General features: G+C 71.5%; 98 protein-coding genes (1 of these 98 running past the window's edge). 52 read left to right on the top strand and 46 right to left on the bottom strand.

Translation table 11 applies throughout. The annotated features are described in order from the left end of the window. Positions 1-1,290, top strand: partial view of an amino acid permease gene (locus AB0I82_RS31435; RefSeq protein WP_363260829.1) — the 3' portion only. It extends 150 nt beyond the left edge of the window; only the last 1,290 of its 1,440 coding nucleotides appear in the window; its start codon lies beyond the left edge, outside the window; its stop codon occupies positions 1,288-1,290. A gap of 129 nt (positions 1,291-1,419) precedes the next feature. Here the strand turns inward: AB0I82_RS31435 and AB0I82_RS31430 are convergent, their stop codons facing one another. After that, positions 1,420-1,845: an ATP-binding protein gene (locus AB0I82_RS31430; protein WP_363260828.1), complete on the bottom strand. Its 426-nt coding sequence runs from the start codon at positions 1,843-1,845 to the stop codon at positions 1,420-1,422. A 254-nt stretch (positions 1,846-2,099) separates the two neighbouring features. On the opposite strand from AB0I82_RS31430, the gene AB0I82_RS31425 reads away from it, so the two are divergent. After that, the gene (locus AB0I82_RS31425; protein ID WP_363260827.1) at positions 2,100-2,927 is read left to right on the top strand and encodes an enoyl-CoA hydratase family protein; all 828 of its coding nucleotides are present in this window, start codon (positions 2,100-2,102) and stop codon (positions 2,925-2,927) included. Next, complete coding sequence (locus AB0I82_RS31420) at positions 2,924-5,236, top strand: bifunctional salicylyl-CoA 5-hydroxylase/oxidoreductase (protein WP_363260826.1); 2,313 nt, start codon at positions 2,924-2,926, stop codon at positions 5,234-5,236. Before AB0I82_RS31425 ends, AB0I82_RS31420 begins: the two co-directional genes overlap by 4 nt. A 64-nt stretch (positions 5,237-5,300) precedes the next feature. Here AB0I82_RS31420 and AB0I82_RS31415 read toward each other — a convergent pair whose 3' ends face one another. Continuing rightward, positions 5,301-6,284 (bottom strand): ScbA/BarX family gamma-butyrolactone biosynthesis protein, encoded by a 984-nt coding sequence (locus AB0I82_RS31415; RefSeq protein WP_363260825.1) that lies wholly within the window; start codon positions 6,282-6,284, stop codon positions 5,301-5,303. Between the two features lie 243 nt (positions 6,285-6,527). After that, a complete protein-coding gene (locus AB0I82_RS31410) occupies positions 6,528-7,124 on the bottom strand; it encodes a ScbR family autoregulator-binding transcription factor (protein WP_363260824.1) in 597 nt (198 codons plus the stop codon). Positions 7,125-7,394: 270 nt separating this feature from the next. On the opposite strand from AB0I82_RS31410, the gene AB0I82_RS31405 reads away from it, so the two are divergent. Then, the gene (locus AB0I82_RS31405) at positions 7,395-8,414 is read left to right on the top strand and encodes an NADP-dependent oxidoreductase (protein WP_363260823.1); all 1,020 of its coding nucleotides are present in this window, start codon (positions 7,395-7,397) and stop codon (positions 8,412-8,414) included. Positions 8,415-8,573: 159 nt separating this feature from the next. Here AB0I82_RS31405 and AB0I82_RS31400 read toward each other — a convergent pair whose 3' ends face one another. Continuing rightward, positions 8,574-9,293 carry a TetR family transcriptional regulator gene (locus tag AB0I82_RS31400; protein WP_363260822.1) on the bottom strand — a complete coding sequence of 240 codons (720 nt, stop codon included), beginning with the start codon at positions 9,291-9,293 and terminating at the stop codon, positions 8,574-8,576. 503 nt (positions 9,294-9,796) lie between these two features. Between AB0I82_RS31400 and AB0I82_RS31395 the strand changes: the two genes are divergently transcribed. Next, positions 9,797-10,561: an HAD family hydrolase gene (locus tag AB0I82_RS31395; protein WP_363260821.1), complete on the top strand. Its 765-nt coding sequence runs from the start codon at positions 9,797-9,799 to the stop codon at positions 10,559-10,561. 212 nt (positions 10,562-10,773) lie between these two features. On the opposite strand, the gene AB0I82_RS31390 is transcribed toward AB0I82_RS31395, so the two are convergent. Both AB0I82_RS31390 and AB0I82_RS31385 read right to left on the bottom strand, forming a co-directional pair. Then, on the bottom strand, positions 10,774-11,634 hold the full coding sequence (locus AB0I82_RS31390; RefSeq protein WP_363260820.1) for a PaaX family transcriptional regulator C-terminal domain-containing protein: 861 nt from the start codon (positions 11,632-11,634) through the stop codon (positions 10,774-10,776). A 4-nt stretch (positions 11,635-11,638) separates the two neighbouring features. After that, on the bottom strand, positions 11,639-13,258 hold the full coding sequence (locus AB0I82_RS31385) for an AMP-binding protein (RefSeq protein ID WP_363260819.1): 1,620 nt from the start codon (positions 13,256-13,258) through the stop codon (positions 11,639-11,641). Between the two features lie 144 nt (positions 13,259-13,402). Between AB0I82_RS31385 and AB0I82_RS31380 the strand changes: the two genes are divergently transcribed. Next, a complete protein-coding gene (locus AB0I82_RS31380) occupies positions 13,403-14,533 on the top strand; it encodes an acyl-CoA dehydrogenase family protein (protein WP_363260818.1) in 1,131 nt (376 codons plus the stop codon). Here AB0I82_RS31380 and AB0I82_RS31375 read toward each other — a convergent pair. The 5 genes from AB0I82_RS31375 to AB0I82_RS31355 all read right to left on the bottom strand — a co-directional run bounded on the left by AB0I82_RS31375 (position 14,508) and on the right by AB0I82_RS31355 (position 20,952). Next, positions 14,508-15,989, bottom strand: coding sequence for a cytosine permease (locus AB0I82_RS31375; RefSeq protein ID WP_363260817.1), 1,482 nt, complete (start codon positions 15,987-15,989; stop codon positions 14,508-14,510). The two genes, AB0I82_RS31380 and AB0I82_RS31375, sit on opposite strands and share 26 nt — an antisense overlap. Positions 15,990-16,061: 72 nt before the next feature. After that, positions 16,062-16,805 carry an enoyl-CoA hydratase/isomerase family protein gene (locus AB0I82_RS31370; protein ID WP_363260816.1) on the bottom strand — a complete coding sequence of 248 codons (744 nt, stop codon included), beginning with the start codon at positions 16,803-16,805 and terminating at the stop codon, positions 16,062-16,064. Position 16,806: 1 nt separating this feature from the next. Beyond that, positions 16,807-17,985, bottom strand: a complete 1,179-nt coding sequence (locus tag AB0I82_RS31365) for an acyl-CoA dehydrogenase (protein ID WP_363260815.1) — start codon at positions 17,983-17,985, stop codon at positions 16,807-16,809. Between the two features lie 34 nt (positions 17,986-18,019). Then, on the bottom strand, positions 18,020-20,104 hold the full coding sequence (locus AB0I82_RS31360; protein ID WP_363260814.1) for an acetate--CoA ligase family protein: 2,085 nt from the start codon (positions 20,102-20,104) through the stop codon (positions 18,020-18,022). Continuing rightward, positions 20,101-20,952, bottom strand: a complete 852-nt coding sequence (locus AB0I82_RS31355) for an SDR family oxidoreductase (RefSeq protein WP_363260813.1) — start codon at positions 20,950-20,952, stop codon at positions 20,101-20,103. The genes AB0I82_RS31360 and AB0I82_RS31355 overlap by 4 nt, the downstream gene beginning before the upstream one ends. 186 nt (positions 20,953-21,138) lie before the next feature. Here AB0I82_RS31355 and AB0I82_RS31350 point away from each other — a divergent pair, with 186 nt between their 5' ends. Then, on the top strand, positions 21,139-21,756 hold the full coding sequence (locus tag AB0I82_RS31350) for a TetR/AcrR family transcriptional regulator (protein ID WP_363260812.1): 618 nt from the start codon (positions 21,139-21,141) through the stop codon (positions 21,754-21,756). Positions 21,757-21,933: 177 nt separating this feature from the next. Here the strand turns inward: AB0I82_RS31350 and AB0I82_RS31345 are convergent, their stop codons facing one another. From AB0I82_RS31345 to AB0I82_RS31315, 7 genes are all read right to left on the bottom strand, one after another. Next, positions 21,934-23,085: a glycerate kinase gene (locus tag AB0I82_RS31345; protein WP_363260811.1), complete on the bottom strand. Its 1,152-nt coding sequence runs from the start codon at positions 23,083-23,085 to the stop codon at positions 21,934-21,936. A gap of 75 nt (positions 23,086-23,160) precedes the next feature. Beyond that, entirely contained in the window at positions 23,161-24,579 is a 1,419-nt protein-coding gene (locus AB0I82_RS31340) for an SLC13 family permease (protein WP_363260810.1), read from the bottom strand. Positions 24,580-24,656: 77 nt separating this feature from the next. Further along, entirely contained in the window at positions 24,657-25,319 is a 663-nt protein-coding gene (locus tag AB0I82_RS31335; protein WP_363260809.1) for a response regulator transcription factor, read from the bottom strand. After that, the gene (locus tag AB0I82_RS31330) at positions 25,316-26,815 is read right to left on the bottom strand and encodes a HAMP domain-containing sensor histidine kinase (protein WP_363260989.1); all 1,500 of its coding nucleotides are present in this window, start codon (positions 26,813-26,815) and stop codon (positions 25,316-25,318) included. The genes AB0I82_RS31335 and AB0I82_RS31330 overlap by 4 nt, the downstream gene beginning before the upstream one ends. Continuing rightward, positions 26,778-27,077 (bottom strand): small secreted hydrophilic protein, encoded by a 300-nt coding sequence (locus tag AB0I82_RS31325; protein ID WP_363260808.1) that lies wholly within the window; start codon positions 27,075-27,077, stop codon positions 26,778-26,780. The genes AB0I82_RS31330 and AB0I82_RS31325 overlap by 38 nt, the downstream gene beginning before the upstream one ends. A gap of 189 nt (positions 27,078-27,266) precedes the next feature. Further along, a complete protein-coding gene (locus tag AB0I82_RS31320) occupies positions 27,267-28,796 on the bottom strand; it encodes a UDP-N-acetylglucosamine 1-carboxyvinyltransferase (RefSeq protein ID WP_363260807.1) in 1,530 nt (509 codons plus the stop codon). A 139-nt stretch (positions 28,797-28,935) separates the two neighbouring features. Continuing rightward, positions 28,936-29,391, bottom strand: coding sequence for a carboxymuconolactone decarboxylase family protein (locus AB0I82_RS31315; RefSeq protein WP_363260806.1), 456 nt, complete (start codon positions 29,389-29,391; stop codon positions 28,936-28,938). 125 nt (positions 29,392-29,516) lie between these two features. On the opposite strand from AB0I82_RS31315, the gene AB0I82_RS31310 reads away from it, so the two are divergent. The 4 genes from AB0I82_RS31310 (at position 29,517) to AB0I82_RS31295 (ending at position 34,051) form a co-directional block, all read left to right on the top strand. Next, entirely contained in the window at positions 29,517-30,110 is a 594-nt protein-coding gene (locus AB0I82_RS31310) for a TetR/AcrR family transcriptional regulator (RefSeq protein ID WP_363260805.1), read from the top strand. Next, a complete protein-coding gene (locus tag AB0I82_RS31305) occupies positions 30,110-30,700 on the top strand; it encodes a DUF4865 family protein (RefSeq protein WP_363260804.1) in 591 nt (196 codons plus the stop codon). Before AB0I82_RS31310 ends, AB0I82_RS31305 begins: the two co-directional genes overlap by 1 nt. A gap of 226 nt (positions 30,701-30,926) precedes the next feature. Continuing rightward, positions 30,927-33,644: an aconitate hydratase AcnA gene (gene acnA, locus AB0I82_RS31300; protein WP_363260803.1), complete on the top strand. Its 2,718-nt coding sequence runs from the start codon at positions 30,927-30,929 to the stop codon at positions 33,642-33,644. A 194-nt stretch (positions 33,645-33,838) separates the two neighbouring features. Next, a complete protein-coding gene (locus tag AB0I82_RS31295) occupies positions 33,839-34,051 on the top strand; it encodes a hypothetical protein (RefSeq protein WP_363260802.1) in 213 nt (70 codons plus the stop codon). Positions 34,052-34,125: 74 nt separating this feature from the next. On the opposite strand, the gene AB0I82_RS31290 is transcribed toward AB0I82_RS31295, so the two are convergent. Together AB0I82_RS31290 and AB0I82_RS31285 are read right to left on the bottom strand one after the other, a co-directional pair. Further along, positions 34,126-37,956, bottom strand: a complete 3,831-nt coding sequence (locus AB0I82_RS31290) for a GH92 family glycosyl hydrolase (RefSeq protein WP_363260801.1) — start codon at positions 37,954-37,956, stop codon at positions 34,126-34,128. A gap of 179 nt (positions 37,957-38,135) precedes the next feature. After that, on the bottom strand, positions 38,136-38,780 hold the full coding sequence (locus AB0I82_RS31285; protein WP_363260800.1) for a hypothetical protein: 645 nt from the start codon (positions 38,778-38,780) through the stop codon (positions 38,136-38,138). A gap of 612 nt (positions 38,781-39,392) precedes the next feature. On the opposite strand from AB0I82_RS31285, the gene AB0I82_RS31280 reads away from it, so the two are divergent. The 17 genes from AB0I82_RS31280 to AB0I82_RS31200 all read left to right on the top strand — a co-directional run bounded on the left by AB0I82_RS31280 (position 39,393) and on the right by AB0I82_RS31200 (position 62,251). Further along, complete coding sequence (locus AB0I82_RS31280) at positions 39,393-40,175, top strand: phytanoyl-CoA dioxygenase family protein (protein WP_363260799.1); 783 nt, start codon at positions 39,393-39,395, stop codon at positions 40,173-40,175. 52 nt (positions 40,176-40,227) lie between these two features. Further along, entirely contained in the window at positions 40,228-42,090 is a 1,863-nt protein-coding gene (locus AB0I82_RS31275; protein ID WP_363260798.1) for an NAD(P)-dependent oxidoreductase, read from the top strand. Between the two features lie 35 nt (positions 42,091-42,125). Beyond that, positions 42,126-43,955, top strand: a complete 1,830-nt coding sequence (gene asnB, locus AB0I82_RS31270; protein WP_363260797.1) for an asparagine synthase (glutamine-hydrolyzing) — start codon at positions 42,126-42,128, stop codon at positions 43,953-43,955. Positions 43,956-44,034: 79 nt separating this feature from the next. Continuing rightward, entirely contained in the window at positions 44,035-45,294 is a 1,260-nt protein-coding gene (locus AB0I82_RS31265) for an MFS transporter (protein WP_363260796.1), read from the top strand. Positions 45,295-45,307: 13 nt separating this feature from the next. Then, positions 45,308-46,621: a UDP-glucose/GDP-mannose dehydrogenase family protein gene (locus AB0I82_RS31260; RefSeq protein WP_363260988.1), complete on the top strand. Its 1,314-nt coding sequence runs from the start codon at positions 45,308-45,310 to the stop codon at positions 46,619-46,621. A gap of 286 nt (positions 46,622-46,907) precedes the next feature. Next, entirely contained in the window at positions 46,908-48,338 is a 1,431-nt protein-coding gene (gene ngcE / locus AB0I82_RS31255) for an N-acetylglucosamine/diacetylchitobiose ABC transporter substrate-binding protein (protein ID WP_363260795.1), read from the top strand. Positions 48,339-48,521: 183 nt separating this feature from the next. Continuing rightward, complete coding sequence (locus AB0I82_RS31250) at positions 48,522-49,436, top strand: sugar ABC transporter permease (protein ID WP_363260987.1); 915 nt, start codon at positions 48,522-48,524, stop codon at positions 49,434-49,436. Positions 49,437-49,458: 22 nt separating this feature from the next. Beyond that, on the top strand, positions 49,459-50,352 hold the full coding sequence (locus AB0I82_RS31245) for a carbohydrate ABC transporter permease (protein ID WP_363260792.1): 894 nt from the start codon (positions 49,459-49,461) through the stop codon (positions 50,350-50,352). A gap of 57 nt (positions 50,353-50,409) precedes the next feature. Beyond that, positions 50,410-51,672 (top strand): extracellular solute-binding protein, encoded by a 1,263-nt coding sequence (locus AB0I82_RS31240; RefSeq protein WP_363260791.1) that lies wholly within the window; start codon positions 50,410-50,412, stop codon positions 51,670-51,672. Positions 51,673-51,711: 39 nt separating this feature from the next. Next, complete coding sequence (locus AB0I82_RS31235) at positions 51,712-52,653, top strand: sugar ABC transporter permease (protein WP_363260986.1); 942 nt, start codon at positions 51,712-51,714, stop codon at positions 52,651-52,653. Then, positions 52,653-53,516 (top strand): carbohydrate ABC transporter permease, encoded by an 864-nt coding sequence (locus AB0I82_RS31230; RefSeq protein ID WP_363260790.1) that lies wholly within the window; start codon positions 52,653-52,655, stop codon positions 53,514-53,516. Before AB0I82_RS31235 ends, AB0I82_RS31230 begins: the two co-directional genes overlap by 1 nt. Before the next feature lie 202 nt (positions 53,517-53,718). Continuing rightward, positions 53,719-54,918: an ROK family transcriptional regulator gene (locus AB0I82_RS31225; RefSeq protein WP_363260789.1), complete on the top strand. Its 1,200-nt coding sequence runs from the start codon at positions 53,719-53,721 to the stop codon at positions 54,916-54,918. Positions 54,919-55,128: 210 nt separating this feature from the next. Then, on the top strand, positions 55,129-56,220 hold the full coding sequence (locus AB0I82_RS31220; protein WP_363260788.1) for a substrate-binding domain-containing protein: 1,092 nt from the start codon (positions 55,129-55,131) through the stop codon (positions 56,218-56,220). 123 nt (positions 56,221-56,343) lie between these two features. Continuing rightward, positions 56,344-57,147, top strand: a complete 804-nt coding sequence (locus AB0I82_RS31215) for an ATP-binding cassette domain-containing protein (RefSeq protein WP_363260787.1) — start codon at positions 56,344-56,346, stop codon at positions 57,145-57,147. Beyond that, positions 57,144-58,451, top strand: a complete 1,308-nt coding sequence (locus AB0I82_RS31210) for a sugar ABC transporter permease (protein ID WP_363260786.1) — start codon at positions 57,144-57,146, stop codon at positions 58,449-58,451. The genes AB0I82_RS31215 and AB0I82_RS31210 overlap by 4 nt, the downstream gene beginning before the upstream one ends. 187 nt (positions 58,452-58,638) lie before the next feature. Beyond that, positions 58,639-60,579, top strand: coding sequence for a 1-deoxy-D-xylulose-5-phosphate synthase (gene dxs / locus AB0I82_RS31205; protein WP_363260785.1), 1,941 nt, complete (start codon positions 58,639-58,641; stop codon positions 60,577-60,579). Positions 60,580-60,748: 169 nt separating this feature from the next. Further along, the gene (locus AB0I82_RS31200; protein WP_363260784.1) at positions 60,749-62,251 is read left to right on the top strand and encodes an amino acid permease; all 1,503 of its coding nucleotides are present in this window, start codon (positions 60,749-60,751) and stop codon (positions 62,249-62,251) included. 127 nt (positions 62,252-62,378) lie between these two features. Here AB0I82_RS31200 and AB0I82_RS31195 read toward each other — a convergent pair whose 3' ends face one another. Further along, the gene (locus AB0I82_RS31195) at positions 62,379-62,792 is read right to left on the bottom strand and encodes an NTP pyrophosphohydrolase (protein WP_363260783.1); all 414 of its coding nucleotides are present in this window, start codon (positions 62,790-62,792) and stop codon (positions 62,379-62,381) included. 290 nt (positions 62,793-63,082) lie between these two features. Here AB0I82_RS31195 and AB0I82_RS31190 point away from each other — a divergent pair, with 290 nt between their 5' ends. Together AB0I82_RS31190 and AB0I82_RS31185 are read left to right on the top strand one after the other, a co-directional pair. Beyond that, positions 63,083-63,832, top strand: a complete 750-nt coding sequence (locus AB0I82_RS31190) for a Clp protease N-terminal domain-containing protein (RefSeq protein ID WP_363260782.1) — start codon at positions 63,083-63,085, stop codon at positions 63,830-63,832. A gap of 41 nt (positions 63,833-63,873) precedes the next feature. After that, positions 63,874-64,383, top strand: coding sequence for an NUDIX domain-containing protein (locus AB0I82_RS31185; RefSeq protein ID WP_363260781.1), 510 nt, complete (start codon positions 63,874-63,876; stop codon positions 64,381-64,383). Positions 64,384-64,419: 36 nt separating this feature from the next. Here the strand turns inward: AB0I82_RS31185 and AB0I82_RS31180 are convergent, their stop codons facing one another. The 3 genes from AB0I82_RS31180 to AB0I82_RS31170 all read right to left on the bottom strand — a co-directional run bounded on the left by AB0I82_RS31180 (position 64,420) and on the right by AB0I82_RS31170 (position 68,447). Then, positions 64,420-64,893, bottom strand: coding sequence for a hypothetical protein (locus AB0I82_RS31180; RefSeq protein WP_363260780.1), 474 nt, complete (start codon positions 64,891-64,893; stop codon positions 64,420-64,422). Positions 64,894-65,103: 210 nt separating this feature from the next. Then, complete coding sequence (locus tag AB0I82_RS31175; protein ID WP_363260779.1) at positions 65,104-67,233, bottom strand: 3-hydroxyacyl-CoA dehydrogenase NAD-binding domain-containing protein; 2,130 nt, start codon at positions 67,231-67,233, stop codon at positions 65,104-65,106. After that, positions 67,230-68,447, bottom strand: a complete 1,218-nt coding sequence (locus tag AB0I82_RS31170) for an acetyl-CoA C-acyltransferase (protein WP_363260778.1) — start codon at positions 68,445-68,447, stop codon at positions 67,230-67,232. Before AB0I82_RS31170 ends, AB0I82_RS31175 begins: the two co-directional genes overlap by 4 nt. Before the next feature lie 237 nt (positions 68,448-68,684). On the opposite strand from AB0I82_RS31170, the gene AB0I82_RS31165 reads away from it, so the two are divergent. Further along, a complete protein-coding gene (locus tag AB0I82_RS31165; protein WP_363260777.1) occupies positions 68,685-69,383 on the top strand; it encodes a PepSY domain-containing protein in 699 nt (232 codons plus the stop codon). Between the two features lie 88 nt (positions 69,384-69,471). Here AB0I82_RS31165 and AB0I82_RS31160 read toward each other — a convergent pair whose 3' ends face one another. From AB0I82_RS31160 to AB0I82_RS31150, 3 genes are all read right to left on the bottom strand, one after another. Next, positions 69,472-70,746 carry a ribonuclease D gene (locus AB0I82_RS31160; protein WP_363260776.1) on the bottom strand — a complete coding sequence of 425 codons (1,275 nt, stop codon included), beginning with the start codon at positions 70,744-70,746 and terminating at the stop codon, positions 69,472-69,474. Between the two features lie 170 nt (positions 70,747-70,916). After that, positions 70,917-71,579, bottom strand: coding sequence for a response regulator transcription factor (locus AB0I82_RS31155; protein ID WP_030261220.1), 663 nt, complete (start codon positions 71,577-71,579; stop codon positions 70,917-70,919). A gap of 259 nt (positions 71,580-71,838) precedes the next feature. After that, a complete protein-coding gene (locus tag AB0I82_RS31150; protein ID WP_363260775.1) occupies positions 71,839-72,486 on the bottom strand; it encodes a DUF3000 domain-containing protein in 648 nt (215 codons plus the stop codon). Between the two features lie 159 nt (positions 72,487-72,645). On the opposite strand from AB0I82_RS31150, the gene hemE reads away from it, so the two are divergent. After that, positions 72,646-73,713 (top strand): uroporphyrinogen decarboxylase, encoded by a 1,068-nt coding sequence (gene hemE, locus AB0I82_RS31145; RefSeq protein ID WP_363260774.1) that lies wholly within the window; start codon positions 72,646-72,648, stop codon positions 73,711-73,713. A gap of 43 nt (positions 73,714-73,756) precedes the next feature. Here hemE and AB0I82_RS31140 read toward each other — a convergent pair whose 3' ends face one another. Continuing rightward, on the bottom strand, positions 73,757-75,148 hold the full coding sequence (locus AB0I82_RS31140; protein WP_363260773.1) for an FAD-dependent oxidoreductase: 1,392 nt from the start codon (positions 75,146-75,148) through the stop codon (positions 73,757-73,759). A 194-nt stretch (positions 75,149-75,342) separates the two neighbouring features. Here AB0I82_RS31140 and AB0I82_RS31135 point away from each other — a divergent pair, with 194 nt between their 5' ends. The 5 genes from AB0I82_RS31135 to AB0I82_RS31115 are packed head-to-tail and all read left to right on the top strand — an operon-like array spanning position 75,343 to position 80,068. Continuing rightward, positions 75,343-75,675 (top strand): hypothetical protein, encoded by a 333-nt coding sequence (locus tag AB0I82_RS31135; RefSeq protein ID WP_363258270.1) that lies wholly within the window; start codon positions 75,343-75,345, stop codon positions 75,673-75,675. A gap of 31 nt (positions 75,676-75,706) precedes the next feature. After that, positions 75,707-76,018 (top strand): pore-forming ESAT-6 family protein, encoded by a 312-nt coding sequence (locus AB0I82_RS31130; RefSeq protein ID WP_363258271.1) that lies wholly within the window; start codon positions 75,707-75,709, stop codon positions 76,016-76,018. 53 nt (positions 76,019-76,071) lie between these two features. Beyond that, a complete protein-coding gene (locus AB0I82_RS31125; protein ID WP_363260772.1) occupies positions 76,072-76,464 on the top strand; it encodes a DUF6507 family protein in 393 nt (130 codons plus the stop codon). After that, complete coding sequence (locus AB0I82_RS31120) at positions 76,461-79,094, top strand: hypothetical protein (protein WP_363260771.1); 2,634 nt, start codon at positions 76,461-76,463, stop codon at positions 79,092-79,094. The genes AB0I82_RS31125 and AB0I82_RS31120 overlap by 4 nt, the downstream gene beginning before the upstream one ends. Next, a complete protein-coding gene (locus AB0I82_RS31115) occupies positions 79,091-80,068 on the top strand; it encodes a hypothetical protein (RefSeq protein ID WP_363260770.1) in 978 nt (325 codons plus the stop codon). The genes AB0I82_RS31120 and AB0I82_RS31115 overlap by 4 nt, the downstream gene beginning before the upstream one ends. 53 nt (positions 80,069-80,121) lie before the next feature. Here the strand turns inward: AB0I82_RS31115 and AB0I82_RS31110 are convergent, their stop codons facing one another. The 3 genes from AB0I82_RS31110 to AB0I82_RS31100 all read right to left on the bottom strand — a co-directional run bounded on the left by AB0I82_RS31110 (position 80,122) and on the right by AB0I82_RS31100 (position 83,093). Beyond that, complete coding sequence (locus AB0I82_RS31110; protein WP_363260768.1) at positions 80,122-81,093, bottom strand: PDR/VanB family oxidoreductase; 972 nt, start codon at positions 81,091-81,093, stop codon at positions 80,122-80,124. Further along, positions 81,090-82,151, bottom strand: coding sequence for an aromatic ring-hydroxylating dioxygenase subunit alpha (locus AB0I82_RS31105; RefSeq protein WP_363260767.1), 1,062 nt, complete (start codon positions 82,149-82,151; stop codon positions 81,090-81,092). The genes AB0I82_RS31110 and AB0I82_RS31105 overlap by 4 nt, the downstream gene beginning before the upstream one ends. A 171-nt stretch (positions 82,152-82,322) precedes the next feature. After that, positions 82,323-83,093, bottom strand: a complete 771-nt coding sequence (locus AB0I82_RS31100; RefSeq protein ID WP_363260765.1) for an IclR family transcriptional regulator — start codon at positions 83,091-83,093, stop codon at positions 82,323-82,325. 111 nt (positions 83,094-83,204) lie between these two features. Between AB0I82_RS31100 and hemG the strand changes: the two genes are divergently transcribed. Both hemG and hemQ read left to right on the top strand, forming a co-directional pair. Next, on the top strand, positions 83,205-84,659 hold the full coding sequence (gene hemG / locus AB0I82_RS31095; RefSeq protein WP_363260764.1) for a protoporphyrinogen oxidase: 1,455 nt from the start codon (positions 83,205-83,207) through the stop codon (positions 84,657-84,659). A 2-nt stretch (positions 84,660-84,661) separates the two neighbouring features. Then, the gene (hemQ, locus tag AB0I82_RS31090; RefSeq protein WP_030252339.1) at positions 84,662-85,402 is read left to right on the top strand and encodes a hydrogen peroxide-dependent heme synthase; all 741 of its coding nucleotides are present in this window, start codon (positions 84,662-84,664) and stop codon (positions 85,400-85,402) included. A 37-nt stretch (positions 85,403-85,439) separates the two neighbouring features. Here hemQ and AB0I82_RS31085 read toward each other — a convergent pair whose 3' ends face one another. The 5 genes from AB0I82_RS31085 to AB0I82_RS31065 all read right to left on the bottom strand — a co-directional run bounded on the left by AB0I82_RS31085 (position 85,440) and on the right by AB0I82_RS31065 (position 91,380). Next, positions 85,440-86,981, bottom strand: a complete 1,542-nt coding sequence (locus AB0I82_RS31085; RefSeq protein ID WP_363260763.1) for an alpha/beta hydrolase — start codon at positions 86,979-86,981, stop codon at positions 85,440-85,442. Positions 86,982-87,152: 171 nt separating this feature from the next. Next, a complete protein-coding gene (locus AB0I82_RS31080) occupies positions 87,153-87,941 on the bottom strand; it encodes a DUF4142 domain-containing protein (protein ID WP_363260762.1) in 789 nt (262 codons plus the stop codon). 139 nt (positions 87,942-88,080) lie between these two features. Continuing rightward, a complete protein-coding gene (locus tag AB0I82_RS31075; protein ID WP_363260761.1) occupies positions 88,081-88,974 on the bottom strand; it encodes a TIGR04222 domain-containing membrane protein in 894 nt (297 codons plus the stop codon). A 5-nt stretch (positions 88,975-88,979) separates the two neighbouring features. Next, a complete protein-coding gene (locus tag AB0I82_RS31070; RefSeq protein WP_363260760.1) occupies positions 88,980-90,506 on the bottom strand; it encodes a DUF692 domain-containing protein in 1,527 nt (508 codons plus the stop codon). Between the two features lie 235 nt (positions 90,507-90,741). After that, the gene (locus AB0I82_RS31065) at positions 90,742-91,380 is read right to left on the bottom strand and encodes an NUDIX domain-containing protein (protein ID WP_363260759.1); all 639 of its coding nucleotides are present in this window, start codon (positions 91,378-91,380) and stop codon (positions 90,742-90,744) included. A gap of 189 nt (positions 91,381-91,569) precedes the next feature. Here AB0I82_RS31065 and AB0I82_RS31060 point away from each other — a divergent pair, with 189 nt between their 5' ends. The 3 genes from AB0I82_RS31060 to AB0I82_RS31050 all read left to right on the top strand — a co-directional run bounded on the left by AB0I82_RS31060 (position 91,570) and on the right by AB0I82_RS31050 (position 93,743). Continuing rightward, a complete protein-coding gene (locus tag AB0I82_RS31060; RefSeq protein ID WP_363260757.1) occupies positions 91,570-92,412 on the top strand; it encodes a nuclease-related domain-containing protein in 843 nt (280 codons plus the stop codon). 89 nt (positions 92,413-92,501) lie between these two features. Then, positions 92,502-93,416, top strand: coding sequence for a DUF4232 domain-containing protein (locus AB0I82_RS31055; RefSeq protein WP_363260756.1), 915 nt, complete (start codon positions 92,502-92,504; stop codon positions 93,414-93,416). Positions 93,417-93,464: 48 nt separating this feature from the next. Next, positions 93,465-93,743 (top strand): hypothetical protein, encoded by a 279-nt coding sequence (locus AB0I82_RS31050; RefSeq protein ID WP_363260985.1) that lies wholly within the window; start codon positions 93,465-93,467, stop codon positions 93,741-93,743. Between the two features lie 88 nt (positions 93,744-93,831). Here AB0I82_RS31050 and AB0I82_RS31045 read toward each other — a convergent pair whose 3' ends face one another. After that, positions 93,832-94,611, bottom strand: coding sequence for an aminoacyl-tRNA hydrolase (locus AB0I82_RS31045; protein ID WP_363260755.1), 780 nt, complete (start codon positions 94,609-94,611; stop codon positions 93,832-93,834). A gap of 95 nt (positions 94,612-94,706) precedes the next feature. Between AB0I82_RS31045 and AB0I82_RS31040 the strand changes: the two genes are divergently transcribed. The 3 genes from AB0I82_RS31040 (at position 94,707) to AB0I82_RS31030 (ending at position 97,043) form a co-directional block, all read left to right on the top strand. Continuing rightward, positions 94,707-95,384, top strand: coding sequence for an AIM24 family protein (locus AB0I82_RS31040; RefSeq protein ID WP_363260754.1), 678 nt, complete (start codon positions 94,707-94,709; stop codon positions 95,382-95,384). A 106-nt stretch (positions 95,385-95,490) separates the two neighbouring features. Continuing rightward, entirely contained in the window at positions 95,491-96,378 is an 888-nt protein-coding gene (locus AB0I82_RS31035) for an ATP-binding cassette domain-containing protein (protein WP_363260753.1), read from the top strand. After that, positions 96,375-97,043, top strand: coding sequence for an ABC transporter (locus AB0I82_RS31030; RefSeq protein ID WP_363260752.1), 669 nt, complete (start codon positions 96,375-96,377; stop codon positions 97,041-97,043). The genes AB0I82_RS31035 and AB0I82_RS31030 overlap by 4 nt, the downstream gene beginning before the upstream one ends. A gap of 100 nt (positions 97,044-97,143) precedes the next feature. Here the strand turns inward: AB0I82_RS31030 and AB0I82_RS31025 are convergent, their stop codons facing one another. Both AB0I82_RS31025 and zapE read right to left on the bottom strand, forming a co-directional pair. Then, positions 97,144-98,505, bottom strand: a complete 1,362-nt coding sequence (locus tag AB0I82_RS31025) for an alkaline phosphatase PhoX (protein WP_363260751.1) — start codon at positions 98,503-98,505, stop codon at positions 97,144-97,146. A 150-nt stretch (positions 98,506-98,655) separates the two neighbouring features. After that, on the bottom strand, positions 98,656-99,780 hold the full coding sequence (gene zapE / locus AB0I82_RS31020) for a cell division protein ZapE (protein WP_363260750.1): 1,125 nt from the start codon (positions 99,778-99,780) through the stop codon (positions 98,656-98,658). A 198-nt stretch (positions 99,781-99,978) separates the two neighbouring features. Between zapE and AB0I82_RS31015 the strand changes: the two genes are divergently transcribed. Further along, complete coding sequence (locus AB0I82_RS31015; protein ID WP_363260749.1) at positions 99,979-100,713, top strand: pyrimidine reductase family protein; 735 nt, start codon at positions 99,979-99,981, stop codon at positions 100,711-100,713. A 166-nt stretch (positions 100,714-100,879) separates the two neighbouring features. Further along, the gene (locus AB0I82_RS31010; RefSeq protein ID WP_363260748.1) at positions 100,880-101,371 is read left to right on the top strand and encodes an indole-3-glycerol phosphate synthase; all 492 of its coding nucleotides are present in this window, start codon (positions 100,880-100,882) and stop codon (positions 101,369-101,371) included. Between the two features lie 76 nt (positions 101,372-101,447). Here the strand turns inward: AB0I82_RS31010 and AB0I82_RS31005 are convergent, their stop codons facing one another. Together AB0I82_RS31005 and AB0I82_RS31000 are read right to left on the bottom strand one after the other, a co-directional pair. Continuing rightward, entirely contained in the window at positions 101,448-102,134 is a 687-nt protein-coding gene (locus tag AB0I82_RS31005; protein WP_363260747.1) for an ABC transporter ATP-binding protein, read from the bottom strand. Positions 102,135-102,210: 76 nt separating this feature from the next. Next, a complete protein-coding gene (locus AB0I82_RS31000) occupies positions 102,211-103,305 on the bottom strand; it encodes an ABC transporter permease (RefSeq protein WP_363260746.1) in 1,095 nt (364 codons plus the stop codon). A 144-nt stretch (positions 103,306-103,449) separates the two neighbouring features. On the opposite strand from AB0I82_RS31000, the gene AB0I82_RS30995 reads away from it, so the two are divergent. The 4 genes from AB0I82_RS30995 (at position 103,450) to msrB (ending at position 107,402) form a co-directional block, all read left to right on the top strand. Then, on the top strand, positions 103,450-104,727 hold the full coding sequence (locus tag AB0I82_RS30995) for a sensor histidine kinase (RefSeq protein WP_363260745.1): 1,278 nt from the start codon (positions 103,450-103,452) through the stop codon (positions 104,725-104,727). Continuing rightward, on the top strand, positions 104,724-105,371 hold the full coding sequence (locus AB0I82_RS30990; protein ID WP_363260744.1) for a response regulator transcription factor: 648 nt from the start codon (positions 104,724-104,726) through the stop codon (positions 105,369-105,371). The genes AB0I82_RS30995 and AB0I82_RS30990 overlap by 4 nt, the downstream gene beginning before the upstream one ends. A gap of 175 nt (positions 105,372-105,546) precedes the next feature. Further along, a complete protein-coding gene (gene murC / locus AB0I82_RS30985) occupies positions 105,547-106,944 on the top strand; it encodes a UDP-N-acetylmuramate--L-alanine ligase (protein ID WP_363260743.1) in 1,398 nt (465 codons plus the stop codon). Positions 106,945-106,988: 44 nt separating this feature from the next. Continuing rightward, positions 106,989-107,402: a peptide-methionine (R)-S-oxide reductase MsrB gene (gene msrB / locus AB0I82_RS30980; RefSeq protein WP_363260741.1), complete on the top strand. Its 414-nt coding sequence runs from the start codon at positions 106,989-106,991 to the stop codon at positions 107,400-107,402. A 417-nt stretch (positions 107,403-107,819) separates the two neighbouring features. Here the strand turns inward: msrB and AB0I82_RS30975 are convergent, their stop codons facing one another. From AB0I82_RS30975 to AB0I82_RS30955, 5 genes are all read right to left on the bottom strand, one after another. After that, complete coding sequence (locus tag AB0I82_RS30975; RefSeq protein ID WP_363260740.1) at positions 107,820-109,124, bottom strand: MFS transporter; 1,305 nt, start codon at positions 109,122-109,124, stop codon at positions 107,820-107,822. Next, complete coding sequence (locus AB0I82_RS30970) at positions 109,124-110,473, bottom strand: ATP-grasp domain-containing protein (RefSeq protein ID WP_363260739.1); 1,350 nt, start codon at positions 110,471-110,473, stop codon at positions 109,124-109,126. The genes AB0I82_RS30975 and AB0I82_RS30970 overlap by 1 nt, the downstream gene beginning before the upstream one ends. Positions 110,474-110,561: 88 nt before the next feature. Further along, complete coding sequence (locus AB0I82_RS30965) at positions 110,562-111,842, bottom strand: aspartate kinase (protein WP_363260738.1); 1,281 nt, start codon at positions 111,840-111,842, stop codon at positions 110,562-110,564. A gap of 67 nt (positions 111,843-111,909) precedes the next feature. Next, positions 111,910-112,899: a transketolase C-terminal domain-containing protein gene (locus AB0I82_RS30960; RefSeq protein WP_363260737.1), complete on the bottom strand. Its 990-nt coding sequence runs from the start codon at positions 112,897-112,899 to the stop codon at positions 111,910-111,912. Next, positions 112,899-113,726: a thiamine pyrophosphate-dependent enzyme gene (locus tag AB0I82_RS30955; RefSeq protein ID WP_363260736.1), complete on the bottom strand. Its 828-nt coding sequence runs from the start codon at positions 113,724-113,726 to the stop codon at positions 112,899-112,901. The genes AB0I82_RS30960 and AB0I82_RS30955 overlap by 1 nt, the downstream gene beginning before the upstream one ends. Positions 113,727-113,976: 250 nt before the next feature. Between AB0I82_RS30955 and AB0I82_RS30950 the strand changes: the two genes are divergently transcribed. Beyond that, a complete protein-coding gene (locus tag AB0I82_RS30950; protein ID WP_363260735.1) occupies positions 113,977-114,564 on the top strand; it encodes an HPP family protein in 588 nt (195 codons plus the stop codon). The last annotated feature ends 137 nt before the right edge of the window (positions 114,565-114,701 follow it).

The following is a 114,701-nucleotide window of genomic DNA, read 5'->3' as shown; positions in this document are numbered from 1 at the left end:
GTCGGCCTGTCGGACACCGTCGCCGAGGCCGGCCCCGCCGTCGTCGTCTCCTTCGTGCTCGCGGCGATCACCTGCGTCTTCACCGCGTTCTCCTTCGCCGAGCTGGGCGGCGCGATCCCGGTGTCCGGCAGCTCGTACTCCTACGCGTACGCCACGCTCGGCGAGCGCACCGCCTTCCTCGTCGGCTGGTGCCTGCTGCTGGAGTACGGAGTGTCGGTCTCGGCGGTCGCGGTGGGCTGGGGGCAGTACCTCAATGAGCTGCTGGACAGCCTGGTGGGGTGGCAGCTGCCCGCCGCGCTGTCCGCGCCGCCCGGTGACGGCGGCATCGTCAACGTCCCGGCCGTCGTCGTCATGCTGCTCGCCGCCACGCTCCTCGTGCGCGGCATCCGGGAGAGCGCCCGCGCCACCGCCGCGATGGCCGTCGTGAAGATCGGCGTACTGATTCTGTTCTGCGTGATCGCGTTCACCGCGTTCCAGGACGGCAACCTGTCGCCGTTCGCGGCGCAGGGCGCCGCCGGGATCACCTCCGGCGCCTCGGTCGCGTTCTTCTCGTACATCGGCTTCGACGCGGTCACCACGGCGGGGGAGGAGGTCAGGAACCCGCGGCGGAACATCCCCGCCGCGATCCTCATCTGCATCGGCCTCGTCACCGTGCTGTACTGCCTGGTCGCGCTCGCCGCGATCGGCGCGCTCTCCGCGGACGACGTCGCCGACAAGCCCGCCGCGCTCTCCCTGATCGTCGACCGGGTCACCGGCTCGGCGCTGGGCGGCGGGATCATCGCCTTCGGCGCGGTGGTGGCCATCGCGTCGGTCGTCCTCGCGGTGATGTACGGGCAGACCCGCATCCTGATGTCGATGTCCCGGGACGGGCTGATCCCGCGAGTATTCGAACGGATCTCACCGAAGACGTCCACGCCGGTCCAGGGCACCTGGATCGTCGCGGTCGTCTTCGCGATACCGGCGGCTGTGGTGCCGCTGGACGTGGTCATGAATCTGACCACCATCGGAACGCTCGCGGTCATGGCCGTGGTCAACGTCTGCGTCATGCGACTGCGCCGCACCCGGCCCGAACTGCCGCGCCGCTTCCGGGTGCCGCTGTTCCCGGTCAGCCCGGTGCTGGGGGTCGGGTTCTGCCTGTACCTGATGTACGGCACGGGGCCGGCTACTTGGCTGCAGTTCGGGGTGTTTCTGGGGGTCGGCGCCGTGGTGTATGCGGTGTACGGGCGGCGGCATTCGCGGTTGGGTGGGGGTGTGGGGAAATCTGTGGGGGAAGTGACGCCGAAGGGGTGAACTTCCCTGGCAAGGGCCCCTCCCTCTCCCCAACCACCGGCGGTAAGGCCCCTCCCCCACCTCCACCGCACACCCCCGACCGTACCGACCCCGACCCACCCACATCGCCCCCTGTGGATAACCTCCCCCTCACCCCGCCCCCTCCCCCGGCAACCGAAACCACACAGCCTTCCCCTGCTCAGTAGGCCGATAGCCGGAATCCGCGCTGAGGGTGCGGATCAGCAGCAGCCCCCGGCCGCCCTCGTCCAGCAGATCCACCTCCGGGAACGCGTCGTCGCCCAGCCCCTGCACCGGCGCCGGATCGTTGTCGTGCACCTCGACGTGCTGGTGGCCGCTCGGCAGCAGCTCGATGACCAGCTCGATCGGCTTGTCCCCGGGGGTGTGCTCGACGGCGTTGGCCACCAGCTCGCCGGTGAGCAGCTCGGCCGTGTCGCTGTCCGCCGCCACCCGCATGTCCGTGAACGCCATCCGGATCAGGGCGCGCGCGATCGGCACCGCGGCTGTGGTGTGCGGCAGCGTGATCCGCCAGGACGGCGGGGCGGCTGGCTCCGACAAGATCCGTTCCGTTCGCAGGGACGTGATGGAGGGCGTGCTGTGGGCGTGATGTCCTCCTATAACGGTACGAATATTCACTGCGAACGGCTCGTCACCGGCCGTAGCGACGCCGGAACGGCAAGACGGACGCCTTATCGCGTACTCGTGACGGCAGTAACAGTTGCGTGATAACTTCCCGGGCAGGTGACACCGGACACCAGTAGCTCCGGACACCGCCAGGCACCAGCCCTCCGGCTGAAGGGGGCACGACGCCCATGAGCCCGTTCACAGGTTCCGCGCACGCCACCGACGCATGGGAACACCTCCGCGTGACCAGGGAGGACGGGGTCGCCACCGTCACCCTCGCGCGCCCGGACACCCTCAACTCCCTCACCTTCGGCGCCTACGCCGACCTCCGCGATCTGCTCGCCGAGCTCTCCCGCGAACGTGCCGTACGTGCCCTCGTGCTCGGCGGCGAGGGGCGCGGCTTCTGCTCCGGCGGCGACGTCGAAGAGATCATCGGCGCCACGCTGGAGATGGACACCGGGCAGCTGCTGGACTTCAACCGCATGACTGGCCAGGTCGTACGGGCGCTGCGGGAATGCCCGTTCCCGGTGATCGCGGCCGTGCACGGCGTGGCCGCGGGGGCCGGCGCCGTCCTCGCGCTCGCCGCCGACTTCCGCGTCGCCGACCCCTCGGCGCGCTTCGCCTTCCTCTTCACCAAGGTCGGGCTCTCCGGCGGCGACATGGGCGCGGCCTACCTGCTGCCCCGCGTCGTCGGCCTCGGGCACGCCACCCGGCTGCTGATGCTGGGGGAGGCCGTACGCGCCCCCGAAGCCGAGCGGATCGGGCTGATCAGCGAGCTGGCCGAGGAGGGTCAGGCCCACGAGGCCGCCGCCGCGCTGGCCCGTCGGCTCGCGGCCGGGCCCGCGCTCGCCCACGCGCAGACCAAGGCGCTGCTCACCGCCGAGCTGGACATGCCGCTCGCGGCGGCCGTCGAGATGGACGCGGCGACCCAGGCGCTGCTGATGAACAGCTCCGACTACGCGGAGTTCCACGCGGCGTTCACCGCCAAGCGCAGCCCGAAGTGGCAGGGGAAATGAGCCCCGGGGGCCCCGGGGACGGGGCGCTGCCCGGCGGCCGGGTGGCCGTCATCGGGGGCGGCCCCGGTGGACTGTACGCGGCGGTACTGCTCAAGCGCCTGGATCCGGCCCGCGACGTCACCGTCTGGGAGCGCAACGCGCCCGACGACACCTTCGGCTTCGGCGTGGTCCTCTCGGACGAGACCCTGGGCGGCATCGAACAGGCCGACCCGGTCGTCCACGAGGCGCTGCGCCGTGAGTACGTACGCTGGGACGCCATCGACATCGCGCACCGCGGCCGCACCCTCACCTCCGGCGGCCACGGCTTCGCCGCCATCGGGCGCCGCCGTCTCCTCCAGCTGCTGCACGAGCGCTGCCGCGCACTCGGCGTACGGCTGCGCTTCCGTACCGAGGCGCCGCCCGCCGCCGAACTCGCCCGCGACCACGATCTGGTGATCGCCGCCGACGGCGTGCACAGTGCCACGCGCGGCGCGCACGCCGAGATCTTCCGCCCGCACCTGACCACTCACCGCTGCCGCTACATCTGGCTCTCCGCCGATCTCGCCTTCGACGCCTTCCGCTTCGACATCGCCGAGACCGCGCACGGGGTGCTGCAGCTGCACGGATACCCGTATGGGGAGCGGGCGAGCACCGTCATCATCGAGGCGCACGAGGACGTCTGGCGGCGGGCCGGCTGGGACGCCTGCCCGGTGGAGGAGTCCGTCGACCAGTGCGCCAAGCTCTTCGCGGACACGCTGGGCGGCCGCCCGCTGCACGGCAACAACTCCGCCTGGACCGCCTTCCGTACGGTCACCAACGCCCGCTGGTCGCACGGCAACATCGTGCTGCTCGGCGACGCCGCGCACACCGCCCACTTCTCCATCGGCTCCGGCACCAAGCTCGCCGTCGAGGACGCCCTCGCGCTCGCCGCCTGCCTTCAGGAGCACGCGGTACTCCCGGACGCGCTCGCGGCGTACGAGGCCGAGCGCCGGCCCGTCGTCGAGTCCACCCAGCGGGCGGCGCGCGCCAGCCTGGAGTGGTTCGAGAACCTCCCGCAGTACGTCGACCAGCCGCCCCGCCGGTTCGCCTTCAACCTGCTCACCCGCAGCCGCCGGGTCACTCACGACAACCTCCGGCTGCGCGACCCCCGCTTCGTCGCCGCGGTCGAGGAGGAGGCCGGCGTGGCGCCCGGCACGCCGCCGATGTTCACGCCGTTCCGGCTCGCCGGGCTTACCCTGCGCAACCGTGTCGTCGTCTCCCCGATGGACATGTACAGCGCCGACGCGGACGGCACGCCGGGCGACTTCCACCTCGTCCACCTCGGCGCCCGGGCCCTCGGCGGCGCGGGCCTGGTGATGACGGAAATGGTCTGCGTCAGCCGCCGGGGCCGCATTACGCCGGGGTGTACGGGGTTGTACGCGCCGGAGCACGAGGCCGCCTGGCGCCGGGTCACCGACTTCGTGCACGCCGGCGCGCCCGGCACCGCGATCGGCGTCCAGCTCGGCCACTCGGGCCGCAAGGGCTCGACGCGGCTGATGTGGGAGGGCATCGACCAGCCGCTCCCGGAGGGCAACTGGCCGCTCGTGGCCGCCTCTCCGATCCCGTACCGCACGGGCGTCAACCAGATACCGCACGCGCTGACCACCGAGGAGCTGGCGGGCGTGCGCGAGGACTTCGTCCGCGCCGCCGAGCGTGCCGCGCGCGCCGGCTTCGACCTGCTCGAACTGCACTGCGCCCACGGCTATCTGCTCTCCGGCTTCCTCTCGCCGCTCACCAACCAGCGCACCGACGCGTACGGCGGGGACCTCGCCGGGCGGCTGCGCTTCCCGCTGGAGGTCTTCGACGCGGTACGTGCCGTCTGGCCGGCCGGGCGGCCCATGACGGTACGGATCTCCGCCACCGACTGGGCGGCGGGCGGCACCACCGCCGAGGACGCGGTGGAGATCGCGCGGGCCTTCGCCGCGCACGGGGCCGATGCGATCGATGTCTCCACGGGGCAGGTGGTCCCCGACGAGCAGCCCGCGTTCGGACGCTCGTACCAGACGCCGTTCGCCGATCGCATCCGCAACGCGGTGCGAATTCCGGTGATCGCGGTCGGCGCCATCTCGTCCTGGGACGACGTCAATTCGCTGATTCTCGCGGGCCGCGCCGACCTGTGCGCGCTGGCCCGGCCGCATCTCTACGACCCGAACTGGACCCTGCACGCCGCCGCGGAACAGGGGTATTCCGGCCCCGGTGCACCCTGGCCCGCGCCGTACCGGGCAGGCAGCCGCACCCCGCCGACCGGCCGCACGGACGCGCCCAAGCAGCGGCTGACGCTGGGGACATAGGGGGCGACAGGAGAGCCCGGCGGACGGGCCGGGCGGACCGCCGGTCAGCCGACGGGCGCGCGGCTCAACCGACGGGCGCGCAGGTCACCGTGGCCGTGAAAACCGGGTGGTCGTTCTGTTCCGCGGTCACCGCGACGCGCGGGCGGCCGGCGTCGTCGTGCCCCGCCGCCTCGGTACGTATCCAGCACGGCGCGTCCAGCTCGGCGTAGCGGACGAAGGTGCAGTCCATCGCGACGGCGATCGTGGGGCCGGGGCCCGCCGCCGCGTACGCGGCCTGCCGGGCGGCCTCCACCATCAGCATCCCCGGCGCGTGGTCGACCGGGTGGTCGAAGAGCACCGGGTGCGCGGTGTCGACCCGCAGCTGCCAGCGGCCGGCCTCGTCGGTGGGGGAGAGCACCACGTCGGCCGTGCGGTCCCGGCCGACCAGCGCCGGGCGGACGGGGGCGGCCGGCGGGAGCAGCCGCGAGTGCGCGTGGCCGAGGTCGGCGTACGGGCCGCGCAAGCGCCGGTAGACGGCCGGGACGTGGCAGGTGAAGGTGCACTCGACGCGTCCCAGGTGCCGGTCGTCCCGGTAGGCGTCGAAGATCTGCCGCATGCCGGCCAGCCGGCTGCCTCTGCGCACGATGTCGTGGTCGCTGACGTGTACGTCGACGTCGGCGGGGGCGCCGGTGACCGCAAGGGCCTCGGGGTCGGCGGTGTACCGCATGCTGCCCCAGATCACCGGGTGGCCCAGTGGTACGCCGTGTCCGACGTGGTTGAGGAGGAGGCCGGCCTGCCGTACGGTCTCCGCCAGCATCACCGGGTCGTGCAGTCCGTGCGCGGGGCCGTAGAAGCTGTGGGCGCGCGGCCATTGGGCGGCGACGGTCCAGGCGTCCGCACCGTTGCCGCGCCAGTCGGTGAGGAAGACCTCGGTGACCGAGCTGCGGTGGACGTACTCCCGCGGAACCGTGGTGGTCAGTGGCCGCGGCGGAGTGAGTGCGGCGGATTGCCCCGGAGGTGCGGCGCGTGGGCCGCGGACGGCGGGCGGCACGGTCAGAACGACGGTCATGCGGGTTCCTTCCCTGTGCGGACGCGGGCTGCGCCCTTACTCAGCGCCTGCCGCCCCAAGATACGAACCGGAAGGTTTGTTTTCTAGTGCTCCAGAGTGAATCTTTGGCCAGAAGTGTTACGTGTGACGACATAGTTATCGAGCCAGCGGCGTTTTCGGCCGCGCCACATGAAGCGACGGGTTGCCCAGGACGGCAAAAGACGGCGGCCATCGGGCCGCCGTCGGGGGAGGAGCCGGGGTCGGTCAGGCGGCGTGGCGCTCCCATCGGCCGCTGGGGGTCAGATGGCTCATGGCACCCGGCGGGGTCAGGCTCGGGAGGACGTGCCGCCACAGAGAGGTGACGCGCTCGTGCAGGTCGGCGCGGTTCGCCGCGGCGTGGGAGAAGAGCTGCACGCCCATGTACGCGGACACGACGAACTCCGCGGCCTTCGCCGGATTCACCGCCGGCAGCAACTCCCCGCGCTCGCGCGCATCGGTGAACATCCTGGTCACGATCTCGATCCAGTCCTGGTACGGCACCATCGGCTGGTGGCTGAAGGTGGTCTCCACCGCGATCCGGGTGCCGGCCTGCAGTACCGGGTCCTCGCGGAGCGCCCGCGCCACCTGGTGACTGAAGTCGATGACGTCCTGTATCCGGGAGTCGCTCGGCGGCGGGACGAGCATCTCGGTCTGTTCGGCTATGACCGCGCGGGCCAGGGCGTCCTTGGACGGGAAGTGGAAGTACAGCGCGCCCTTGGTGACCTTGGCCCGCTGGATGATCTCCGCGATGGTGGCCGCTTCGTAGCCGCGCTCGCCGATGACCTCGGCCGCCGCCACGAGGACGGCCTGTCGAGTGCGCACTGCCCGTTCCTGCTTGGCCACCGGCGGTCCTCCGCATGTTCGTTCTGGGCGCGTCCGCCTCCGGCGGATCTGGCCGAATTCTATTGACGGCGCAAACAATAATCCAACCAGACGGTATTGATCTGTCGTGGAGATTTGGGAAAGCTTCGTTCCGGTCGTACCGGTCGTGCACGGTCGGCCCATGAGTCCGGACGCGGCGCGTGCGTACGGGCTCCGCGCAACCGTCCCCGCAATCGTCCGCAGCCCTCTATCCCCCAGGAGCCTCCCCCCATGGCCGCGCCCGTCCACCCCGCCACTCACCGTGAAGTCCGTCTCGCCGCCCGCGCCGACGGCGCCCTGACACCGGATCACTTCACGGTGGCCGACACCCCGCTGCCGGTACCGGCGCCGGGCACGGTCCTGGTACGCAACCGGATCATGGCCGTGACCGCCGTGATGCGCACGATGATGACCGCGGCCGAACTGCCCATGCCCTCCTTCGTGCCGGGCCGGGCGCTGTGGGGCGCGGCGATCGGCGAGGTCGTCGAGGCGCCCGGCGGCGGCTTCGCGCCCGGCGACCTCGTCCGGCACGACCTGGGCTGGCGGGAGTACGCCCTGGTGGACGCGGCACGCGCGCACCGCATCGGCCCCGAGGCGCTGCCCGACCCGGCGGCGCACCTCTCGCAGGGCGCCACCGCCTGGGGTGCGCTGGTGCGCATCGCGCAGGTGCGGCCCGGCGACACGGTGTTCATCACCGGCGCGGCCGGCGGCGTCGGCAGCCTCGCGGGCCAGCTCGCCCGGCGCCTGGGGGCGCGCCGGGTCATCGGCTCCACCGGCTCCGAGAGCAAGGCCGAGTACCTGGTGAAGGAGCTGGGCTACGACGAGGTGGTGCTCCGCGGCGCCGGGCCGATCGGCCCGCAGCTGCGCAAGGCGGCGCCCAACGGCATCGACGTCCTGCTGGACACCGTGGGCGGCGAGCAGTTGGCGGCGGCGCTCGAATCGGCCCGTACTGGGGCCCGGTTCGCGCTGGTGGGCGCGCTGTCGGCGCAGCTGGGGGCGGGCGACGGGACCACCGCGCCGGTCGAGCTGGACGCCGCGCTGGTGGTCTCCCGGCGGGTCACGCTGCGCGGCTTCTCGGTACGGGACCACGCGGGGCTCACCGCGGAGTGGACCGAGGAGTTCGGGCGCGGGCTGCGCGACGGCACGCTGATCTTCGCGCACAGCCGGCTGCGGGGCCTGGACCAGGCCCCGCAGGCGTTGCAGGAGCTCGTCCAGGGCGGCCACACCGGGGCGGTGCTGGTCGAGCTGTGAACTCCGTGCGGCCCGCCGGGGGGCGGGCCGGGCGGCAGCCGTAGGGGCCCACCCTGACGGGGCCCGACGGCACACGGGCGCGGCGGTCACCGGACCAGCGGTGACTGCCGCACCCGTGCAATCACCGCAGGGGCGGGTGTACCAGGGGGCTTACGAGGGTCAGCGCGGCGGCGTGCGGCGCGGCGCGAAGGCGGCCGGGTCGCGCCCCGCGGCGCCACGCAGGGCGGGCTGGGGGACGGCGGCGCGCGGCCCGCCGGGCGGCCCGGTCCGCAGCGAGCGCCCCCCGCCGGTGCCGGCAGGCACCGCCCGGGGTGCGGGCAGCAGTTGCCGCCACATGTCCGTGACGGCTTCCCGGCTCCACCACGTACGGTCCGCGTGGCCGAGCTCCAGCAGCCCGACCACCATCGTGGTCAGCGCCCGGGCGAGCCGCTGCGGGTCGGTGTCCGGGGGCAGCCGGCCCGCCGAGCGGTCGGCGGCGGCCTTCTCCAGAAACAGCGTGCACCACCGCCGGTGCAGCAGGGCGCCGCTGGGCGCGGGGTCGCTCTCCGGGCGGATCTGCAGCCCGGCGCGGACGACGACGTCCCGGTCCACCCGGTCCAGCAGGGCGGCGGCGAAATCGCGGGACGCGCTGAGCACCGGGTCGGGGGCGCGCAGCAGCTGCTCCTCCAGCTCGCGCAGCGCGCCGAGCGCCTCGTCCCGTACGGCGAGGGTCAGCTCTTCCTTGGACTCGAAGTGGAAGTAGAGCGCGCCTTTGCTCAGTCTCGCGCGCCGGCTGATGTCGACCATGCCGGAGGCGGAGACGCCCTTGTCGATGAAGCTCTGGGCGGCCGAGCGGATGAGCGCCTGGCGGCTCTGGATCGCGCGGTGCTGCGTGGGCACTGTGTCCGTCCTGTCTCTCGTCGCCATGGCTCGATGGCTCACATGGTTCTTGGTTGCCGTGGTTCGATGCGGCGCAAGGGTAGCGAGAAAAACCAACCATGCGGTTTCAATATGGTACGGCTCGACGACGTCGGGCGCGTTAACCGGTCGATCTCGCAAAGCCGAGGTGGCTGAAGTGCTACCCCCGTGATCGTCGCGCTGTGACGGTCGGGTGACGGTTCGTCCCGGGTGTCACATGCGTTGCAGTCGTGTACGCGTTGTGTGTGAGGTGTGGCTCAGCGCATTGACAAACAGCGCAGGCGGTTTTTAAATCTGCAAAGGTGAGCAACGAAACGCGTTGCCTCTATGAAAGCCGTTGTAGCGCTTCCCCGCCAGGCCCCCGCGGCGTTGCGCGCCGACGGAACCGCTTCACTCTTCACACATGCATCGGTTTCAGTTCCTCATCGCCGGTGGGAGTCCTGGACTCCGCCCGGCCCGTCAACGCATCGGAAAGGTATCGAGCAATGCGCGATTCAGCGGACGTCGGCGAAGGCATCGGGGGGGCGCCGCGGGGTGGCGGTGCGGTCCCGATCCGGGCTGTCGTATTCGACCTGGACGGCACCCTCGCCGACACGCTGCCCGCCATTGGCCGGCTGCTCTCCAAGGTGGTCGCGGAGCAGGGGCGCCGGGTGACGCCCCGCCAGGCCGCGGCCGCGGTCGGCAAGCCGGCCCCGGCCGCCTTCGGGCAGCTGCTCGGCCGCCCGGAGACGGACGAGGCGGTGCTCACCGCGATGGGTCGCTACCGCGAACTCTTCGCCCACGAAGTGCTCCGCGAGGGCCCGCGCCTGCTGTTCCCCGGCGTCTCCTCCGGCCTGTCGGCGCTGCGCGCGCACGGCATAGAACTGGCCGTGGCCACCTCCAAGGTCGCGCGCAGCGCCGAGGCGCTGCTGGACGTGATGGGCATCCGCGACCTGGTCGGCCCGGTCATCTGCCACGACATGGTGCGGCGCGGCAAGCCGCACCCGGAGATGGCGCTGCGCGCCGTCTCGCAGCTCGGCGTCTCGCCCCGCGAGAGCGCGTACGTCGGTGACACCGTCGGCGACATGCGCATGGCCGTCACCGCCCACATGGCCCCGATCGCCGTCACCTACGGCGTGGGCCGCTTCGGGGAGCTGGCCGCGGTGGCCGGCACCCGGATGTGCAGCTCCTTCCGTGACGTGGTCGCCGCGGTGGCCGCCTCCCGCCCCCGCCCGGTCGAGATGGCCGCCGGGTACCACCGGATGCGCTGAGGCGCTCCGCCGCCGTCACACCGGGGCCGCATCCCCGTGTCCGCCCCGGACGACGCCCGCTCGACGCCCACTCCGTACGACGCCCGCTCCGCACGACGTGCCCCGCGCGCGAACGCGCCGCCACCCTGACGGCCGTCTCCCGCCCGTACGCACGCCGGACCCCCCATGCGGAGGCGCGGAGGCCCGTCCCTCACCAGGGACCCCACGCGCCCTCACCGAGGGCCCAGCGCGCCCCGCTCGGCCAGCACGCCGTGCGCGAACTCCGCACCCGCCGCGTGCAGTCGGCGGTGCAGCCGACCGAAGACCGCCGCCGCGCGGCCGCCGGGCCAGTCGTCCGGCAACAGCGCGGCGGGCAGGCCGGGATCGGCGTACGGCAGGCGCCGCCAGGCGTCCAGCGCCAGCAGATAGTCGTGGTACGCCGTCTCCGGCACCGTTCCGCGGCGGTGCGACCAGCGCCGCAGCACCGGCTCGTGCGCGTCGAGGAACGCGCGGTGCCGCCCGGCGATCGCGGGCAGGTCCCACCAGCGCGCCACCGCCTCCACCGTCGGCGCGAACCCGGCGTGCGCGCCGGTGAAGAGATCGACGTACGAATCGAGGTGGAGGCGCCGCAGCACGTGCCGGGTCTCCTCGTAGAGATGGCCCGGCGCGATCCATACGCCCGGAGCCGCGGTACCGAAGCCGAGCCGGGCCAGCCGGGAGCGCAGCAGGTGCCGCTTGTGCCGCTCCTCTTCAGGTACCGAGAACACCGCCAGCACCCAGCCGTCGCTCGCGCGGGCGGCGGGCCGCCCGTAGATCCGCCGGTCGCCGTCGGCAAGCAGCTCGCGCGCGTCCTCCGACAGCCCGTACCCGGCGGCGCCCGCGGGCGTGCGCGCGGGCACCAGCAGCTCGCGGCGCTTGAGCCGGGAGACCGCCGAGCGCACCGACGGCGGGTCCACGCCCACCACGCCCAGCAGCGTGATCAGCGCGGCCACCGGCACCGGCCCCAGCGGTTCCCCCTTCACGTCGCGTCCGTACGCGCCGTAGAAGGTGACGATCAGGGACCGTGGGGTGCGCTGCGGCTGCGGGTCACTCACGCCGTCACTCTAAAGGGGCACCGTGCTGCGGCTCCCGCAGCCGGAAGCGCTGGAGTTTGCCGGTCGGCGTCCGGGGAAGCGCGTCGTGGAAGACGATCTCGCGCGGGCACTTGTACGGCGCGATCTCGGCCTTGGTGAACTCCCGCAGCGCGGCGACGGTTTCCTTCGAACGGGGGAGGTCCGGGCCGAGCACCACGTGGGCGACCACGACCTGTCCGCGTTCCGTGTCGGAGCGGCCCACCACGGCCGCCTCGGTCACCGCCGGGTGCCGCAGCAGCGCCTCCTCGACCTCGGGCCCGGCGATGTTGTACCCGGCCGAGATGATCATGTCGTCGGCGCGTGCGACATAGCGGAAGTAGCCGTCCGGCTCGCGCACATAGGTGTCGCCGGTGAGATTCCAGCCGTCCCGTACGTACTCCAGCTGGCGCGGGTCGGCGAGGTAGCGGCAGCCGGTCGGGCCGCGCACGGCCAGCAGCCCCGGCTCGCCGTCCGGCACCGGCCGGCCCGCCGCGTCCACCACCCGCGCCTCGTACCCCGCCACCGGCACTCCGGTGAATCCGGGACGGGCGGCCTCGTCGGCGGCCGAGACGAAGATGTGCAGCAGCTCCGTGGCGCCGATGCCGTTGATGAGCCGCAGGCCGGTCGCCTCCCGCCAGGCGTGCCAGGTGGCCGCCGGGAGGTTCTCGCCCGCCGAGACGCAGCGGCGCAGCGACGAGATGTCGTACTCGGCCAGTTCGGGCAGCATCGCGCGGTAGGCGGTGGGCGCGGTGAACAGGACGGAGACGCGGTGGGCCGCGATGTCCCGCAGCAGCCCGCGCGGGCCGCTCCCTTCGGTGAGCAGCGCGCTGGCCCCGGCCCGCAGCGGGAAGATCACCAGCCCGCCGAGGCCGAAGGTGAAGCCCAGCGGCGGGCTGCCCGCGAAGACATCGTCCGGCACGGGCCGCAGCACCTGGGCCGAGAAGGTGTCGGCGATGGCGAGCACGTCCCGGTGGAAGTGCATACAGCCCTTGGGTCGCCCGGTGGTGCCGGAGGTGAACGCGATCAGCGCGACATCGTCGGCCGAGGTGTCCACCGCCGCGTACTCGGCGGGCTTGCCGGCGGCCCGGCGCAGCAGGTCGTCCGGGGTATCGCCGCCGTACGCGGTGACCGTCAGACCGGGGATCGCGGCCTTGGCCAGATCGTCCAGCGACCGTACATCGCATACCGCATGCCGGATACGCGCGAGGCCGCAGAGGGTGGCCAGCTCATGGGCGCGCTGCGCGGCCGGTACGGTCACCGCCACCGCGCCCGCCTTCATCACCGCCAGCCAGCAGGCGGCGAGCGCGGGGGAGTTCGGCCCGCGCAGCAGTACCCGCGTGCCGGGCCGCACGCCGAGGTCGTCGCTCAGTACGTGCGCGATGCGGTTGACGCGCTCGCGCAGCTCGCCGTACGTCCAGACCGTCCCGCCGCCGTCGCGCAGGGCGGGGCGCTCCGCGCCGAACCGGTTCAGCGAGCCGTCCAGCAGTTCCGTACCGCAGTTGAGCCGGTCGGGATAGCCCAGGTCGTCGAGGTGGGGCCACTGCTGGGGTGGTGGGAGATGGTCTCGGGAGAAGGTGTCGGCGTGGGCCGATGGCTGTAGGTCCATGACACATGCGCCCCCTCGTGACGCTCAGCCAGTGGTGTCCGAGGGCCGCCGGGGACTGCCGTACGGACGGTTCGCCAGCGTAACGTGTTCGTGACGGCAGTCAACAGACCGCGATAGAGCTGACCGCATTGAGGGAGCCGTTTCGTGACCGCATTCGCGCTCGATCCCGAGGACGTGGCCTGGTGCGCCGAGCTGCGCGCCCTGGCCGCCGCACACCTTCGCCCGCTCGCCGAGAAGAGTGAACCCGGGCGGATCAACCGCCCCCTGGTGGCCGCGCTCGGCGAACTGGGGCTGCTGCGCCGGCTGTTCCCCGAGGGCGGCACCGTCCGCGCCCTGGACCTGTGCCTGCTGCGGGAGTCGCTGGCCCAGGAGTGCACGGAGGCGGAGACCGCGCTCGCGCTCCAGGGGCTCGGCGCCTACCCCGTGCTGCAGTCCGGTACCGAGGAGCAGCGGACCCGCTGGCTGCCGGAGGTCACCGCCGGGCGTGCGGTCGCCGCCTTCGCGCTGAGCGAGCCGGGTGCCGGATCGGACGCCGCGGCGCTCACCCTGGCCGCCGAGCCGGAGGGGACGAGCGGCGACGGCTGGCGGCTCACCGGCGAGAAGTGCTGGATCTCCAACGCGCCCGAGGCCGACTTCGCCACCGTCTTCGCGCGCACCGGCGAGGCCCCCGGCGCCCGCGGCGTCACCGCCTTCCTCGTCCCCGCCGACCGGCCCGGACTCGGCGGCGAGCACCTGGACATGCTCAGCCCGCACCCCATCGGCACCCTCGTCTTCGACGGCGTCCCGGTCACCCGCGCCGACGTCCTCGGTGAGCCGGGGAGCGGCTTCGGGGTCGCGATGCGCACCCTGGACCTCTTCCGGCCCAGCGTCGGCGCCTTCGCCGTCGGCATGGCCCAGGCGGCGCTGGACGCGGCGCTGGAACACGCCGCCACCCGCGAGGCGTTCGGCGGGCCGCTGAAGGACCTGCAGTCCGTCTCGCACCGCCTCGCCGACCTCGCCACCCGTATCGAGGCGGCCCGGCTGCTGGTGTACGCGGCCGCCGCGGCCTACGACGCGGGCGCGCCCGGCATCGCCAAGCGCGCCGCCATGGCCAAGCTGCTCGCCACCGAGACCGCCCAGGAGGCCGTCGACGCCGCCGTACAGATCCACGGCGCCCGCGCCCTGCGCCGCGGCCACCTGCTGGAACACCTCTACCGGGAGGTGCGCGCGCCGCGCATCTACGAGGGCGCGACGGAGGTGCAGCGCACGATCATCGCGCGGGAGCTGTACCGCTGACGGGCGCCCCGCCGTCGGACACCCCACCACTGGACTCGCCACCGGCCCCGCCGTCCTCCAGCCCCGCGTCCGCCGCCGCCACCGCGGCGCGCTCGGCCGTCAGGTCCAGCGAGCGGCAGGCCAGCAGGTACACCCCGGCGGAGACCGGCAGGCCGATCAGCATGGTGATGTCGGCGCCGCCCACCCAGTCGGCGCCCGGCCCTCTGAGGTGCCCGAGCTCCGCGAACGGCAGCATCGACAGGAAGCCGATCCCGTACGCGAGCAGCCCGCGCCCGCTCCACCGCCCGTACATCCCACGCGGGTTGAAGATCTCCCGGATCGAGTAGTGGCCGCGCCGCACCACGTAGAAGTCGACCAGGTTGATCGCCGTCCAGGGGGTGAAGAGGTAGCCCAGTACGGTCAGGAAGTGCTCGAAGTCGGTCAGGAACGACTTGTCGGAGCCGAACGCGATCACGGTGGAGAGCACGCCGAGTACCAGCAGCGCCCCGATCCGCTTGGCGAGCGTCGGCCGGATCTTCCGTACCGAGTCCATGCTGGAGAGCAGGGTCAGGCTGCCGCCGTAGAAGTTGAGCGTGCCGATGGAGATCAGCGGCACGACGGAGACCAGCAGCAGCGTCACACCGAAGCCGGGGAACAGCTCGTCACCCGCCGAGATCACCGAGTCGACCAGCTCGGCCTTCGGGAACAGCCCAGCGGCGACCGTGCCGATCAGCATCATCCACGCGCCGCCGATCCACGCGCCCAGGTACGTCCACCAGAAGGACGACCGCACGCCGACCGTCGGCGGCAGATACCGCGAGTAGTCCGAGACATAGATCGACCAGGACATCTGGTACACGGCCGCGGTGAAGAACTGCACCATGAACGGCGCGAGGACGAAGCCCCCCAGGTCCAGCTGCGCGGGCGAGAAGGGATCGACCATCACGACACCCACCGAGAAGACCGCCAGCACCGCGATCACCAGGTACGTGAGCCAGCGGGAGGCGCGGTGGATGACGTCGTAGCCGACGATCGCGAGGACGATGGCGAGCGCCGCGTACCCGATGTAGCTCGCCGCGGCCGGGGTGCCGGCCAGGTGGTGCATCGTCTGCGCGATCAGGATCTGGTTGAACGCCGTGTATCCGATGTACGTCGTCAGGGCCACCACCCACACCAGCAGCGCGCCCACGTACCCGAACTGCGGGCGGGACTGCACCATTTGCGGCAGCCCGAGCTGCGGGCCCTGGGTGGAGTGGAAGGCCATGAAGAACGTGCCGAACGCGCCGCCGAGCACCACGGCGATCGCGGTCCATATGAGGTTGCCGCCCAGCGCGACGCCGATGGCGCCGGTCGCGATCGTGGCGAGGTGCGCGTCGCCCGCGAACCACACGGGGAAGAGGTGCCACACCTTGCCGTGCCGCTCGGCCAGCGGCACGTAGTCGATGGACCGGGTCTCGATGACCTGACTGGCTGTCACAATGCGACTCCTTCGGAGGGGACGGAAGGGGGCGGGCCGCGGGTCCCTCTCCGCGGCCCGCCCCCGGGGCTTTCATCTCTCGTTGGTGCGGTTCAGCGCCGCGTACGCGAGCTGTTCCAGCAGCAGGCCCGTCTCGCGGGGCGCCTCGGCGGCGGCGCCGATCACCTGCTTGGTGAGCGCGACCGCCAGCGGCGGCTGCCCGGCCAGCTCGGCGGCCAGTTCACGCGCTCTCTTCATGTGCGCGCCGCGCGGGACGACTTCGGTGACCAGTCCCCACGCGTACGCCTCGTCCGCGGCCATCCGCCGGCCGCGCAGCACCAGGTCACGGGTGCGGGCCGGGCCGATCGCCCGTACCAGCCGGGTCACCCCGCCGGAGCTGGGCAGGATGCCGATCCCGACCTCCGGCAGCGCGAACCCGGCGCTCTCGTCGGCGACCCGGAAGTCCGCCGCGAGCGCCAGCTCGAAGCCGCCGCCGACGCAGTGGCCCGCGACCGCGGCGACGGTCGGCTGCGGCAGCGCGGCCAGCGCCTCGTACACCGCGCCCGAGGAGCGGTAGTACGCGGCGATCGCCTCGGGCGTCATCTCCCGCAGCTCGCCGGTGTCGGCCCCGGCCGAGAACACCCGCGCCCCGCCCGTGACCACCACGGCCCGGCTGTCACGCACTGCGGGGGAGCGCAGCGCTTCGAGGAGCCGCGTTTCCAGGTACGTGGAGAGGGCGTTGAGCTTGGCCTCGCGCCGGAGCGTGAGTACGGCGACGTCCCCGTCCCGTACCGTCTCCACCTCGCCGGCCGGCGCGGTACGGGCCTCGGCGGGCACCTCAGTCCTCCGTCGCCGGTGCGAAGGACAGCAGCCCGCCGAGCCCGCGCTTGGTGATCTCGTTCGCGATCACCAGCCGCTGGATCTCCGAGGTGCCCTCCCAGATGCGGTCCACGCGCAGCTCGCGCCAGAGCCGCTCGACGGGCTGGTCCCGCATGTAGCCGCGGCCGCCGAAGATCTGCTGGCAGCGGTCGACCACCCGGCCCGACGCCTCGGACGCGGCGAGCTTCACCGTCGCGGCCCGCGCGTGCAGCAGCTTGCGGTCGCCGCCCTCGGTGAACTCCCAGGCCACCTGGTGGGTGAAGGCCCGGTTGGTGGTGATGTCCACGACCGAGTCGGCCAGCATGCCCTGGATGAGCTGACGGTTGATCAGCGGCTCGCCGCCCTGGACGCGCTCCCTGGCCCAGTCGGTGGCGAGCCGCAGCGCCCGCTCGGCCGCGCCGATCGTGCGCGCGCCGATCATCAGCCGCTCCTCGGTGAACCAGTCGCGGGTCAGCTCGTACCCCTGCCCGACATCGCCGAGCACGGCGTCGGCGCCCACCCGTACGTCCTCGAAGAGGAACTCGGGGTGCTCGTAGACGAAGGTGTGGGTGTAGCGCGGGGTGCGCTTGACCGAGACGCCGGGGGTGTCCTTGTCGATGAGGAAGAGCGTGGGGGCGCCCGACGGTTCGACGTTGGCCAGCACGATCAGGAAGTCGGCCGCGTCGCCGACCGTCACGAACCACTTCTCGCCGTTGATCACGTATCCGTCGCCGTCCGGCGTGGCCGTCGTCCTGATACCGGACGGGTCCGAGCCCGCGTCCGCCTCGGTGATCGCCACCGCGTCCCGGCAGCGGCCCTGGATGCCGGGCAGCAGATAGCGTTCGCGCTGCTCGGGGGTGGCGGCGCGCAGGCAGTTGGCGGGGCGCCAGACCGTGTCCCAGAGCGCGCCGGTCAGCTTGCCCAGCTCGTCCTGGACGACGACCTGCTCCAGCACGGTCAGCCCGGCGCCGCCCCACTCGGCGGGCATGTTGATGGCCTGCAGACCGCTGGCCAGCACCTCGTCGCGAATGGCGGCCAGCGCCTCGGGAGGCAGCCCGTTGTTGGCCTCGCACTCCTCCTCGTACGGCATGATCTTCGCGGCGAGTCCGGCGGCACGTTCCTTCAGCTCGGCCAGGCGCGGGGTGTAAGCGAACTGCACGGTGTCTCCTAAGAAGTGGAAAAGAGAGCAGGGATCAGTCGGCGAGGACGATGCGGGCGTCCAGGCCGAGGCAGCCGTCCGGCGTCGCGAGCAGCGGATTGACCTCCAGCTCGGCGATCTCCGGGTGCTCGGCGGCGAGGGTGGCGATCGCGGCGACCGCCTCGGCGAGCGCGTCGAGGTCGACGGCGGGCCGGCCGCGCACGCCGTGCAGCAGCCGGGCGGCGCCCAGCCGCTGCAGCAGCTCCTTGGCCTGCGCCGGTACGAGCGGGGCCAGCGCGAAGGTCACATCGCGCAGCACCTCGGTGGTGATGCCGCCGAGCCCGACCATGGCGACCGGGCCGAACCGGGCGTCGCGCCGCACGCCGACGATGATCTCCACGCCCCGGCTCAGGTCCGCCATGGCCTCGACGCAGAAGCCGGGCGGGGCCAGCCGGTCCGCCATGTCCTGCGCCGCGGCCCGTACGGCCCCGGGGTCCGCGAGCCCGAGGGCGACGCCGCCCGCGTCGGACTTGTGCAGCAGACCGAGCGCCTTGACGACGTACGGGCCGCCGCCGATCTCCCGTGCGGCCTCGGCCGCATCGTCCGGCGTCGTGACCTGCCGCGCCGCGGGGAAGGCCACGCCCGCGGCGCGGACCAGCTCGCGCGCGGTCCAGTAGCCGTCGTCGGTGACCGGCCGGCTGTCGGGCGCGACCGGGCGGCCCGGCCGCTCACCCGGTCCCGGTCCCGTACGCCGGGCCAGCATCCCCAGACACTGCGCGGCGTCCTCGACGGCCGCGAAGACCGGCACACCCTGGCGGCGCAGCTCCTCGACGGCGGCGCCGTCGGGGCACATCGTGTGCACGGCGACCGGCTTTCCGTGGTCGCGGACCAGCTCGCCCATCTCCCGGGCGGTCGCCAGCTCCGCCCCGGCCAGCCGCTCGCCGTACTGGGCGTACCCGCCGAAGTACCCGGTCAGCAGCACCGCGTCAGTGTCCGGGGCGGCGAGCAGCAGCCGCAGGGTGCGCGCGAAGGACGCGATGTCCTGTTCCCCCGCGCCCGCGATGTCGACCGGATTGCCGACGCCCGCGGAGGGCGGCAGCGAGGCCCGCAGCGCGGCGGCCAGCTCCGGCCCGAACTCCGGTACGGACAGCCCCTGTGCCTCGGTCAGGTCGCAGGCGACGGCCGCGTGCCCGCCGCCGTCGGACAGTACGGCCACCCGGTCGACCCGCGCGTGCCCGAAGCGGTGCAGCGCGGTGAGCAGATCGGCCATCTGCCGGGGGCTGGTCACCCGGTCGATACCGGCCGCCCGGCAGGCCGCGTCGATGACACTGCTGTCGGTGGTCAGCGCGCCGGTGTGGGACTTGGCGCCGCGTACGGAGGCGGCGCTGCCGCCCACGGTGAGCAGCACGACCGGCTTGCCTGCCGCAACCGCGTCCGCGGCGGCGGCCACGAAGGCGCGCCCGTCCCCGAAGTCCTCGCAGTACAGCGCGATCAGCTCGGTACCGGGGTCTCCGGTGTACGAGCGGATCAGGTCGGCGGCGCCCAGGTCGGCCTGGTTGCCGAGCGAGGCGAAGCGGGAGAAGCCGAGGCCCCGGTCGGTGAGGAAGCGGCTCAGTTCGAGTGCCACGTTGCCGCTCTGCGAGATCAGCCCGACGGTCCCGGCGGGCAGCGGGTTGGAGGCCAGGTAGAGGCCGGTGGTGCTGTCCAGTACGCCGAGGCAGTTGGGGCCGAGCAGTACGGCACCGGCCGCGCGCACCCGTTCCGCGAGGGCGGCCTCCCGGGCCCGCCCCTCCGCGCCCAGCTCGCCGAAGCCCGCTGTGATCCCGACGATCGCCCTGGCCCCGGCCGCGAGCGCGTCCTCCACGGCCTGCTCGAAACCGGCGGCCGGCACGGCGATGACGACGAGGTCGACCGGCTCGGGGAGTTCGGCCAGGGTCCGGTACGTCGGCTCGCCGAGCACCGGTTCGCCGCGTCGGCTGACCAGGTACACCGCGCGCCGCCCCTGCATCCGCAGCGCCTGGACGGAGAGCCAGTTGCCGTACTTGGCCTGGTCGTTGCTGGCGCCGACGACGGCGACGGCGCGGGGTGCGAACAGGGCGGTCAGATCGCGCGCCTGCGCTTCAGTGGTGAGCACCGTCATGGGTTGGCCTCCTCGGAGCGCGGCGGGGACTGTGCGGGGACGGGGTGCCCGGTGCCCCAGGCGTCGGCGCCGCCGTCGACGACGACGGTGGTGCCGGTGATGTACGCGCCTCCGGGCGAGGCGAGGAAGGAGATCAGCCCTGAGACGTCCTCGGCGCGGCCGAGCCGGCCCAGCGGCACGGCCTGCGCCCAGCGCGCCCGGTCCGCCGCGCTGTAGGTCTCTTCGAGCCCGCCGGTGGCGATGGTGCCGGGCGCGACGCACACGCTGCGGATGCCGTACCGGCTCCACTCCAGGCTCAGCCCGGCCGCCAGGTTCTCCACGGCGGCGCGGGCCGCGGTGGCGTGGACCATGCCGGGGATGCCGCGGCGCGGCGAGAACGCGAGGAAGAAGACGGCCCCCGACCGCTGCGGGATCATCGCCTTCCGCGCGACTTCGCGGGTGACGTTCCAGGCGGCGTCCACGGCGAGCCGGTGCACGGCCCGCCAGCCGTTCGCGCTGATGTCCTCGGCGGGCGCGGTGAACTGCCCGCCCGCATTGTTGACCAGTACGTCGATCCGTCCGTAGGCGTCCAGCGCCCGGTCGACGACCGCCGTGACCTGCTCCTCGTCGCGGATGTCGGCGACCGCGTCCAGGCAGTTGCCGCCCGCCTGCTCGATCTCTTTGCGGACCGCGGCCAGCGGCTCGGCCCGTCGCCCGCAGACCACCACATCCGCCCCGCCCGCGGCGAGGTCCAGCGCGGTGGCCCGGCCGATGCCGGTACCGCCGCCGGTGATCAGTGCGACCTTGCCTTCGTGCACGCCGGGCCGCAGGACGGACGCGGCGGCGTACGGGGGTGATGCGCTCCCCACAGGGGCCTCCTCGTTGAGAGGAACTCGTCTGACTGATGCGTCAGTCAGCCTCATCACAAGGGAGGTCGTCAAGAGGTACGCAGCGGTAATTGCACGGGAGTTGCCGGGTGCGGCCGAGGGCGGGGTTTGTCTTTGACTGACGCGTCAGTAAGCTTTGGCCAACTGTTGCCGTACCCGGAGGACGGGATGACCGCTGCGCCACGTACCGATGACGACCGCCGGCAGGCGATACTCGAAGCCACCTGGCAGCTCATCGCCGAGCGCGGCATCCACTCCGTACGGATCGCCGACATCGCCCGCGTCTGCGGCACCAGCACCGGCACCGTGCACTACTACTTCCCCGGCAAGAGCGATGTGCTGGCCGAGGCGCTCAAGTACTGCGTGGAGCAGGCGTTCGTCCGGCAGAGCGAGGAGCTGCGCGCCATCGACAACGCGCACGAACGGCTGCTGAAACTCATCGACATGCAGCTGCCGCGGCTCGGCAGGGTGCGCGACGAGTGGTCGATCTGGCTGCAGTACTGGGCCGAGGCGGTCGTGCGCCCCGAATTCCGCGCCGCGCACAACGAGTTCTACGCCCGCTGGCAGGACACCGTGATCCGCATCGTGCTGCGCGGCCAGCGCCAGGGCGTCTTCCGCTCCGACCTCGACCTGGAGGGCGTCGCCCTCCGGCTGACCGCCCTCACCGACGGCGCCGCCATTCAGGTCCTCACCGGCGCCCCGCGCATGACGGTCTCCGTCATGCGGGAGCTGCTGGTCGACTTCGTACGCCGGGAGCTGGTGGCAGAGATCCCGGCCGTACGGTAGAGTTGATCTTGAGCACGCCGCCGGGAAACCGGCGCGGAGCCACGCGTTGGTGGTCCAAGCAAGACGCCCCGCTTCCTGCGGGGAGATGCAGGTGCAACCCCTGCCCAGCGCTCGCGACGAACCCCGGTCTTCCTCAGGGAGACCGGGGTTCTTTTTGTGCGAGTCACGTCGTATGCGTCACGCGGCCAGCCGGGTGCCGAGCAGCACCATGCGGAGGGCCCGCTCCGTTGCGTCCGTGAGGAACTCCGCGCCCCTGCCGAGTGCTTCGTGCAACGACACGGGCGCCGGCAGGATCGAGCTGTACGCGTCCACACCCACGGCTTCGACCTGGCGTGCGCCCTCGCCGATGGTGCCGGCGAGCACGAGGACGGGGCGCCCGTACCGTTTGGCGCGCCGGGCCACTTCGGCCGGTACCTTGCCGCGCGGCGTCTGGTGGTCGAGCGCGCCCTCGGCGGTGACCACCAGATCGGCGCGGGCCAGCCGGGCGTCCAGGTCGAGATGGTCCAGGAGCACGTCGAAGCGGGGGAGCAGCCGGGCGCCGAGGGCCGCGAGTCCCGCGCCCAGGCCGCCGGAGGCGCCGGTGCCGGGGCCGAGCCGGAGGTCGGTGCCGGTGGGCAGATCGCGCTCCAAGACGTAAGCCCAGCGCTCCAGGGCGGTCGAGAGCTCCTCCACCTGGCGCGGGGTCGCGCCCTTCTGGGGGCCGAAGACCCGGGCCACGCCGCGCTCGCCGCACAGGACGTTGTACGGGTTGCAGGCGACGAGCAGTTCGACGTCCTTGAGGCGGGGGTCCAGCTGCGTCGCGTCGATGCGGTCCAGGCGGCCCAGCTCGCGGCCGCCGGGCGGCAGTTCGTATCCCTTCGCGGTGAGCAGCCGGGCGCCGAGGGCCTGGAGCGCGCCGGCGCCGCCGTCGGACGTCCCCGAGTCGCCGCAGCCGATCAGGATGCGGCGGACGCCCGTGTCGAGGGCGGCGCGGAGCAGCTCGCCCACGCCGTACGTGGTGGTGGCACCCGGGTCGCGCCGGGTGTGCGGCACCAGGGAGAGCCCGGCGACGGCGGCCATCTCGACGACGGCCGTACCGGAGTCGAGCAGCGCGAAGTGGGTGCCGACGGGCTCGCCGACCGGGCCCGTGGCGGGCAGCGCGACCAGGCGTCCGCCGGCCGCGGTGGCCAGTGCGGCGGCCGTGCCCTCACCGCCGTCCACCAGCGGAATCAGATCGACCTCGGCCCCGGGGACCACCCGGCGCACCCCGGCGGCGATGGCCTCGGCCGCGGCCCGGGCGGAGAGCGACTCCTTGAAACCGCTGGGGGCGACGGCGAATCGGGTCAGCATGTGGGTTCCTTAGGGTTGAAGTGGGCGCCCGGCGCCCGGCTCGTCGGCGCATGGCTCGTCGGCTCGTGGATCGGTTCACGGATCGAGAAGCGGTACGCCCAGCAGCGGCCACACCGCGAGCGCGAACAGCAGGACCAGCGCGGCGGTCAGCGGAGCCAGTACGGCGGACAGCCGCAGCAGGTCGCGCGGCGCGTACGTGGGCGTCCCGGGTATCTCGGCGAACAGCGCGACCGGCTTCGCGGAGGCGGGCAGGGTGTGGCAGAACCCGGCCGCCGCGGTCGACGCGAGGGCCGCCGCGACCGGGTTGACCCCGGCACCGACGGCGGCCGCCACGACGAGCGGCACCAGTACCGAGGAGCGCGCCGAGCGGGACTGCAGGACCAGATGGGCGGCCGTACTGAGGACGATCACGACGGCCAGGAAGAGGGCCGGCGGTACGGTGACGGGCAGCCCGGAGACCAGCCAGCGGGCCGCCCCGGAGTCGGCGAGCGCGACGCCCATCGCCATCGTCGCGGCCATGAACAGCAGCAGCGCCCAGGGCACCGTCTTCAGCGCGTCCTTCAGGCGTACCGTGCCGAGCGCCGGGGACGCCGCGACGACCGCGCCGATCAGCGCCACCACCGCGGGCGGCACCCGGTGCAGCGGCTCGCTGCACCACAGTGCGACCACCGTCCCGAGCAGCAGCGCACAGCGCGTCTCCTCGGTACTGAGCGGACCCGTGACGGGCTGCTCGCTGTGCTCCTGGATCTGCTCGGCCGTAATCCGTACGGGACCGCGGCGGTCGGCCCGCCGGGTCGTCGTCAACAGCACGGCCTCCGCCGCCAGATGGGACGAGGCGACGGCGAGCGGCAGGCCGAGCAGCAGCCACCGGGTGAAGTCGATGCGCTCGCCGGTCGCCTCCCACAGCACCGACACGGTGATCAGGTGCGCACCGGCGCCGATCAGGGTGGCCACCGCGGACAGCAGAATGACGGTCGGAAAGAGCAGCGCGAGCATCACGACCAGTCGCTTCCGGTCGGCGAGTACCTTGGCGAGCGCCAGGAACACCGGCAGCGCGAGCGCCGCGCGGCCCGAGGTGGCCGGCACCGCGAAGGCCGTGACCACCAGGGCCGCGGTCGTCAGATGCGTCAACTGCCGTACGGAGCGCGCCCCGCTGACCAGGAACGCCGCGGCCCGCCCCGCGAGCCCCGTCCGGGCAACCGCGGCGGCGAGCACGAATGCGCAGATCAGCAGCCACACGGTGGAGTCCCCGAGGGTGCCGAAGAGCGTCTCGCTGCTGATCACCCCCGTGACCGTGAGGGCGAGCCCCGCGCCCAGGGCGATGTACGTGTCGTCGATCGGCGTGCCGATCCACGCGCAGGTCGCCAGCGCGAAGACGGCGAGGGTCAGCCGGGCGTCACCGCCGAGCCCGGGGAAGTTCCCGGGCACGACGAGCAGGGCACAGAGACTCAGGACCACGCACAGCGTCGCGGCTTGGCGGAGATTCAGGCTCACCCCCTCAGCGTCGGGCGACGCCGTGAGTCATCGATGAGCCGTACATGAAGGGAACTTCACGCGGCCGGAAGGGACCTTCAGGCGGACAGCCGGTACCCCATCCCGCGTACCGTCTCCACCCGCTCGGCGCCCAGCTTCTTGCGCAGCGCCCGGACGTACACGTCCACGATGTTGGAGCCGGGGTCGAAGTCGTACCCCCAGACGTGGGAGAGGATCTGCTCGCGCGAGAGGACCTGCCCGGGGTGGCGCAGGAACAGCTCCAGCAGGACGAATTCCCGGGCGGTCAGGTCCACCAGGCGCTCGCCGGAACGCGCCCTGCGGGTCCGCAGGTCCAGCGACAGCCCGCCGCTGCGCAGCACCGTCACCTCGGGCGCCCGCGCCGCCGTGCGCAGCCGCAGCCGCACCCGCGCGAGCAGCTCCTCGAAGCGGAACGGCTTGGTCATCCAGTCGTCCGCGCCGCCCTCCAGGCCCGCCACCGTGTCGCGTACGGAGTCGCGCGCGGTGAGCACGATGACCGGCAGGGTGATCCGCTCCTCGCGCACCTGCCGCAGCACGGTGAAGCCGTCCCGGCCCGGCAGCCCGATGTCGAGCACCATCAGGTCGAAGCCGCCGGTCAGCGCGTAGTCGAACGCGCCGTCCCCGTCGCCGACGACCGTCGTGGTGAAGCCGTTGGCGCGCAGGCCCTTCTCGATGAACGAGGCGATCCGCTCTTCGTCCTCGACGATGAGAATCCGCTTCACCCGTCCTCCTGGTTCTCTTCCATTTCCAGTACGAAAGTGGCGCCGCCGCCCTCGGTGTCGTGCAGCCGGACCCGGCCCCGGTGGCCCTCGGCGATGGCACGGACGATCGACAGGCCGAGTCCGGCCCCGGTGGTGCGCGTTCCGCGGCGGGCCGTGCCGCGCCGGAACCGCTCGAAGATCACCTGGGCGTCCTGCGGCTGTACGCCGGGTCCGGAGTCGGCGACGTACAGCTCGATGCGGCGGCCGGTGGCGCGCGAGCCGATGCGGATCGTCTGTCCGTGCGTGGTGTGCTGCACGGCGTTCTGCGCGAGCTGCACCATGGCCTGGGTGATGCGCTGCGGGTCCACCTGGATCTCGCGGTCGGCGACCTCGCCCAGCTCCCACCGGCGCTCGCCCAGCGTGCGGGCCTTGACGAAGACATCGGCGGTGAGCTCGGCGAGCTGCACCGGCTCCGGGGTGACGAAGTCGGGCCGCTCGGCCTTGGCGAGCAGCAGCAGGTCCTCGACGATGCGGCTCATCCGGTCCAGCTCGTCGGTGACCAGGCGTACGGTCTCCTCGCGCTCGGCCGGATCGTCGCCCATCAGCTCCAGGTGGCCGCGCACGATCGTGATGGGGGTGCGCAGTTCGTGGCCCGCGTCGTCGACGAAGTCGCGCTGCGCGGCGAAGGCGCGCTCCAGGCGGTCCAGCATGCCGTTGAACGTGTCGGCCAGGGCGGCGATGTCGTCCCGCCCCTGCACGGGGATTCGCTGGGTCAGGTCCTGCTCGGTGAGCTGCGCGGCGGCGGTCCGCACGACACGTACGGGCTTGAGTATCCGGCCCGCGACGGCCCAGCCGATGCCCGTCGTCATCAGCAGGGCCACCCCCGAGATGGCGAGCAGGATACGGAACACCTCGTCCGCCTTGTCCCGTTCGCGCTCCGGATGGAAGGCGACGACAAAGGCGGCCTCGGGACCGGCCTCGCGCGCACCGCCACCGTGCGGATCGTCGCCGTGCCGGGCGACATCCACCTTGGCCCAGCGGATCTCGCCCGCCGGACGCCGCAGGGTGCCGGTCGACTCGTGCGAGGCGAAGATCGCCCGGCGCGCCGCGGCATCCTCGCGCAGGGGACGCTCGGTGGGGATCTCCCGCGGCTGTACGAGCTTCGCGGGGTCGCGGCCCTTCCGCCGTACCAGCCCGATCAGTTCCTCGTCCGCATCGGCGTACTGCCGCTCCAGGAAGACCCGGAGCAGCCGGTCGGGCTCGGTGAATCTGCGGCCGGTCTCCGGGTCGAAGCCCTGTTCCTCGAAGTTGGCGAACTCACTGGCCTCCTGCGCGAGCAGCCGCGTGATCCGGTGATCCACGTCGCGCAGCAGGATCGAGCGGGTGGTGGCGGCCACGGCGGTGAGCGCCACGGCCATCACCACCAGGAGCCAGAGCAGGATGCGGACCCGGGCGGATATGCGCCGGCGCGGCGCCGGATCAGCCGTCGTCACGGTCTCCGGCGCCGCGGTCGTCATCGTCGTCGGAGGAGTCGCCGGGGCCGTCATCGGAGGCATCGTCGCTCACCGGAGGCCGCGAGACCACCTCGTCACTGGGCTCGTCGCTGGGCGTCGGCCCGGGCCGGGTCGGGCCGGCCGACGGGGAACCGCTGTCCAGCTCGACCTTCGGGGGCGCCTTGGGGGTTTCCGGGCTGTCGGTGAGGACGTAGCTGGTCGCGGCGATACCCAGCGGTATCGCCACGACCGCGGCGAGCACCGCCATGCGTTGCGAGAAGGCCATGGCCCCGAGCCTGACGGCGGTACCCCGCCGTCACGATGAGCCGGAGATGAAGAAGTCTTCATCCACGCCGCCTTCATCCACGCCGCCTTCAGCTGCCGTCGGCGCCCGCGTTCTCGCCGCGCTTCACCGGCTTCGTACGGTTCGGCGGGATGCAGGACGGGGCCCACCACGATCCCGGCGCTTGAGTCCTCAGATGTCCCGGAAGATCTCGATCTGGGCGCCCAGGGAGTTGAGGCGCTCGGCGAGGTCCTCGTAACCGCGGTTGATGACGTAGACGTTGCGGAGCACGGACGTGCCCTCGGCGGCCATCATCGCCAGGAGGACGACGACGGCGGGGCGCAGGGCCGGCGGGCACATCATTTCCGCCGAGCGCCAGCGGGTCGGGCCGTCGACCAGGACGCGGTGCGGGTCGAGCAGCTTGACCTGCGCGCCGAGGCGGTTGAGGTCCGTCAGGTAGATCGCGCGGTTGTCGTAGACCCAGTCGTGGATCAGGGTCTGGCCCTGGGCGCTGGCCGCGATGGCCGCGAAGAACGGCACGTTGTCGATGTTCAGGCCGGGGAACGGCATCGGGTGGATCTTGTCGAGCGGGGCGCTCAGCTTGGAGGGGCGGACCGTGAGGTCGAGCAGCCGGGTACGGCCGTTGTCGGCGGTGTACTCCGCGCTGCGGGTGTGGTCGAGGCCCATCTCCTCCAGGACCGCGAGCTCGATCTCCAGGAATTCGACGGGTACCCGGCGGATCGTCAGCTCCGACTCGGTGACGACCGCGGCGGCCAGCAGGCTCATCGCCTCGACCGGGTCCTCCGACGGCGCGTAGTCCACGTCCCGCTCGATGTGCGCGACGCCGTGCACGGTGAGGGTGGTGGTGCCGATGCCCTCGACCCGTACGCCCAGCTGCTCCAGGAAGAAGCAGAGGTCCTGGACCATGTAGTTGGAGGAGGCGTTGCGGATGACCGTGACGCCGTCGTGCCGGGCGGCGGCGAGCAGCGCGTTCTCCGTCACGGTGTCGCCGCGCTCGGTCAGTACGATCGCGCGCTTGGGCGCCACGGCCCGGTCGACGTGCGCGTGGTACGTGCCCTCGGTGGCGGTGACCTCCAGGCCGAAGTGGCGCAGGGCGGTCATGTGCGGGGTGACCGTGCGGGTGCCGAGGTCGCAGCCGCCCGCGTAAGGGATCTTGAAGTGGTCCATGCGGTGCAGCAGCGGGCCGAGGAACATGATGACGCTGCGGGTGCGGCGGGCCGCCTCGGTGTCCATGGCGTCGAGGTCCAGCTCGGCGGGCGGGACGACCTCCAGGTCGTTCCCGTCGTTGATCCAGCGCGTACGGACGCCGATCGAGCCCAGCACTTCGAGGATGCGGTAGACCTCCTCGATGCGGGCGACGCGGCGCAGGGTGGTGCGGCCGGCGTTCAGCAGCGTCGCGCAGAGCAGAGCCACGCAGGCGTTCTTGCTCGTCTTGACGTCGATGCTGCCGGAGAGACGGCGGCCGCCGACGACGCGGAGGTGCATGGGTCCCGCGTACCCCAGCGAGACGATTTCACTGTCCAGCGCCTCGCCGATCCGGGCGATCATCTCAAGGCTGATGTTCTGATTACCGCGTTCGATGCGGTTGACCGCGCTCTGGCTCGTGCCGAGCGCCTCCGCCAGCTGCGTCTGTGTCCAGCCCCGGTGTTGCCGGGCGTCACGGATGAGCTTGCCGATACGTACGAGGTAGTCGTCTGCCATGAGGAAAACGGTATCTCAGATATGAGATGGATGTTCAATCGTCTCCGTGTCCGCCGACCGCTTTGCGACGGTCGGCGGACACGAATCGTACGGATGGCGTACGGGCTGCGGCCGCCCGCGACGGAAGGAGGCGGCCTCGTTACCAGGTCGGCCCCGCCACCTGCCGGGTCGTCACATTGATCCGGTTGAAGAGGTTGGTGATCCCGATCATGAGGGTGATCGACGCCAGCTGCTTCTCGTCGAAGTGCTCGGCGGCCGCGTCCCAGACCGCGTCCGGCACCGGGTCCGAGGAGTCGGCGAGCCGGGTCACGGACTCGGTGAGGGCGAGCGCGGCGCGCTCGGCGTCCGTGAACCACGGCGCCTCGCGCCAGCCCGCCACCGTGAAGAGCCGCTCATCGGTCTCGCCCGCCTTCTTGGCGTTGACCATGCCCCCGTAGACGCAGAAGCTGCAGCCGTTGATCTGGCTCGCCCGCAGATGCACCAGCTCCAGCGTCGCCTCGGGCACGCCGCCGGACTTCGCCGCCTTGAGCAGTTGCTGCACGGCCGGTACGGCCTCGGGGATGATCGTCGCGGGGTTCTTCATCCGTGCCTGCATGATCCTTCTCCTTGCCACTGTGTCATCAGCTCGTTCGTGCTTCACCTCCATGACGGAACGGGGGCGCGGGAATGTGACACGACTACGGGAACAGTCCTGTACCTACTGGTATGTATCCTGCTCGCATGGCCCCAACGAGCGCATCGTCGAACACAGCTGACCGCCTCATCGAAAGCACCCGCGAGCTCCTGTGGGAGCGCGGCTACGTCGGCACGAGCCCCAAGGCGATCCTGCAGCGCGCCAACGCGGGCCAGGGCAGCATGTACCACCACTTCACCGGCAAGCCCGACCTCGCGCTGGCCGCCATCCGGCGCACCGCCGAGGAAATGCGGGCCGAGGTGGCGCGGCTGCTCGCCGGCCCCGGCACGGCGCCCGACCGGATCGGCGCCTACCTGCGCCGCGAACGCGACGTCCTCAAGGGCTGCCCGGTCGGACGGCTCACCCAGGACCCGGACGTGATGGCCGACCCGGTGCTGCGCGCCCCCGTCGACGAGACGTTCGACTGGCTGCGGGGCGAGATCGCGGCGGTGCTGGCGGCGGGTCAGGAGCGCGGCGAGCTGGCCGCGGAGCTGGACCCGGCCACCACGGCCGCGACCGTCGTCGCGGTCGTCCAGGGCGGCTACGTCCTCGCCCGCGCCGCCGGTACGCCGGACGCCTTCGACCAGGCGGTCACGGGCGTACTCACCCTGCTGACCGCACACGCCCCCCGGAGCCGCTGATGTACGCAGCGCAGTACGAGATCACCCTGCCCGCCGATTACGACATGGGCATCATCCGCAAGCGGGTGGCCGACTACGGGCACCTGCTCGACGACCGCGCCGGGCTGGGCCTGAAGGCGTACCTGGTCCGTGAGCGCGGCACCGACGGCTCGCCGGTCAACCAGTACGCGCCCTTTTACCTCTGGCAGGACACCGGCGCGATGAGCCACTTCCTCCTCGGCGGGGGCGGCTTCCAGGGCATCATCCGCGACTTCGGCCGCCCGGCCGTGCGGCACTGGACCGGCGTGACCACCCTGCCGGGCCCCGCCCGCGACACGCCCCCGAGCGCCGCCTCCCGCCGCCTGACGCCCCTCCCGCCCGACCCCGACCCGGACGGCACGGGCCTCGGCCTCTCCCGCCTCATCGAGCGCGAGACCGAAGCCCTGCGGGACCTGGCCCGCCGCCCCGACGTCCACACGGCAGCCCTCGCCGTCGACCCGCACCACTGGCACCTACTGCGCTTCACCCTCTGGACGGACACGGTCCCCACCGACGAGAACACCACCGAACGCTACGAAGTCCTCCATCTGTCGGCCCCGTCCGCCGGGTAATCCCTCCGGATGAAGCGCCCCACAGCGGGCATGCGGGCAGGGCGGAGCATGACCGGGCGGCGGCTATGTACTAGAGTTATCTCGACATCGAGATATCTGCCGAGAGACGTACCGCTGCCGCGCTAGTAAGGCTCCCCTAACTAAGTCTTACCTTAGCTGATCGGCTGGGGCCGGTGACGGCAGGATCGTGGTGGTACGCGCGAATTCATGCATGAAGGAGACTGTCGTGTCGGCGAACAGCTTCGACGCCCGCAGCACCCTGCAGGTGGGCGACGAGTCGTACGAGATCTTCCGGCTGGACAAGGTGGAGGGCGCAGCGCGCCTCCCGTACAGCCTGAAGGTCCTGCTGGAGAACCTGCTCCGCACCGAGGACGGCGCGAACATCACCGCCGACCACATCCGGGCGCTGGGCAACTGGGACTCGCAGGCCCAGCCCAACCAGGAGATCCAGTTCACGCCGGCCCGCGTGATCATGCAGGACTTCACGGGCGTGCCCTGCGTCGTGGACCTCGCCACCATGCGTGAGGCCGTCAAGGAGCTCGGCGGCGACCCGGCGAAGATCAACCCGCTGGCCCCGGCCGAGCTGGTCATCGACCACTCCGTCATCGCCGACAAGTTCGGCACCAACGACGCGTTCGCGCAGAACGTCGAGCTGGAGTACGGCCGCAACAAGGAGCGCTACCAGTTCCTGCGCTGGGGCCAGACCGCCTTCGACGAGTTCAAGGTCGTCCCGCCCGGCACCGGCATCGTCCACCAGGTGAACATCGAGCACCTGGCCCGTACGGTCATGGTCCGTAACGGCCAGGCGTACCCCGACACCCTGGTCGGCACCGACTCGCACACCACGATGGTCAACGGCCTGGGCGTCCTGGGCTGGGGCGTCGGCGGCATCGAGGCCGAGGCCGCGATGCTCGGCCAGCCGGTCTCCATGCTGATCCCGCGCGTGGTCGGCTTCAAGCTGACCGGCGAGCTCACCCCCGGCACCACCGCCACGGACCTGGTGCTCACCATCACCGAGATGCTGCGCAAGCACGGCGTCGTCGGCAAGTTCGTCGAGTTCTACGGTGAGGGCGTCGCCGCCACCTCCCTCGCGAACCGCGCCACCATCGGCAACATGTCGCCGGAGTTCGGCTCCACCGCCGCGATCTTCCCGATCGACGACGAGACCCTGAACTACCTCAAGCTGACCGGCCGCAGCGAGCAGCAGGTCGCGCTGGTCGAGGCGTACGCCAAGGAGCAGGGCCTCTGGCTGGACCCGGCCGCCGAGCCGGACTTCTCCGAGAAGCTGGAGCTGGACCTCTCCACGGTCGTCCCGTCGATCGCCGGCCCGAAGCGCCCGCAGGACCGCATCGTCCTCGCCGAGGCCGCGCAGCAGTTCGCGCAGGACGTGCGCAACTACGTCGGCGACGAGGACGAGGAGTCGGGCAAGGAGTCCTTCCCGGCCTCCGACGCCCCGGCCCGTGGCCACAACGGCGCGCCGAGCAAGCCGACCCAGGTCGTCGCCGCCGACGGCTCGGTCTTCGAGATCGACCACGGCGCCGTCACCGTCGCCGCGATCACCTCCTGCACCAACACCTCGAACCCCTACGTCATGGTCGCCGCGGCGCTCGTGGCCAAGAAGGCGGTCGAGAAGGGCCTGACCCGCAAGCCGTGGGTCAAGACCACCCTGGCCCCGGGCTCGAAGGTCGTCACCGACTACTTCGACAAGGCCGGCCTGACCCCGTACCTGGACAAGCTGGGCTTCAACCTGGTCGGTTACGGCTGCACCACCTGCATCGGCAACTCCGGTCCGCTGGACGAGGAGATCTCGAAGGCGATCAACGACGCCGACCTCGCCGTCACCTCGGTGCTCTCCGGCAACCGCAACTTCGAGGGCCGGATCAACCCCGATGTCAAGATGAACTACCTGGCGTCCCCGCCGCTGGTCGTCGCGTACGCCATCGCCGGCTCCATGAAGGTGAACATCACCGAGGAGGCCATCGGCAACGACACCGAGGGCAACCCGGTGTTCCTCAAGGACATCTGGCCCACCGAGGCCGAGGTCAACGACGTCGTGGCCAACGCCATCGGCGAGGACATGTTCAACAAGTCCTACCAGGACGTCTTCGCGGGTGACGCCCAGTGGCAGGCGCTGCCGATCCCGACCGGCAACACCTTCGAGTGGGACAGCGAGTCCACCTACGTCCGCAAGCCCCCGTACTTCGAGGGCATGACGATGGAGACCACCCCGGTCGAGGACATCGCGGGCGCCCGCGTACTGGCCAAGCTGGGCGACTCGGTCACCACCGACCACATCTCCCCGGCCGGTGCGATCAAGGCCGACACCCCGGCCGGCAAGTACCTCACCGAGCACGGCGTCGAGCGTCGCGACTTCAACTCCTACGGCTCCCGCCGTGGTAACCACGAGGTCATGATCCGCGGCACGTTCGCCAACATCCGCCTGCGCAACCAGATCGCGCCGGGCACCGAGGGCGGCTTCACCCGCGACTTCACCCAGGCCGACGGCCCGGTGTCGTTCATCTACGACGCCTCGCAGAACTACCAGGCCGCCGGCATCCCGCTGGTCATCCTGGCCGGCAAGGAGTACGGCTCCGGCTCGTCCCGCGACTGGGCCGCCAAGGGCACCGCGCTCCTCGGCGTCAAGGCCGTCATCGCCGAGTCCTACGAGCGCATCCACCGCTCGAACCTGATCGGCATGGGCGTCCTGCCCCTGCAGTTCCCCGAGGGCGCCACCGCGCAGTCCCTGGGCCTGACCGGCGAGGAGACCTTCTCCATCACCGGCATCACCGCCCTGAACGACGGCGGCATCCCGGAGACCGTGAAGGTCAAGGCCGGCGACGTCGAGTTCGACGCCAAGGTCCGCATCGACACCCCCGGCGAGGCCGACTACTACCGCAACGGCGGCATCATGCAGTACGTGCTGCGCAGCCTGATCCGGAAGTAAGCAGCCGGAAGCAAGCAGCCCGCTCCGCGAGTGAGCGGAGCCCGGCAGCGGCAGGAAGGGCCGCACCCCGACGCACCGGGGTGCGGCCCTTCCGCATAGACCGGTGGAGTGGACTCACGCGGAGCGTGGTGGTGAGGGCGGCGGGGCGCGGTACGTCTTGCGTCGTCCTTATTTCCTGCTGACAGGAGAATCACATGCGCAGGTTCATCGGCCGGTCCGTCGCGGCGGCAGTGCTCGCGACGGCGGTCGTCCTCCCGGTCTCGGGCGTGGCCCAGGCCGCCCCGAAGGCGCCGTCGGTCGCGACGGCCGACTGCAAGTGCAAGAAGAAGGACCGCTGGGACGACCACCACGGCTGGTGGGGCCACCACCACGGCCTGCTCAGCAGCCTGCTCCACGGCCTCCTCTGAGCCGTCCGGAAGCCGCACAGGGCCGCACCACCCGTTCGCGGGGGTGCGGCCCTGGCCACTGGCGCACGGTGCGGTCAGGAGAGCAGTTCGACCTCGGCGAGGGTGGCCCGGCCGGCCGGAACCAGGCGGTAGTGCCGGTACGTGCCCGGCCGGTCGACGGAGAAGACGCGGGTCTGCTTGTCCCACCTGAAACTCTCGCCGGAGCGGCGGTCCACGGTGGTCCACTTCCGCCCGTCCTGGGAGCCCTCCAGGACCCACCCGGCCGGCGCGTCCCCCTTGGCCGAGGAGGTCAAGGTGTACGAGGTGACGCGCGCCGCCTTCGGGAGCTCGGCCGCCGCCGTCCCGAAGGACGCCGAGGTGTCCGAGGTGTTGTCGAAGAGCGCCGAGCCGTCCGGTGCGGTGATGTCCCCGGCCGGGGCCGGGACCTTGTCGTCCTGGGTGATGGAGGTGGGGGCCGCGTTCTCGCCGGTGCCCCAGCGGGACGGCTCCGGGCCCATGGCGAAGTCGAGCGTGCCGCCGCGGGCGAGTACGGAGTGCGGGAGCGCGGTGGAGTTCCAGGGCTTGCCGTTGACCTTCACGCCCTGCACGTAGACGTTCCGTGCGCTGTTCTTCGGGGCGTTGATGACCAGGTCGCGGCCGTTCTCCAGGTGCACGGTGGCCTTCGTGAAGAGCGGCGAGCCGATCGCGTACTCCGGCTGCCCCATCACCAGCGGGTAGAAGCCGAGGGCGCTGAAGATGTACCAGGCGGACATCTCGCCGTTGTCCTCGTCACCCGGGTACCCCTGGCCGATCTCGCTGCCGAGGTAGAGCCGGGAGAGCACCTCGCGGACCTTCTCCTGGGTCTTCCACGGCTGCCCGGCCGCGTCGTAGGCGTACGCGATGTGGTGCGAGGGCTGGTTGCTGTGGCCGTACATGCCCATCCGGGTGTCGCGGGCCTCGGTCATCTCGTGGATCACACCGCCGTAGCTGCCCGCGAACTCCTTGGTACCGGTCTCGGGCGTGGCGAAGTACGTGTCGAGCTTCTTCGCCAGGCCCGCGCGGCCGCCGTAGAGGTTGGCGAGGCCCTTCAGGTCCTGCGGGGCCGTGAAGGCGAAGGACCAGCCGTTGGTCTCGGTGTAGTCGTGGCCCCAGACGCGCGGGTCGTACTTGTCCGGTGCGAGCCGCCAGTTGCCCTGCTCGTCCTTGCCCTGGAAGAAGCCGACCCGGTCGTCGAAGAGCTTGACGTAGTCCTGCGCGCGGTTCAGGAAGTACGCCGACTCCTCCTTGTAGCGCTTCTCGTGGGTCTTCTTGTACAGCGCCTGGCCCATCCGGGCGATGCCGAAGTCGTTGAGGTAGCCCTCCAGGGCCCAGGACATGCCCTCGCGGGTCTTGGTGGAGGTGTACCCGAGGAACGGCGAGGTGTTCATGCCCTTGCGGCCGACGCCGGGGCTGGGCGGCGCGACGGTGGCGTTCTTCAGCGCGGCCTCGTACGCCGCCTTCGCGTCGAAGTCCACGCCCTTGGCGTACGCGTCGGCGAACGCCACGTCGGAGCTGGTGCCGGTCATCAGGTCGGCATAGCCGGGCGAGGACCAGCGGGAGATCCAGCCGCCGTCCTTGTACTGCTGGACGAAGCCGTCGGCCAGCTCCCCGGCCAGCTTGGGGGTGAGGAAGGAGTACGCGGGCCAGGTGGTCCGGTAGGTGTCCCAGAAGCCGTTGTTGACGTGGACCTGGCCGTCGACGATCTTCGAGCCGGTGCGGGTGGGGGTGTCCGGGCCGGTCGCGGGGGAGAAGGGGCTGGCGTAGCGGACCTTGCCGTCGACCTTCTCGGAGCCGGAGTTGGGGTAGAGGTAGAGCCGGTAGAGGTTGGAGTAGAGGGTGGTCAGCTGGTCGTGGCTCGCGCCCTCGACCTCGATGCGGCCGAGGATGTCGTCCCAGGCGGACCGGGCCCGGTCGCGTACGGAGTCGAAGGACGCGCTCTCGGGGGCCTCCTGACGGAGGTTCTCCTTCGCCTGGTCGACGCTGATCAGGGAGGTGGCGATGCGCATCGTGACCGTGCGGTCGGCGCCGGGCCGGAAGCGGAGATAGCCGGTGACGTCGGGGCCGCCGCCTCCGGAGAGTTTGCCGCCGGCGGTGACCGGCGCGTCGAACGTGGCGTACACGAAGAGCCGCGTGGCCCCCGTGGACAGCCCGCTCTTGACGTCGGAGAAGCCCGTGACCACGCCGTTCTCGGTGTCGAGCGTCAGCCCGCCCTTGTTGTTGACGTTGTCGAAGATCAGGCTCGCGTCGTCGCCCGGAAAGGTGAAGCGCATCAGCGCGGCGTGATCGGCGGGAGCGATTTCGGTCTTGAGTCCGTTGTCGAAGGTGACGCCGTAATAGTGCGGCTTCGCCGTCTCGCGGGAGTGGTGGAAGGGGAGCGCGCGGGCGGTGCGGGAGGCGTCGGGGGTGCCGGCGGCGGCGGACGGCATCACCTGGAAGGTCTGCCGGTCGCCCATCCAGGGGCTGGGTTCGTGACTGGCGCTGAAGGCCTGGAGTGTGGGGAGGTTGTCGGAGTTGTTCTTGCGCGCATATTCGTAAAGCCAGTCCTGGGAACCGGCGTTGGTGACCGGGGTCCAGAAGTTGAAGCCGTTGGGGACGGCGGTCGCGGGGAAGGTGTTGCCGCGCGAGAAGCTGCCGCTGGAGTGGGTGCCGCGGGTGGTCGAGGCGTAGTCGGCGAGGTGCGCGAGACGCTTCTCGGGCGCCTTGGGCGCGAGCGTCACATCGTCGAGCCAGCCGCGGAACTTCGTCGGGCCCTTCGGTGAGTCGTAGGCGACCAGGATCCGGTCGACGGTCCTGCCGTTCGCGACCTGCCCGATCCGCGAGGTGAGGTGATTCCACTGGTTGACGTAGAGGGACTTGGACGCGCCCTGGCCCCGCGGGTCGAGCGGGAAGCCGTGCTGGTCCACGGCCTTGAGGTCGCTCAGATAGGTGCCGTCGGTGAAGGCCAGGTCCACGGCCACATGCGTGGCGTCGTAGTCGCGGTCGCCGTCGGCCATCGAGGGGAAGACGCGGTAGGAGAGCGCGGTGTCGCGGTGGACGGCGACGTTCACGTCGAAGACTTTGTTGTACGAGTATCCGCGGCCGTCCGCCGTGTGCGTACCGGCGTAGCGCAGGGCGCGCTTCCCGGTGAAGCCGGCGCGGGCCTTGGCGGTCGGTGAGCCGCTCGGGCCCCGGTCGACGAGGGAGCGCATGTCCTCGGGAGCGGGTACCTCGCCACCGTCCGCCGCCAGGTGGACGTCGGCGAGTTGGAGGGCGTCGTCGGCGCCGTTGTTCGCGGTGATGTCGAGGCGGTAGTGGCGGTAGGCGGCCGGAGCGCCAATCTTGTACGTCCGGGTCTCGTGGCGCTTCGGGAAGGACTGGTCCCGCTGGGTGTCGAGGACCTTCCACTCCTTGCCGTCCTCGGATCCCTCAAGGGTCCAGTCCCGGGGGTCGCGCTCGGCGTGGTCATTGGCCGAGGTGAGCGCGTACGTCGTGACCTCGATGGGCGCGTCGAGGTCGAACTCGGCCCAGCTCGCGCGCGCGAAGGCCAGCCACTTGCTGCCCGGATCGCCGTCGATGAGGTTCTCCTTCACCTCACCCGCGCCGTCGTTCTCGGCGCCGGCCCGGACATCGGTCACCCGCTCGGTCACCTCGCCGGGGATGCCGGAGCTGAACGCGCCGTTGACGCCCGCGGCCTTCTTCTTGCCGTCGGGGCCGGTCTCCACGGTGTTCAGCCAGGTCGGCGCGGGGTCCTGCGCCTCGAAGGAGGAGCTGAACGCCCGGTCGGGGCGCGGGGATCGGTCCGGCGTGGCGACGGCTGTGTACTGGCCGCCGATGAGGAGGGCGAGGACGGCCGCTCCGATGGTGGTGGCGGCGAACGGGCGGCGTCCGTACCGGGGTCTGTGCCTCATCCGCAAGGTCCCTCCCTAGGAATGGACAACGTTGTCATGGACCGCGCAAAGGACCAGTAGGGCGGCAAGCGGCCGGGAGTGTCAAGGGGGCCTGCCCGGCCGCGGCGAACGGACGGCGGGTGCCGACTCGACGGCCCCCGCCGCCCGTTCGTCCCGCCGCCCGTTCGCCGCGCTCGCCGTTACGGCTTCGCGGCGACGGGCGGCGCGAAGAAGCTCACCATGTCCCGGTACTCCTGGTGGGGCGCGTCATCGGCGGCGAGCCAGTCGCCCGGGCCCACCCGCTCCTCCCACGCGAGATGCCGCTCGGTGATGGCGCCGATGAAGTCCTGGGCCAGCTGACCCGCCTCGAAGAGGTCCTGGTCCGGGCTCTGCGAACTCGCCCCGACGATCTGCCCGCGCACTTCGGCGGAGTGCCCGTAGCGGAAGCCGGCGCTGCCGCACAGATGGGGTTCGACCAGGACCGCCTCGCCGTAGTTGCGCCCCAGCCGCCGGTGGCCGGCGGCCTTGGCTGCCGCGTTGGGCAGGAATCTGTGCCCGTCCTCGCCGATGCTGATGACGCCGAGCACCGCCTGCTCGTTGGGCGTCCAGGGTCCCGCCGTGGGGTCCATGAGGACGAAGCCCATGGCCGTCCGGCCGTAGCTGCCGCGAGGCGCCGCTGATGCGGCGGTGGTGCGATTGCGCCAGATGCTCGCCGCGCGCCGGGTCCCGAGATCCAGCAGGAGTTGGTCGAGTTCTTCGGGGGTGAGCAGGTAGTCGTACGGATTTCGGCGGTGCTGGGAGCGTACCGTCAGCCCGTGCTCCGTAACGGTCTCGCGGACATTCACAGTCGGCTCCTTCGGCGTGAGTTCACCGGTGGTCGGCCACCGGCGGGGCGGTGGATCGTCGGAGATCATAAGGCCGGAATCCGGTGCCGCCGCCGGAAAGTGAAAAAGATCTTCGAGGGGTGGGCGAGAGCCCGTTCCGTAGAAAGATCCACGCGAAGAAGTCACGTGAATGGTGCCGGATTAGTTCCGGTTGCATGCGGGATTGGCGATAGTGGTTGAACCACTTGACACCAAGTCAGTTTCTGTTTCTGCTGGTCAAGTTGAGTTCGGAGGCGGGGTGGGGTCCGCCGATGGAAATCCTTGACCGGCGGGACCGCTTCCCCATAGATTGCCTGGCGCCGCGGAGATCGAAAGTCGAACGGGGGCGATCGAGTGGTGGGGGGATTCCGGGACCCGTAAGGGTTTCCCGATCTTGAATACCTGGAGTCGCCGACTCCGTATTCACATCCGACCAGGCTGGGCCGCTATGAGGCGGCCCAGTTTTCCGAGTCGCGCCCTTGAACTATCGGGGCCATCACGAAATCACCGTTGTCGTTCCGCCTGCCGACGCCCGGGCCTTCGCCCAGGTGGCGTCGGCATGCCGTGCGGCCACTCATGGGGAGAGGTTCTGCAATGACAGTGAGCGCTCATCTCGATCTGGCGGAGACGTTCCGGCGGGACGGTTTCGCCGCGACGGGGCCGCTGATCTCCACGGACGAAGTGGAGCTGTACCGGGACATCTACGACCGCTTCCTGAGCGGCGAGATCGAGAGCGGGGACAAGCGCTCCGACCTCGGCTCCCACGTTCCGCGCCGGGACGGCGTGCGGGAGAACATCACGCAGATCATGTGGCCCTCCGCGCTGTACGAGCCGCTCCTGGACATGCCGCTGCACGACCGGGCCCTGAAGGTCGCCCGCGAACTGATCGGTGACGACGCCGAGCTGGACTTCGACATGCTGATCCACAAGGCACCGCACACCGGCGTGCCGACGCCGTGGCACCAGGACGCGGCCTACTGGATCGACCTGCCCGACACCCGCGCCGTCTCCCTCTGGGTGGCCCTCGACGAGGCCACTCTGGACAGCGGCTGCATGTGGTACGTCCAGGGCTCGCACCAGAGACCCCTGCGCCCGCACCGCCCGACCAGCGACGGCAAGAACATAGAGACCGACTGCTCCGAGACCGAGCCCGGGGCGACCGCGGTGCCGGTTTCGCCGGGGGAGGGCGTCGCGCACAGCGGCCGCACGCTCCACTACTCCCGCGGCAACACCACGGACCGGGTCCGCCGCGCCTACATCCTCAACTACCGCCCCGCCTCGATGATCCGGTTCGAGCGTGAGCGGGGCGCGGACCACGGCCTCGAGGAGAACGTGCGCAAGGTGCGCAACGCGAACGCCGCGGACACCGGCAACTGAGCCACCCGCAACCCCCCTCCGACCACCCTGATCACGCCTGTGAGGTATTGCCATGGAGCCCACGAGACGCCCGGTGAAGTTGAGCGGCGCGGTGATGGCGCATCCCAAGCGCATGAAGGAAGCCCAGCTCATCGCTGACGCCGACACGAAGGGCCGGATCCGGGTGACGGTCGACCCCGATCCCGGGGGCCGGCCCACCGCGCTGCGCACCGCGCTGGTGTCCTGGGGGTGCGTGGCACCGGACGCCACCCACCACGTGGTCCTCCAGGACGACGTGCTCCTGGCCGACGGGTTCTACGAGCACGCCGAACGCGTCGCGGCCGAGGTCCCGCACGAGGCGGTCGCCTTTTACGCCGGGTGGGAGGCCCGCAACGGCGCCGTGGCGCGGCTGGCCGCGCTGACCGGCTCCCCGTGGGCGTACACGCTCCAGGAACACGTGCCGTGCCAGGCGCTGATGCTCCCCGCCGACGTGGCCCGTGGCTACGCGGCCTTCCAGGAGGAGCACGGCGCGGGCTGGCCCTACGACGTCGTGGTCCAGCAGTACCTGAACTCCCTGGGCATTCCCGTGCGGTTCACCACGCCCAGCACGGTGCAGCACGACGAGGTGCCCAGCATCGCCGGCAACAGCTACCACGGCTTCCGCCAGGCGACGCTGTTCACCGGGCGGGCGGAGGAGCCGGCGACGTACGACTGCCCCCGGTTCCCGGTCGTCCCCTTCTACCAGTACGGCGAAGCCCGGTGCGCCGTCCGCCGCGAGGCGGAATGGGAGTACCTGGAGACCGAGCGGTACCTGCGGCGCGCCGGACTGCTCGACAACGCCACGGCCGCCTTCGCCGCGGCCGCGCCGTCCGGTCTCCCCGAGCGGGTGAGCCGGGCCGTGTGGCTGACCGGGTTCGCCACCGGTGTCGTCACGTCCGACGCGCCGGAGCCGGAGCCTTCGGTGGCGGCCGCGGTGATGGAGACGCTGGGCCCCGGTGGCCTGTGCGAGGAGTACACGGCCGGGGAACTGCTCGCCATGGCCCCCGCGGTGCGGGACCTGGCACTGGCCGCGCTGGCGGCGGGGCGCCGGGCGGGGCACCTCGGCATCCGTCCGGTGAGCCCTGCCCCCGATGCCGCCCGCGTGGTCGTCACCGGAGGCGAGAGCCGTTTCGGCGGCCAACTGGCCCGGCTGCTCGCCGATCTGGGCCACCGCGCCGAGCATCTCGCGGGTGCGCCCGAGGCCCGGGACCTGGCCGGGGTCCCGTACGTCGTGCATCTGGGCGGCGCCGACGACGCGCTGCTCGACGAGGTGCTGACGGCCGCGGAGCAGGCGGGGGTGGAGCGCTTCGTGTACGCCGGTTCCGCCGCGGTCTACCGCGGCAGCGGCGCGCGGACGGTGGCGGAGGGGACGCCGGCGGAACCGCCGCGCGACCCGGTCGCGCTGGCGTGGTGGCGGCAGGAGGAGCGGTGCCGTCAATGGGGCGAGCGGAGCGGGACCGCCGTACAGGTACTGCGCCTCGCCGACCCCGTCGGTCCGCACGCCCCCGCCGGCAGCACCCCCGTCCAGTGGGTTCACCTGGCATGGACGCGCCGCCCGCTCTCCCTGAACAAGCAGGGGGCGCACCAGATCCTCGACTACCGGGACATGGCCGGCGCGATCGGCGCCGTGCTCGCCGCCCCGCCGGCCGCAGCGGTGCTCAACGTGGCCTCGGCGGCCTACGGCGAGGAGGAGCTGGCGGAGCTGCTCGCGGACGTCTCGCGCCGGACGCCCTGGGAGTGGAGCGACGGCCCCGGGGCCGAGCGGTGGACCATGTCGACGGAGCTGATCGAGAACGAGCTGGGCTGGCGCCCCTCGGCCTCGGTCCGCGAAGGCGCGCGGGCGCTGGCCCAGTGGTACGCCTGCGACATCCACGGCGACTACGACGTCCCGGCCTGAACACCCCCTCTCACCGACCTCTCAAGGAGTGCCACATGTCCGGTATAGCTGGCTGGGTCGACTTCTCCCGCGATGTGGCGCGGGAACGGGACGTCGTACGGGCCATGACGGCCACGCTGGCCCGGCGTGGCCCGGACGGCGAGGGCCACTGGCTGTCCGAGCACGCAGCGCTCGGACACCGGCGGCGGTCCGCCGACGCCGAAGGGGGCGAACTGCCCCTGGTCCACGATGACCGCTCCGGCAGGCAGGCGGTCCTGACCTGGAACGGCCGGCTCTACAACGCCCAGGGCCTGCGGGCCGGGCTCCGTTCGGCGGGCCACGACATCAGGACCGGCGACGACGCCGAGGTGGTCCTCCACGCGTACCGGGAATGGGGACCGGACTTCGTCACGCGCCTCGAAGGCGTCTACGCCTTCGCCCTCTGGGACGCGCACCGCCAGGAGCTGTTCCTGGTCCGTGACCGCATGGGCGTGAAACCGCTGTTCCATGCGGCCACGCCCACCGGCGTGCTCTTCGGCTCCGAGCCCAAGGCCGTCCTCGCCCATCCGGACTTCTCGGCGGTGCTGGACGCCGACGGGCTCCGCGACATCCTCTCGGTGGCCCGCGTGCCCGGCCACGCGATCTTCCGCGGGATGCGCGAGGTCCTCCCGGGCCACACGGTGCGGGTGAGCCGGTCGGGCACGCGCGAGGAGCGCTACTGGGGACTGCGGGTGGCGGACCACACGGAAAGCCTCGACCGGACCATCGGCACCGTGCGCGAGCTCCTGGAGACCATCGTCACCGAGCAGATGGTGGGCGAGGCGCCGCCGTGCGCCCTGCTGTCCGGGGGACTGGACTCCAGTACCCTCACCGCTCTGGAGGCGAAAGCGGCCCGCGCGCAGGGGCTCGGCCCCGTCCGCTCGCTGGCGGTCAACGACCACGACCCGGACCAAAAGGCCGGCAACGACGACCACCTCTACGCGCGGATGCTGGCCGAGCACGTCGGCACGGACCACGGCGAGATCTCCCTGAAGGACCTCGACCTGCTCGACCCGGCGCTGCGGGCCTCCGTCCTCGCCGCCTACGACGTGCCCCTCAACAAGGGCGACCAGTACGCCTCCCTGCACCTGCTGTTCCGCGCCGCGCGCGAACACGCCGCCGTCGCCTTCTCCGGGGAGTGCGGCGACGACGTGTTCGGCGGATACAACTGGAACCGCCTCCCCGAGTGGATCTCCACCAGTACCTTCCCCTGGGTGGCCGAGGGCCGGCCGCGCTACCAGGGCTACGAGTCGCTCTTCGACCCCGGCCTCCTCGGCAAGCTCGACCTGGCCACGTACGAGCGCGACTCCCACCACGCCGCGGTCGCGGAGATCGCGGCGGCCGACCACCTCGACGACGCGGACGAGGCGCGCTACCGGGAGGTCACCTACCTGGCGCACACCCGCCACTCCCGGGTCCTCTTCGACCGCCTCGACCGGCTCGGCATGGCCTCCGGGCTCGACATCAGGGTGCCCTTCGCCGACCACCGGCTCGTCGAGTACACCTTCAACATCCCCCGGGCCATGAAGGGTTTCGACGGCAGGGAGAAGAGTCTGCTGCGCGCGGCCATGAAGGACCTGCTCCCCGAGCCGGTGGCGATGCGCGTCAAGACTCCCTACCCCAACCTCCGGGACAACGCCTACGACCGCGTACTCCGCGACCGGCTCGTGGCCGTCGTACGCGACCCGGACAGCCCGATCGCGCCGCTGCTCTCCGACGGACTCAGGGCAGCGGTGGCGGGGAGCGGTGCGGCCGCGCTGGGGAGCGGGGTGAGCCGGGCGGCCCTGGAGACGGCGCTTCAGACGGAGAGCTGGCTGCGCACCTACGGGGTGCGCATGGACCTCTGAGAGGTCGCCGGCCGGTTTCTCAGGGACCTCCGAGAGGTCTCACGACGATTCATCAGCGGACTTCTCGAAGGATGCCCGAATGGTTTCGACCCTCGCCCCGCCGCCCCGCCTGTGGACCTGGAATTTCGGCGGCTACTTCACCGCCCGCATCGCGTCGATGCTGGGTGACGCGATGCTCCCGGTGGCCATGTCGGTCGCGCTGCTCTCGCTCGGATACGGGGTGAGCGCGGTCGGGTTCGCGCTGGGCGCCTGGATGGGAGCGTTCGCCCTCTTCGTCGTGTTCGGCGGGGTGTTCGCCGACCGGTTCCACCCCCGGCCGCAGATGATCGCCGCGGACGCGGCCCGGTTCCTGCTCATGGGCTCGCTCGCGGCGTACTTCTGGCTCGGGCACCCGCCGCTGTGGTTCATCATCGGGGTGGCCCTGCTCGGCGGAACCGCGACCGCGATGTTCCAGCCGGGCGTCACCAGCCTGGTGCCCCAGGTCGCCGCCGACCCGCAGCAGGCCAACGGCGTGCTGCGGGTGGCCCAGGGGATGTCCACGATGGCGGGGCCCGCGCTCTCCGGGCTGCTCGTCGCCACCACGTCGGCGGCCGTGGCGTTCGCGGCGACCGCCGCCACCTTCGCGGTCAGCGGGATCTGCCTGGTGGCGCTGCGGCTGCCCCGGTTCGAGGCGGACCGGTCGGCCTCCACGCTGGAGAACCTGCTCACCGGCTGGCACGAGTTCCGGTCCCGGTCCTGGCTGTGGGCGGTGATCCTGATCTGGTGGATGCTCGGGATGTTCGTCTGGGGCCCCATCACGCCGCTCGGCGCGGCCTCCATCACCGAGGCGCACGGCAAGGCGGCGTTCGGCTACGCCGAGGGCGCGTTCGGGGCCGGCTGCGTCCTCGGGGGAGTGCTGGCGATCCGGGTCCGCCCGTCCCGGCCGCTCTTCGGCGGCGGGCTCGCGATGTTCCTGTTCCCGCTGATGCCGCTGGCCGCGTCCCTGGTCCCGGCCCAGCCGCTGCTCATGCTCGGGTACGCGATCAGCGGCATCGGCTGGGCGTTCTGGGGCGTCCAGTGGGCCACCACGATCCAGACCCAGATCCCCGAGGACCGGCTCAACAGGGTGTCCGCCTACGAGATCGCGGGCTCGATCCTCGCCGTGCCGATCGGGCAGCTGATCGCGGGCCCCGCGAGCACGGCCTTCGGCGTCCACCGCATGCTGATGGTCGCCACGGTGATCGGCTTCTGCTGTGCCGTCGCCCTCATCGCCGTTTCCCCCATCCGCCGCCTCCTGCGGGTCCCGGAGCGGCCGCGGCCTGCGACGGCTTCTCCCTCCCTCGACTCGACCAGCACATGATTGGGGTTTGTCCATGCGGTACCGCATGACGGTGATCGGAAGCGGATATCTCGGCATCACCCACGCCGCCTGCATGGCGGAACTGGGCCACGAGGTCCTGGCGCTGGACATCGACGCGGACCGGATCCGCCGGCTCGGCGCCGGTCAGCTCCCCATCCACGAGGCGGGCCTCGAAGCGCTGCTCCGCCGCGGACTGGACTCCGGAAAGCTCCGCTTCACCACCTCCTACCAGGAGGCCGCCGAGTTCGGCGACGTACATTTCCTGTGCCTCGGCACGCCGCAGCAGCAGGGCGCATACGCGGCCGACGTCTCTCAACTCGACGCGGCGGTCGGCGCGTTGGCGCCCCATCTGGGTCGGGAGTGCCTGGTCGTCGGGAAGTCCACCGTGCCCGTCGGTACGGCGGAGCGGCTCGCCGGCGCGCTGCGGCGGCTCGCGCCGGCCGGTGACCGGGTCGACCTGGCGTGGAACCCTGAATTCCTGCGCGAGGGCTTCGCCGTCAAGGACACGCTCGGCCCGGACCGCATCGTCCTCGGCCTCCGTACCGCATCCGCCGAGAAGGTGCTGCGCGAGGTCTACGCGCCGCTGGGGGACGTGCCGTTCGTCGTCACCGACTTCGCCACCGCCGAACTCGTCAAGGTCGCCGCGAATTCCTTCCTGGCCACCAAGATCTCCTACATCAACGCCATGGCCGAGGTGTGCGAGGCGGCCGGCGCGGACGTGGTGCGGCTCGCCGAGGCGCTGTCCTACGACGACCGCATCGGCGGGCGCTTCCTCCGCCCGGGACTCGGCTTCGGCGGTGGCTGCCTGCCCAAGGACATCCGCGCCTTCATGGCCCGCGCCGACGAGCTGGGCGCAGGACCGGCGCTGTCGTTCCTGCGCGAGGTGGACGCGGTCAACCTGCGCCGCCGGGACCGCACGGTGGACCTCGCCCGCGACCTCGCGGGCGGGTCCTTCGCGGGCCGCAGGGTGACCGTCCTCGGCGCCGCCTTCAAGCCCGACTCCGACGACATCCGGGACTCGCCCGCCCTCCACGTCGCGGCGGAGATCCAGCGGCAGGGCGGGCGGGTGTCCGTGTACGACCCGGTCGCGCTGGACAACGCCCGCAAGGCGTGCCCCGAACTGAGTTACGCCACTTCGGCGACGGAGGCGGCGCGCGGGGCACACGTGCTGCTCCTGCTCACGGAGTGGCGGGAGTTCGTGCGCCTGGACCCCGCGGAGCTCGGTGCGGTGGTCGCGGTGCGCCACGTCCTCGACGGGCGCCACGCCCTCGACCCGGCGCGCTGGCGGCAGGCCGGCTGGCGGTACCGGGCCCCGGGCCGCCCTTGACCGTGCCCGCCTGCGCCGACGGTTCGCAGGGAAGCCGTCACCGGGAGGTCTCAACTCGGACAAGACCGGCCTGCAAACCTGCGTTCGATCTTGCCCAGTTCGTGGGGAGAGGACTATACCTGTCGGCGTCGGCATGGCCGTTCGCCGTGGAGTCCCTTCCCTTTCACCGGCCCCGGAACAGGCACAGCAGTACACGCAACACCGTACGACCCCAGCTTCACACCACCGCGGTGCCGGGGAGGGTCCGGTTCACCGCCTGAGTCCCGGAGAAGGCGAGGACTTGAGCATGGGATCCAGCAGCCTCAACCGTCGTGACGTCATGAAGAGGGCCGCGGCGGCCGGTCTTCTCACGGTGCCCGCCGTCGGCGCCCTCAGCTCCTGCGCCAGCGGCGGCAGCGAGGAGAACAAGGCCGAGAAGGGCAAGAAGTCCAAGGACAATCCGCTCGGCGTGAAGACGGACGCGGGCCTGGCGGTCTACATCTTCAACGGTGGCTACGGCGACCAGTACGCCCAGTTCGTCACGGACATGTACGCCGAGAAGTACCCCAAGGCCAAGCCGACGCAGAAGGCGACCGAGCGCATCGCGACCCAGCTGCAGCCGAAGATCATCCGGGGCAACCCGACCGCCGACGTGATCAACAACTCCGGCGCGGACAAGATGAACCTCGGCAAGCTCGTGAAGAACGGACAGGTGGCCGACCTCACCGAGCTGCTCGACGCGCCCTCGTGGGACGACCCGAATGTGAAGGTGCGCGACACGCTCGTAGCGGGCATGGAGGAGATGGGCGCCTTTGGCACCAAGGGCTGCTACCAGCTCAACATCGCCACGACCGTGTACGGCAACTGGTACTCCAAGCGGCTCCTGGAGGACGAGCTGGAGATGGAGTATCCGAAGACCTGGGACGAGATGCTCGCTGTCTGCCGCAAGGCCAAGAGCAGGGGGATCCATGGCTGGAGCTATCCGGGCGGCCACGCCCGGTACTTGCTCTTCAGCATGTACGCGATGTTCGCCCAGGTGGGCGGGCGGGAAGTCGTCGAGGCAATGGACTACTTGGAGCCGCGTGCCTGGAAGCACGACGCGGTGAAGTCCGTCCTGGAGGCGTTCGAGGAACTGGTCGCCAAGAAGTACGTGCTGAGCGGCTTCGACGGGCAGGACGCCCACACGGAGATGCAGACCGCCTGGACCAAGGGCAAGTGCGTCTTCATCCCCGACGGTTCCTGGGTGGAGAACGAGGCCAAGGACACCACTCCGAAGGGCTTCCGGATGGCGGTGGGCGCGACCCCGTCGCTGGACAAGAGCGACAAGATGCCGTTCGGCACGCTCTACGCCCCGCCCGGCGAGCCCTTCGTCGTTCCGGCCAAGGCCGTCAACGCGCAGGGCGGCATGGAGTGGCTGCGGATGATGTACAGCAAGAAGGCGGCCCAGAACTTCTTCAAGGAGGTCTCCTCGATCCCTGCCCTGAAGGGCGCGATCGACGGAATGGATCTGCCGCCCGGCGTCGACAGTGCGCAGCAGGCACTCACGGCCGCCGGCGACAACGTCGTGATCCCGTTCTTCAAGGAGTGGTACGAGGAGCTCTTCGCGAGCGACTTCAACGGCGCCATGGCCAAGTTCATGGTGGGTGACCTGTCGGTGCAGGGCGTGATGGACACCATGCAGAAGGCGTCCGACCGCGTTGCCAAGGACCCCGACATCACCAAGGTCAAGAAGGGCTGAGAGCGACCGGTACGGAGCACGGGTACAACAGAGGTGAATCGGGGCGGCGTGAGCGCACAGACACGGGTGGACAAGTCCTCGCCCGACAGGACGAGTTACGGCGAACCGCGGAAGGCTTCCGCACCGGGGCGGCTGCTCTTCCTCGCGGCGGTCCTCCTGCCGCCCCGGCTCACGCCGGAGAGCGTGCGCAACGACCGCAGATACCGCACGCTCGACAAGTACCGCTTCATCGCCGGCTTCCTGATCGTGCCGCTCGCCTTCTACGCGGTCTTCGTCGTCTCGCCCTTCATCCAGGCGATCTACTACTCGTTCACCGACTGGTCCGGCGGGCCGGTCGCGAACTTCATCGGCTTCGGCAACTTCGTCAAGATGTGGCACGACGAGCGGTTCTGGGACTCCGTGACGACCAGCCTCTCGCTGCTCGTCATCGCCCCGCTCCTCACGCTCGTCCTGGGCATGTTCTTCGCCTACATGCTCACGGCGGGCGGTCGGCACCGCCGGGGCCAAGCCGTGGCGGGCGTGACCGGTTCCGCGCTCTACAAGGTCGTCTACTTCTTCCCGCAGGTCCTCTCCGTCGCCATCATCGCCGTCGTCTGGGGACGGGTCTTCAGCACCAACAGCGGCCTGCTCAACGGTGCCCTCGAATCCGCCGGTGTGGAGGGCCCCGCCTGGCTGGGCGGGAACCACGGCCTCGCCCTCATCGCGGTGCTCACCGTGCTCTCCTGGAGCTTCGTCGGCTTCTACGTGGTGCTGTTCTCGGCGGCGATGGGCGCGATCCCCAAGGACATCTACGAAGCCGCGCTCCTGGACGGCGCGGGCCGGGGCCGGACCTTCTTCAGCGTCACACTCCCGCTGACCTGGGACACCGTGCGGACCGGCTGGATCTACATGGGCATCCAGGCGCTCGACTCGTTCGCGATCGTTCTCGTCATGGTGCCGGGGAACGCCCTGAAGGTGACCCCGGTGTTCCTCTACGAACGGTTCCGCGACGGCCAGTACGGCTACGCCACCTCCATCGGTGTCGTGCTCCTCGTCCTCAGCGTGGTGTTCTCGTTGATCATCATGAGGATCGGGAACCGCGACCGGATCGAATACTGAAGAGCGCGGGAGCCACATCGCCATGACCATCACCGCACCTGAGAAAACGGCCCCCGCCCGGGGGGTCCGCCGCCGCGGCCGCCGCGCCGAGAGCGCCACCCTCAACGTCTTCTCGCACGCCTTCCTGCTCCTGTGGGTGGTGATGGCGGCGGGCCCACTGGTCTGGGTCGCGGTGACGTCGTTCCGTACCTCGGGCGACATCCTCAGCGACCCGATGAGCTGGCCGTCGACGCTGCACTGGGAGAACTTCTCGCACGCGTGGGCCGAGGCCAACATCGGCACCTACGCGGTCAACTCGCTCGTCATTCTTGCCGGTTCGCTCACCGGCACCATGCTGCTCGGCTCGATGGCCGCCTATGTGATCGCCCGCTTCGCCTTCCCCGGCAACCGCGTCATCTTCCTGCTGTTCGCGGGCGGCATGATGTTCCCCGTCATCCTCGCGCTCGTGCCGCTGTACGCGGTGATGGAGAACTTCGGTCTCCTCGACACCCGGCCGGGCCTGATCATCGCGTACATCGCCTACTCCCTGCCCTTCACCGTCTTCTTCCTGACCTCCTTCTTCCGGACGCTCCCGACCGGCGTCCAGGAGGCGGCGATGGTCGACGGGGCCTCGCACACCCGCACCTTCTTCCAGATCATGCTGCCGATGGCCAAGCCGGGCCTGGTCAGCATCGGCATCTTCAACTTCCTCGGCCAGTGGAACCAATACCTGCTCCCGCTGCTGCTCAACAACGAGCAGGAGGGCAGGTACGTGCTGCCGCAGGGGCTCGCCTCGCTGGCGGTCTCGCAGGGCTACCGGGGCGACTGGGGGGCGCTCTACGCGGGCCTGACGATCGCGATGCTCCCGGTGCTCGTCGTGTACGTGGTCTTCCAGCGCCAGGTGCAGGCGGGGCTGACCGCGGGCGCCCTCAAGTGAGCTTTTACCACGTCGTTTCCGGGTCTTTTCCGGTGTGAATGCGAAGGGTTGAAACACATGAGGAATCGGATGATCGCCACGGGTGCGGCGATGTGCGCCATGTCCTTGGCGCTCGCCGCCTGCGGCGGTGGGGGAGACAGCGGCGACAGCAAGACCATCAAGCTTGTCGCCGCCGACTACGGGGACAAGGCGTCCAACGCCTCCAAGGTGTACTGGGCCGACGTCAAGAAGGATTTCGAGAAGGCCAACAAGGGCTACAAGGTCGATGTCCAGGTGATCAACTGGAACGAGATCGACAAGTCCGTGAAGAACATGATCCAGGCGGGCAACGAGCCGGATCTGCTGCAGACCGGCGGCTACGCCGACAAGGTCGCCGACGACCTGCTCTACAAGGCGGACGAGGTGCTCTCGCCCGAGACCCGGAAGAACCTCATTCCCACCTTCGCCAAGGCCGGCGAGGTCGACGGCACCCAGTACGGAATTCCGTGGGTCTCCTCCAGCCGCGTGATGTTCTACAACAAGGACGTCCTGAAGAAGGCCGGTGTGCAGACGCCGCCCAAGAACTGGAAGGAACTCGCCGCCGCGGCGAAGAAAATCAAGTCCGCCAAGGCCGCGGAGATCCCCTACGCCCTGCCTCTCGGTCCCGAGGAGGCCCAGGGCGAGACGATGATGTGGGAGCTCGGCAACGGCGGTGGCTACACGGACGCGAGCGGCAAATACACCCTCGACAGCGCGAAGAACGTCGAGACCTTCAACTGGCTCAGGACCAACCTGGTCAAGCCCGGCCTCACGTACTCCAACCCCGCCTCCACCGACCGCAAGACGGCCTTCGCCGACTTCGCGGCCGGCAAGGTCGGAATGCTCAACGGCCACCCGAGCCTGATCCAGATGGCCAAGGAGGGCAAGGTCGACTACGGAGTCGTGCCCATTCCCGGCAAGGACGGCCCGCTGAGCAGCACCCTCGGCGTGGCCGACTGGATGATGGCGTTCAAGGACGGCGGCGCCGAAAAGGAGGGCGTGAAGAAATTCCTGGACTTCACGTACTCCAAGAAGATGCTGCAGTTCGACGAGATGTACAACCTCATGCCGGTCACCCAGGACGCGCTCAAGGCAATGCGGAACAACGGCAAGCACAAGGACCTGGAGCCGTTCTTCGAGGTGCTGCCGAACGCCAAGTTCTACCCGCTGGGGGACACGTCCTGGGACGTCGTCTCGGCCGAGATGAAGAAGACCGGCGGCAAGGCCGTCGCGGGCAATCCGCAGCAGGTCCTCGGGGACCTCCAGAAGAAGGCCGAAGCGGCGGCGGCCGACGCCAAGTAGCGGACAGCGTCCCCTTTTTCGCAAGGAGCTTCTGTGTCACTGAAGGCCCCACCGTCCCCGGCCGACGCCGGCCGGGGACGGGACGGGCGGGTGTCCGGACCGGCGCGGCGCCGCGGCGGCCTCGCCAGGCTGGGCCCGCTGCCCTGGATAGCCCCCGTCGTCCTGCTGATTCTCGCCGTGGTCGTCTGGCCGGTCGTCGAGCTGATCCGCACCTCGTTCCTCAACATCTCCATCGCCGGGAAGGTGCGCGGCGGCGCGGGGACCGACAAGTTCGCGAAGCTCTTCGAGGAGAGCGACTTCGGGGCCGTGCTGTTCTGGACGGCGGTGTGGACCGTGGTCGTCGTGGCCGTCACCATGCTGGTCTCGCTGGCCCTCGCCCAGCTCTTCAACCAGAACTTCCCCGGCCGCCGCCTCACCCGCTGGGCGCTCATCGCCCCCTGGGCGGCATCCGTGCTGATGACCGCGATCGGCTTCAAATGGATGCTCAACCAGACGGCCGGTGTCCTCAACACCCTGATGCTGGACCTCGGCCTCATCGAGACGTCCAGGGACTGGCTGGGCCGGTCGGACACCGCCTGGCCGTGGATGATGGCCGTCGCGGTGTTCGTCTCCCTGCCCTTCACCACCTACACGCTCCTCGCCGGCCTGCAGACCATCCCGCAGGACGTCTACGAAGCGTCGCGGATCGACGGGGCGGGCACCTGGCAGACGTACCGGCGCATCACGCTGCCGCTGCTGCGGCCCGCCTTCCTCGTCGGCGTGGTCATCAACCTCATCAACGTCTTCAACTCCTTCCCCATCATCTGGGCCATGACGCAGGGCGGCCCGGGCTATGACACCTCCACGACCATGGTGTTCATGTACAAGCTGAAGGAGACCGACATCGGCGAGTCCGCGGCCATGTCGGTGGTCAACTTCGCGATGGTCGTGGTGCTCGTGCTGATCTTCCTGAAGGTCAGCCGGTGGAACGAGGAGGACTGATGGCCACCGCGACGGCGGGCCGCCCCACGGCCCGCGCGCCGAAGCGCACCTTCCGGCCGCGCACCCTTGTCATCACGGCCTGCGCCTGGGCGCTCGCCGCGGTCTTCCTCGCGCCGTACCTGGAGATGGTCGTCACCGCGCTGCGCCCCAAGAGCGAGCTGCGGGACCGCACCTATCTGCCGCAGCACTTCGAGTGGGCGAACTTCATCGACGTGTGGAAGGAGTCCGCGCTCGGCCAGAACCTGCAGGTGAGCATGGTCGTCGCGGGCGGCGCCACGCTGCTCGTGCTGCTGGTCTCGCTGCCCGCCGCCTACTACACGGCGCGGATGCGCTACCGGGGCCGCAAGCTCTTCCTGCTGCTCGTCCTGGTCACCCAGATGTTCCAGCCCACGGCGCTGCTCGTCGGCCTCTACCGGGAGTTCCACCAGCTGGACATGCTCAACTCGGTCTGGACGCTGATCCTCACCAACGCGGCCTTCAACCTCGCTTTCGCGGTATGGATCCTGACGGCGTACATCGGCTCGATCCCACCGGAGCTGGAGGAGGCCGCCATGGTGGACGGCACCAGCCGGTTCGGCGCCATGACGAAGGTGACGCTGCCGCTCGCGCTGCCCGGCGTCGTCACCACCGTCATCTTCACCTTCATCTCGGCGTGGAACGAGTTCGTGATGGGGCTCACGCTCACCACCGAGCCGGACAAGCAGCCGCTGACGGTGGGCATCAACAACTTCATCGGCGCCTACACCGTGGAGTGGAACTACCTCTTCGCCGCGTCCGTGGTGGCGATCGTGCCGGTCATCGTGCTGTTCGCCTTCATCGAACGGCACGTGGTCTCGGGACTGACGGCGGGCTCGGTGAAGTAACGGTCGGCCCCGGGGTGTGTCCACGCCCCGAGTCGGCCGTCGTGCGTGGATATCCGCCCTGCAGCGGTCGAGGACTTGACGGGAGCGGACCCGGGCGGCTCAGCTTAGATTCACATGTTGGAGACAAGCCGGGCCCCATTGCTGTGGTCCGGCCGGCGGGCGGTCGTCGTGCCGCCCGCGGCAGGCGGGAGTGGATGAGTCGATGGAGACTCCGGGGTCGCAGTCCTCGCTGCACCGGGCCAATCTTGAGCGGGTCGTGCGTGCCGTACGGATGGCGGGATCGCTCACCCAGGCGGAGATCGCCCGGACCACCGGGCTGTCGGCGGCCACGGTCTCCAACATCGTGCGGGAGCTGAAGGACGGCGGGACCGTCGAGGTCACGCCCACCTCCGCGGGCGGCCGCCGGGCCCGCTCCGTCTCGCTCTCCGGCGACGCGGGCGTCGTGGTCGGCGTCGACTTCGGCCACAGCCACCTGCGGGTCGCGGTCGGCAACCTCGCGCACCAGGTGCTCGCCGAGGAGTCCGAGCCGATCGACGTGGACGCCTCGGCCGCCGAGGGCTTCGACCGGGCCGAGCACCTGGTCAGCCGTTTGGTGGAGGCCACCGGCATCGACCGCTCCAAGGTCGTCGGGGTGGGCCTCGGCGTACCGGGCCCGATCGACGTGGTCTCCGGGACGCTCGGGTCGACCGCGATCCTGCCGGGCTGGTCCGGCACGAACCCCGGCGAGGAGCTGTCCGAGCGGCTCGGCGTGCCGGTGCACGTCGACAACGACGCCAACCTCGGCGCGCTCGGCGAGCTGGTGTGGGGCGCCGGGCGGGGCGCCGCCGACCTCGCGTACATCAAGGTGGCCACCGGCGTCGGCGCCGGGCTGGTGATCAGCGGGCAGATCTACCGCGGGCCGGGCGGCACGGCGGGCGAGATCGGGCACATCACGCTGGACGAGTCGGGCCCGGTGTGCCGCTGCGGCAACCGCGGCTGTCTGGAGACCTTCGCCTCGGCCCGGTACGTGCTGCCGCTGCTCCAGCCGAGTCACGGCCCGGACCTGACCATGCCGGGCGTCGTCCAGCTGGCGCGCGAGGGCGACCCGGGCTGCCGCCGGGTCATCGCGGACGTCGGCCGGCACATCGGCAGCGGCGTGGCGAACCTGTGCAATCTGCTGAACCCGAGCCGGGTGGTGCTCGGCGGGGACCTGGCGGAGGCCGGGGAGCTGGTGCTCGCGCCGATCCGGGAGTCGGTGTCGCGGTACGCCATTCCCAGCGCGGCGCGTCAGCTCGGCGTCGTACCGGGCACGCTGGGCGGCCGGGCCGAGGTGCTGGGCGCGCTGGCGCTGGTGCTCAGCGAGATGGGGGACTCCACGCTGCTGGACGGCGCGCTCGCCGCGGACGCTCCCGCGATCGTCTGACCCGCAGCTGTCCGACCCGCCATTGTCTGAAGCGAAAGAAGCGAAAGAGGCGCCTCACCGCTGCTGGGGCGCACTCTGAGTTCACGCAGCTAACGGATGGCACCGTTGTCATCTCGTTAAGGATTTACTCCTTGACGCCCTGCGAGCGGCCGAGTTGACTCCAAGCACCTCGGCCGCAAGGACGCGGCCATGTCAGGGAGGGCCATCCCCATGAACGCATTTGTGCGTCGCGTCGTCATAGCCACCACCGCGGTCTCCATGGCCGCGACCGTGACCGCCTGCGGCAAGGCCGGCAGCGGCGGCGACAGCGGTGGTGACAAGAAGACCATCGGCCTCTTGCTGCCGGAGAACAAGACCACGCGCTACGAGACCTTCGACCGCCCCCTGATGGAGGCGAAGATCAAGGAGCTCTGCGCGGACTGCGTGGTGAAGTACAACAACGCCGCGCAGGAGACCGAGACGCAGAAGAAGCAGTTCGACGCGCTGATCACGCAGGGCGTCAAGGTCATCATCCTGGACGCGGTCGACTACAAGGCCACCAAGTCCTGGGTGAACCAGGCCGCCAAGAAGGGCGTCAAGGTCGTCGCGTACGACCGCCTCGCCGAGGGCGACATTTCGGCATACGTGTCCTACGACAACGAGAAGATCGGCCGCCTCCAGGGCGAGGGCCTGGTCAAGGCCCTGGGCAGCGACGCCAAGAACGCCAACGTTGTCATGATCAACGGCTCGCCGACCGACCCGAACGCCCCCTTCTTCAAGAAGGGCGCGCACTCGGTCCTCGACAAGCAGGTCAAGAAGATCGCCTACGAGCAGGACATCCCGGACTGGTCGCCGGACGAGGCCAACAAGAAGATGAACTCGGCGATCGACGCGCTCGGCAAGGACGGCTTCCAGGGCGTCTACTCCGCCAACGACGGCATGGCCGGCGGCATCCTCACCGCGCTCAAGCAGCGCAACGTCGACGTCCCCGTCGGCGGCCAGGACGCCGAACTGGCCGGTCTGCAGCGCATCCTGAAGGGCGAGCAGTCCTTCACGATCTACAAGCAGATCAAGCCGCAGGCCGAGACCACCGCCGAGGTCGCGGTCAAGCTCCTCAAGGGCGAGAAGCTCGGCTCCCTCACCCCGGACAAGGTCGACAGCCTCAGCGGCGAGGTCAAGGGCATCCCCGCGAAGCTGTACGACGCGCAGATCGTGACCAAGGACGACATCAAGGACACGATCATCAAGGACAAGGTCTACAAGGCGAGCCAGCTCTGCACCGCGGACTACAAGAAGGCGTGCGAGGAAGCCGGCATCAAGTAACCCCTCGGGCGGCCCGCGCACGGACGGTGCGCGCCCGCCCCGGCCCGTCGCCCGCGCCCACGAGAGGCGCGGGCCGCCGGGCACCCTCGTACGCACATCCCCGCCCGACAGGCGGCGAAGGAGATGATTCACGTGTCCGCTGCGCCCGTGCTGGCGTTGCGCTCGGTCTCCAAGCGGTTCGGCGCCGTCCAGGCGCTCACGGACGTCACGCTGGAGATCGAAGCCGGTGAGGTGGTCGCCCTGGTCGGCGACAACGGCGCCGGCAAGTCGACCCTCGTCAAGACCATCGCCGGGGTCCACCCCATCGACGAAGGCACCATCGAGTGGGAGGGGCGCCCGGTCCGCATCAACCGGCCGCACGACGCCCAGGAACTCGGCGTCGCCACCGTCTACCAGGACCTCGCGCTCTGCGACAACCTCGACGTCGTCGCCAACCTCTTCCTCGGCAGCGAACTGCGCCGCGCCTCCGTGCTCGACGAGATCGCCATGGAGAAGCGCGCCAAGGAGCTGCTGGACACCCTGTCCATCCGCATCCCCAGCGTCCGCATCCCCGTCGCGGCGCTCTCCGGCGGCCAGCGCCAGGTCGTCGCCATCGCCCGCGCGCTGATCGGCGACCCCAAGGTCGTCATCCTCGACGAGCCCACCGCGGCGCTCGGCGTCGAGCAGACCGCGCAGGTCCTCGACCTCGTCGAGCGGCTCCGCGAGCGCGGCCACGGCGTGATCCTGATCAGCCACAACATGGCCGACGTACAGGCCGTCGCGGACCGCGTCGCGGTGCTCCGCCTCGGCCGCAACAACGGCGTCTTCCCCGTGGCGGACACCTCCCACGAAGAGATCATCTCCGCCATCACCGGCGCCTCGGACAACGCCGTCACCCGCCGCAAGGCCCGCACGGACCAGGTCAAGAAGGAGCAGGGCGCGTCATGAGCAGCGACCTCACCAAGAGCGCGGCGGGCGCCACGCCGGACAAGGGCGCCGCAGCGGACCAGGGCGCCGTCCCGGCCGCGGCCGTCGACCCCCGCCTGCTCGTCCGCGAGCAGGGCTTCAAGGGGTACTGGACCGACTTCACCCGGCGGATGCGCGGCGGCGAGCTCGGCTCGCTGCCCGTCGTCCTCGGCCTGATCGTCATCGCGGTCGTCTTCCAGCTGCAGACCAGCAGCTTCCTGTCCGCCGGCTCCCTCGCCAACATCGGCATCTACACCTCCGGCCTCGGCATCATGGCCGTCGGCATCGTCTTCGTCCTGCTGCTGGGCGAGATCGACCTCTCGGTCGGCTCGGTGGCCGGCGTCGGCGCCGCGGTCTGGGCCGTGCTCAGCGTGACGAACGGCCTGAACGACTGGCTGTCCGTACTGATCGCCATCGTCTGCGGCCTGCTCATCGGCGCGCTGCACGGCTTCTTCTTCGCCAAGATCGGCGTGCCCGCCTTCGTGGTCACCCTCGCCGGCTTCCTCGGCTGGAGCGGCCTGCAGATCTGGATGATGGGCAAGGAAGGCTCCATCAACACGCCGGACGAGAGCGTGGTCGCCTACCTCACGGGCTACTACTTCGAGGACAAGGCGGCGGCGTACGGGCTGGCGCTGATCGCCGTCCTGGCGTACGCGGGCTCGCTGCTGCTGGACACCAAGCGGCGCAAGGCCGCCGGGCTGCCCTCGCGGCCGCTGAGCGAGGTGGCGCTGCGCACCGCCGCGGTCGCGGTGATCGCCTTCGTCGTCGCGTACGTGCTCAACGAGCCGGCCGGCGCGCGCGGCCTGCCGCTCGCCCTCGTCGTCTTCCTGGCCGTCCTGGTGATCGCCGACTTCGTGGTCCGCCGCACCAGCTACGGCCGGCAGATCTTCGCGGTCGGCGGCAACGCGGAGGCCGCACGCCGGGCCGGTATCAATGTCGACAAGATCCGGATCACGGTCTTCGCGATCTCCGGGATGCTCGCGGCCTTCGGCGGGCTCTTCATCGCCAGCCTCTCCGGCGGCGCCACGAAGAACCTCGGCGCGGGCAACACGCTGATGAACGTGATCGCCGCCGCGGTCATCGGCGGCACCAGCCTCTTCGGCGGCCGCGGCAAGATCTGGTCGGCGCTGCTGGGCATGCTGGTCATCCAGTCCATCCAGCAGGGCCTGAACCTGCTGGGCATGGCCAGCGAGATCCAGTACATGATCACCGGCGCGGTCCTGCTGGCCGCCGTCGTGATCGACTCGGTATCCCGGCGGACCCAGAAAACGGCCGGACGGACCTGACGCGCCCGGTCAGCGCGATGGCCCCTGCCCGGTTCCCTCCGGACGGGGGCCATATGCGTGACATTCCTCGCACGGCCCGCGCGCAGCGGCAGCGCGCGGAACATTAGACTCGTCTGATCGGCAAGCTCGATCAGCTCGGACCGGTAGCGAAGGTCCGGAAAACAGCTCGACGCACAAGGAGGCACGGGTGGCTCTGCTGACCCGTATCAGGGGACCGCGCGATCTGGACCGGCTCGGCCCGGAGCAGCTCGAGCAGCTCGCGGCGGAGATCCGGACGTTCCTGGTCGACGCCGTCGCCAAGACCGGCGGACACCTCGGCCCGAACCTCGGCGTGGTCGAGCTGACCATCGCCCTGCACCGCGTCTTCCACTCGCCCCAGGACCGGGTCCTCTTCGACACCGGCCACCAGTCCTACGTCCACAAGCTGCTGACCGGCCGCCAGGACTTCTCCAAGCTGCGCGCCAAGGGCGGCCTGTCCGGCTACCCCTCGCGCGCCGAGTCGGAGCACGACGTCATCGAGAACAGCCACGCCTCCACGGTGCTCGGCTGGGCCGACGGCCTCGCCAAGGCCAACCAGGTACGCGGCAAGGACGACCACGTCGTCGCGGTGATCGGTGACGGCGCGCTCACCGGCGGCATGGCCTGGGAGGCGCTGAACAACATCGCGGTCGCCAAGGACCGCCCGCTGGTCATCGTCGTCAACGACAACGAGCGCTCGTACTCCCCGACCATCGGCGGCCTGGCCGACCACCTCGCCACCCTCCGCACCACCGACGGCTACGAGCGCTTCCTCGCCCGCGGCAAGGAGATCCTGGACCGCACCCCGGTCGTCGGGAAGCCGGTCTACGACGCGCTGCACGGCGCCAAGAAGGGCCTGAAGGACCTCGTCGCCCCGCAGGGCATGTTCGAGGACCTCGGCCTGAAGTACGTCGGCCCGATCGACGGCCACGACATGGAGGCGCTGGAGTCCGCGCTGCAGCGCGCCAAGCGCTTCGGCGGCCCGGTCATCGTCCACTGCCTGACCGAGAAGGGCCGCGGCTACAAGCCCGCCGAGCAGGACGAGGCGGACCGTTTCCACGGCATCGGCGTCATCCACCCCGACACCGGTCTGCCGGTGTCCTCCGGCGGCGCCGACTGGACCTCGGTGTTCGGCGAGGAGATGGTCAAACTCGGCCGCGAGCGCAAGGACATCGTCGCGATCACCGCGGCGATGCTGCAGCCGGTCGGCCTGAAGAAGTTCGCCGACGCGTTCCCCGACCGGATCTACGACGTGGGCATCGCCGAGCAGCACGGCGCGGTCTCCGCGGCGGGCCTCGCGACCGGCGGCCTGCACCCGGTCTTCGCGCTGTACGCGACGTTCCTCAACCGCGCCTTCGACCAGGTCCTGATGGACGTGGCGCTGCACAAGTGCGGCGTCACCTTCGTCCTGGACCGCTCCGGCGTCACCGGCACCGACGGCGCCTCGCACAACGGCATGTGGGACATGTCGCTGCTGCAGGTCGTCCCGGGCCTGCGGATCGCCGCGCCGCGCGACGCCGACCAGGTACGCGCCCAGCTGCGCGAGGCCGTCGAGGTCGACGACGCACCGACCGTGGTGCGCTACTCCAAGGGCGCGGTCGGCCCGGCCGTCGAGGCGGTCGGCCGCATCGGCGGCATGGACGTGCTGCGCGCGCCGGCCAAGGACGTCAAGAAGCCCGACGTGCTGCTGGTCTCCGTCGGCGCGCTCGCCCCGATGTGCCTGGAGATCGCCGACCTGCTGGACAAGCAGGGCATCTCCACGACCGTCGTCGACCCGCGCTGGGTCAAGCCGGTCGACGCGGCCCTGCCGGGCCTGGCCGACCGGCACCGCGTCGTGGTCACGGTCGAGGACAACATCCGCTCCGGCGGCGTCGGCTCCGCGGTCGCGCAGGCGCTGCGGGACGCGGGCGTGGACGTGCCGCTGCGCGACTTCGGCATCCCGGAGAAGTTCCTCGACCACGCGTCGCGCAAGGAGATCATGGCCGAGATCGGTCTCACCGCGCCGGACATCGCCCGCCAGGTCACCGGCCTGGTCGCGAAGATCGACGGCCGCTACGAGGACACCGAGGACGCGCCGGCCGCCGAGCCGGCCCAGGTCGCCCAGGACTGATCGGTCCGACGCCGGCAGGGGCCGGCCCGCACTCCTCCGGGTGCGGGCCGGCCCCTCCGCATATCGAGTGATCTGTGGCGCCTCCGGGCACGCCGTCAATGACCTTTCCCCACTATTGCCGAGACTCGGTCAGTTGAGGATTCAGAGACGGTCGCCCGGAGGTTCGCCCATGAGCAGTTCGTTGCCGGAGCAGGAGGGCCGCCGCCGCGGCCTCTTCCGTACCAAGACGGTCGAGGAGTCGATCCGCGACACCGAAGAGCCGGAGCACGCGCTCAAGAAGTCCCTGTCCGCGCTGGACCTCACGGTCTTCGGCGTCGGCGTGATCATCGGCACCGGCATCTTCGTCCTCACCGGCAAGATCGCCAAGGAGACGGCGGGCCCCGCGGTCGCCCTCTCCTTCATCGTCGCCGGTGTGGTCTGCGCGCTGGCCGCCCTCTGCTACGCCGAGTTCGCCTCCACCGTCCCGGTCGCCGGCTCCGCGTACACCTTCTCCTATGCCTCGCTGGGCGAATTCCCCGCCTGGATCATCGGCTGGGACCTGGTACTGGAGCTGGCGCTGGCCTGTGCGGTGGTGTCCGTGGGCTGGTCCGGTTACATCCGCTCGCTGCTGGACTCCGCGGGCGTACAGCTGCCGGCGGGCCTCTCCGGTACCCACGACGGGCAGTTCGGATTCGACCTGCTGGCCTGCATCCTCGTCCTCGTCATCACGGCCATTCTGGTCGCGGGCATGAAGCTGTCCTCGCGGGTCACCGCGGTGGTCGTGGGCGTGAAGGTCACCGTCGTACTGATCGTCATCGCGGTCGGCGCGTTCTTCATCAACGGCTCGAACTACGACCCGTTCGTGCCGGATTCCGTGCCCAGCGAGGGCGGCAGCGGCTGGCAGGCGCCGCTGGTCCAGGTGATGTTCGGCTTCACCCCGGCGGACTTCGGCGTGATGGGCGTCTTCGCGGCCGCCGCCGTGGTCTTCTTCGCCTTCATCGGCTTCGACATCGTCGCCACCGCCGCCGAAGAGGCCCGTAATCCGCAGCGCGACGTACCGCGCGGCATCCTCGGCTCGCTGATCATCTGCACGATCCTCTACGTCGCCGTGTCCATCGTCGTCACCGGCATGCAGAAGTACAGCAGGCTGTCCACGGACGCGCCGCTCGCCGACGCCTTCAAGGACATCGGACACCCCTTCTGGGCCGGGCTGATCAGCTTCGGCGCGGCCGTCGGCCTCACCTCCGTCAGCATGATCCTGCTGCTCGGCCAGAGCCGGGTCTTCTTCGCGATGAGCCGCGACGGGCTGCTGCCCCGGGTCTTCTCCACGGTCCACCCGCGCTTCGGTACGCCCTACCGGTCCACGATCGCGCTCGGCGTGGTGGTCGCGGTCGTGGCCGGCTTCACCTCCATCGACGTCCTCGCCGAACTCGTCAACATCGGCACCCTCTTCGCCTTCGTCGTGGTCGCCGTGGGCGTGATCATCCTGCGCCGCACCCGCCCCGACCTGCCGCGTACCTTCCGTACCCCGCTGGTACCGCTGGTGCCGATCCTGTCGGTCATGGCGTCCCTGTGGCTGATGATCAACCTGACGGCGGAGACCTGGCTGCGGTTCGCCATCTGGATGGCCGTCGGACTCGCCTTCTACTTCGTGTACGGGCGGTCGCACAGCCGGATGGGGCGGCGCGACTGACGGACGGTTGCACGGCCGGACGGGGCGGGCTCGGCAAGACACGCCTGCTGCACGCGACCGGCCATTACGCCCGCCGACTGACGGTCCCTCATCTGTCGTACGCCCGGCCGCCGCGGCTGGCGGCGCCTCATCTGCGGTACGTCCGGCCGCCGCCGGTGCCGGCCGGGCGTACGGAACGGGGGCCCGTCACCCGGGCGCCCAGCGCCTCCACCCGCGCCCGCAGCCCCCGGTCGGCCGTCACGACCACACACGGCCGCCCCTCGGGCCGCTCGGCCACCAGCTCCACGATCCGGTCGTCGCCGCTGCCGTCGGCCGACACCACCCGTACGCCGTCGACGCTCGCCACCCCGCGCGCCGCGCCTTCCACGACGAGCACCAGCTCCACCGGCGGCTCCGCAAGCCCGGGCAGCCCGCTCGCGCCGTACGCCACAAGCCCGTCACGCAGCCGCTCGGCCGCGCCCCGCCGGTCGTGCCACCAGCCGTCGGGCACGGAGCCGACGACGTTGGCGCCGTCGATGATGAGGGTGGTTGTTGCTGTCATGGGTTCATCGTGGCAGGTCGGCCGGTGTGCCGGGCGGTTATCCACAGGGGCGGCGGGGGGTCGGTGAGGAGCGGTACCTTGCGAGCAGTGTGGTGGAGGCGGGGGAGGGGGTCTTTGCCATGGGGGTGGGCTTCGGGGCTTCGGGGGAGTGGGGGCTTCGGGGGTGCCGGTACCCCCGCCCCGTTGGTGGTTGGGGAGAGGGAGGGGCCCCGCCAGGGCCACGAGGTCGCCGCTCACGAATCGACAACCTAGGGTTGACGCTCGGGCGACCGTCAACCTACCGTTGACGCATGGCAGATTCCGTGGACCCCGTACGCAGCACGCACCCGGTGCGCCTCGACGACCTGATCGACGCCATCAAGAAGGTGCACACCGACGCCCTCGACCAGCTCACCGACGCGGTACTGGCCGCCGACCACCTCGGCGACGTGGCCGACCATCTGATCGGGCACTTCGTGGACCAGGCGCGGCGCTCGGGCGCGTCCTGGACGGACATCGGCAAGAGCATGGGCGTCACCAAGCAGGCGGCCCAGAAGCGCTTCGTCCCGAAGGGCCCCGCAGCCTCGGACCTCGACCCGAACGAGGGCTTCGGCCGCTACACGCCGCGCGCCCGCAACGTCGTCGTCACCTCCCAGAACGAGGCCAAGGCGGCAGGCCACGCCGAGATCCGAACCGGGCACCTGGTGCTGGGCCTGCTGGCCGAGGCGGAAGGGCTCGCTATGAAGGCCGTCGCCGCGCAGGGCGTGACGCCCGAGGCACTACGCGAGGCGGCCACTGGCGCGCTGCCGCCGGCGACGGACGGCGACGTCCCCGCCCTCATCCCCTTCGACGCCGCCGCCAAGAAGGCCCTGGAACTGACCTTCCGCGAGGCCCTGCGCCTCGGCCACAACTACATCGGCACCGAGCACATCCTGCTCGCCCTCCTGGAACAGGAGGACGGCGAGGGCGTACTGACCGGCCTCGGCATCACCAAGCAGGCCACCGAGGGCTGGGTCACGGAGACCCTGGAGGCCCTCCTGGCGGCCCGTCAGGCCGAGTGACGACCCATCACCCCTGAGCAGGGCGGCTGTAGGCTGCGCCGATGCCGATACTCAGACGGTTACGGGGGCGCCGCTCGGCCCGGGTGCTGCTCGTCGACGGCGGCGGCCGGGTGCTCCTCTTCCGGTCGCTCCGGGAGGCGGGGCGGCCGGCGGCCGGGTACTGCTGGTTCACGCCCGGCGGGGGAGTGCGCCGCTGGGAGCGCACGGCGCGGGCCGCCGCGCGCGAACTGGCCGAGGAGACCGGCCTGTCGGTGCCGCACACGGCGCTGACCGGGCCGGTGGCCCGCACCTCTGGGTACGCGGACCTGGGATGGAAGCGGGGCTGGTTCTCGGACGTCTTCTACGTGTGCCGGGTGGCCCGGCACGACGTGGACACCACCGGCTTCGAGGACCACGAGCGGGCGTCCATCGTGGACCACCGATGGTGGACGGCGGCGGAGCTGGCGACGGCGGAGGAGGACGTCTTCCCGTACAGTCTCGCCGGCCTCCTCACGGACATCCTCGCCGACCGCCTGCCCGACGAGCCGGTACGGCTGCCCTGGCACCACTGAACGGCGCCCGGGACCGACACGGTCGCCGCCCTCAGCTCACTGATCCTGCACCGGAGGGCAGTAGCCCGTCTTCTCGCCGATGGTGTTGATCTCGGCGTTGGGGCGCGGGTCGCCCGCGTAGTTGATCTGGTCCGTGCAGCTGACGTCGGGCTTCTTGGGGGTGCCGGACGGGGTGTCGGCCTTCTGCGGGGCCGGGCAGTGGCCGGTCTCCGCGCCGATGGAGTTGATCTCGGCGTTGGAGCGAGGGTCGCCCGCGTAGTTCAGCTGGTCCGTGCAGCGCGCGTCGGACTTCGCGGCGGTGGCCGACGGCGTGGCCTTGGGGGCGCTCTGGGCGGCCTTGTCCGCGGCAGTGGGGGGCTGCGTGGCCTGTGCAGAGGGGGACGAGGCAGAGGGGGAGGACGAGGCGTCGGTACTGGCCTGCTGGCAGGCGGTGAGGCCGAGCGCGGCGACGGTGATCACCATGGCGGCGGCGGCCTTGCGGGCGTGGCGGAGGGTGGTGCGGTGCAACATGTTCGGCCCCGTTCTCGGTTCTCGACGTGGTGGTGTCCGGTGGTGCGTGAGAACAACAATGTCGACCGCTGCTGGTGATCCACCGCCGTACGGCTAACGTCTCGCTAACGCGCCACCGCACCACAGAGCTGCCCCCGCACACAGAACTGCCCCGGCACCACTGAGGGATGGTGCCGGGGCAGTTCGCCCGTGGGGGCGGGTGCGGCCGCGTTACGCGGGGACGCTCGCGATGCCCGGGGCCAGGAACTTCTTGCCGTTGACGCGCTCGGAGACGCCCGCGCGGTCCAGGTACGGCGTGATGCCGCCCAGGTGGAAGGGCCAGCCGGCGCCGGTGATCAGGCACAGGTCGATGTCCTGCGCCTCGGCGACGACACCCTCGTCCAGCATCAGGCCGATCTCCTGCGCGACGGCGTCCAGGACGCGGTCACGGGTCTGCTCCTCGGTGAGGACGGTGTCGCCCTGCTGGAGGAGCGCCGCGACCTCCGGGTCCAGCTCGGGCGCGCCCGAGTCGTACACGTAGAAGCCGCGCTTGCCGGCGTCCACGACGGCCTTGAGGTTCGGCGAGACCTTGAAGCGCTCCGGGAAGGCGCGGTTCAGGGTCTCGGACACGTGCAGGCCGATCGCCGGGCCGACCAGCTCCAGCAGGACCAGCGGCGACATCGGCAGGCCGAGCGGCTCGACCGCCTTCTCGGCGACGGCGACCGGGGTGCCCTCGTCGATGACGTTCTGGATCTCGCCCATGAAGCGGGTCAGGATGCGGTTCACGACGAACGCCGGGGCGTCCTTGCACAAGACCGCGGTCTTCTTCAGCGACTTGGCCACGCTGAACGCCGTGGCCAGGGACGCGTCGTCGGTCTGCTCGCCGCGCACGATCTCCAGCAGCGGCAGGATCGCGACCGGGTTGAAGAAGTGGAAGCCCACGACCCGCTCGGGGTGCTTCAGCTTCGACGCCATCTCCGAGACCGACAGCGAGGAGGTGTTGGTCGCGAGGATGGCGTGTGCCGGGGCGACCGCCTCGACCTCCGCGAACACCTGCTGCTTGACGCCCATCTCCTCGAACACGGCCTCGATGATGAAGTCCGCGTCCGCGAAGCCGTCCGCCTTGTCCAGGACGCCGGTGACCAGGCCCTTGAGGCGGTTCGCCTTGTCCTGGTTGACGCGGCCCTTGAGCAGCAGCTTGTCGATCTCGCCGTGGACGTACTCCACGCCCTTGTCGATCCGCGCCTGGTCGATGTCGGTCAGTACGACCGGCACCTCCAGCCGGCGCGCGAAGAGCAGCGCCAGCTGAGAGGCCATCAGGCCCGCACCGACGACGCCGACCTTGGTGACCGGGCGGGCCAGGTTCTTGTCCGGCGCACCGGCCGGGCGCTTGGCGCGCTTCTGCACCAGGTTGAACGAGTAGATGCCGCTGCGCAGTTCGCCGCCCATGATCAGGTCCGCGAGGGCCTGGTCCTCCGCGTCGAAGCCCTGGCGCAGGTCGCCGTTCTTGGCCTTGGCGATGATGTCCAGCGCGCGGTACGCGGCCGGGGCGGCGCCGTGCACCTTGCCGTCGGCGATGGCCTTGCCGCGCGCCACGGCCTGGTCCCAGGCGTCGCCGCGGTCCAGCTCGGCCCGTACGACCTCGGTGTCGCCCTTGAGGACGGAGGCGGTCCAGATCAGCGACTGCTCCAGGAAGTCCGCGCCCTCGAAGAGCGCGTCGGCGATCCCGAGGTCGTAGACCTGCTGGCCCTTGAGCTGCTTGTTCTGGTTGAGCGAGTTCTCGATGATCACCGAGACCGCGCGGTCGGCGCCGATGAGGTTCGGCAGCAGGACGCAGCCGCCCCAGCCCGGTACGAGGCCCAGGAAGACCTCGGGGAGGGAGAAGGCGGGCACGGCCTTGGAGACCGTACGGTACGAGCAGTGCAGGCCGACCTCGACGCCGCCGCCCATCGCCGCGCCGTTGTAGTACGCGAAGGTCGGTACGGCCAGCGCGGACAGCCGCTTGAAGACGTCGTGGCCGCCCTTGCCGATGGCCAGCGCGTCCTCGTGCTTCTTCAGCAGCTCGACGCCCTTGAGGTCGGCGCCGACGGCGAAGATGAACGGCTTGCCGGTGATGCCGACGCCGACGATGTCGCCGTCCGCGGCCTCCTTCTCGACCTGGTCGATGGCGACGTTGAGGTTCGCCAGCGACTGCGGTCCGAAGGTGGTCGGCTTGGTGTGGTCCAGGCCGTTGTCCAGCGTGATGAGCGCGAACTTGCCAGCGCCCTGCGGGAGGTCGAGGTGGCGTACGTGCGCCTGGGTCACGACCTCGTCGGGGAAGAGCTCGGCCGCGCCCTTCAGAAGCTCTGCGGTAGTAGTCACTTGTTCCCCTCGAAGTGCGGGTTCTCCCAGATCACGGTGCCACCCATGCCGAAGCCGACACACATGGTGGTGATGCCGTAGCGGACGTGCGGCTGCTCCTCGAACTGCCGCGCCAGCTGCGTCATCAGACGCACGCCGGAGGAGGCGAGGGGGTGGCCGAACGCGATGGCGCCGCCGTACTGGTTGACGCGCGGGTCGTCGTCGGCGATGCCGTAGTGGTCCAGCAGCGAGAGCACCTGGACGGCGAACGCCTCGTTGATCTCGAAGAGGCCGATGTCGTCGATCGACAGGCCGGCCTTGGCCAGCGCCTTCTCGGTCGCCGGGACCGGGCCGATGCCCATGACCTCCGGCTCCACGCCCGCGAACGCGTAGTCCACCAGGCGCATCTTGACGGGCAGGTCCAGCTCGCGCGCCACGTCCTCGGCGGCGATGAGGGAGGCGGTGGCGCCGTCGTTGAGGCCCGCCGCGTTACCGGCCGTCACGCGGCCGTGCGGGCGGAACGGGGTCTTGAGGCCCGCCAGGTTCTCCAGGGTGGTGCCGGGACGCATCGGCTCGTCGGCGGTGGCGAGGCCCCAACCGGTCTCGCCCGCTTCGGCGTTGGTGCGGCGCACGGAGATCGGTACCAGGTCGGCCTGGATCTTCCCGTCCGCGTACGCCTTGGCCGCCTTCTCCTGGCTGCGCACGGCGTACTCGTCGGCGCGCTGCTTGGTGATGTGCGGCAGGCGGTCGTGCAGGTTCTCCGCCGTCATGCCCATGAAGAGGGCGGACTGGTCGACCAGCTTCTCGCTGACGAACCGCGGGTTCGGGTCGACGCCCTCGCCCATGGGGTGGCGGCCCATGTGCTCGACGCCGCCGGCCACGGCGATGTCGTACGCGCCGAAGGAGACGCCGCCCGCGATGGACGTGACGGCGGTCATCGCACCCGCACACATCCGGTCGATCGAGAAGCCGGGTACGGACTGCGGCAGACCGGCCAGAATTCCGGCGGTCCGGCCCAGGGTCAGGCCCTGGTCGCCGATCTGGGTGGTCGCGGCGAGCGCGACCTCGTCGATACGGGCCGGATCCAGATCCGGGTTGCGGCGCAGCAGCTCCCGGATGCACTTGACGACCAGGTCGTCGGCGCGGGTCTCGTGGTAGATGCCCTTCGGGCCCGCCTTGCCGAACGGGGTGCGGACGCCGTCGACGAAGACGACGTCCCTAGCGGTACGAGGCACGTTGGCTCTCCTCCAGGTGCGGGATGGCACTGCTGCGGGGCGCGTTCATGGCGCGCTGCCCACCGTCATGCTACTTGCGGGTAACCAACCTGCCCAGCCCCCTCGGCCGGAGCGGCGAACGTCACATTCACTGCTGTTGCTCCGGAGACGTTCTGAGCTTCCCGCGATCCGGGTGGCTTCGGCCGGTCTTCGCTGCGTCGCGGACGTACAGGGACGTAACGCCCCTACTCTGCCCCCATGAATACGAAGCGAAGCGGAACGCTCGCGTACGGGAATCGCGCGGCGCGGCTGCGCGCGGCCGGTCTGCTCTGTGCCGTGGCCGTGGCGGGCGCGCTGGTCACCGGCTGCGGTGACGACAACGGCGGGGGCGGGGGCGGCGACGCGTCCCCGAAGGCGTCCGACGGCGGCAAGTCCGCCGCCGCCTCTCCGACCGCGAGCGGCAAGCTCACCGAGGACCAGACCGAGCGCAAGGCCCTCATCCCCAAGGCGAAGATCACTTACGACAAGGCGCTGTCGGCCGCCACGGGTGCCGTGTCCGGGTCCAAGCCGGTCTCGGCCGAGCTGAAGCGCGGGTCGGGCGGCAAGCCGGTGTGGGAGACCGAGGTCGCCACCACCGACGGCACCAAGAGCATGGTCACCGTCGACGCGGTCTCCGGGAAGGCGGCCAAGCCCCGGACCGACAGCGACGAGGACACCGACGACAAGAAGAAGCTCGCCGACTGGCTGACGAAGGCCAAGGTCACCGCCCAGCAGGCGGCCCAGGTGGCCACGGACAAGAAGAAGGGCACGGTCAGCTCGGTCGAGCTGGACGACAACGACCAGGGCAAGGAGATCTGGTCCGTCGATGTCGTCACCAAGAACGACTGGAACAAGACGACGTACGACATCGACGCGGCCAACAAGAAGGTGCTCCGCACCCACGTCGACATGGACTGAGCTCCTCTTTGCTGCCGCGCCGCAAAACGCCGGACGGGCCGGTAAAAACCAGCCCGTCCGGCGATTGAGGACAAGACGCCCGCAGGCGTCAGCCCGCAGACGAGGTACTGAGCGCCTCCACCAGCAGCGGCGTCACCAGCTCGACCTGCCAGGGCCGAGCACCGTACCCGGCCAGCGCCTCGGAAACCGCCGACGAAGTCGGCACCGGCGGCTCCCAGCACACCCTCCGCACCGTGTCCGGCGTGATCAGGTTCTCCTGCGGCAGGTTCAGCTCCTCGGCGAGCGCCGTCACCGCCGTACGGGCCGCGGACAGCCGGGCCGCGGCCGCCGGGTCCTTGTCGGCCCAGGCGCGCGGCGGCGGGGGACCGTTCAGCGGCTGGCCCGGCTGCGGCAGCTCGGACTCGGGCAGCGCCCGCGCCCGGTCGATCGCCGCCTGCCACTGCTCCAGCTGCCGGCGGCCCATGCGGTGGCCGAAGCCGGGCAGCGCGGCGAGCGCGTGCGCGTTCGGCGGGAGGTTCAGCGCGGCCTCCACGATCGCCGCGTCCCCCAGTACCTTGCCCGGCGAGACGTCGCGCTTCTGCGCGACCCGGTCGCGGGCCGTCCACAGCTCCCGTACGACCGCCATCTGCCGCCGTCGCCGCACCTTGTGCATGCCGGACGTGCGGCGCCAGGGGTCCTTGCGGGGCGGCGCCGGCGGGGCAGCGGCGATCGCCGCGAACTCCTGCCGGGCCCAGTCCAGCTTCCCCTGCCGGTCCAGCTCCTCCTCCAGCGCGTCCCGCAGGTCGACCAGCAGCTCCACGTCCAGCGCCGCGTACCGGAGCCAGGGCTCGGGCAGCGGGCGGGTGGACCAGTCCACCGCGGAGTGGCCCTTCTCCAGCGCGTAGCCGAGGACGTTCTCCACCATCGCGCCGAGGCCGACGCGGGCGAAGCCGGCCAGCCGTCCGGCCAGCTCGGTGTCGAAGAGCGAGGCGGGGAGCATCCCTATGTCACGCAGGCAGGGCAGGTCCTGGGTCGCCGCATGCAGCACCCACTCGGCGTCGGCGATGGCCGCGCCCAGCGCGCTCAGGTCGGGGCAGGCGACCGGGTCGATCAGGACGCTGCCGGCCCCTTCGCGGCGCAGCTGTACCAGGTAGGCGCGCTGGCCGTAGCGGTACCCGGAGGCCCGCTCGGCGTCCACGGCGACCGGGCCGCTGCCCGCGGCGAAGGCCGCGACGACCTGCGCGAGGTCCTCGTCGGTTGCGGTGACGGGCGGAATGCCCTCGCGGGGTTCGAGAAGCGGAACCGGCGCCGGCCGGGGGTCTTCCGTTGCGTCCCCGGGGGTTCGCAGTGTCGAGTCTTCTGCGGTCTTTTGGGCGTCGGTCACCAGTCAAGAGTATCGGTGTATGCACCACGTCCGCCGAGGGAACGTTCCCTCGACGGACGCTGTGCCGGTGTAAAGGCTCTTGTGCGGGTGTAAAGGCGCTACGGGTGAGGCGGGCGGGCGGCGGGGCGGCATCGACGGGCGGTCCCGGTGCTCAGGGATGATCCCGGTACTCAGTGGATGATGCCGGTACGCAGCGCGACGGCGACCATGCCGGCCCGGTCGCCCGTGCCGAGCTTGCGGGCGATGCGGGCGAGGTGGCTCTTGACCGTGAGGGCCGAGAGTCCCATCGAGACGCCGATGGCCTTGTTCGACTGGCCTTCGGCGACCAGTCTCAGTACTTCTACCTCGCGCCCCGAGAGCTCGCGGTAGCCGCCGGGGTGGCCGGGGGCGCCGGGCGGGCGGCGGTGCATACGGGCGGCGCCCGCGCCGATGGGCGCGGCGCCGGGGCGGCCCGGGATGCCGAGGTTGGTACGGGTGCCGGTGACGACGTAGCCCTTGACGCCGCCGGCGAGGGCGTTGCGTACCGCGCCGATGTCGTCGGCGGCGGAGAGCGCGAGGCCGTTGGGCCAGCCGGCCGCCCGGGTCTCGGACAGCAGGGTGAGGCCGGAGCCGTCGGGAAGGTGGACGTCGGCCACGCAGATGTCGCGCGGGTTGCCGACGCGGGGGCGGGCCTCCGCGATGGACGACGCTTCGATCACGTCGCGTACTCCGAGGGCCCACAGGTGGCGGGTGACGGTGGAGCGGACGCGCGGGTCGGCCACGACGACCATGGCCGTCGGCTTGTTCGGGCGGTAGGCGACCAGGCTCGAAGGTTGCTCGAGGAGAACAGACACCGGGCCTCCTGGGGAGTGGCGGGGACGGAAGCCGGCTTCAGGGGAGTGAGCCGGAGTGCTCCCGTGTTTGAAGGGTCACAGACCTCTTCGGCAGTAATCCGGCCGGACTTTAGAGTTTGATCACGATTTAGTTTGGGCAATTCGGGCAAATCGGATGGTTGATCGAGGTCGGGACGGCATGCCTACGCCGCGCGGGCCGCCCCCTCGGAGGGGCGGCCCGCGCGGCTTCGGAGGCCCTGTTCCAGTAAAGGAAAGGCGATCAGCGCAGCTGCGGTCCCCGGCGCTGCGGCAGCGGCACCACGCCGCCCCGCCCCGCCGGCTCCACCGGCGCCGGCGGCAGCCCCGCCACCTGGCACAGCAGATCGCACCAGGCCGTCAGATGCGCCCCGATGTCCCGCACCCCCTGCGGCCCCTCCGCCGGCGTCCAGGAAGCCCGCAGTTCGAGCTGGGTGTCCGGCGCCCGGTCGGCGATGCCGCCGAAGTAGTACGAGCCCGCGCGCGTGACCGTGCCGCTCGGCTCGCCGTACGGAACGCCGCGCGCCTCCAGCGCCCCGGTCAGCCAGGACCAGCACACGTCCGGCAGCAGCGGATCGGTGGCCAGCTCCGGCTCCAGCTCCGCGCGGGCCAGCGTCACCACCCGGAAGGTGCCGTGCCAGGCGTCGTGTCCGGCCGGGTCGTGCAGCAGTACCAGCCGGCCGTCGGCCAGGTCCGTATCGCCGTCCGCGTCCCGTTCGACCACCGTTGCCTCCAGCGCGTGCGCGAACGGCGCGAGCCGTTTGGGCGCGGGCATCGGCGCGATCTCGATCTCGGATCGCAACCGGGCCGCATGGAGGGCCTCGACCGCCTGACGGAAGGCGATCGGGGTCTCGTCCGCGCTGTCCGCGAGGTGTTCCTGAGCCGCTGCCATGCTGGGAAGGTTAGGCGCAATGCCGTGTTCATATGCGGAGGACACCCGCCGGGCGGGTCGCCCGTTCGGAGGTGTGTCCCTCCCCGTGCGAAGATTCGGGGCGTGAGTGCCAACGACGTTCCCCGCGCTCTTGACGCCGACCGAGCAGGGGAGACCCCCATGACGGGCCAGCAGCCGACCGCTTCCTTCGCGCCGGAGAGCGCGCGGGACTCCGCGTTCCTCAAGGCGTGCCGCCGGGAGCCGGTGCCGCACACGCCGGTGTGGTTCATGCGCCAGGCCGGGCGCTCACTGCCGGAGTACCGCAAGGTCCGCGAGGGCATCGCGATGCTCGACTCCTGCATGCGGCCCGAGCTGGTCACCGAGATCACGCTGCAGCCCGTACGCCGGCACAACGTGGACGCGGCGATCTACTTCAGCGACATCGTCGTCCCCCTGAAGGCCATCGGCATCGACCTGGACATCAAGCCCGGCGTCGGCCCGGTCGTCGAGCAGCCGATCCGCAGCCGCGCCGACCTGGAGCGGCTGCGCAACCTCACGCCCGAGGACGTCTCGTACGTCACCGAGGCCGTGCGGATGCTCGTCGGCGAGCTCGGCTCCACCCCGCTCATCGGTTTCGCGGGCGCCCCCTTCACCCTCGCCAGCTACCTCGTCGAGGGCGGCCCGTCCCGCAACCACGAGCACACCAAGGCGCTCATGTACGGCGACCCGCAGCTGTGGGCCGACCTGCTGGACCGCCTCGCCGACATCACCGCGGCCTTCCTGAAGGTGCAGATCGAGGCCGGCGCCAGCGCCGTGCAGCTCTTCGACTCCTGGGTCGGCGCGCTCGCCCCGGCCGACTACCGCCGCTCGGTCATGCCGGCCTCCGCGAAGGTCTTCGACGCGGTCAAGGGCTACGGCGTGCCGCGCATCCACTTCGGCGTCGGCACGGGCGAGCTGCTCGGCCTGATGGGCGAGGCGGGCGCGGACGTCGTCGGCGCCGACTGGCGGGTGCCGCTGGACGAGGCCGCACGCCGCGTCGGCCCCGGCAAGGCGATCCAGGGCAACATCGACCCGGCCGTGCTCTTCGCCCCGCGCGAGGCGGTGGAGACCAAGGCCCGCGAGGTACTGGACGCCGCCGCCGGCCTGGAGGGGCACATCTTCAACCTCGGCCACGGCGTGCTCCCGAACACCGAGCCGGAGGCGCTGACCCGCCTGGTCGAGTACGTCCACGAGCAGACGGCGCGCTGAGGCGCGACGGGGCGTCCGCCGCACGGCGGGCGCCCCGGCCCCTCTACTGCGGCGCGGCGTCCGCCCGTACCGCCTGCACCGCCTTGCGCGCCGCCACCAGCACCGGGTCCCACACCGGTGAGAACGGCGGCGCGTATCCCAGGTCCAGCGCCGTCATCTGTTCGACCGTCATCTTGGCCGTCAGCGCCACCGCCGCGATGTCCACCCGCTTCGCCGCGCCCTCGCGCCCGACGATCTGCATGCCCAGCAGGCGCCCCGAGAGCCGCTCGGCGAGCATCTTGACCGTCATCGGCGCGGCGTTCGGGAAGTACCCCACCCGGCTCGTCGACTCGATCGTGACGGCCACGTACTGCAGCCCCACGGCCCGCGCGTCCTTCTCGCGCAGCCCGGTCCGCGCGATCTCCAGGTCGCACACCTTGCTGACCGCCGTGCCCACCACGCCGGGGAAGGTCGCGTAACCGCCGCCCACACCCGAGCCGATGACCTGGCCGTGCTTGTTGGCGTGCGTGCCGAGTGCGATGTGCCGGTCCCGCCCGGAGACCAGGTCCAGCACCTCCACGCAGTCGCCGCCCGCCCAGATGTCCTCGTACCCGCGCACCCGCATCGCGAGGTCGGTCAGAATCCCGCCGGACGCGCCCAGCGGCAGCCCGGCCGCCTCGGCGAGCGTCGTCTCGGGCCGTACGCCCAGCCCGAGCACCACCACGTCCGCCGGGTACTCCTTCTCCGGCGTCACCACCCCGCACGCCCGGCCGTCGTCCCCGGTGCGGATCTCCGTGACCTCCGCGCCATTGACCATCTCGATGCCGAGCCCCGTCATCGCGTCGTGCACCAGACAGCCCATGTCCGGGTCCAGCGTGGACATCGGCTCCGCGCCGCGGTTGACGACCGTGACCTCGTACCCGCGCTGGATCAGCGCCTCGGCCATCTCCACGCCGATGTACCCGGCGCCCACCACGACCGCGCGCCGCCCCTCAGTACGGGACAGCGTGTCCAGCAGCGCCTGCCCGTCGTCGAGGGTCTGCACACCGTGCACGCCCGGCGCGTCGATACCCGGCAGCGGCGGCCGCACCGGCCTCGCGCCGGTCGCGAGCACGAGCTTGTCGTACTCCGTCCACTCCTCGGCGCCGGTTTCGAGGTCGCGTGACCGCACCCGCCGCTTCTCGACATCCACCTCCGTGACCTCCGTCCGCATCCGCAGGTCGATGTCCCGCTCCCGGTGCTGCGCGGCGGTCCGGGCGATCAGCGCGTCCCGCTCGTCCACGACCCCGCCCACCCAGTACGGAATGCCGCAGGCCGAGTACGACGTGAAGTGCCCGCGCTCGAACGCGACGATCTCCAGCTCCTCGGGCTTGCGCAGCCTGCGGGCCTGCGACGCGGCGGACATCCCCGTCGCGTCCCCGCCGACGACCACCAGCCGCTCCGGTCGCTCAGCCATGGCCGGCTCCCTCCTCGCTCCGCGGACGCACCCGCGCCCGGCACCGGAAAGGCTACGACCCGCGGCCTTCGCCACCCGGTGCCCGCGCCGCTGTCACGCCTGTGTCACAGCACTGTGTCCGGTGTTGGCAGAGATGTCCCTGGGTTGCAAAGATGTCTCAGCAAACAGTCGTTCAGCCCGGCAGGGGGAGCCTGATGAAGTTCGACATGGGAGCGCAGACGCTGTCGACGCTGCAGTCGAAGTCGCGTGGGTCGAGTGAGGATCTGGGGACGCTGATCCGGCAGCTGGTGGACGCCGCGGCGCCGCTGGAGGGCAAGTTCAACGGGTCGGGCAAGGCCGCCTTCGATCAGTTCAAGGCCCGCTCGGACGAGATCGCGTCTGCCCTGCAGAGTTCCCTGTCGGGGATTCTGGGCGGTCAGGCCGGGATGGATTCGGCGTTCAGCTCCGGTGATCAGGAGCACGGTGACAATGCGCGGCAGCAGATGTCGGCGGCGAATTTCGATGCGGCGCGTTTCGGCGCGCGCTGAACCTTCTGTGTGACGTGACGGGGAGTGTGTGATGGCTGGTGGGCAGGATCGTCGTTCGTACGACACGGCGGCGTCGGGTGATGCGCAGGGCAATATCCAGACGGTGATTGCGCGGCTGGAGCAGGTGATCACGGCGCGCGATGGTCAGGTGAAGGCGGCGATGGCGGATTTCACCGCCGATGGCGTGGCGGATGAGTACCACGGCAAGGAGCTGCGCTGGAACCGTGCCTCGCAGGAGGTCAAGAACATCATCCAGCTGCTGAAGACGACGCTGGAGAAGAACGACGGCACGGCGCAGCACACGCTGTCCCGGGCCAAGGCTGCGGTCGACAACATCGGCTGACCCGCCCGGACAGGGTCCGGTGCGGGCGGTAACGGGGGAGCGTGGGGTAGGGCATGACGGGCTGGGATCTGGATCCGCAGGGCATCCAGGGTGTGCTGAAGACGACCGGTGAGGTGGCCGGGAAGATCGAGACGCATACCAAGGCGTACGGGGACCATCTGCAGTCCGCGGCCACCAGCGCGGGCACGATCACCGCCGAGGGCGGCGGCCAGGGCGGGGAGAAGGCGGCCGGGGGGCTGGTGGCGCTGGCGCTGTCGCAGTTCTCCGAGCACACCATCAATGACCTGAAGTTCATCGCGATGCGGGCGGGCAAGTCGCTGAACGGTGCGGTGGATGCCACCACCGCGTACACCAATGGCGACCTGGAGATGGCGGCCGAGGCGCAGCGCAAGGCGCTGGGGGCGGTGGATGTGGATCCGAGCAGGCCGGGGGCGCAGCAGGCATGAAGATCGAGCTGAAGCCTGATCAGATCCCGCAGTACACCGGTGATCTGGCGCAGCTGGAGAAGGACCACGCCGCGCTGAAGACGGACGCCGGGCACATCCGTACCACCGGCTCGGACGTCCACTCCCACTTCCAGGGCCTGTCCGCGTACTACAAGGCCCCCGAGGCCGAGCAGCTCTTCGCCACCACCAAGCCGGTGCAGGACCGCGCGGACGGCTTCGCCGACGGCCTGGAAACCGTCGCCTCGGCCCTGTCCTCCTACGCCGACGAAATCCGCCCCCTCGTCCCCAAACTGGCGGAGCTGAAGACCAAGGCGCAGAACTTCATCCGCGACCACAAGGACGACGAGGACGGCGACTACGACGAGGACCTGATCGCCGAGCACAACCAGATCCGCGACGACATCACCGCCACCGTCGCCGCCTTCTGGGCGGCGGAGCGCACCTGCCACAACAAGATCACTGCGTTGTGGGGCGGGACGCAGATGGTGGCCGGGGACGGCTCGGACAAGAAGAACCAGTACGGCTTCTCGGCCGAGGACATGAAGAACGCCAAGCTCCCCTGGGGCGACCCGGTGGAGGAGCAGCACCACTGGTACGAGGTCGGCCACTGGGTGAAGTCCTTCGTGTGGGACGGCCTGATCGTCGACGGCATCTGGGGCACCATCAAGGGCCTGGGCACGCTGGTGGGTTTTGGCGGCTGGGACGCGATGGGCCAGGCCTGGAAGGGCCTGGCGCAGCTGGCCACCGGCCTGGCCATCTCCTCCATCCCCGGGGTCGGCGCGGCCTTCTGGACTCTGCCCGACGACAAGCTGCCGTCCTGGCTGCGGGATTCACGTACCGCGATGAAGGAGACCGGCAAGGCGCTGGTGGCCTGGGACGAGTGGGGCAAGAACCCCGCCCGGGCGGCCGGTGCGGTGACCTTCAACGTCGTCACCACCGTCTTCACCGGCGGTGCGGGCGGCGCGGCGGCCGGCGCGGGCAAGGCCGGAGCGGTCGCCAAGGCGCTGTCGGTGGCGGGTAAGGCGGGCAAGGTCATCGACCCGATGACCTACATCACCAAGGGCGCGGGCGCCGGCCTGTCCAAGATCGGCGACATCGCCAAGAGCATCAAGGGCATCGGGAAGATCGACGTTCCGGCGCTGCCGGCGGATGCGATCAGGCTGCCGGAGGGGTCGCTCAAGCTGCCCGACGGCACCGTCCGGCTGCCCGAGGGCGCGGCGGTTCCCGAAGGGGCGACCAGGCTGCCGGACGGCAACGTGCGGCTGCCCGACGACGTACCGGCCCTGCCGGAAAACGCCACCAGGCTGCCCACGAACCCCGGCGAGCCGGCCCGGTACTTCGACGGCGACGGCAACGTCCTCGACCAGCACGGGAACGTCCTGGACAGCATCGACAACGCCCCCAGGGAAGGCTCGCCGAACATCGAACGGCCCGCGGGCCAGGACCTGCCGCGAGTCGATGTCGACAGTCCGGCCAAGGTCCCGGCCATGGCCGGCGCCGCAGTACACGCCGCCGACAATGCGGGCCACGTCCGCCTGGGCGGCAGCTTCGACCTCGCCGACGCGGGCCGCCTCGGCGACGACGCGACCACCCCGTCGGGGCACGTGGGTGACGCCCCCGGAGGCACGGCCGACCACCTCCCGGGCGGCACCGCGCACGACCTCGGCCACGGCCCCTCGGCCCGCCACGAACCGCCCACGGGCGGCAGCCACCCGGGCGGCCACGGCGACGGTCCTGCGGGCGGGCACGACGGCCCGCCGTCCGGTGGCCACGACGGTCCCGGCACGGGCGGCCACGAAGGCCCCCCGGGCGCGCACGGTGAAGGTCCGGGCGGCCACGAGGGGCCCGGCGGTACCGGTGGTGAAGGCGGCGGCCCCGGAGGCGGCGGTCCGGGTGGGCCCGAGGGACCGCACGGCCCCGACGGGCCGGACGGGCCGGACGGCTGGGAGCGTCAGCCGGACGACTCCGGTCCGCTCGAACGCGGCAGCGAGACGGAGCAGCAGGTCCGGGACCAGGTACGGGGCACGGCGGTCAAGCACGGAGACGTGGACCGCATCCTGGACAACCTGGCCGACCATCCCGCGGGCCGCGAAATCGCCGACGCCATTGCTTCGGGACGGTTCCGGGATGCCCCGAATTTCTCCAATGTGGTGTCCGCGCTGACCGGAAAGGGCGAGATCTCCGGCTGCCTGGAACAGATCCGGCTGGCGAACCGGCTGCACGACAGCGGGCTCACCGACATCTCGTTCGAAATCAAGCAGGGCGGTCACGAGATCAAGCCCGGCGTGTTCACCGACCCCAAGACCGACCTCGACCTCATGGCACGGGACGCGGACGGGAACGTCCACGGCTGGCAGTTCAAGGACATGACCGGACCTGACTCGCCCGCCGATCCGGCCAAGGTCACCCGTAACATCTTCAAGAAGATCGGCCAGCTCACCGATTCGCATGCGGACGTGCAGACGTTCGTGGTCGAAACGAAGGCGTCGAGGGCCGAGATGGCCACCCAGATCGGGCGGTTCCAGAAGGGGTACGACTTCGATGGCGTGCAGTTCGTCGTCCGCTCGCCGGACGGTATTCTCTTCGTTCCGCGCGACGGGGGCACGTTCATGCCGGAGGGAACGCTGTGATCGCTAGCACGCCTGTGGCCCGCTGGGACTGGGGCCGCGACGACGAATCGGCGGACGCGCTCCTGCTGTGCCTCCGCGACCTCCTCACCGCCCGGTCCGTACTGGCCGAGCACCGGCTCGCGGACGGCGCGCCGACGGTACGCGTCTCCGTGAAGGAGGCGGGAAAGACCAACACGTACCTCTTCCAGGGCGAGCTGGCCGCGGCCGGCGCGGGCAGCCCGGCCGAGAGCGCCGAGGAGCTCGCCCGGCAGGTGCGGGCCGCCCTGCGCCCCGGCGCGCTCGGCGGGGTGTCGGCCGACACCGCCTGCGCCGGCACGGTGGCCGGACCGGACGGGGAGGTCCGTGAGGAGAGCCTGCTCCGGCTCGGCGCCCACGCGGCCGCGGACTTCGTGAGCGTGGACATGGTCACGTGCGCGGACGTCTGGATGCCGTACGACCTGAAGGGCCGTCCGCAGCCCGCCGTGTACGAGGCCAACGCGCCACGGCTGGCCGCGGTCCTGCGCGGTCTGGAGAAGGCGCTGGAGTCGGAGACCGAACCGGACGACCCGACCTACTTCGGCAAGCCGACCGAGACCGGCGTGGAAAACCGCCGCGAGCCGGACGGTACCCCGTCCGACGTGTGGTCCCGCTTCGAAATCCCCTCCCGGACCGAGGTCTTCCGGCAGCTGCCTTCATTCCGTCCGGGCTACCGGCGCACGACCGGCGGTGACGTGCAGTACGTCCCCGTCCGGGGCGAGCACGGCGTACTGGGCTACCTCTGGGCCTCCGACGCGGACAACGCCGCGAGCTTCGAGCCGCGGGCCGCGGCCGACGAGGAGGGCCGTCGGCAGGGCCTGGCACTGCTGGACCGACTGGCCGACGCATACGCCCGCGGACTGTCCCCGTCCCGCGCCCTCGCCGAACTGACCGGCGCGAGCACCACCCCGAGCGTCCGCCCCCTGCCCGCCCTGCGCGACCTGGCCCAGGAGGACTGAGCCGCGCCGGGCGGGCCCGGAGTTGACCCGCGCCCTCGCCCGGGTAGCGCGGATCAGAGCGCCAGCTTCAGGCGTGGCCCGTGGGAGCGGGAGACGCAGACGAGCATGGTGTCGCCTGACGCGCGTTCCGCTTCCGTGAGGAGGTGGTCGCGGTGGTCGGGGGTGCCGGACAGGACCTCGGTCTCGCAGGTGCCGCAGGTGCCGGCGCGGCAGGACGAGAGCACCTGTACGCCGGCGTCCTCCAGCGCCTCCAGGATCGAACGGCCGGGCGGTACGCGTACGGTGCGCCCCGAGTCGGCCAGTTCCACTTCGAAGGGCGTGTCCGTGCCGTCGGCGGCGGGAGCGGGGCGGAAGCGTTCCACGTGCAGGGCGTCGTCGGGCAGCCCCGCCGCCCGGCACTGTTCTTCGATGGCGGTGAGCAGTGCCTCGGGCCCGCAGGCGTACACGAGCGTGCCCGGGGGCGCGTCCCCGAGGAAGCCCGCCAGGTCCAGCAGCCCGTACTCGTCCTCCGGGCGCAGCGTGACGCGCTCCCCGTATGCGGCGAGCCGGTCGGCGTACGCCATGGAGGCGCGCGTGCGGCCCCCGTAGAGCAGCCGCCAGTCGGCCTCGAAGGCCTGCGCCGCGGCGATCATCGGGAGCAGCGGGGTGATGCCGATGCCGCCGGCGAGGAAGAGGCAGCGGGCGGGGGGAGCGGACGGGGGCTCGAAGGGGAAGTGGTTGCGGGGCGCGGTGGCGGTGATCTTGTCGCCTGCGGCGAGGCGGTCGTGCACGTATACCGAGCCGCCCGTGCCAGCGGTCTCGCGCAGTACCGCGACCCGCCACTCGCCCCGTACGGCCAGGTCCCCGCACAGGGAGTACGAGCGAGCCAGGCCCGGCGCGAGGTGCAGGTCCAGGTGGGCGCCGGGCGACCAGGCGGGCAGCGGGCCGCCGTCCGGGCGGCGCAGCGACAGCTCACACACGCCATCGGCGACGGCCCGCTTGCGCGCGACGACGAGATCGAGGAGGGCGAGGGAGGGGGCACTCATCGGGCCGACCCCGCGATCATCCGCTCCAGTACGCGCCGCGCCGCCAGCCCGCCCGCGTCGATGCCGATGCTCAACTCCTGTACCCGGCGGCCCTCTTCCTCGGCCGTGACCTTCTCCAGGATGTCCAGCGCCGTCACGTCCTGAAGGACGACGGTGCGGTTGAAGTCGTGGAGGAAGTCGCTGACCTTCTCGTCCTCGCGGGCGAAGTCCCGTGCTACCAGCCAGAAGTCGTACGTCGTCGTCTCCGTGGACGGGGTGATGGCGTACGCGATCTCGGTGTGGAAGGCGTCCGGGTCGCTGCCGTCCGCGCCCGGTACCGAGCCGACCGGCGCGATCCGGCTGTGCAGCAGGTACAGGCAGGGCGCGTGGTACTCGATGTCCTGCCAGCGGCTGACGCGGCCCTTCAGGCCTGTGGAGTCGGCGTAGAAGGGCGGGCACTCGGCGTCGTCCATGTGCCGGCTGACCCGGACGATGCCGCGCTCCTCGTCGGCCTCGGTGGTGATCGGGGTGGCGGCGACCTCCGGGGTGCCGATGTAACCGCCGTGCAGGAACGTCTCGTGGGAGAGGTCCAGGAGGTTGTCGATGAGCAGGCCGTAGCGGGCGTTGAGCGGTTCCATGCCGCGTACGACGGTCCGCTTCGGGTCGGCGAGCCAGGGGGCGCGCGGCACGGCGGACGCGTCGGCGCGCGCCGGGTCGCCGATCCACACCCATATGAAGCCGTCCAGTTCGGCGACGGGGTACGAGGCGACGCGCGCGGTGCGCGGCACACGGGTCTGCCCCGGTACGGAGACACAGGAGCCGGCCCGGTCGTAGGTGAAGCCGTGGTAGCCGCAGACCAGCCGGCCGTCCTCCAGCGTGCCTTCGGAGAGCGGGTAGCGGCGGTGCACGCAGCGGTCGGCGAGCGCGACGGCCTCGCCCTCGGGCGTGCGGTAGAGCGCGAGCGGCTCGCCGCAGACGGTACGGGCGAGGATCTCCCCGCCGCCGGCCTCGCCGCCGACTTCGCTTCCGTACGCGGCGACGTACCACTGGTCGCGGGCGAATGCGGTGGGAACGGGCATGAGTGGCCTCCTCGGCGACGCACAGGGACCCGGGCGGCCCCACGGCGCATCAGACTGTGCGGTCGCGCCTCAGGAGCGGACAAGGGGCCCTTCCAGCAGCTGGAAACATGCGTGCACGGGGGTTGCGCGTCGCACCTTCGATGCGCAAGGGCCCCGATGCGCAAGGGCCACTCAAAGAACGGGCAGACTCCGCGAGATGCCCTGCGCCGCGACCCGTACCGCGGGTGCGAGCAGGGCCGCGCGGCCCTCGCTCACCGGGACGACGACCGACAGCGCGGCCACGGCACGCCCGTCCGGCCCGCGGACCGGCGCCGCCACGGACACCGCGTCCATCGTGATCTGCCGCTCGCTGACCGCCACCCCGGAGGTACGCACGTCCGCGAGGACCGATCGCAGCAGTGCCGGGTCGCCGATGGTGCGCTCGGTGAAGCGGCGCAGCGGCGCGGCACACACCTGCGCGACCACGGAGGGCGGCGCGTACGCCAGGAGCGCGAGGCCCACACCGGTGGCGTGCAGCGGCCAGCGCGCCCCCACCCTCGTACGCACCCCGACCGCCGAGCGCCCCGAGATCAGCTCGATGTACACCGTCTCCAGGCCGTCCCGTACGGCGAGTTGGATGTTCTCGTGCGTTGCTTCGTAGAGGTCCTCCATGAAGGGCAGCGCGGCCTGCCGCAGCCCCACGCCGCGCCGTGCGAGCACCGCGATCTCCCACAGCCGCAGCCCGATCTCGTACCGGCCGTCCGCGCGGCGTTCCAGCGCGCCCCACTCCGTCAGCTTGCCCGCGAACCGGTGCGCGGTGGCCAGCGGCAGGCCGGCCCGGCGGGCCAGCGCGGTCAGGGTCAGGCTGCGGTGCGCGTGGTCGAAGGCGCCGAGGAGGGCGAGCACACGATCGGCTGCCGATCGCCCGCTCGCGGGCCCGGCCTGCGGATCGCGCGGGACCATGGCGCCACCCCGCCTCCGCTCGCCCGTCCCTATATGAAGCCGCGAGCATAGTGGAGCCCCCGGACCGGCTCCCAGGGCCGGGCGCCGGGCGGGCTCTGAGAGAGTGGGGGCATGAGCACAGCGCACACCGGTACGGGCCACGCGCCCGGCCACGTCGTCGTGATCGGCGGCGGCATTTCGGGTCTGGCAGCCGCGCACCGCGCGCTCGACGGCGGCGCGCGGGTGACCGTACTGGAGGCGTCCGGGCGCCTCGGCGGCAAGCTGCGGGCCGGCGCGGTCGCGGGCGTACCGGTCGACCTGGGCGCCGAATCGATGCTCGCCCGGCGTCCGGAGGCGGTCGAGCTCGCGCGGGCAGTCGGGCTCGGCGACCGGCTGCAGCCGCCGTCCACCGCGACCGCCGCTCTCTGGACGCGCGGCGCGCTGCGCCCGATGCCCAAGGGGCACGTCATGGGCGTGCCCGGCGGCCCGGCGCCGCTCGCCGCCTCCGGAGTGCTCTCCGAAGAGGGCCTCGCGCGCATCGAGGAGGACGCCGAGCTGCCGCGCACCGAGGTCGGCGAGGACGTCGCGGTCGGTGAGTACGTCGCCGAGCGGCTGGGCCGGGAGGTCGTCGACCGGCTCGTCGAGCCGCTGCTGGGCGGGGTGTACGCGGGCGACGCGTACCGCATCTCCATGCGGGCCGCCGTTCCGCAGCTCTTCGAGGCGGCGCGGAATCACCGCTCTCTTACGGAGGGCGTGCGGGCCATTCAGGCGCGCACCGCCGCCACCGTGCACCAGACGGGTCCCGCCGCGTCCGGACCGGTCTTCATGGGCATCGACGGCGGCATCGGCACGCTGCCGGGCGCGGTCGCCGACGCGGTACGGGCCAAGGGCGGCGAGATCCACCTGAACACGGCCGTGCACCAGGTGCGGCGGTCCGGCGACGGCTGGGAGGTCCACGTCGAGGACCGGATCGAACGGGCCGACGCCGTCGTTCTCGCCTGCCCCGCGCCCGCCGCGGCCCGCCTCCTCCGCCACGAGAGCCCCGCCGCCGCCACGGAGCTGGACGGCGTCGAGTACGCCTCCATGGCGCTGGTCACCATGGCCTTCCGGCGCGCCGACGTCGAGGGGCAGCTCACCGGCAGCGGCTTCCTCGTCCCGCCGGTCGACGGCCACAAGATCAAGGCGGCCACGTTCGCGAGCAACAAGTGGGGCTGGATCGACGCCGCCGACCCGGACCTCTTCGTGCTGCGTACCTCGATCGGGCGCCACGGGGACACCGCCGACCTGGCGCGCGAGGACGCCGAGCTGGTGGACCTCTCGCTGGCCGACCTGCGCGAAGCGGTGGGGCTGCCCGCCGCGCCCGTAGAGGCGCGCGTCACCCGATGGGACGGCGGCCTGCCGCAGTATCCGGTGGGCCACCTGGAGCGGGTGGCCCGCATCCACGAGGCCGTCGGCCGGCTCCCCGGCCTCCGGGTGTGCGGCGCGCTCTACGAGGGCGTCGGCATCCCGGCCTGCATCGCCAGCGCGACAAAGGCCGCCGACGCGGTACTGGCCACCCTGACGCCGGGCATTCCGGCCGACGAGTGAGAATGGACGACATGACTGACGCCACCCCTGGGCCCGCGCCCGAGAAGACCCCGAACGCCGGCAAGAAGGCGAAGGACCTCAACGAGGTCATCCGCTACACCCTCTGGTCGGTGTTCAAGCTGCGTGCCGCCCTCCCGGAGGACCGCAGCGGTTACGCCGAAGAGGTCGACGAGCTGTTCGAGCAGCTCGCCGCCAAGGACGTGGTGGTCCGCGGCACGTACGACGTGTCCGGCATCCGCGCCGACGCCGACATCATGATCTGGTGGCACTCGGAGAGCTCGGACGCGCTCCAGGAGGCGTACAACCTCTTCCGCCGCACCAAGCTCGGCCGCGCCCTGGAGCCGGTCTGGTCGAACATGGCGCTGCACCGCCCCGCCGAGTTCAACAAGTCGCACATCCCGGCCTTCCTGGCCGACGAGCAGGCGCGCGACTACGTGAGCGTCTACCCGTTCGTGCGCTCGTACGACTGGTACCTCCTCCCCGACGAGGACCGCCGCCGGATGCTCGCGGACCACGGCAAGATGGCCCGCGGCTTCCCGGACGTGCGCGCCAACACCGTGCCGTCCTTCTCGCTCGGCGACTACGAGTGGATCCTCGCCTTCGAGGCCGACGAGCTGTACCGCATCGTCGACCTCATGCGGCACCTGCGCGGCTCCGAGGCGCGGCTGCACGTCCGCGAAGAGGTGCCGTTCTACACCGGCCGCCGCAAGCCGGTCTCGGAGCTGGTGGCCGGGCTGGCCTGACCGGGCCCCGCCCGACCGGCCTGGTTCCGCGCCCGACTCACTTCTCGCCGGGCTCGGGCTCCTTGCGCGGCTTGCAGAACGCATCCCGCGCCGGGACCCGCCCGGTGAGCAGGTAATCCTCGGTGTACTTGTTCACGCAGTCGTTCTCGCCGAAGGCGATCCCGTGGTTGCCGGCGTCGCGCTCGGTGACCAGCGTCGACCCGGCCAGCCTGCGGTGCAGCTCCTGCGCGCCCGCGTACGGCGTGGCGCCGTCCCGCTCCGCCGCGAGCAGCAGTACCGGGGGCAGCGCCCCGGGGGCCGTACGGACGTCCAGCGGGCGCTGCTGCACCGTGCGCGCCGGCCGGGGCCAGAACGCGCAGGGCAGGTTCATCCACGCGTTGTCCCAGGTCTCGAAGGGCGCGGCCTGCGCCACGATCGTGTTGTCGCGGTCCCACGTCGCCCAGTCCCGGGGCCACTCCGCGTCATTGCACTCCACGGCCGAGTAGACCGCGTCGCCGTTCTCCTTCGACACCGCGTCCGCCGGGTCCGGCGCCGCCTGCGCGATCAGCGGCTTCGGGTCGCCCTTGAGGTACTTGGACAGCGCGGCCGCCCGGATGGGCCAGTAGTGGTCGCTGTACCCGGCCGTCAGGAAGGCGGACTGCAGCTGGGCCGGGCCGACCTTGCCGCCCGCCGGCTTCCGCCGCAGCTGCGCGGCCGCCCGGTAGTAGGACTTGCCCACCGCCTCCGCCGTCGTCCCGAGGCGGTACGTCTTGTGGTGCTTGGCCACCCAGGTGCGCCAGTCGTGCCAGCGGCCCTCGAAGGCGATGTTCTGTTCGAGGTTGTTGCGGTACCAGATGTGGTCCGGGGCCGGGTTCACGACGCTGTCGAAGACGATGCGGCGCACGCGCTCCGGGTACAGCGTCGCGTACACCGCGCCCAGATAGGTGCCGTACGACGCGCCCATGAAGGTGAGCTTCTTCTCGCCCAGCGCGGCCCGCAGCATCTCCAGGTCACGCGCGTTGTTCAGCGTGTTGTAGTGCTGCAGCGCCGACCCGGCGCGGCGCGCGCAGCCCTCGGCGTACTCCCGCGCCTCCTTGAGCTTCTGCTGCTTGAAGCGCTCCGAGGGGTGCACCGGGCTGTCCGAGGGCGCCTTCGACGACTTCTCGGGGTCCTCGCAGGAGAGCGGTGCCGACCGCCCCACCCCGCGCGGCGCGTAGCCGACGAAGTCGTACGCCCTGGCCGTGCGGCGCCACTCGGGCAGCTCGCCGTACATGGGGAACGGCATCGCGGTGCCACCGGGGCCGCCGGGGTTGTAGAGCAGCGCGCCCTGCCGCTCGCGCGCGGGGCCGGTGGCGCGGCGCCGGCTGACCGTGAGGTCGATCTGCTTGCCTTCGGGGTGCGCGTAGTCCAGGGGCACGCGGACCTTGCCGCACTCCACGCCGGACGGCAGGTGCTCCACGGGGGCGCAGCGGCCCCATGAGATCTTCTTCGGGGCGGGCGCGGGGAGTCCGGTCTCCGCCTCCGCGCCGTCCGCCGGAGCGGCCGCCAGGGTGCCCAGGACCAGTGACCCGATGGCGCCGAACAACGCTACTGACTTCACAAGCCGTCCCTTCGTGGTCACCGTGCCGCCCCGAATGGCGTCACCGTGTGTGACAAAAGGGATACTTGAGCGGGGATTTGATGATGTAAAGCACCGGGCGCCGGTGTCGGAAGGGATGCCCCGGAAGAGACCGTACGGGGGCGCGGGGTGGCTGTCTCGCTGCCTCCGGGGTCAGCGCTCCGCGTCCTCCCCGTGGGACCGGCCCGCGCGGCCGGTGTCCTCCGGGGCGGGCGCCGAGGCGGCCGGCGGCAGCGAGAACGTCGCGGACGGGGTGGCGGGCTCGGGAGGTGCGGGCGGCGCCGACGGCGTCGCCGGTACGGGCGGCGGCGCGGCCGGCGGCGTCGGCGAACCCGACGCCTGGGTGTCCCGCGCGATGGCGTCGAAGTCCACGACACCGGTGCGTTCGAGCACGGTGATGTGATCGAGCACGGTCGCGTTGGCGTCGTCCGCCAGCTCGCGGACCAGCGAGTTGCGGGTGGTCGCGCGGACCTGCGCGACGACCGTGAAGACCTTGCCGTGCGCCAGCCGCAGGATGTTGGCGAACTTCCGGTCGTACTCGGCGCCGCGCGCGGCCTCCAGTTCGGAGAGCCAGCCCTGCTGCTGCTCGTTGGGCTGGTTGGGCAGGTCGACGCCGAGCTGCGCGGCCACCTCCCGTACGCGCCGGTCGAGTTCGACGTGCCCGGTCACGAGGTGGTCGCCCGCGGTCCGTACGGCCTTGGTGGTGCCGCGCTCCTGCGCCTGCTGCCCGGCCGGCAGCTCCCACAGCCCGGCCAGCCGTACCTTGGTCACGAAGTCGCGGTCGAGCGCGGAGAGCGGGCCGGAGCGGGTGGCGACGGTGCCCGCGTCGGGGTCGGTGCCGGCTGCCGACAGCCCGGCGAAGGACAGGATGGGGAAGAGCAGTGCGGCTGCCGTCGCGACGAGTGCGGCGACGACGAGACCGGTTCCGGTGACGGTTCGCATGGTGCCTCCTGGTGCGGCACCGCACGCTAATCGGGCCCGCCCGGCCCGCGCCCCCCGTTCGCCGAAGACCGCTCAAGGGGAGGCGGGGGTTGGTACGTTGGCGGGTTTCCGGGGCCGCTCGTGCGGGCGTGAGCGCCTCTCAGCTGCCCGAGCCGCACCACGTCCCGCCGCTGTCCCCGGTGGCGCTCCAGTCGGCGCCAGGGCCCGTGGAGGACACCGCGGCGGCCGTCGCGGTGCCGGCCGCGGCCCGCTGCGCCTCCAGCAGGTGATCGCGCAGTACGCGGTCCACCAGCACCGCCACGCCGCCGACGGCCACGGTGAGCGCGGCGGACCGGTCCGCCGGGTCGGCGGCGGCCGCCTTGTTCGCCGCGCGGAACCGCTTCAGGGCCCGCTTGCCGGCCTTCGTGATGCGGCGGCGCACCGCGCTCCGGCACAGCGTGCCGACGAAGATCCCCGCGAACACCGCGGGCGTCACCTTCAGTACGAACGGCATGTTCTGCGGGTACTGCGGGGCGCCGTCGTCCAGCCCGCCCGTCACCGACTGGAAGATGCCGAGGAAGAAGACGCACATGCACGCACCGATCTGCAGCCGGGCCAGCTGCCGCCAGCGCCGGCCCGTCTCCGGGCGGCGCAGCAGGCCGCGGTCGGCCAGCCGGTCGCCGATCTGCTGGACGGCCGCGCTGTGCATGACCGTGGGGCGCAGCCGCGTCAGCGAGCCGCCGGGCGTGCGCGCGAGCGCTTCCAGTACCGCGGACTCGACCGGGTCGTGCGAGACGGCGGGGCGGCGCGCGGTGACCGTCCCGGGGCCGCCGATCGCCAGTCGGCCGTCGCCGTGCATCCCGGCGATCGCCGCGTCGGCGACCCGGCCGGGACCGCCGGCGAGGAAAGCGTTCTCCCAGAGGTCGTGCGAGTCCACGTCGACGAGCAGGGGGGTCCGGGGGGACGGCGTGGCGCGGCGGGTGTGGACCGTACCGGCGATGAGCACCACTGAGGAAGCGGCGACGGCCCAGTACACCAACTGCGCGAAGGACAAAGTGATTACCTCCCACTCCGGGATCTGCTCCGGGGTCTGTCGCCATACTCCACCCGCGAGGCACCCGTCGGCACGCTCGGGGGTGCGCTCCGGCCGTGCACCGTGCCGTCCGGGGCCGGGCCACCGTCCGCTGTGCCGTCCGTCGTGCCGCCCGGGGCCGCACCGCCGTCTGCCGGGTGGTCCCTATTGGGCAGCAGGCGGCCGGTCACCGTGCGGGCCAGCCGGGCCAGCCGTGCCGCGGGGCGGTCCGACGGCGGGGTGGGGCCCGCACGCTCGCGCCACCACTGTGTCAGCTCCCGGCGCGCGGCGGGGTGCGCCGGCAGCCCGAGGGCGAGCAGATGGCCGGCGAAGTCCAGCGCGTCACGGCGGTAGCCGCCACGCATCGGCCGGGCCTGCGCGTAGTCCAGGAAGGCGCTGCGGTAGTCCGCTCCGAGTATGCCGGGCAGCTCCGGCGCGACCGAGGCGATCACATCGGCGCGCTTGGCCGCCAGCGCGCGCCGCTGCACGGCCAGCCGCTCCCCGTCGAACCCCGCGGGGTCCGGCTCGCCCGCCACGAGCGCCGCGAGCAGCTCTTCCTGCGCGGCGGCCAGACGGGCGCGGGCGGCTTCGACGTCCCCCGGACGGCGGCCGGGCACCGGTGCAGGTGGGGAGGCGGGCTTCGGCGGCGTCCCCTCGACGACGGCTCGGATGGCGTCCAGTTCGGCGGCCAGCTCCTCCGTAGCGGGGAAGTTCTCGTCGCGTTCGAGGAGGACGCCGGGCGGCCCGACGCGGGCGCACAGCTCGGCCAGTACGTCCAGGACCGGCTGCGTCACGGGGTGGGCATGGCTGTCGTGCCACACCCCGTCCCGTTCGAAACCGCCCGCGACATGGACGTACGCGATCGCCTCCACGGGCAGCGCGGCCAGCGCGGCCGCCGGGTCCTCGCCCCGGTTGACGTGGTTGGTGTGCAGATTCGCCACGTCGATCAGCAGCCGTACGCCGGTCCGCTCGACGAGCTCGGCGAGGAACTGCCCCTCGGTCAGCTCCTCGCCCGGCCAGTTGACCAGCGCCGCGATGTTCTCCAGCGCCAGCGGTACCGGGAGCGCGTCCTGTGCGATGCGTACGTTCTCGCACAGCACGTCCAGCGCGTCGTACGTCCGCGGTACGGGCAGCAGGTGCCCCGCCTCCATACGCGGCCCGCCGGTGAGCTCGCCACCGGCCCGTACGAAGGCGATGTGCTCCGTGACGAGGGGCGCGGCGAGCGCTTCGGCGCGCTCGGCCAGCGCGGCCAGCCGCCCGGCGTCCGGCCGCTCGGCGCCGCCCAGCCCGAGGGAGACGCCGTGCGGCACGACCGTCGTGCCGCGGGCGCGCAGCGCTTCGAGGGCGGGCGGGAGATGGCCGGGACAGATGTTCTCCGCGACGACCTCGACCCAGTCGATACCGGGCAGCCGGGCGATACCGTCGGCGATCTCCGGCCGCCAGCCGATGCCGGTACCCAGGCGCGTGTGGCGCGCCCGCCGCTCCCGATCGCCCGTATGCCTTGGCTGCTCCATGGCTCCCCGTTCCCCCTGCACTCCCGACTCCGCGTATTCCGTACTCATCACCTCTCTGGGGAGGACGAACCATCCATCGGCCGGGTTCAGAGCCGGATCTGAGCTTTTTCCCGGTCTTTGCGCAGCGTACGGGGGCGGTGCGTGGTGTACGGGGGCTGCTGCGTGACATACGGGGTCGTTGTGCGGCGTAAGGGGTCGTTGCGCGGCCCACGCTCGCCGACTCTCCCGTTCACCTTCACCGTCGGGTGAACTCCGGCTGGGTCACCGTGTCGACCCGGGTCGGGCGGCCGAGCAGGGCCACCTCCCGGAACTGCCACAGCAGCGCACCGGTAGGCGCGTGGATCACCATCCCCGGGCGCAACGGCATCTGCAGCAGCGGCCCGCCGTCCGGAGCCGTGACCCACCGCGGCAGGTCCGGCTCGCGCAGCCGCCGCAGCGGTACATGGTGCACCGACTGGACCTCCCCGGGGGCCGGCCGCGGCAGCGCCGGTTCGCGCGGGACGACGACCAGCGGCGTGATCACGAACCCGGAGTCGGTACGGAAGTCGTCCAGATACCCGGCGATCTCCTCGGGGCCGGCGTCGACCGAGGTCTCCTCGGCCAGCTCCCGCAGCGCGGCGGCCGCCGCCGACTCGCCCTCGTCCAGGCGGCCGCCGGGGAGCGCCCACTGCCCGGCGTTGCGGCCGCGCGGCGCCCGCTTGATCACCAGTACGTGCGGCTCGTCGCGGTACGGGAGCACCGTGAGGCACACGGCGGCGCGGCGCACGCCCTCGGGTACGGCGATCTCGCGCCTCTCGAAGGCCGCGAGGTTGGCACGCAGGGCGGCTTCGAGCCGGGACGGATCCGCGAGGTCCGCTTCCTTCAACGTCGACATCGGCATCATCACGATGTACCACGACCGGACGCGCGTTCCCACCCTTTTGTGGACGTTCACCGGCTCGTTCTGCGTACCTTCACTCGCTCTTGCCCGTGCCGCGGGCTCCTGGTCCCATGGGGGAAGGGCGGGGCAGTCGCCGCGGCGGTTGCCCGCCGAAGCGAGGCCCGTGAGGGTGCGCGAGGGGTGATGTCCGTGGGACCGACGCCGGACGACCCCGAACGGCCCTTCCTGCCGCCGGACGAGGACTCCGATCGGCTCTTCCTGCCGCCGGACAACGATCCCGATCGGCTCTTCCCGCCGCCGGACAACGACCCCGATCGGCTTTTTCTGCCGCCGGACGACGACCTCGCGCCGAACCGCCCCGGGGAGGTGCTCCGTACCCACCTCGCCGCGCACCCCCTCGACGGCCCCGCGCTCTTCGCCGCCCGGCTGCTGGCCCGGCGGCCCGTACAGGACGAGTGGCGGCACCGGCTCGCCGCGGAGTGCGCGGTGGGCGCGGAGCTGGAACGGCTGGGCCGCGGCGGCTGGCACGTACTGCACTCCCTGCCGCTGCCACCCGGCAGCGAGATCAGCCACCTGCTCATCGGGCCGGGCGGGGTCTTCTGCCTCGCCACGGAGTACGTGCGTGCCGCGCTCGTACGGGCCGACACCACCGATGTGCGCCCGGGGCGCGGTCGGCGCCCGCAGCCGTACGTGCGCCGGGCCCGCCAGCGCGCCGACCGCGCGACCTACGCCCTGACCCGCGCCTGCGGCTTCCCGGTCCCCGTCCACCCCGTACTCGTCCTCATCGGCCCGCGCCACATCGAACGGCTGCCGAACCGATCCGGGGCGGAGGGACCCGGGGCGGACCGATCCGGGGCGGAGCCGCTTGCCGACGCGGACGCGAAGGGCGACGACGCGGACGTACGGCTCGTGCTCGGAGCGCAGGCGGTCACCGCACTCGGCGCCCTGGGCGGCGTACTGACCCCCGCAACCGCCGACCGCATCCACACGGTCGCCCGCAACCGCCGCACGTGGCAGGGCATTTGAGTCCGGGCGGGCTCCCCCCAAGTCATCTCATCGCCGGAATTATGGCCTCCGCCATAGGAGCCTGGCCCACGCCCTGGTGAGGTGACCGAATGCGAAGACCCGCTGCCCTCTTACCGGCGCTCACCGCGACCGCCCTGCTCCTCACGGCCTGCGGAACGGAGCGCGCGACCCCCGGGAACACCGACGCCCCCGTGTCAGTACCGTCGTCCCGCGCACAGACTGACGACCCGGGCATGGACGACGTACGAATCACCTCACTCACCCTCCCGTCGACCACGGACTCAACGGACTCAACGGTCTCAAGGGACTCAACGGACTCAGAGGCCGTCGCCGCCTACGAAGTCACCAACGAGGGCACCGAGACGCTGACCTACTCGATCGTCATCACCTTCACGAGCAGCGACGGCGGGGCGATGTCGAATCGGACCGCGACCGTGCGCGATGTCCGCCCCGGGAAGACCGTGCGCGGTACGGTCCGGGCCGAAGAACTGCCGCCCGGCGCGCCGCGGGTGACGCGGGCCAAGGTCCTCAGAGTGAGCAAGGTGCCCGCGCGGGAGGCGCCGGCCGAGCCGGGCACCTGCCCCACCTCAGGAATCCGCGTCAGCGCCGACCAGGGCGACGCGGCCATGGGGCTGCGTGTCGTGGGCCTGCACCTCGACAACTGCGGTACCCGCGACTACACCGTCGAGGGCTACCCGCTGCTGGAACTCCTGGACGGCGACCTCGAACCCGTCCATGGCATCAAGATCCTCCACGGCAGTGGCGACATCACCACCGGCGTCGGGCCCGACGAGCAGCCCCGCCCGGTCACGCTCGAACCCGGCGAGTCGGCGACCGCCGGCTTGGTGTGGCGCAACACCACCGGGTCCGGTACGTCAGTGAACGTGCCCCATGTGCGGATCCGGGCGAAGCCCGGCGCCGACCCGGTCACCGTCACCCCGCACCTCGACCTGGGCACCACAGGAAAGCTCGGCGTCAAACCGTGGACCAAGACGGAGCCCTAGCAGGCGCCACTCATGCGCCCCGGCGGCATCGCTACAGTGCCGGCTATGATGGAGCAACGGGGCGATATACCCGACGAGTTCGACATCAATTTCGACATCAAGTGGGCGGAGCAGGGGCCGAAGGAGCCGTCGGCGCGTGCCCGGATGCTCGCCGCACGGTGGAGGGACAACCCGCCCGAACCGCAGCCGTTCCGCGCGGACCCGACCCCGGCTGCGCGGACCGTACGGTTCACCGACTCCGGATACCGCCGCTCCTGGACATCCGTCGCCATCGTCGCCGCGGGCATCGCCCTGCTCCTCGCCACGGTGACCCTGCTGACGGCGTGACGGCGTGACGGCGTGACGGCGTGACGGCGCGGCAGCAACGTAGCGGGGCCGTCAGCTCACCACGGCCGAGCCCCGCGGCCGGCCCCGTTCACCTCCCGGACGGCCGTCCTATCCGGGGGAGAGGACAGAAGCGCTCACCCCCCTCGGCGACGACCGTGCAGGAGCCGGGGGCGATTTCCGTGAAGCCCGCGTCGCGGACGACGGGGAGGCCGCTGCGGGTCAGCTCCGCCCACCGGTCCGGCTCCGCCGTGCGTACCGACAGCGGGAAGCCGGCCGCCTGCCAGGCCGCGCGCTCGGGGCCGGACAGCTCCCACCACGCGAGCTGCGCGCCGTGGCCCGCCTGGGCCATCGCCTTGCCCGCCGACATGTCCAGCTCCGGGCTCAGCCACAGCACGGGCGCCGCCGGGTCGGGCGCGCCCGGCGGCTCCGGGTCGTCCAGCTCCGTGCCCGAAACCTGGAGCTTGACCAGCTCCTTGGGCCAGCCGTCCAGCGGCACCGGCGGGAAGACCCGCACCTCGGCGGAGTCGCCGGTGATCGTGATGCCCGGCAGCTCCGCCGCGCGCCGCCACTCCGCGCCCCGCGCCCGCCGCACGACCTTGCGGATGCGGGCGTCCTGCCAGTCCCGCACGGCGGCGGCCCACTCGCCGTCGTCCAGCGCGCGCTCGTCCGAGAGCAGTACGAGGACCGCCCGCGCGGCCGTCTCCAGCGCGTCCGTACGCGCCGGCGGCGCGGCCTTCTCCAGCCGGACGACCAGCGGCAGTACGAACTGCGGTGCCGCGTCGCGGTCGGTCTCCGCACGGCGCGGAGTGTCGGACGGCGTCTCGCTGTGCGGGACGACCGGGGTCTCTGGGGTCTCGGTGCTGCTCACGAATTCAGTCTGCCAGCAGCCACTGACAATCCCCGGCGCGGCCGTCCGCCGGACCTTCTTGGCGGAGCGGAACGTTCCGGGCGATCATCCTCACCATGCAGAGCGAACTCTTCTCGTCCGAGAACTTGGTCACCCCGGCCACCGCCCCCGGCATGACGCTGCAGAACGCCAAGTCGATCAAGTACGCGGTGGACGGCGAGTGCTACGCGCGCCAGGGCTCGATGGTCGCCTTCCGCGGCAACCTGCAGTTCGAGAAGCAGGGCCAGGGGGTGGGCAAGTTCCTCAAGCGTGCGGTCACGGGCGAGGGGCTGGCTCTGATGGCCGTGCGCGGCCAGGGGGAGGTGTGGTTCGCGCACGAGGCACAGAACTGTTTCATCGTCGACCTCGCCCCCGGGGACAGCATCACCCTCAACGGCCGCAACATCCTGTGCTTCGATGCCACGCTGTCCTACGAGATAAAGGTCGTGAAGGGCGCCGGAATGACCGGCGGCGGGCTCTTCAACTCCGTGTTCACCGGGCACGGCCAGCTCGGCGTGATGTGCGAGGGCAACCCGATCGTCATCCCGGTCAGCCCGCAGCTGCCGGTCTTCGTGGACACCGACGCGGTGGTCGGCTGGAGCGCCGCGCTGAAGACCTCGCTGCACCGCTCGCAGAGCGTCGGGTCGATGATCCGCGGCGGGTCGGGCGAGGCGGTACAGCTGCGCCTGGACGGCGAGGGGTTCGTGATCGTACGGCCCAGCGAGGCAAAGCCCGCCCAGTCGTCGAACGGCTGAGGCCCGGGGACCGGCACCGAGGGCGCATACCGGCACTGAGGCGAGCACCGGTACTGAGGCGAGCACCGGCACTATGGCGAACACCGGCACGGGGGCGGACACCGGAATGAGGCTGCACAAGGTGGGGCGGCGCTACGGCCTGCGCGGCCCCTGGGTGCTGCGCGACGTCGACCTCGAAGTGCCGCGCGCGTCCCTGCTGCGCATCGAGGGCACGAACGGCAGCGGCAAGTCCACGCTGCTCCGCCTGTTCGCCGGGATCGACGCACCGAGTACGGGCCGCGTCACGGGACGCCCGCGCGCCGCGTACGTACCGGAGCGCTTCCCCGCGGCGCTGCCCTTCACGGCCGTGGAGTACCTCGGCCATCTCGGGCGCGTCCACGGGCTGCGCGGTGCCGCGCCGGCCCGCCGGGCCACCGAGTGGCTGGAGCGCTTCGGGGCGGCGGGGCACTCCCGTACGCCGCTCGCCGAGCTCTCCAAGGGCACCAGCCAGAAGGTCGCCGTCATACAGGCGCTGCTCGCCGAGCCCGAACTGCTCGTACTGGACGAGGCGTGGACCGGCCTGGACGGCACGGCGCGCGGCACCCTCGACCGCGCCGTGGCCGAGCGCGTCGCGGCCGGCGGCACCGTCGTGTTCGTCGACCACGACCCGGCACGCCTGGCCGGCGCCGCGGACGCCTGCTATCGGATCGTGGACGCGGGCCTGCATCCGCAGGACGCGCCTCCGTATGCGGCGCACGCCACCCCGGGGCCGCGCGTGACCGTGGTGGCGCAGGGCCCGCCCGGCGCCATCCCGCCGCCCGGCCTCCCGGGCGCGCCCGCCACCGTGCCCGGCCCGGACGGCACGACCCGGTTCACCGTCCCCGCCGCGCACTCGGACACGCTGCTGCACGCCCTCCTCACGGCCCGTCCGCCGTGGCACATCCAGGCCGTAGCCCCCGAAGGCGCGCACCCGGCCCACCCCGCCCAGACCGCACCGAGGCCCGATACCCCGTGATCCCGCTGCTCCGCTATCACTTCGCGCTGCTCATCGGCTCGCACCGCTGGCTGCCGCCCGCCCTCCTGTACGCCGCTTTCGTGGCGATCGGCATCCGGGCCGGTGATCCGGTGCTCGACGGATACGGGTACGCCGCAGCGCCACTGCTGCCCGTGGCCGTATGGCTGGTACGGGCCTGCGTGACCGGCGAACCGCCCGCCGCGCGGGCCTGCACCGCGGCTGCCGCGGGCCCAGGCCGCGCGCACCTGGCGGCCGTCCTGACCGCGGCGCTGGCCACGACGGTCCTCGGGGCGCTCGGTACGGGCTTCGTCGCGCTGGTCTCCGACCCGCACAGCGCCGATCACCGCACGGTGGTACCGATGGGGCCCGCGACCCTCGCCGGGGCGCTCACGGCGCTCTCCTGCGTCCTGCTGGGCGCCGCAGCCGGCGCGCTGGCCAACCGGCCGGTGCTGCGCAGCGCGGGATGGGCGGTCCCCACGGGCGCGCTGGCCGCCCTGCTGCTGCTCGTCACCGCCGCCTCGCCCGCGAACGCCGCGGTCAGCGGCCTGGTCACCGGCTCGTCCGACGGCACGGTGACCATTCCTTGGCTGCCGTTGGGGGCGGCCGCGCTGATCGCCGCCGCGGCCGTCACGGCGGCCTGTGCGCTCAGCTCGCGGCGTACGTGAGCGGCAACGGCAACCGGCGCACCGCCCGTACGGGCCGGTCGGCCGACCCCTACGGGCGGTGCGCGCGCTCAGCCCCGAAGGGCGCTGATCACGGTCGCTGTCAGAACGGCCCCGTCACCGCGAACGTCGTCCCCGGCTGGTAGCAGTTCACGTACATCGTGCGCCCGTCCGGCGCGAAGGTGACGCCCGCGAACTCGCCCCACTCCGGCTCCTCCGGCGTCCCGATGTTCTGCCGGCCGCGCGCCATCGGGTACACCGCACCCTTCCGCGTCAGCCCGAAGACGTGCTGTGCGCCCTCGCCGTCCTCGCACACCATCAGGCCGCCGCTGGGCGCCAGGCAGATGTTGTCGGGGGACTCGCCGGGCAGCTGCAGATCGCTGTCCGGACCGAAGACGACCACCAGCGTCAGACAGCGCGCCTTCGGGTCGTACCGCCACACCTGCCCGTAGTGGTCGCCCGCCGAGCCTTCTTCCCGGTGCGCGAAGCTGGACACGAAGTACACGCAGGAGCCGCCCCAGTAGCAGCCCTCCAGCTTCTGGGCGTGCGTGATGCCCTTCGTACCGAAGTCCTGGAAGCGGATGGGCGTCTGCTTCGCGAGCGGGTCCGGGACGTCCACCCACTCGATGCGTTCGAACGTCGCGCCCGTCTCCTTGATGGCGGAGAGGTCCTTCACCCCCGGTACGCGCATCGCCTGCAGCCGGCCGCCCGCGCGCAGCGAACCGATGCCGCCCAGCGGCGCGTTCGGGTGGAAGCGGTAGAAGAGCCCGAACGGCTTCTCGAAGGCGTCCTCGGTCTCGTAGACCGTGCCGTCCCGGGGGTCGACCGCGATCGCCTCGTGCTGGAAGCGGCCCATGTCCGTGAGGGGCACCGCCCCGGTGCGCTGCGGGTCGTACGGATCGACCTCGAAAATGAAGCCGTGGTCCTTGGTGTAGCCCTCCTCGCCCGCCCTGAACTCGGTCTCCTCGCAGGTCAGCCAGGTGTTCCAAGGAGTGGGGCCGCCCGCGCAGTTGGTGGAGGTGCCGGCGATGGCGACCCGCTCGGAGACCACCTGGTTGTCCGCGTCGACCTCGATGGCCGTACAGCCGCCCTCGGCCATCGGGTCGTAGGTGATGCCGGGCACGGTGGGCACGGCGGAGCGGGACTTCTTACGGTTCTCGTGGTTGCGCACCAGGTGGGTGTGGCCCCGGCGGCCGCGGAAGGCCGCCATGCCGTCGCAGTTGCTCGGTACCTTGCCCTCACCGGAGAGCAGCGGGGAGCCCTCCCGGGACAGCACCTTGTAGCGGAAGCCCTTCGGGAGATCGAGCAGGCCGTCCGGGTCGGGAACCAGCGGTCCGTAGCCGCTGCGGCCCGTCGACTGGGCCACAGCGGTACCGGCGAAGATCTCCGAGACGGCGCCGGAGAAGGCGATTCCCGCCCCCACCGCGCCGGTTCTTGCAAGGATCTGACGTCGTGTTGTGGACATGAAGCAACTCCCTGCTGGCGGACAGGTGATGTGACCGGATGTGTGTACCACGTCACAAGGCCGCCGGGAACCACGCGCGTAGAGTGTCGTGGACCACCCCTGAAGGGCGTAGCGCCCCTCTCCGGGCCGTGCTCCGGCCCGCTTCTGGGCCTACTGCTCCGTCAGCTGCTTCGCGTCCCGGGCGAGCGCCGTCAGCCGGGATATCGCGCGGAAGTACTTCTTGCGGTAGCCGCCCTTGAGCATCTCCTCGCTGAACAGCTCGTCGAACGGCTTACCGGAAGCCAGCACCGGCACCTCGCGGTCGTAGAGCCGGTCGGCCAGCACCACGAGGCGCAGCGCCGTCGACTGGTCCGGCACCGCCTGTACGTCAGTGAGGCAGACCGCCCGGATGTCGTCGCACATCGCGCCGTACCGGCTCGGGTGCACCTTCGAGAGGTGGTCCAGCAGCCCGGGGAAGTCGTCGAGCGAGGCGCCGGGCGTGGCGTACGCGACCCGGGTGACGGTCTCGTCGTCGAACGGCGCAGGCGCCTCGGGCAGCCCCCGGTGGCGGTAGTCCTCGCCATCGATGCGCAGCGGCCGGAAGTGCGCGCTCAGGCCCTGGATCTCGCGCAGGAAGTCGGCGGCGGCGAAGCGGCCTTCACCGAGCTTGCCCGGCAGCGTGTTCGACGTGGCCGCCAGTGCCACGCCGTGCTCGACCAGCTTGGCCAGCAGGGAGGAGACCAGCACCGTGTCGCCGGGGTCGTCCAGCTCGAACTCGTCGATGCACAGCAGGCGGTGGCCACTGAGGGTGCGCACCGTCTCCTGGAAGCCCAGCGCGCCGACCAGGTTGGTCAGCTCCACAAAGGTGCCGAACGCCTTGAGCTCCGGTGCGGCGGGCGTGGCGTGCCACAGGGATGCCAGCAGGTGGGTCTTGCCGACGCCGTAGCCGCCGTCCAGATAGACGCCGCGCGGGCCCTGGGGTGCGGCGGGCTTCTTCGAGAACCAGCGCCGCTTGCCCCCGGAGGAGCTCGCGCCGCCTCCGATGCTCGCCGCGAAGGAGCCGAGCACCTGTACCGCCTCGGCCTGGCTGGGCTGCGCCGGGTCCGGGATGTACGTCTCGAAGCGCGCGCTCTGGAAGCGCGGCGGCGGCACCATCTCCGCGACCAGCCGGTCGGCGGGGACGTGCGGGGCGCGCGCGGTGAGCGCGGCCGGGGCCGCGTCGTCCGAGGGGCCGGCGGTGGCCTGGCCGGTTATCGGAGCGGGCTGCGAGGGCGACGAGGGCATGGAAGGTGACACAGCGCTCCAGCGTAGTCGCTGCACGGCACGAGCCGGACCGCTGAGCGAGGCATGTCACACGGCCGTCTCCGTGCCACACTGCGGCCTATGCGACGTCTGTTCCCCTCTCCAGCCCAGTCCGCGCCGTCCGGAAGCGCACCGTTTCAAGGAACCGCCGGCGAAGCGGTGTCGTCCCCGCTGGACGGGTACCGGGAGTGGATGGAAGACCGGGAATGGACCTTGGACGAGCTGGCGGAGGCGTACGCGTATCCGGACGGTACGGAGGCGTCGCACGGATGGCTGCGCGCCAACATGGTGTCCTCGGTGGACGGCGCCGCGCACCATGAGGGCCGCTCGCAGCCCCTCTCCAGTGACGCCGACATGCGGATCTTCGGGGTGCTGCGCGGGCTGGCCGACGCGGTGATCGCCGGCGCCGAGACGGTGCGCCAGGAGGGGTACCGGCCGGCCAGGGCGCGCGAGGCGTTCGCCGCGCGGCGGGCGGCGGCCGGGCAGGGGCCCGCGCCGGCCATCGCCGTGGTGAGCGCGAGCCTGGACCTGGACTTCTCGCTGCCCCTCTTCACGCAGCCGCTGGTGCCCACGGTCCTGCTGACCGGCGCGGCCGCCGACGAGGACCGGGTGAAGGCCGCGCGGGCGGCCGGTGCCCAGGTGGTCTTCGTCGGGGAGGGCGCGGCGGTGGACCCCGCACGGGTGACCGGCGCGCTCGCGGACCTGGGGCTGACCCGACTGCTGACGGAGGGCGGGCCGCGGCTGCTCGGCCAGTTCGCCGCGGCGGGTGCGCTGGACGAGCTGTGCCTGTCGCTCGCGCCGCTGGTGACGGTGGGGGACGCGCCGCGGATCATGAACGCGCCCGGCCTGTCGGTACCGGAACGGTTCCGGCTCGCATCCGTACTGGAGGACGACGGATTCCTGTTCACCCGGTACCGCCGCCCATGAACCGTTTCACCCCAGCTCCCGGGCGTTCGGCGGAATTTCTCGTTCCGCTTAGCTCCCATTGGGCACACTGAAGGAACGAAGGCCCCGTTCCGGGACGGGGCAGGATGGTTTCTGTCGGACCACCGCTCCGTGGCGGTCCATGAAGCGGAGAAGAAGGGCGCCCGTCGTGTTCACGAGCGTATTGATGATCGAGAAGCCGCTGTCGCCCGCCGACGTGGATTTCGTCACCACGCTGCACGGCGACGACGAGGTCTCCTTCGTCGTCCTCATGCAGCCGCGCGGCGAGCAGGACGTGCTGCTGCGGGCCATCGACGATGTCGCCCTCGGCGAGTTCGACGAGGCGGTGCGGGAGGGCGACGAGCCCGAGGGTGCGCAGGCGGAGCCGCCTGCGGAGCGGGCCCTGTCGCACACCCTGCAGCAGCTGCGGAACGCGGGCGCCGAGGCCATCGGCCAGGTGGTCGAGGACCGTCCGCTGGACCTGTTGCGGTCGGTCGTCGACCAGACGGGCGCGGACGAGGTGATCGTGCTGACCGCCCCGCACTTCGTCGAGGAGTTCTTCCACCGCGACTGGGCCTCCCGCGCCCGCCACAAGGTCGGCGTGCCGGTGCTGAAGCTGTTCGCGCACGCGCCGGGCGAGCCGGCGGGGGAGGCGGGCTAGACGGCCGGTGGCCGACCGCTGGGGCCCCGCGCGGACCCAGGACGCCCCGTGGCCGCCCACGGCCGCTCAAGGGCTCTCAGGCGCCCGTCGGCGCCCCCGCACCGACCCGCCCGTCCCGTACCTCCACGACCGCATCCACCGCGCCCAGGTGCGACCGGTCGTGCGTGACGAGGACGGTCGCCGTGGCCCGCTGGTGGGTGAGCGTGGTCAGCAGGTCAAGGACGGCCGCGCCGCGTTCCTGGTCCAGCGCGCTGGTCGGCTCGTCGACCAGCAGGACGGCCGGGTCGTTCATCAGCGCCCGCGCGATGTTGATCCGCTGCCGCTGGCCGCCCGACAGCTGGTGCGGCCGGCGGTCCGCCTGCCCGGCGAGCCCCACGGCGGCCAGCAGCTCCTTCGCCCGCGGCGCGGCCTTACGGGGCGAGCGCCCGTCCAGATGGGCCATCGCCTGCAGCTGCTCGGCAGCGGTCAGTGAGGGCAGCAGGTTGGGCTGCTGGAAGACCATGCCGATCTTGTCGCGGCGGAGCGCGGTCAGCCGCGCCCGGCTCATCCCGGTGGTGTCGACGCCGTCGATCGTGACGGTGCCGCGGTCCGGGGTGATCAGGGTGGCGGCCACCGCCAGCAGGCTGGACTTCCCCGACCCCGAGGGGCCGAGTACCGCGGTCATGGTGCCGGCGGGCACGTGCAGCGACACCTTGTCCAGCGCGGTCAGCCGGGAGCCGCCGTCGGGGTAGGTGAGGGTCACATCGGTCAGATCGAGGCTCATCGCGTACTCCACGGGGCGGTGCGGGCGGTCGGTGCGTTACGGGGACGGCGGTGGCGGCGCGTCATCGGGCGCTGCGTCATCGGGCACTTCCCAGGGCCGTCAGCGGGTCCACGGAGGTGATGCGCCGGATGGACAGCGCGGCCCCCACCGCGCCCAGCGCGATCATGATCAGCGCGGGGACCAGCACGGTGGCCGGCTCCAGCACGAAGGGCACGGTGCCGCCGACCGCCGTACCCACCCCGGCGGCGAGCGCGGTCCCCAGGCCCGTACCGAGCACCAGTAGGACGACGGCCTGACCGAGCGCGTCCTTGAGGAGGTACCGCGTCGAGGCGCCGAGCGCCTTCAGTACGGCCACGTCGCCGCTGCGCTGGATCGTCCACACGGTGAAGAACGCACCGATGACCAGCGCCGAGATGGCGAAGAGGAAGCCGCGCATCAGTTGCAGCGAGCCGTTCTCGGCGGTGAAGGACCCGATCGCCTGAAGGGCGTCGGCAGAGCTCACCGTCTTCGTGCCGAGCTTCTTGTCGGCGGCCGCGAGAGCGCCGGCCCCGGCGCCCTCGGTGGTCAGCGCGAGGACCGTGGAGCCGCCCGTACCGCGCACGGCGGCCGGACCACCGCCCATCTGCTGCCAGTCGTCCAGCGAGGTCCACACCACGGGCGTGTGGCTGTACATCGCCTCGCCCGACACGGCGGCGACCCGCAGCCGCTGCCCGGCCAGCGTGAAGTGGTCCCCGGCCCGTACGCCCAGCTCATCGGCGGCCTTCTCGGAGAGCACGGCGGCGCCGTCCGTGATCCGCCGCGCCTCGGGCGCCAGCCCGGAGCCGGGGCGCACCCCGAAGGCGGACAGCGCGGCGTTACGGGGCCCGGCCTCGGCCTTCGTGGTGGCGATGCCCAGCGGCTCGGCCCGGTCCACGCCGCGCACCTTGGCCCAGCGCTCCGTGGTCTCCGCACTGAGGCGCGAGTCGGTGAACGACACGTCCTCGCCCTGCGCCGGCGCGGAGAAGACGAGGTGGTCGGTGGGGAGCGAGGTGACCGCCGAGGTGTTCTCGCGGCCGAGGCCCGCCGTCAGGCCGGACAGCAGCCCCACCAGCACGGTGATGAGCACGATGACGGTCCCCATCAGGGCGAACCGCCCCTTGGCGAACCTCAGGTCCCTCCAGGCGACGAACACGGCCTCGGAGCTCCTTTGCGTACGGTGCCGGGCCCGGTGCCCGGCGGCTGCTCCAACCTCGCCGCAACGGGGTGTGCGGGGCATCGCGCCGGGGACGGCATCCCCGGTATCGAAAGGGCGCGGCCCCGATCAACCTTTCGGTTGATGCCGCTGTACGGGGCTCCGCATAGCCTTGAAGCCGTCGTGAATCCGCACTCCCTCACCCCCGTCCTCCGGGTGCTGCGCCTGTGCCTGCACTTGATGGTCGCCGCGCTGCTGGCCCTCGCCGCCATCCGGGCCGCCGCCGAGCACGCGCCCGACACACCGGCCGTCATCGGAGCGGCCGTCGTGCTCGCCTCCGTATACGCACTGGGGCCCGTCCTTCCGAAGGTCTCCGCCGCCCCCGTGGCCGCCGCCCTCTGGCTCGCCGCCGTACTGGTCGTATGGGCCCTACTGGTGCTGCTCACCCCGGACGGCGTCTGGCTCGCCTTCCCGCTCTTCTTCGTGCAGCTCCATCTGCTGCCCCTGAGGTGGGCGCTGCCCCTCGTTGCGGTCACCACGGCCGTGGCCGTCGGCGGCTTCGGGTGGCACGCCCGTGCCCTCACCGTCGGTACGGTCCTCGGGCCCGCACTCGGGGCGGCCGTCGCGGTCGCCGTCGTCCTCGGGTACCAGGCGCTGTACCGGGAGAGCGAGCAGCGGCGCCGCCTCATCGAGGAGCTGACCGCGGCCCGCAGCGACCTGGCCGCCGCCGAACGCACCGCCGGTGTCCTGGCCGAGCGCGAACGCCTCGCCCGCGAGATCCACGACACCCTCGCCCAGGGCCTGTCCAGCATCCAGCTGCTGCTGCGGGCCGCGGAGCGGGCCCTGCCCGACCGCCCCGACAGCGCGCTCGGCCACGTACGGCACGCCCGCGAGGCCGCCGTCGACAACCTCGCCGAGGCCCGCCGCTTCGTACGCGCCCTCAGCCCGCCCGGCCTGGAGCACGGCTCGCTCCCCGCCGCCCTCGAACGGCTGTGTGCCACTACGGCGCGCACCAGCGGCCTCGCCGTGCACTGCCACGTGTCCGGTACGCCCGCGGAGCTGCCCACCCCGCAGGAGGTCGCCCTGTTGCGCATCGCCCAGTCCGCGCTGGCCAACACCGTGCAGCACGCCGCGGCGAGCCGGGCGGAGCTGACCCTCAGCTACATGGGCACCGAGGTCGCCCTCGATGTCGTCGACGACGGCACCGGATTCCGGCCGTCCGAGGTCCCGGCCCCGGGCACGGACACCACCGGCTCCGGTTTCGGCCTCGCCGCGATGCGCGCCCGGGCCCGCGCCCTGCACGGCACCTTCGTGGTCGAGTCGGCGCCAGGGGAGGGCACGGCGGTGGCGGTCACTCTGCCCACGGCGGCCGCATCCCCTGGGGCCGTCACTTCCACCCGACTTCCGGAAGAAGGCCCGTGACCGACACCCCCGAAGGCGGCCGCATCCGGCTCCTCCTGGCCGACGACCACCCCGTAGTACGCGCCGGGCTGCGCGCCGTATTGGAGACCGAGCCGGACTTCGAGGTCGTCGCCGATGTGCCCACGGCGGAGGAGTCCGTGGCCCTCGCCGCGCAGCCCGGTATCGACGTGGTCCTCATGGACCTCCAGTTCGGCGGCGAGATGCGCGGCCCGCAGGCCACCGCCGAGATCACCGCCCGGGCCGGCGCGCCCCGCGTGCTGGTGCTCACCACGTACGACACCGACGCCGACATCCTCGCGGCCATCGAGGCGGGCGCCACCGGCTACCTCCTCAAGGACGCGCCGCCCGAAGAGCTGGCCGCCGCGGTCCGCACCGCCGCCGCCGGGAAGTCGGCGCTCGCGCCGGCCGTCGCGCTGCGCCTGATGGACCGGATGCGCACGCCCGCCGCCGCCCTCTCGCGCCGCGAGACCGAGGTGCTCCAACTGGTCGCCGACGGCCTGTCCAACGCGCAGATCAGCAAGCGGCTCTTCCTCAGCGAGGCGACCGTGAAGTCCCACCTCGTGCACATTTACACCAAGCTCGAGGTCGACTCCCGTACGTCGGCGGTCGCGGCGGCGACGGCGCGAGGACTGATCCGGCGCTGAGGCGGTGTGCTGAGGCGATGGGCTGACGCGGTGCGCTGAGGCGGGTGCGGGCCGTCGCCGACCGGCCGTGGCCGGGATTGTCAGAGCCAGGTGCAAGAATCATCTCGAACCGCTACTGATTCATACCGCTGCACACTGCCGCACACCGCGGCACACCGACCAGGGAGACGTCACGATGGCACCCGGCATCCCCGCCGCGATGGACCGACCGCACTTCATCGGCATCGGCGGCGCCGGCATGTCCGGCATCGCGAAGATCCTGGCGCAGCGCGGCGCCGCCGTCGCGGGCAGCGACGCCAGGGAGTCGGCGACCGTGCTGGCCCTGCGCGAGGCCGGCGCCACGGTCCACATCGGCCACGCCGCCGAGCACCTCGCCGCCGACGCCACCAGCGTCGTCGTCTCCTCCGCCATCCGCGCCGACAACCCGGAGCTGGCCGCCGCCGCCGAGCGCGGCATCCCGGTCGTGCACCGCTCCGACGCCCTCGCCGCCCTGATGGAGGGCGCGCGCCCGATCGCCGTCGCCGGCACGCACGGCAAGACGACCACCACGTCCATGCTGGCCGTCGCCCTCACGACCCTCGGCCTGGAGCCCTCGTACGCCATCGGCGGCGACCTCGACGCGCCCGGCTCCAACGCCCACCACGGCACCGGCGACATCTTCGTGGCCGAGGCGGACGAATCCGACCGCAGCTTCCACAAGTACACCCCCGACGTCGCGATCATCCTCAACGTCGAGCTGGACCACCACGCGAACTACGCCTCGATGGACGAGATCTACGAGTCCTTCGAGACCTTCGTGGGCCGGGTGCGCCCCGGCGGCACCCTCGTGATCTCCGCGGACCACGCCGGTGCCCGCGAGCTGACCAGCCGGATCCGCGGCCGCGAGGGCCTCACGGTCGTCACGTACGGCGAGGCGGACGACGCCGACCTGCGCGTCCTCGACATCACCCCGCGCGGCCTGACCAGCGAGGTCACCGCGCAGCTCCCCACCGGCGAGCAGCTGGCCTTCACGGTCTCCGTCCCCGGCCGTCACTACGCCCTCAACGCCACCGCGGCGCTCGCCGCCGGCGCGGCCCTCGGTATCGCGCCCGCCGACCTTGCCGCAGCCCTCCCCTCGTACACCGGCGTCAAGCGCCGCCTCCAGCTCAAGGGCGAGGCCAAGGGCGTCCAGGTCATCGACTCGTATGCGCACCACCCGACGGAGATGACCGCCGACCTCGAAGCGATCCGGGGCGCCGCCGCCGACTCCCGCGTCCTCGTCGTCTTCCAGCCGCACCTCTTCTCCCGCACCCAGGAGCTGGGCCGGGAGATGGGCCAGGCGCTCGCCCTCGCCGACGCCTCCGTGGTCCTGGACATCTACCCGGCGCGCGAGGACCCGATCCCGGGCGTGACCAGCGACCTGATCATCAAGGCCGCCGAGGCCGCCGGCGCGACGGTCACCGCCGAGCACGACAAGTCCGCGGTCCCCGACGTCGTCGCCGGAATGGCGGGCCCCGGCGACCTTGTTCTCACCATGGGAGCGGGCGACGTGACCGAGCTGGGCCCCGACATCCTCGCCCGCCTCGACGCCTGACCCAGTACGCAGGCCCGAACACGCCGGCCCGAAGGAGCGACACCATGGCCTACGAGATCGACAAGCCCGACGAGCAGTGGCGCGCCGAGCTGACCCCCGCGGAGTACCACGTCCTCCGCGAGGCCGGCACCGAGCCCGCCTTCGTCGGCGAATACACCGACACCAAGACCTCCGGCGTCTACTCCTGCCGCGCCTGCGGCGCCGAACTCTTCCGCTCCGACACCAAGTTCGCCAGCCACTGCGGCTGGCCGTCCTTCTACGACCCCAAGGACACCGACGCCGTCGAGCTGATAGAGGACCGCTCCCACGGCATGGTCCGCACCGAGGTCCGCTGCTCCCGCTGCGGCTCCCACCTCGGCCACGTCTTCGAGGGCGAGGGCTACCCGACCCCGACGGACCAGCGGTACTGCATCAACTCGATCTCCCTGCGGCTGACGCCGGACGCGGACGAGAGCTGAGCCGTTTCAGAGGGCCGGCAACGGCTCCCCCTGGCCCCTTGGCTATGGAGCTGGTGAGTACATGGCAGACGGGACGTTGCCGTGAGATCGGATACGAGCGACGGGTCGTTCGGCCATCTCGTTCAGCAGGTGTTGTGCTGGCTCCCTGGAGAACTCCGGTAGGTGCCTATCTCTCCTCCTCCTCCTCAGGTCGCGCTCGCGTCCCCCTTTTCGGGATTTCCTGGAACACCAGCCGGTCCGGATGCCGCTTGCGCCCCGGGTGCCGAACCGGTCGCTCAACCTTGGGCAGCTGCGGTTCGACCACCGCGCGAGGTCGCCGTTCCCGGGCGGGGCGGCCGACTCGTGAGCGGTGGCGAGGCTTCGCCAACCACTGCGAGAAAGCGAAAGGGGAAAGGGGTGTGGCGGTCCGCTTGGCCGTTACGTAGTCGAATGGAGCTCTTTGGTGCGTTCCTGGTGGTCGGCTGCCGCTGGTGTCGGGGTGGGCTGGGATTGCTCGGTGCCCCAGGTTTTGGAGGATTGGCTGACCGCGGCGGTGGTGAGGAGGCCCAGGAGGAGAACGCCGCCGACGAGTGACCATGACGCGGCCGGGCCGAGTGCGTCGAGCAGCGGCAGGAAGAGCAGGGGTGCGAGTACCACGCCGAGGTTGAAGTGTGCCGTGTAGAAACCCATGTTGCGGGCCTTGAGCCGGTTCGGGCTGATCGCGCTGATGTGGTCGGGCATCACCGGGTAAATGATCATCTCGCCGAGCGTCCACACCGCGGTCGCGGCGAGCAGCAGCCACGTCTGCTCCGCCCCGAAGCCCATGAGGACGAAGCCGGCGGTGGCGCAGGCGTAGCCGATGAGCAGGGTGGCACGGCGGCTGAGCCCCAGCATCGCGTGGTTGAGCGCGATCTCGCAGGTGATCACCATGAAGCCGTTCACCGCGAAGATCGCGCTGGCCCAGGCGGCCGGCTGGTCCAGCGTGTGGATCACGTACACGCTGACCACCGTGGAGGGCAGTGCGTAGGCCAGATGAACAGGCGTCGTGACGGCGAGGAAGCTCCAGAACCGCACTCCGTGCCGCCCCGGCCCGGTGTCCTCACCGGTGGTGGCCGGGGCGTGTCCGTCGTCGCCGGCCGCGCCTGCGGCGATCCGTGCGCGGGCCAGGATGAACGCCGAGGCCAGGTATCCGATCGCGGTGCCCCAGGGCAGCAGGCCGGGGTTGATCTCGTACAGGATTCCGGCGAGCACCGGCCCGATGCCCATGCCCAGGTTGATGGCCAGGCGTACCGCCGAGAACGCGAACCGGCGGTTGGACTCCGGCATCGCCCGGGACACCAGTGTGTAGGCGATCGGGTTGACCAGCTCGTAGCAGAAGCCCCAGAGCACGGTCAGCGCGACGAGCGTCCACAGCTCGGTGGTGACCGAGATGGCCAGCGCGATGCCCGCCACGCCGACGAGCCCCATGACCGCGAGCCGCTGTGCGGGTATCCGGGTCGCGAGCGCGCCGCTGAAGACGCCGGCGAGCAGCGCGCCGAGTCCGAACATGCCGACGACCAGGCCGATGGTGTCGACGGACAGCTCGCGACGCTCGCCGGCGAGGTACACCCCGTAGAACGGGTACAGCACGACCGCGGTACGCGATACGGCCACCGTCGTCAGGAGACCGCTGATCGGTCGCAACCCGGCGATGTTCGCGCGCAGTCCGGGTTTCCGTTGGTGCGGGTGTGTGTGTTCGGACATCACCGCACACCACATGTCATGCGGGCGTGGAAGGGCTGGACCTCGTAGATCGATTCGCGGACGGATTCGATGAACCGGTAGTCGGCGTCCACCGTGGACTGGTCCGGAGCTGTCAGAAACACCCGCACCGGGCTGGTGAGCAGGTCGTGGGTGGGCACGATGACGTCACCGGGCTTGCGCTTGAGCACGAGGTCCACCACCGACGGCCGGTTGCGGATCTCTTCGACCAGCCTCTCGTTGACCGAGAGCACCTGACCGGACAGCACCGTCGGGGTGTTGTAGACGACCGCGGGCTGACGCTTCCGGTAAACGCGGTCGCCGTACTCGGCGAGGAACTGCTCGGGACGGACGTAGGCCAGCGCAGTCAGGTCCGCGCTGTTCGTGCCGAGGCATGCGTTGTGGAAGGCGGGGTGCAGGTGCCCGTTGACCCTGGCGCCGACCTCCACGAGGGCGGGCCCGTCCTGGGTCATGATCAGCTCGGTGTGCGCCGGACCGTTTTGGATGCCGAGGACGTCGAGCATGGTGCGGGTGAAGCCGATCAGCTCGGCTGTCACCGGATCGTCCGGCGACACCAGGATGTCGCGGTTGTAGATCGGCTTTCCGTTGGCCAGCAGTTGCTTTTCGTACTGCCACACACCGCATACGTAGGCGTGGCCGTCGACGCTCACGGTGTCGACGATGTACTCGGTTCCTTCGAGGAAACTCTGTACCAGCACCTCGGTGTTCGCACCGTTGAACACGGTGGTGCTGGTGAGGATGGACGGGAACGCGGCGCGCAGGGTGGCGGCGTCACGGCAGATGAAGACCCCGTCCGTGGACGCGGACGACAGCGGCTTGGCGACACACGGCCAGTACCCGCTGTCCTCGGCCCACGCGACGGCCGCCTCGGCGTCGTCCGTGATCAGTTGGGCGGCGGTGCGCAGCCCGGCGGCGGCGACGGTGTCGATCATCTTGTACTTGTTGCGGCGCGCCTCGGAGAGCTCCGTTCCATTGGTGCGCAGGCCCAGTCCCGCACTCAGTTGGTCCGCGAGCAGTACTCCCGGCTCCTGGCCGGGGATGACGAACTGCGGATCGAGCTCCTTGAGTGCGTGCTCGGTGCCCCCCTCCGGGGTGTGCACCAGCCAGTCGCGGTAACTCGATCTCTCCCACGGCTGCATACGGGCTATCGGTTCGGGCGAACTCTGCACGTGGACCACGTCGATCCCGAGGCGGTTGAAGGCGGCCGGCAGGTAATTCCCGGTCCCGTACGCGTCGACCAGGACGCCCACCGCGCGCCCCATGTCCTCGCGCACCGCTTCCTCGATGCGGTTCCACTGCTCACGTCGGGTGTCCACGGACAGCTCACTCATCGGGTCCTCACAATCCTTGTCTGACGGGCAAATGATCAACAGCCGGCGGCGCGGGCCGAGCGGCCCTCGGGCACCTGGGCCGGCCCGGCTACACGGCGATGCCGTGCTCGGCCGCTGCCGCGGGCCGGTCCAGCCGGAACTCGCGGTGCAGCAGATCCACCGCGCGCTCGCAGTGCGCCTCGGCGAGCGTGAACGACGTACGTACCTGCGAGGTCGACACCGAGTAGGTCTCGATGCCTGCCGCGTCCAGGGCCGCCAGCACGCGCCCCGTTGTTCCGGGGTGGCTGAGCAGACCGGCGCCGACGAGGGAGACCTTCGCCACCGATTCGTGGATGTCGGCGGCACCCCCGCATTGTGAGAGGACCTCGCGGAGCGTTCCCACGTGTGTCCGCGCGATGGTGAAGTCCCATCCGTAGCCGTTGTCCCGGTCGCCGGTGCGGGCCACGAGATCCACGGCGACCGAGGCTTCGCCGAGGGCCGCGAAGAGCTCCGCACTTCGGTGCGGCAGGTTGCCCGGCCGGATCACCACTCGGGCGACGTCTGCGTCATGGGCGATCCCGGTGACGGGCCGGGCGTTCTCAAGCATGTCTCCTCCGGTTTCTTCGGGAACGACGGTGGTGCCGGGCCTGTCGGTGAAGGCCGACCGCACGTGGATGCTGACGCCGGCTCTGCCCGCGAGGTCGACCGACCGCGGGTGGAGTACGCGCGAGCCGGAGCAGGCCATCTCCGACATGACGCCGCTGCCGACTCTGGTCAGCAGCCGGGCGTCCGGGACGATCCGCGGATCGGCGCTGTAGACGCCCGGCACGTCCGTATAGATCTCGCAGGTCGCCGCTCCGAGTGCGGCGGCAAGCGCGACGGCCGTCGTGTCGCTGCCGCCCCGGCCGAGGGTGACGACATCACCCACGGCGTCGACGGCCTGGAAGCCGGCGACCACCGCGACCGTGCCGCGGCGGAGGACGTCCCGGAGGCGGGTGCCCTCGACCTCGGCGATGCGTCCGTCTCCGTGGCGGCCGGCGGCGGCGATGCCGGCCTGCGCGCCCGTCAGTGACCTCGCCGGGACCCCCGCGTCGTTCAGGGCGATCGCGAGGAGAGCCGCCGCCGCGGTCTCGCCGGTGGCGAGGAGCTGGTCCATTTCCCGTGCGGACGGCGCCGTTGCCGCCGAACGCGCGTCCGCTACGAGTTCGTCGGTGCTGGAGCCGCGCGCGGACACCACTACGACGACCGGGTATCCCGCACGGTGCACACCGGCGACGCGCTCGGCCACCGCGCGCAGCCGCTCGGGTGTGGTGCCGACCGAGGTGCCGCCGAACTTCATCACGCGGATCGCTTGCGCCGTCGCGGGGACGGGCACTACGGGGCTGTGCACCGGACTGCTCCTTGTCGTGTGGTCAGGCGTGTGGGCGGGCGTATGGTCACGTGGGTGGTCAGGCGTGTCACGCCACGACTTCCCGGGCCTGAGCGATGGCGTTGCGCACGTTGATCCCGGCGCGGTCCAGCAGGTACTGCTCCCCGCCGACCAGGTCGTAGTGGACGTCGGGCACGCCGATCCGCCGCACCGGCGGGCCACCGGCCTCGGCCACCACCTCGCAGACCGCTCCGCCCAGGCCGCCCACGGCGCGATGGTCCTCGATGGTCACCACGACCTCGGCGTGGGTGCTCGCGTCGAGGATCGCCGCCCGGTCGAGCGGCTTGACCGTGTGCATGTTCAAGTGCCCGGCGCTCACTCCCTGGGCGGCGAGTTCCCGTGCCGCCTCCGCCGCGACGAGGTTCGGGTACGGACCGGTGGCGATGAACAGCACCCGGCCGGGCTCTCGAAGGACGCGGGCCTTGCCCAGGACGAAATCGGTGCGCTCGTCGTACAGCGTCGGTGTGGCCTGCCGCCCCAGCCGCAAGTACGCGGGGCCGGGGTCGTTCGCCAGGGCCACCGTGGCCTGCACGGCCTCCCAGGCGTCGCCCGGCACCACCACGGTCATGTTCGGCAGCATCCGGATCGCGCCGATGTCTTCCAGCGAATGGTGGGTCGGGCCGTAGTGCCCCGAGGAGAGGCCCCCGTGCGTCCCCACGATCTTGACCGGCACGTTCGCGCCGGCCACATCGATCTTGATCTGTTCGTAGGCGCGGGCGACGGCGAACGGGCTCATGCCGTTGGCGAAGACCGGGCGTGCGGCCACCGTCATTCCGGCGGCGACAGCGATCATGTTCTGTTCGGCTATGCCGAGATCCACGTACTGGCGCGGCAGTTCCGCCGCGAAGTGGTCCTCGTAGTCCATGTCGGTGGCCAGGCATGCCAGGTCCGGGTTCTCCCGCCCCAGGGCGAGGAGCATCATGGCGTAGGCGTCGCGGCTCTGGATGTCCGACCGGTTCCGCCAGACATGGTCGAGGACCTCCGCGACGGAGCGGCGGACGGCGAGACCGGTGCTCATCACAGCTCACCCGCCAGGGCCGCGAGAGCCAGCTGCCGCGCGTTCTGGTCGAGGGTGGCCGAATGGCTCTTCTTCGTGTCGTGCAGGCCGGGGACCCCACGTGCCTTGATCGTGCGGGCGATGACGGCCGTCGGCCGGCCTGGCTCGACGGGCTCGCCGAACGCCTCCCTGATCTGGTCGTGGTCGTGTCCGTCGATCGTGAGCACCCGCCAGCCGAAGCCGGCCCACTTGTCGGCCAGGGGTTCCAGCGACATGCAGTCCTCGGTCCTGCCGCTGATCTGCCAGCCGTTGCGGTCCACGATCGCGAACAGGTTGTCGACCCCGAGGTGGGGCGCCGCCATCGCCGCTTCCCAGTTGGAGCCCTCCTGCAGCTCCCCGTCGCCCAGGATCACGAACGCCCGCTTGTCGTACCCGTAGCGCCGGCCGGCGAGGGCGACGCCCAGACCGAGCGAAAGCCCGTGCCCCAGCGCACCCGTTGAGAAGTCCACGCCGGGGAGGCGCTTCATCGGATGACCGCCCAGCCGGCTCTCCGGCTCGGCATAAGTCGCGCACTCCGCCTCCGGGATCACTCCGGTCGCGGCGAGCGCCGCGTACAGCGCCGCGGACGCCTGCCCCTTGCTCAGGATCAGGTAGTCACGGTCGGCCACTGTGTTCTCGCCGGCCGGCTGCCGCAGCACCTCGCCGTACAGAACGGCGAGCAGGTCGGCGATCGACATGCTGCCGCCGATGTGCACGCCATTGGGCGAACCGCTCATCTCGATGACTCTTCGCCGGATGTCCACTGCGAGCCTGCCGGCCACGCTCTCCGGTGGCGCCTGTGTGAGCATGCTTGGTCCTTCCGAAGCGGTCTGCGGGGATGCCAAGGGTTTACCGACGCCGGACCGGCGAGGGCGACGGTCTGCCCGGGGCTGTGTCACCTCCTCTCGTGACGGGCGCCGACCTGACCCAGTCGTGCGCCGAGGTGACAAAGTGATCCGGCGGTGCCGGCCGGCCTCGCGGACCGGCCGGGGCGGGGACCTGACGAAGTGGCCCGTCGCCATTTCCGGCCTGGTGGCGGCGGCTTCTAGCGTCGGCCGCATGGCAATCGACAGTGCAACCACAAGCAACGGCGCGCCCGCGAACGCGGGTGCGGCCACCGGGAGTTCGGCAGCCGACAGGGTCCGGAGCCCCGCGCTCAAGAGGCTCACCAGTAAGGCACCGCCGCGGCAGGGCGCGGTCGTGCTCGCCCTGGCCACGGCGTTCGCTGTGGCCGCTCTGCTGATCCTGGTGGGGGTCGGCTCGCTGATCGACCAGGTGCTGCTCGTGCCGCCGTTGGCCGCGAGCGCGGCACTTGTGTTCGGTGCTCCCGCGCTGCCGCTGTCCCAACCGCGCAGCGTCGTGGGTGGCCAGTTGCTCTCCGCCGCCACCGGATTCGTCGTACTCGCCGTGGGCGGCAGCTCCGCCGTCGCGGCCGCCGTGGCGGGTGGGCTCGCCCTCGGAGTGATGCTGGCCGCGCGGACACCGCACTCGCCGGCGGCGGCGACCGCGGTGATCGTGGTCCTGACGGAACCGCGTGCCCTGACCTTCCTGCCGCTGCTCGCCCTGGCCTGTGGGGTGCTGGTGCTCGTGGGCATGGTCGCGGGCCGCAGCGGACGTGGTGCTCGCTACCCCTCGTATTGGTGGTAGTCACCGAGCCGGCCGGTGCTCCGCCAGGCACGAAGAGTCCCGCACCGCACCCTCATGAGCACGGAGAGTTCTGACGCCGGCCGTTACGGTCGGCGCTCTGGCTCTGAGAAATCGGCTGCACGAACAACCCCCTGCAG

The sequence above is a fragment of the Streptomyces sp. NPDC050315 genome, from assembly GCF_040655775.1.
GTDB lineage: Bacteria > Actinomycetota > Actinomycetes > Streptomycetales > Streptomycetaceae > Streptomyces.
Note: the sequence above shows the minus strand (reverse complement) of the source record. Positions and strands in the feature narration are given on the sequence as shown.

What these genes read in the sequence shown, in the direction of transcription:
- AB0I82_RS31425 (WP_363260827.1), top strand. Translation starts at nt 2,100, where the DNA reads ATGAGCCCGTTCACAGGTTCCGCGCACGCCACCGACGCATGGGAACAC.
- AB0I82_RS31420 (WP_363260826.1), top strand. Translation starts at nt 2,924, where the DNA reads ATGAGCCCCGGGGGCCCCGGGGACGGGGCGCTGCCCGGCGGCCGGGTG.
- AB0I82_RS31415 (WP_363260825.1), bottom strand. Translation starts at nt 6,284, where the DNA reads ATGACCGTCGTTCTGACCGTGCCGCCCGCCGTCCGCGGCCCACGCGCC.
- AB0I82_RS31405 (WP_363260823.1), top strand. Translation starts at nt 7,395, where the DNA reads ATGGCCGCGCCCGTCCACCCCGCCACTCACCGTGAAGTCCGTCTCGCC.
- AB0I82_RS31395 (WP_363260821.1), top strand. Translation starts at nt 9,797, where the DNA reads ATGCGCGATTCAGCGGACGTCGGCGAAGGCATCGGGGGGGCGCCGCGG.
- AB0I82_RS31385 (WP_363260819.1), bottom strand. Translation starts at nt 13,258, where the DNA reads ATGGACCTACAGCCATCGGCCCACGCCGACACCTTCTCCCGAGACCAT.
- AB0I82_RS31360 (WP_363260814.1), bottom strand. Translation starts at nt 20,104, where the DNA reads ATGACGGTGCTCACCACTGAAGCGCAGGCGCGCGATCTGACCGCCCTG.
- AB0I82_RS31350 (WP_363260812.1), top strand. Translation starts at nt 21,139, where the DNA reads ATGACCGCTGCGCCACGTACCGATGACGACCGCCGGCAGGCGATACTC.
- AB0I82_RS31345 (WP_363260811.1), bottom strand. Translation starts at nt 23,085, where the DNA reads ATGCTGACCCGATTCGCCGTCGCCCCCAGCGGTTTCAAGGAGTCGCTC.
- AB0I82_RS31330 (WP_363260989.1), bottom strand. Translation starts at nt 26,815, where the DNA reads ATGACGACCGCGGCGCCGGAGACCGTGACGACGGCTGATCCGGCGCCG.
- AB0I82_RS31325 (WP_363260808.1), bottom strand. Translation starts at nt 27,077, where the DNA reads ATGGCCTTCTCGCAACGCATGGCGGTGCTCGCCGCGGTCGTGGCGATA.
- AB0I82_RS31320 (WP_363260807.1), bottom strand. Translation starts at nt 28,796, where the DNA reads ATGGCAGACGACTACCTCGTACGTATCGGCAAGCTCATCCGTGACGCC.
- AB0I82_RS31315 (WP_363260806.1), bottom strand. Translation starts at nt 29,391, where the DNA reads ATGCAGGCACGGATGAAGAACCCCGCGACGATCATCCCCGAGGCCGTA.
- AB0I82_RS31310 (WP_363260805.1), top strand. Translation starts at nt 29,517, where the DNA reads ATGGCCCCAACGAGCGCATCGTCGAACACAGCTGACCGCCTCATCGAA.
- AB0I82_RS31305 (WP_363260804.1), top strand. Translation starts at nt 30,110, where the DNA reads ATGTACGCAGCGCAGTACGAGATCACCCTGCCCGCCGATTACGACATG.
- AB0I82_RS31295 (WP_363260802.1), top strand. Translation starts at nt 33,839, where the DNA reads ATGCGCAGGTTCATCGGCCGGTCCGTCGCGGCGGCAGTGCTCGCGACG.
- AB0I82_RS31290 (WP_363260801.1), bottom strand. Translation starts at nt 37,956, where the DNA reads ATGAGGCACAGACCCCGGTACGGACGCCGCCCGTTCGCCGCCACCACC.
- AB0I82_RS31280 (WP_363260799.1), top strand. Translation starts at nt 39,393, where the DNA reads ATGACAGTGAGCGCTCATCTCGATCTGGCGGAGACGTTCCGGCGGGAC.
- AB0I82_RS31275 (WP_363260798.1), top strand. Translation starts at nt 40,228, where the DNA reads ATGGAGCCCACGAGACGCCCGGTGAAGTTGAGCGGCGCGGTGATGGCG.
- asnB (WP_363260797.1), top strand. Translation starts at nt 42,126, where the DNA reads ATGTCCGGTATAGCTGGCTGGGTCGACTTCTCCCGCGATGTGGCGCGG.
- AB0I82_RS31265 (WP_363260796.1), top strand. Translation starts at nt 44,035, where the DNA reads ATGGTTTCGACCCTCGCCCCGCCGCCCCGCCTGTGGACCTGGAATTTC.
- AB0I82_RS31260 (WP_363260988.1), top strand. Translation starts at nt 45,308, where the DNA reads ATGCGGTACCGCATGACGGTGATCGGAAGCGGATATCTCGGCATCACC.
- ngcE (WP_363260795.1), top strand. Translation starts at nt 46,908, where the DNA reads ATGGGATCCAGCAGCCTCAACCGTCGTGACGTCATGAAGAGGGCCGCG.
- AB0I82_RS31245 (WP_363260792.1), top strand. Translation starts at nt 49,459, where the DNA reads ATGACCATCACCGCACCTGAGAAAACGGCCCCCGCCCGGGGGGTCCGC.
- AB0I82_RS31240 (WP_363260791.1), top strand. Translation starts at nt 50,410, where the DNA reads ATGAGGAATCGGATGATCGCCACGGGTGCGGCGATGTGCGCCATGTCC.
- AB0I82_RS31230 (WP_363260790.1), top strand. Translation starts at nt 52,653, where the DNA reads ATGGCCACCGCGACGGCGGGCCGCCCCACGGCCCGCGCGCCGAAGCGC.
- AB0I82_RS31225 (WP_363260789.1), top strand. Translation starts at nt 53,719, where the DNA reads ATGGAGACTCCGGGGTCGCAGTCCTCGCTGCACCGGGCCAATCTTGAG.
- AB0I82_RS31220 (WP_363260788.1), top strand. Translation starts at nt 55,129, where the DNA reads ATGAACGCATTTGTGCGTCGCGTCGTCATAGCCACCACCGCGGTCTCC.
- AB0I82_RS31215 (WP_363260787.1), top strand. Translation starts at nt 56,344, where the DNA reads ATGATTCACGTGTCCGCTGCGCCCGTGCTGGCGTTGCGCTCGGTCTCC.
- AB0I82_RS31210 (WP_363260786.1), top strand. Translation starts at nt 57,144, where the DNA reads ATGAGCAGCGACCTCACCAAGAGCGCGGCGGGCGCCACGCCGGACAAG.
- AB0I82_RS31200 (WP_363260784.1), top strand. Translation starts at nt 60,749, where the DNA reads ATGAGCAGTTCGTTGCCGGAGCAGGAGGGCCGCCGCCGCGGCCTCTTC.
- AB0I82_RS31195 (WP_363260783.1), bottom strand. Translation starts at nt 62,792, where the DNA reads ATGACAGCAACAACCACCCTCATCATCGACGGCGCCAACGTCGTCGGC.
- AB0I82_RS31190 (WP_363260782.1), top strand. Translation starts at nt 63,083, where the DNA reads ATGGCAGATTCCGTGGACCCCGTACGCAGCACGCACCCGGTGCGCCTC.
- AB0I82_RS31185 (WP_363260781.1), top strand. Translation starts at nt 63,874, where the DNA reads ATGCCGATACTCAGACGGTTACGGGGGCGCCGCTCGGCCCGGGTGCTG.
- AB0I82_RS31180 (WP_363260780.1), bottom strand. Translation starts at nt 64,893, where the DNA reads ATGTTGCACCGCACCACCCTCCGCCACGCCCGCAAGGCCGCCGCCGCC.
- AB0I82_RS31165 (WP_363260777.1), top strand. Translation starts at nt 68,685, where the DNA reads ATGAATACGAAGCGAAGCGGAACGCTCGCGTACGGGAATCGCGCGGCG.
- AB0I82_RS31150 (WP_363260775.1), bottom strand. Translation starts at nt 72,486, where the DNA reads ATGGCAGCGGCTCAGGAACACCTCGCGGACAGCGCGGACGAGACCCCG.
- hemE (WP_363260774.1), top strand. Translation starts at nt 72,646, where the DNA reads ATGACGGGCCAGCAGCCGACCGCTTCCTTCGCGCCGGAGAGCGCGCGG.
- AB0I82_RS31140 (WP_363260773.1), bottom strand. Translation starts at nt 75,148, where the DNA reads ATGGCTGAGCGACCGGAGCGGCTGGTGGTCGTCGGCGGGGACGCGACG.
- AB0I82_RS31135 (WP_363258270.1), top strand. Translation starts at nt 75,343, where the DNA reads ATGAAGTTCGACATGGGAGCGCAGACGCTGTCGACGCTGCAGTCGAAG.
- AB0I82_RS31130 (WP_363258271.1), top strand. Translation starts at nt 75,707, where the DNA reads ATGGCTGGTGGGCAGGATCGTCGTTCGTACGACACGGCGGCGTCGGGT.
- AB0I82_RS31125 (WP_363260772.1), top strand. Translation starts at nt 76,072, where the DNA reads ATGACGGGCTGGGATCTGGATCCGCAGGGCATCCAGGGTGTGCTGAAG.
- AB0I82_RS31120 (WP_363260771.1), top strand. Translation starts at nt 76,461, where the DNA reads ATGAAGATCGAGCTGAAGCCTGATCAGATCCCGCAGTACACCGGTGAT.
- AB0I82_RS31110 (WP_363260768.1), bottom strand. Translation starts at nt 81,093, where the DNA reads ATGAGTGCCCCCTCCCTCGCCCTCCTCGATCTCGTCGTCGCGCGCAAG.
- AB0I82_RS31105 (WP_363260767.1), bottom strand. Translation starts at nt 82,151, where the DNA reads ATGCCCGTTCCCACCGCATTCGCCCGCGACCAGTGGTACGTCGCCGCG.
- AB0I82_RS31100 (WP_363260765.1), bottom strand. Translation starts at nt 83,093, where the DNA reads ATGGTCCCGCGCGATCCGCAGGCCGGGCCCGCGAGCGGGCGATCGGCA.
- hemG (WP_363260764.1), top strand. Translation starts at nt 83,205, where the DNA reads ATGAGCACAGCGCACACCGGTACGGGCCACGCGCCCGGCCACGTCGTC.
- hemQ (WP_030252339.1), top strand. Translation starts at nt 84,662, where the DNA reads ATGGACGACATGACTGACGCCACCCCTGGGCCCGCGCCCGAGAAGACC.
- AB0I82_RS31080 (WP_363260762.1), bottom strand. Translation starts at nt 87,941, where the DNA reads ATGCGAACCGTCACCGGAACCGGTCTCGTCGTCGCCGCACTCGTCGCG.
- AB0I82_RS31070 (WP_363260760.1), bottom strand. Translation starts at nt 90,506, where the DNA reads ATGGAGCAGCCAAGGCATACGGGCGATCGGGAGCGGCGGGCGCGCCAC.
- AB0I82_RS31065 (WP_363260759.1), bottom strand. Translation starts at nt 91,380, where the DNA reads ATGTCGACGTTGAAGGAAGCGGACCTCGCGGATCCGTCCCGGCTCGAA.
- AB0I82_RS31060 (WP_363260757.1), top strand. Translation starts at nt 91,570, where the DNA reads ATGTCCGTGGGACCGACGCCGGACGACCCCGAACGGCCCTTCCTGCCG.
- AB0I82_RS31055 (WP_363260756.1), top strand. Translation starts at nt 92,502, where the DNA reads ATGCGAAGACCCGCTGCCCTCTTACCGGCGCTCACCGCGACCGCCCTG.
- AB0I82_RS31050 (WP_363260985.1), top strand. Translation starts at nt 93,465, where the DNA reads ATGGAGCAACGGGGCGATATACCCGACGAGTTCGACATCAATTTCGAC.
- AB0I82_RS31040 (WP_363260754.1), top strand. Translation starts at nt 94,707, where the DNA reads ATGCAGAGCGAACTCTTCTCGTCCGAGAACTTGGTCACCCCGGCCACC.
- AB0I82_RS31035 (WP_363260753.1), top strand. Translation starts at nt 95,491, where the DNA reads ATGAGGCTGCACAAGGTGGGGCGGCGCTACGGCCTGCGCGGCCCCTGG.
- AB0I82_RS31025 (WP_363260751.1), bottom strand. Translation starts at nt 98,505, where the DNA reads ATGTCCACAACACGACGTCAGATCCTTGCAAGAACCGGCGCGGTGGGG.
- AB0I82_RS31015 (WP_363260749.1), top strand. Translation starts at nt 99,979, where the DNA reads ATGGAAGACCGGGAATGGACCTTGGACGAGCTGGCGGAGGCGTACGCG.
- AB0I82_RS31005 (WP_363260747.1), bottom strand. Translation starts at nt 102,134, where the DNA reads ATGAGCCTCGATCTGACCGATGTGACCCTCACCTACCCCGACGGCGGC.
- AB0I82_RS30995 (WP_363260745.1), top strand. Translation starts at nt 103,450, where the DNA reads ATGCCGCTGTACGGGGCTCCGCATAGCCTTGAAGCCGTCGTGAATCCG.
- murC (WP_363260743.1), top strand. Translation starts at nt 105,547, where the DNA reads ATGGCACCCGGCATCCCCGCCGCGATGGACCGACCGCACTTCATCGGC.
- msrB (WP_363260741.1), top strand. Translation starts at nt 106,989, where the DNA reads ATGGCCTACGAGATCGACAAGCCCGACGAGCAGTGGCGCGCCGAGCTG.
- AB0I82_RS30975 (WP_363260740.1), bottom strand. Translation starts at nt 109,124, where the DNA reads ATGTCCGAACACACACACCCGCACCAACGGAAACCCGGACTGCGCGCG.
- AB0I82_RS30970 (WP_363260739.1), bottom strand. Translation starts at nt 110,473, where the DNA reads ATGAGTGAGCTGTCCGTGGACACCCGACGTGAGCAGTGGAACCGCATC.
- AB0I82_RS30960 (WP_363260737.1), bottom strand. Translation starts at nt 112,899, where the DNA reads ATGAGCACCGGTCTCGCCGTCCGCCGCTCCGTCGCGGAGGTCCTCGAC.
- AB0I82_RS30955 (WP_363260736.1), bottom strand. Translation starts at nt 113,726, where the DNA reads ATGCTCACACAGGCGCCACCGGAGAGCGTGGCCGGCAGGCTCGCAGTG.
- AB0I82_RS30950 (WP_363260735.1), top strand. Translation starts at nt 113,977, where the DNA reads ATGGCAATCGACAGTGCAACCACAAGCAACGGCGCGCCCGCGAACGCG.